70 protein-coding genes and 1 other RNA gene are annotated in these 96,924 nt (G+C 57.5%); 39 read left to right on the forward strand and 32 right to left on the reverse strand.

The window, feature by feature from the left end; genetic code table 11:
• The first annotated feature begins 296 nt into the window (after positions 1–296).
• Positions 297–644, forward strand: coding sequence for an outer membrane protein assembly factor BamE (locus tag QZ511_RS01655; RefSeq protein ID WP_295797996.1), 348 nt, complete (start codon positions 297–299; stop codon positions 642–644).
• A 14-nt stretch (positions 645–658) separates the two neighbouring features.
• Here the strand turns inward: QZ511_RS01655 and QZ511_RS01660 are convergent, their stop codons facing one another.
• Positions 659–1,009 (reverse strand): RnfH family protein, encoded by a 351-nt coding sequence (locus QZ511_RS01660; RefSeq protein WP_295797999.1) that lies wholly within the window; start codon positions 1,007–1,009, stop codon positions 659–661.
• Complete coding sequence (locus QZ511_RS01665; RefSeq protein WP_295798005.1) at positions 1,006–1,446, reverse strand: type II toxin-antitoxin system RatA family toxin; 441 nt, start codon at positions 1,444–1,446, stop codon at positions 1,006–1,008. The genes QZ511_RS01660 and QZ511_RS01665 overlap by 4 nt, the downstream gene beginning before the upstream one ends.
• A gap of 194 nt (positions 1,447–1,640) precedes the next feature.
• Between QZ511_RS01665 and QZ511_RS01670 the strand changes: the two genes are divergently transcribed.
• The 19 genes from QZ511_RS01670 to QZ511_RS01760 all read left to right on the forward strand — a co-directional run bounded on the left by QZ511_RS01670 (position 1,641) and on the right by QZ511_RS01760 (position 27,075).
• Positions 1,641–3,068 carry a sodium-dependent transporter gene (locus QZ511_RS01670; RefSeq protein ID WP_295798007.1) on the forward strand — a complete coding sequence of 476 codons (1,428 nt, stop codon included), beginning with the start codon at positions 1,641–1,643 and terminating at the stop codon, positions 3,066–3,068.
• Positions 3,069–3,077: 9 nt separating this feature from the next.
• Complete coding sequence (gene smpB, locus QZ511_RS01675; protein ID WP_295798010.1) at positions 3,078–3,557, forward strand: SsrA-binding protein SmpB; 480 nt, start codon at positions 3,078–3,080, stop codon at positions 3,555–3,557.
• A 76-nt stretch (positions 3,558–3,633) separates the two neighbouring features.
• Positions 3,634–4,980 (forward strand): sodium-dependent transporter, encoded by a 1,347-nt coding sequence (locus QZ511_RS01680; protein WP_295798011.1) that lies wholly within the window; start codon positions 3,634–3,636, stop codon positions 4,978–4,980.
• A gap of 161 nt (positions 4,981–5,141) precedes the next feature.
• Positions 5,142–6,551: a 23S rRNA (uracil(1939)-C(5))-methyltransferase RlmD gene (gene rlmD, locus QZ511_RS01685; RefSeq protein WP_295798015.1), complete on the forward strand. Its 1,410-nt coding sequence runs from the start codon at positions 5,142–5,144 to the stop codon at positions 6,549–6,551.
• 132 nt (positions 6,552–6,683) lie between these two features.
• Positions 6,684–7,072: a transfer-messenger RNA gene (gene ssrA, locus QZ511_RS01690) on the forward strand.
• Between the two features lie 187 nt (positions 7,073–7,259).
• On the forward strand, positions 7,260–8,492 hold the full coding sequence (locus QZ511_RS01695; protein WP_295798018.1) for an integrase arm-type DNA-binding domain-containing protein: 1,233 nt from the start codon (positions 7,260–7,262) through the stop codon (positions 8,490–8,492).
• Between the two features lie 99 nt (positions 8,493–8,591).
• The gene (locus tag QZ511_RS01700) at positions 8,592–9,500 is read left to right on the forward strand and encodes a hypothetical protein (RefSeq protein WP_295798019.1); all 909 of its coding nucleotides are present in this window, start codon (positions 8,592–8,594) and stop codon (positions 9,498–9,500) included.
• A 353-nt stretch (positions 9,501–9,853) separates the two neighbouring features.
• Positions 9,854–10,219, forward strand: a complete 366-nt coding sequence (locus QZ511_RS01705) for a hypothetical protein (protein ID WP_295798021.1) — start codon at positions 9,854–9,856, stop codon at positions 10,217–10,219.
• Complete coding sequence (locus QZ511_RS01710; RefSeq protein ID WP_295798024.1) at positions 10,216–12,633, forward strand: DUF3631 domain-containing protein; 2,418 nt, start codon at positions 10,216–10,218, stop codon at positions 12,631–12,633. The genes QZ511_RS01705 and QZ511_RS01710 overlap by 4 nt, the downstream gene beginning before the upstream one ends.
• Positions 12,634–12,756: 123 nt before the next feature.
• Positions 12,757–13,257 carry a terminase small subunit gene (locus tag QZ511_RS01715; RefSeq protein WP_295798025.1) on the forward strand — a complete coding sequence of 167 codons (501 nt, stop codon included), beginning with the start codon at positions 12,757–12,759 and terminating at the stop codon, positions 13,255–13,257.
• Positions 13,258–14,036: 779 nt separating this feature from the next.
• Positions 14,037–15,080 (forward strand): DNA adenine methylase, encoded by a 1,044-nt coding sequence (locus QZ511_RS01720; RefSeq protein WP_295798030.1) that lies wholly within the window; start codon positions 14,037–14,039, stop codon positions 15,078–15,080.
• Positions 15,077–17,302, forward strand: coding sequence for an N-6 DNA methylase (locus tag QZ511_RS01725; RefSeq protein ID WP_295798032.1), 2,226 nt, complete (start codon positions 15,077–15,079; stop codon positions 17,300–17,302). Before QZ511_RS01720 ends, QZ511_RS01725 begins: the two co-directional genes overlap by 4 nt.
• Complete coding sequence (locus QZ511_RS01730; protein ID WP_295798034.1) at positions 17,292–17,858, forward strand: hypothetical protein; 567 nt, start codon at positions 17,292–17,294, stop codon at positions 17,856–17,858. The genes QZ511_RS01725 and QZ511_RS01730 overlap by 11 nt, the downstream gene beginning before the upstream one ends.
• Complete coding sequence (locus tag QZ511_RS01735) at positions 17,851–18,963, forward strand: AAA family ATPase (RefSeq protein WP_295798037.1); 1,113 nt, start codon at positions 17,851–17,853, stop codon at positions 18,961–18,963. The genes QZ511_RS01730 and QZ511_RS01735 overlap by 8 nt, the downstream gene beginning before the upstream one ends.
• 8 nt (positions 18,964–18,971) lie before the next feature.
• Positions 18,972–20,261 (forward strand): hypothetical protein, encoded by a 1,290-nt coding sequence (locus tag QZ511_RS01740; RefSeq protein ID WP_295798039.1) that lies wholly within the window; start codon positions 18,972–18,974, stop codon positions 20,259–20,261.
• Between the two features lie 1,306 nt (positions 20,262–21,567).
• Complete coding sequence (locus QZ511_RS01745) at positions 21,568–22,884, forward strand: MFS transporter (RefSeq protein WP_295798041.1); 1,317 nt, start codon at positions 21,568–21,570, stop codon at positions 22,882–22,884.
• A gap of 65 nt (positions 22,885–22,949) precedes the next feature.
• Positions 22,950–23,567, forward strand: coding sequence for a cation transporter (locus QZ511_RS01750; RefSeq protein WP_295798044.1), 618 nt, complete (start codon positions 22,950–22,952; stop codon positions 23,565–23,567).
• A gap of 132 nt (positions 23,568–23,699) precedes the next feature.
• Positions 23,700–24,464, forward strand: coding sequence for an SDR family oxidoreductase (locus QZ511_RS01755; RefSeq protein ID WP_295798047.1), 765 nt, complete (start codon positions 23,700–23,702; stop codon positions 24,462–24,464).
• Positions 24,465–24,591: 127 nt separating this feature from the next.
• On the forward strand, positions 24,592–27,075 hold the full coding sequence (locus tag QZ511_RS01760) for an arylsulfatase (RefSeq protein ID WP_295798049.1): 2,484 nt from the start codon (positions 24,592–24,594) through the stop codon (positions 27,073–27,075).
• Between the two features lie 206 nt (positions 27,076–27,281).
• On the opposite strand, the gene QZ511_RS01765 is transcribed toward QZ511_RS01760, so the two are convergent.
• The 5 genes from QZ511_RS01765 to QZ511_RS01785 all read right to left on the reverse strand — a co-directional run bounded on the left by QZ511_RS01765 (position 27,282) and on the right by QZ511_RS01785 (position 40,707).
• Positions 27,282–28,154 carry a CAP domain-containing protein gene (locus QZ511_RS01765; RefSeq protein ID WP_295798052.1) on the reverse strand — a complete coding sequence of 291 codons (873 nt, stop codon included), beginning with the start codon at positions 28,152–28,154 and terminating at the stop codon, positions 27,282–27,284.
• A 529-nt stretch (positions 28,155–28,683) separates the two neighbouring features.
• Positions 28,684–34,365 (reverse strand): hypothetical protein, encoded by a 5,682-nt coding sequence (locus QZ511_RS01770; RefSeq protein ID WP_295798054.1) that lies wholly within the window; start codon positions 34,363–34,365, stop codon positions 28,684–28,686.
• Positions 34,366–35,005: 640 nt separating this feature from the next.
• Positions 35,006–38,152, reverse strand: coding sequence for a CusA/CzcA family heavy metal efflux RND transporter (locus QZ511_RS01775; protein ID WP_295798057.1), 3,147 nt, complete (start codon positions 38,150–38,152; stop codon positions 35,006–35,008).
• Between the two features lie 9 nt (positions 38,153–38,161).
• Positions 38,162–39,346: an efflux RND transporter periplasmic adaptor subunit gene (locus QZ511_RS01780; RefSeq protein ID WP_295798059.1), complete on the reverse strand. Its 1,185-nt coding sequence runs from the start codon at positions 39,344–39,346 to the stop codon at positions 38,162–38,164.
• Between the two features lie 50 nt (positions 39,347–39,396).
• Positions 39,397–40,707, reverse strand: coding sequence for a TolC family protein (locus QZ511_RS01785; protein WP_295798190.1), 1,311 nt, complete (start codon positions 40,705–40,707; stop codon positions 39,397–39,399).
• A 489-nt stretch (positions 40,708–41,196) separates the two neighbouring features.
• Here QZ511_RS01785 and QZ511_RS01790 point away from each other — a divergent pair, with 489 nt between their 5' ends.
• The 5 genes from QZ511_RS01790 to QZ511_RS01810 all read left to right on the forward strand — a co-directional run bounded on the left by QZ511_RS01790 (position 41,197) and on the right by QZ511_RS01810 (position 46,121).
• Positions 41,197–42,996: a DUF3604 domain-containing protein gene (locus tag QZ511_RS01790; RefSeq protein WP_295798062.1), complete on the forward strand. Its 1,800-nt coding sequence runs from the start codon at positions 41,197–41,199 to the stop codon at positions 42,994–42,996.
• Between the two features lie 74 nt (positions 42,997–43,070).
• A complete protein-coding gene (locus QZ511_RS01795) occupies positions 43,071–43,931 on the forward strand; it encodes a peptidylprolyl isomerase (protein WP_295798066.1) in 861 nt (286 codons plus the stop codon).
• Positions 43,928–44,926, forward strand: coding sequence for a HupE/UreJ family protein (locus QZ511_RS01800; protein WP_295798068.1), 999 nt, complete (start codon positions 43,928–43,930; stop codon positions 44,924–44,926). Before QZ511_RS01795 ends, QZ511_RS01800 begins: the two co-directional genes overlap by 4 nt.
• Positions 44,927–44,975: 49 nt before the next feature.
• Positions 44,976–45,632: a peroxiredoxin gene (locus QZ511_RS01805; RefSeq protein ID WP_295798071.1), complete on the forward strand. Its 657-nt coding sequence runs from the start codon at positions 44,976–44,978 to the stop codon at positions 45,630–45,632.
• A gap of 69 nt (positions 45,633–45,701) precedes the next feature.
• Positions 45,702–46,121, forward strand: a complete 420-nt coding sequence (locus QZ511_RS01810; RefSeq protein WP_295798075.1) for a hypothetical protein — start codon at positions 45,702–45,704, stop codon at positions 46,119–46,121.
• A 174-nt stretch (positions 46,122–46,295) separates the two neighbouring features.
• On the opposite strand, the gene QZ511_RS01815 is transcribed toward QZ511_RS01810, so the two are convergent.
• Positions 46,296–47,402 carry a hypothetical protein gene (locus tag QZ511_RS01815; protein ID WP_295798078.1) on the reverse strand — a complete coding sequence of 369 codons (1,107 nt, stop codon included), beginning with the start codon at positions 47,400–47,402 and terminating at the stop codon, positions 46,296–46,298.
• A 202-nt stretch (positions 47,403–47,604) separates the two neighbouring features.
• Positions 47,605–48,363, reverse strand: a complete 759-nt coding sequence (locus QZ511_RS01820; RefSeq protein WP_295798081.1) for a helix-turn-helix transcriptional regulator — start codon at positions 48,361–48,363, stop codon at positions 47,605–47,607.
• 180 nt (positions 48,364–48,543) lie between these two features.
• Here QZ511_RS01820 and QZ511_RS01825 point away from each other — a divergent pair, with 180 nt between their 5' ends.
• The 7 genes from QZ511_RS01825 to QZ511_RS01855 all read left to right on the forward strand — a co-directional run bounded on the left by QZ511_RS01825 (position 48,544) and on the right by QZ511_RS01855 (position 58,150).
• Complete coding sequence (locus QZ511_RS01825; RefSeq protein WP_295798084.1) at positions 48,544–50,616, forward strand: VIT and VWA domain-containing protein; 2,073 nt, start codon at positions 48,544–48,546, stop codon at positions 50,614–50,616.
• A gap of 252 nt (positions 50,617–50,868) precedes the next feature.
• Entirely contained in the window at positions 50,869–51,612 is a 744-nt protein-coding gene (locus QZ511_RS01830; RefSeq protein ID WP_295798087.1) for an OmpW family outer membrane protein, read from the forward strand.
• Positions 51,613–51,713: 101 nt separating this feature from the next.
• Positions 51,714–54,062 carry an autotransporter outer membrane beta-barrel domain-containing protein gene (locus QZ511_RS01835; protein ID WP_295798094.1) on the forward strand — a complete coding sequence of 783 codons (2,349 nt, stop codon included), beginning with the start codon at positions 51,714–51,716 and terminating at the stop codon, positions 54,060–54,062.
• A gap of 69 nt (positions 54,063–54,131) precedes the next feature.
• Positions 54,132–55,022, forward strand: coding sequence for a DUF1853 family protein (locus QZ511_RS01840; RefSeq protein WP_295798096.1), 891 nt, complete (start codon positions 54,132–54,134; stop codon positions 55,020–55,022).
• 81 nt (positions 55,023–55,103) lie between these two features.
• Positions 55,104–55,676 carry a MarR family transcriptional regulator gene (locus QZ511_RS01845; protein ID WP_295798098.1) on the forward strand — a complete coding sequence of 191 codons (573 nt, stop codon included), beginning with the start codon at positions 55,104–55,106 and terminating at the stop codon, positions 55,674–55,676.
• Positions 55,677–55,727: 51 nt separating this feature from the next.
• Positions 55,728–57,131: a cytochrome ubiquinol oxidase subunit I gene (locus QZ511_RS01850; protein WP_295798101.1), complete on the forward strand. Its 1,404-nt coding sequence runs from the start codon at positions 55,728–55,730 to the stop codon at positions 57,129–57,131.
• Positions 57,128–58,150, forward strand: coding sequence for a cytochrome d ubiquinol oxidase subunit II (locus QZ511_RS01855; protein ID WP_295798106.1), 1,023 nt, complete (start codon positions 57,128–57,130; stop codon positions 58,148–58,150). The genes QZ511_RS01850 and QZ511_RS01855 overlap by 4 nt, the downstream gene beginning before the upstream one ends.
• Positions 58,151–58,269: 119 nt before the next feature.
• Here QZ511_RS01855 and pelA read toward each other — a convergent pair whose 3' ends face one another.
• The 5 genes from pelA to QZ511_RS01880 all read right to left on the reverse strand — a co-directional run bounded on the left by pelA (position 58,270) and on the right by QZ511_RS01880 (position 66,889).
• The gene (gene pelA, locus QZ511_RS01860; RefSeq protein ID WP_295798110.1) at positions 58,270–59,484 is read right to left on the reverse strand and encodes a pectate lyase; all 1,215 of its coding nucleotides are present in this window, start codon (positions 59,482–59,484) and stop codon (positions 58,270–58,272) included.
• 172 nt (positions 59,485–59,656) lie between these two features.
• Positions 59,657–62,098 carry a matrixin family metalloprotease gene (locus QZ511_RS01865; protein ID WP_295798113.1) on the reverse strand — a complete coding sequence of 814 codons (2,442 nt, stop codon included), beginning with the start codon at positions 62,096–62,098 and terminating at the stop codon, positions 59,657–59,659.
• Positions 62,098–62,739: a hypothetical protein gene (locus QZ511_RS01870; RefSeq protein ID WP_295798115.1), complete on the reverse strand. Its 642-nt coding sequence runs from the start codon at positions 62,737–62,739 to the stop codon at positions 62,098–62,100. The genes QZ511_RS01865 and QZ511_RS01870 overlap by 1 nt, the downstream gene beginning before the upstream one ends.
• Before the next feature lie 234 nt (positions 62,740–62,973).
• On the reverse strand, positions 62,974–63,624 hold the full coding sequence (locus QZ511_RS01875; RefSeq protein ID WP_295798117.1) for a response regulator transcription factor: 651 nt from the start codon (positions 63,622–63,624) through the stop codon (positions 62,974–62,976).
• Positions 63,625–63,643: 19 nt separating this feature from the next.
• Complete coding sequence (locus tag QZ511_RS01880; protein ID WP_295798121.1) at positions 63,644–66,889, reverse strand: sensor histidine kinase; 3,246 nt, start codon at positions 66,887–66,889, stop codon at positions 63,644–63,646.
• A 225-nt stretch (positions 66,890–67,114) separates the two neighbouring features.
• Between QZ511_RS01880 and QZ511_RS01885 the strand changes: the two genes are divergently transcribed.
• The gene (locus tag QZ511_RS01885) at positions 67,115–68,833 is read left to right on the forward strand and encodes a M1 family metallopeptidase (RefSeq protein ID WP_295798124.1); all 1,719 of its coding nucleotides are present in this window, start codon (positions 67,115–67,117) and stop codon (positions 68,831–68,833) included.
• Between the two features lie 41 nt (positions 68,834–68,874).
• On the opposite strand, the gene QZ511_RS01890 is transcribed toward QZ511_RS01885, so the two are convergent.
• A complete protein-coding gene (locus tag QZ511_RS01890; RefSeq protein ID WP_295798127.1) occupies positions 68,875–70,014 on the reverse strand; it encodes a PepSY domain-containing protein in 1,140 nt (379 codons plus the stop codon).
• Between the two features lie 100 nt (positions 70,015–70,114).
• Positions 70,115–72,220 (reverse strand): TonB-dependent siderophore receptor, encoded by a 2,106-nt coding sequence (locus tag QZ511_RS01895; RefSeq protein ID WP_295798129.1) that lies wholly within the window; start codon positions 72,218–72,220, stop codon positions 70,115–70,117.
• 250 nt (positions 72,221–72,470) lie between these two features.
• Between QZ511_RS01895 and QZ511_RS01900 the strand changes: the two genes are divergently transcribed.
• Positions 72,471–72,713: a YdcH family protein gene (locus QZ511_RS01900; RefSeq protein WP_295798140.1), complete on the forward strand. Its 243-nt coding sequence runs from the start codon at positions 72,471–72,473 to the stop codon at positions 72,711–72,713.
• An 89-nt stretch (positions 72,714–72,802) separates the two neighbouring features.
• Here QZ511_RS01900 and QZ511_RS01905 read toward each other — a convergent pair whose 3' ends face one another.
• The 9 genes from QZ511_RS01905 to QZ511_RS01945 form a co-directional block, all read right to left on the reverse strand.
• Complete coding sequence (locus tag QZ511_RS01905; protein ID WP_295798143.1) at positions 72,803–75,019, reverse strand: alpha/beta fold hydrolase; 2,217 nt, start codon at positions 75,017–75,019, stop codon at positions 72,803–72,805.
• Positions 75,020–75,179: 160 nt separating this feature from the next.
• Entirely contained in the window at positions 75,180–76,022 is an 843-nt protein-coding gene (fghA, locus tag QZ511_RS01910) for an S-formylglutathione hydrolase (RefSeq protein WP_295798146.1), read from the reverse strand.
• A 10-nt stretch (positions 76,023–76,032) separates the two neighbouring features.
• Positions 76,033–77,160 (reverse strand): S-(hydroxymethyl)glutathione dehydrogenase/class III alcohol dehydrogenase, encoded by a 1,128-nt coding sequence (locus QZ511_RS01915; protein ID WP_295798148.1) that lies wholly within the window; start codon positions 77,158–77,160, stop codon positions 76,033–76,035.
• Positions 77,161–77,339: 179 nt separating this feature from the next.
• Positions 77,340–78,071: a hypothetical protein gene (locus QZ511_RS01920; protein WP_295798149.1), complete on the reverse strand. Its 732-nt coding sequence runs from the start codon at positions 78,069–78,071 to the stop codon at positions 77,340–77,342.
• A 186-nt stretch (positions 78,072–78,257) separates the two neighbouring features.
• Positions 78,258–79,166: a tyrosine-protein phosphatase gene (locus QZ511_RS01925; protein WP_295798151.1), complete on the reverse strand. Its 909-nt coding sequence runs from the start codon at positions 79,164–79,166 to the stop codon at positions 78,258–78,260.
• Positions 79,167–79,248: 82 nt separating this feature from the next.
• A complete protein-coding gene (locus QZ511_RS01930) occupies positions 79,249–81,741 on the reverse strand; it encodes a TonB-dependent receptor (protein WP_295798154.1) in 2,493 nt (830 codons plus the stop codon).
• 277 nt (positions 81,742–82,018) lie between these two features.
• Positions 82,019–83,254: a hypothetical protein gene (locus tag QZ511_RS01935; protein ID WP_295798158.1), complete on the reverse strand. Its 1,236-nt coding sequence runs from the start codon at positions 83,252–83,254 to the stop codon at positions 82,019–82,021.
• Entirely contained in the window at positions 83,241–84,122 is an 882-nt protein-coding gene (locus QZ511_RS01940) for a hypothetical protein (RefSeq protein WP_295798159.1), read from the reverse strand. Before QZ511_RS01940 ends, QZ511_RS01935 begins: the two co-directional genes overlap by 14 nt.
• A 111-nt stretch (positions 84,123–84,233) precedes the next feature.
• Positions 84,234–84,650 carry a CBS domain-containing protein gene (locus tag QZ511_RS01945; protein ID WP_295798163.1) on the reverse strand — a complete coding sequence of 139 codons (417 nt, stop codon included), beginning with the start codon at positions 84,648–84,650 and terminating at the stop codon, positions 84,234–84,236.
• A gap of 132 nt (positions 84,651–84,782) precedes the next feature.
• Between QZ511_RS01945 and QZ511_RS01950 the strand changes: the two genes are divergently transcribed.
• The 5 genes from QZ511_RS01950 (at position 84,783) to QZ511_RS01970 (ending at position 88,682) form a co-directional block, all read left to right on the forward strand.
• A complete protein-coding gene (locus QZ511_RS01950) occupies positions 84,783–85,220 on the forward strand; it encodes a host attachment protein (RefSeq protein ID WP_295798165.1) in 438 nt (145 codons plus the stop codon).
• Between the two features lie 118 nt (positions 85,221–85,338).
• On the forward strand, positions 85,339–86,292 hold the full coding sequence (gene corA, locus QZ511_RS01955) for a magnesium/cobalt transporter CorA (protein WP_295798166.1): 954 nt from the start codon (positions 85,339–85,341) through the stop codon (positions 86,290–86,292).
• 264 nt (positions 86,293–86,556) lie between these two features.
• Entirely contained in the window at positions 86,557–87,258 is a 702-nt protein-coding gene (locus tag QZ511_RS01960) for a hypothetical protein (protein WP_295798168.1), read from the forward strand.
• A 234-nt stretch (positions 87,259–87,492) separates the two neighbouring features.
• On the forward strand, positions 87,493–88,053 hold the full coding sequence (locus tag QZ511_RS01965) for a cytochrome b (RefSeq protein ID WP_295798171.1): 561 nt from the start codon (positions 87,493–87,495) through the stop codon (positions 88,051–88,053).
• A gap of 62 nt (positions 88,054–88,115) precedes the next feature.
• Positions 88,116–88,682 carry a YceI family protein gene (locus QZ511_RS01970; protein ID WP_295798173.1) on the forward strand — a complete coding sequence of 189 codons (567 nt, stop codon included), beginning with the start codon at positions 88,116–88,118 and terminating at the stop codon, positions 88,680–88,682.
• Positions 88,683–88,804: 122 nt separating this feature from the next.
• On the opposite strand, the gene QZ511_RS01975 is transcribed toward QZ511_RS01970, so the two are convergent.
• The 7 genes from QZ511_RS01975 to QZ511_RS02005 form a co-directional block, all read right to left on the reverse strand.
• Positions 88,805–90,565: a DUF3592 domain-containing protein gene (locus tag QZ511_RS01975; protein ID WP_295798175.1), complete on the reverse strand. Its 1,761-nt coding sequence runs from the start codon at positions 90,563–90,565 to the stop codon at positions 88,805–88,807.
• 162 nt (positions 90,566–90,727) lie between these two features.
• Positions 90,728–92,146, reverse strand: a complete 1,419-nt coding sequence (locus QZ511_RS01980) for a sodium/proline symporter (protein WP_295798178.1) — start codon at positions 92,144–92,146, stop codon at positions 90,728–90,730.
• Between the two features lie 63 nt (positions 92,147–92,209).
• Positions 92,210–93,181: a tetratricopeptide repeat protein gene (locus QZ511_RS01985; protein WP_295798181.1), complete on the reverse strand. Its 972-nt coding sequence runs from the start codon at positions 93,179–93,181 to the stop codon at positions 92,210–92,212.
• A complete protein-coding gene (locus QZ511_RS01990; RefSeq protein ID WP_295798193.1) occupies positions 93,169–94,614 on the reverse strand; it encodes an aspartate kinase in 1,446 nt (481 codons plus the stop codon). Before QZ511_RS01990 ends, QZ511_RS01985 begins: the two co-directional genes overlap by 13 nt.
• 103 nt (positions 94,615–94,717) lie before the next feature.
• A complete protein-coding gene (locus tag QZ511_RS01995) occupies positions 94,718–95,122 on the reverse strand; it encodes an ectoine synthase (RefSeq protein ID WP_295798184.1) in 405 nt (134 codons plus the stop codon).
• 100 nt (positions 95,123–95,222) lie between these two features.
• On the reverse strand, positions 95,223–96,548 hold the full coding sequence (gene ectB / locus QZ511_RS02000; protein WP_295798188.1) for a diaminobutyrate--2-oxoglutarate transaminase: 1,326 nt from the start codon (positions 96,546–96,548) through the stop codon (positions 95,223–95,225).
• An 80-nt stretch (positions 96,549–96,628) separates the two neighbouring features.
• Positions 96,629–96,924 (reverse strand): GNAT family N-acetyltransferase (locus tag QZ511_RS02005; protein WP_366935614.1); only part of this gene is annotated, 296 nt, incomplete at its 5' end.

Here is a 96,924-nt window from a genome sequence, read left to right on the forward strand (position 1 = left end):
GGACAGTTCGGGTATTATCCATGCCCAGCCGATACAGCGGAACCCCAGATCATCATCTGGCCACTGCGCCCAATCCCTCGAGAAACGCCATGTTACCGGGAATGCCTTCCCAGGGAACTCACGGGCTGGGACTTTGTCGCACTATACGCAACAAAAGCAACAGGCTGGCGCCGGAGAGCGGGTGTGGTCTATCCTCTCGCCCCTGTTACCGAGATGACCGGTCAGATAGCAGCTATGCTGACCCGGAGCTGACCCGGACAAACTGGATCAAATAAAAATTCAAGATGGAGCATTCAATGCCATCAGTTGTACGAATTCTGGCCATTGCCGCCCTCTGTAGCCTGTTCACTGCCTGCGGCATGATTAAATTCCCCGGCGTGCACCGCATCGAGGTTCAGCAGGGCAACATCATCACCCAGGAGATGGTGGACCAGCTCAAGCCCAACATGACCCGCCGCCAGGTGCGCTTTGTGCTGGGCACCCCGCTGGTGGAAGACACCTTCAACCCCAACCGCTGGGACTATATCAACCGGGTGCGCAGCCCCAAGGGTGAAGTCACCCAGAAGCGCTTCACGGTGTACTTCAACGGCGAAATGCTGATTGCCACCAGTGGCGACTGGCAGCCCGCAGGCTGGCCGCGCTAAGCGCCAGTCTTTCCCTAGCCAGCCTTGCCCTCGCCGGCCTTTTCCATCGCCTGCCGCTTGGCTTTCTCCGCGCGCTGCTTGCGCGCTTCCTTGGGATCGGCGATCAGCGGGCGGTAGACCTCTACCCGGTCCCCCGGCTGCAACACGTATTCCGATGCCACTGCCAGCCCCTTGGTCCCCAGGGCCTGGCCAAAGATTCCCAGTTTGGCGCTGGCCGGATCGACCTCCGGGTACTCCCGCGGAATCCCCGACAGCTCCAGTGCCTGCAGCGCCGTAGTCCCCGGCTCCACCAGCAGGCTCATCAGGCGCTGTTCGTGGGGCAGCGCGTACACCACCTCCACCGCAATGGTCTTCTTGTTGCTCATGATTCGGCTCCGTAAATCTGTTTCGCCCGCTCGCACATGGCGTCCACCATCTGGTTGGCAATACCGCTGAACAGTTTGCCGGCAGCGGCCCCCAGCAGGCGGTTCTGCACGCTGAACTGCAGCGAGAAGGCCACCTTGCAGGCGTTCTCCGCCAGCGGGGTAAAGGTCCAGCTGCCGCTGAACTCGCTGAAGGGGCCGTCCACCAGCACCAGGTCCATGCGCTCCGGCCGGAACAGCCGGTTGCGGGTGACAAAGCTCTGGCTGATGCCGGCGCGGGACAGGTCCAGCCGCGCCTCCAGGGTCTCCGCGTCCCGCTGCAGGATTTCTGCACCCCGGCAGCCGGGCAGGAACTGCGGATAACTGGCAACATCGTTTACCAGGTCAAACATCTGCTCTGCGCTGAACATTACCAGCGCGCTGCGTTCAATATTCGTCATTGATCAAACCTTGCCCGACAACCGTCTCTATCTTGCCTATCTTGTGGGTAACCGGGCGATTTTGGCCACTGACGCTACTCAAGGCGGGTAATTCCTGCAACAATCGGCACCTTTATCGGCGCCGCGGTAACCTCTCGGTCCCGCAGCCACAACAATCGTTCTGGCGACAAGAATAACAGGCAAGCGAGAAGATTATGTCCGCAGCAAGAGAACATTTTGGCTCCCGTCTCGGGTTCATCCTGGCCGCCGCCGGCTCCGCCGTCGGTATCGGCAACCTGGTTTCCTTCCCGGTGGCGGCCACCAAAAGTGGTGGCGGTGCGTTTCTGGTGGTGTATGCCCTGTTTGTGTTTTTCATCTGCCTGCCGGTGATGATGGCCGAGCTGGCGCTGGGACGTAAGTCCGACAAGGACCCGGTGGGTGCCTACCGCCAGCTGTCCGGCGGTTCACACCTGTGGCGGATTCCCGGCTGGATGGCCCTGATCACGCCGTTCATGATCGCGGTGTTTTACATGGTGGTAACCGTGTGGATCCTCGGCTACCTGGTAGAGACCCTGAAGGGCAACCTGGACCTGCTGACCACCGAAGCCTACTTCGGCGAGTTTATCAATTCCAAGTCCGTGTTCTTCTACCTCATTGCGCTGATGCTGATCATCAACGGGGTGCTTTCCATGGGGGTCAGGGACGGTATCGAGCGCGCGGCCAAAACCCTGATGCCGATGCTGTTTGTGATGCTGGTGGCGCTGGTGCTGTTCGTGCTGACCCGCGAAAACGCCATGCTGGGTGTGAAGTACTACCTGGTCCCGGACATGTCGAAACTGAGCTCTGAAGTGATCAGCAAGGCCATGTCTCAGGCCTTCTTCTCCCTGTCGCTGGGTATGGGGATCATGATCACCTACGGTTCCTACATGAAGAGACGCGACTCGGTACCCGGTTCCGCCCGCGCGGTGGCCGTTACCGATACCCTGGTGGCCTTCACCGCCGGCCTGCTGATCCTGCCGAGTATTTTCCACTTCAACCCGCATATCGACACTGCCACCCTGAGCGACTCTTCCGCCGGCATGATCTTCCTGTTCCTGCCGAAAATCTTCCTGTCACTGCAGGACAGCATCGGCTATGCGGGCGCAAGCATCTTCGCCGCCGCGTTCTTTTTCCTGGTGTTTATCGCTGCGCTGACCTCACTGGTTTCCATCATCGAGGTACCGGTAGCCACCCTGCGCGACGAGCGCGGCATGTCGCGCAAGAAGGCCATCTACACCATCGCCGCGGTGCAACTGGTGCTGGCGGTGGGCTGCGCCATGTCCTTCGGCATGGCGGGCTGGTTGACCCACTTCGTCACCCTCGCCGGCAGTGAAAAATCCTTTTTCGACTTGGTAGAAATCCTGTTTTACGACACCATATTGCCCCTCAATGGCCTGCTGGTGTGTATCTTCGTGATCTACAAGTGGAAGCGGGCCAACTTTGACGCTGAGCTCCAGGTGGGCGACGAGAGCTTTGCCGGCTCCCTGTCGCAGAAGTACGTCAACTTCTCACTTGGAACCTTTATCCCCGCGATTCTGTTGCTCGTATTCATCAACACAGTGCTGCTGAAGTTTTTCGATACGAGCCTGTTCAATTTCATTTAAGTTGTATTCATGGCGAAGAAGAAAAAGGCCCCATCCTCGAACACCATTGCCCTCAACAAGAAGGCAAAGCACGATTACTTTATCGAAGAGAAGTTCGAGGCGGGCCTGGAATTACAGGGCTGGGAAGTGAAATCCTGCCGCGAGGGCAAGGCCCAGCTCACCGACAGTTACGTGCTGTTCAAGGACGGCCAGGCCTGGCTGCTGGGTGCGCGCATCCAGCCGCTGGCCAGCGCCTCGACCCACTTTGTCACCGAGCCCGACCGCACCCGCCGCCTGCTGCTGAACAAGCGCGAGATCGCCAAACTGGTGGCGGCGGTCAACCAGAAGGGCTACGCCTGCGTGTGTACCGCGCTCTACTGGAAAAAGCACCTGATCAAGTGCGAGATCGCGCTGGCAAAGGGCAAGGCCTCACACGACAAGCGTGAGACCGAGCGGGAAAAGGACTGGAACCGTCAGAAGCAGCGCCTGATGCGCAGCGACAACCGCTGATAGTGGTTTTCCCCGGCGCCTGCCTGCAGGCGCCCGCGACGCAACCTTTTACAGAAGAATAATTACAGGATTTATCATGAGTGCTCCGCGAGGACAGTTCAGCTCCAACCTCGGCTTCCTGATGGCCGCTGCCGGCTCTGCCGTCGGTCTCGGCAATATCTGGGGTTTCCCCACCAATGTGGCCGCCAACGGCGGTGCCGCCTTTGTGATTTTCTACCTGGTAATGGCATTCTTGCTCGCCTACCCGGTACTGATGGCGGAACTCACCCTCGGCCGCCACGCGCGCCGCAACATGGTGCAGGCCCTGCGCGGCATTGCCACCGGCCCGGTCAGCAAGGGTGTCGGTACCATTGCCGGCTTCTCGGGCATTGTCGTCGCGTCCCTGATCCTCAGCTTCTACGCCATTGTCGCAGGCTGGATGGTCGCCCATTTGGCGGATCCCTTCGCGCAGCTGTTCGGCGCCGGGCACACCGCTGAATGGCTCACCGGCGACAGCGTTTCCCGCAACTTCACTTTCACCGCGATTTTCAGCGGCCTCACCATGCTGATCATCGCCAGTGGTGTGGAAAAGGGAATCGAGCGCTGGTCCACCCTGCTGATGCCGACCCTGATCATCCTGCTGCTACTGCTGATCGTGTATGTGCTGACCCAGCCCGGCGCCATCAAGGGACTCGAGGCCTACCTGATCCCGGACTTCAGCAAGCTGTCACCGCAGCTGCTGCTCTCCGCCATGGGCCAGGCGTTCTTCTCCCTCTCCCTGGGTGTGGGCACCATGCTGATATACGGCTCCTACCTCAGCAAGCAGGAGAGCCTGCCGCGCCTGGGCGCGCTGGTTACCCTGATCGACGTCGGCATCGCGTTTACCGCCGGCCTGCTGATCCTGCCGGCCATGTATGTGGCCCAGGAAGCCGGCACCCAGATTTATTCCGCCAGCGGTGACCTGATTGCCGGTCCCGGCCTGATCCTGCAGGTACTGCCCGCACTGTTCGACACCATGGGCACCAGCGGCCTGTTCGTGGCGATGGCCTTCTTCGCGCTGATGGTGATCGCCTCGCTGACCTCCTCCATCTCCATGCTGGAGGTGCCGGTGGCCTTCTCCATCGAGAACCTGGGCCTGCAGCGTCGCCCCGCCACCCTGCTGATGGGCCTGGTCATCTTCGCCATCAGCAGCGTGATCATCTTCAATTTCGAAAGCCTGTTCGGGCTGGTAGTCTCCATCAGCACCGAATACGGCCAGCCGCTGCTCGGGGTAGTGCTGTGCATCTTCGCCGGCTGGATCTTCCGCAAGGACCAGCTGTTGAGCGAACTGAAAGAGGGCCACCCGCATATCGAACGGACCCTGTTCTGGAAAATCTGGCCCTGGTACGTGCGCATCGTCTGCCCGCTGCTGATCCTGGCCGCGTTCGTTCAGACCATTATCTGATTACTCTCCCCCCGGCCGCGGAATGCCCCGCGGCCGTCTTTCCCGAATATCCCTATCTTCTTTCATCCCGGCCATAAACGCGCAATTCTGCCCGCTGCGGATTATCATTGCCGCCCGCTCGTCTACCATAACCCCAGAGTACGCCGGAAGCCGCCGCAAAGATGCCAGCCAGACGCCCACCATTCCCCAGCAGTAAATCCCGCAAACCCGTGCCGCCAAAGCGCGCAACAAGGGGCACAACCAAGCCCCCGGCAAGCACGCCCACGGTAACCATCGACGCACTCAGCCACGAAGTGCGCGGCATCGCGCGCCTGGACGGCAAGACCCTGTTCGTGGACAACGCTCTACCCGGGGAGACCGTCAAGATCCGCTACCTGGCGCAGCGGGCCAAGTTCGATGACGCCATCGCCACGGAAATTATCGAGAGCGCGCCGGAGCGCCAGGCACCGCCCTGCCCCCACTTCGAGCAGTGCGGTGGCTGCGCCATCCAGCATATGCAGCCCGACGCGCAGATCGCCGCCAAGGAAAAGATCCTGCTGGACCAGCTGCAACGCTTTGCTGCTGCCAGCCCCGCCGAAATACTGCCGCCGCTGAGCGCAGACATTGCCGGCTACCGCCGCAAGGCGCGGCTCGGCGTGCGCTATGTCAAAGAGGCACACAAAAAGGGAAAGGCCAACAAGCCGCAACTGGTTCTCGGCTTCCGCGAAAAGCGCTCCAACAACCTCACCAATATCCACGAATGCCTGGTGATGCCGGAGACCTTTTCCAGCCAGATTCCCGCGCTGCACCAGCTCATCGAACAGTGCCGCGAAGGTAGGCACATCTCCCATATCGAAGTCGCCGTCGGCGAGGACACCACCGCACTGGTGGTGCGCCACCTCAGGCCCCTGCCGGAAACCGACCAGACGCTGTGGCTCGATTTCGTACAACAGCGGGGCTGGCAGCTGTACCTGCAGGCAGAGGACACGCCGCACAAGGTCTGGCCCGAGGACGGCGAGGAACGGCTCGGCTACACCCTGCCGGAATTCGACCTGACCCTGCAGTTCCATCCCCAGGACTTCGTGCAGGTCAATTTCGCCATCAACCGTCAGATGGTGCACCGTGCGCTGGAACTACTGGACGTGCAACCCCGCGAACGGGTACTCGACCTGTTCTGCGGCCTCGGCAACTTCACCCTGCCACTGGCGACCCGGGCGGCAACGGTAGTCGGGGTAGAGGGCGCCCTCGAACTCACCCAACGCGGCCGCGAAAACGCCCGGCGCAACCAGCTCGACAACGTGCAATTCCAGGCCGCAGACCTGACCGAAGACTTCTCCACCAGCCCCTGGGCCCGCGGCGGCTTCGACAAAATCCTGCTGGACCCGCCCCGCACCGGCGCCCTGGAAGTGGTGCGCAACATTGCCCACTTCCAGGCGCAGCGGATCGTCTACGTCTCCTGCAACCCCGCCACCCTGGCCCGGGACACCGCGGAACTTTTACAGCGCGGCTATCGTCTTAGTAAGGCAGGCGTAATGGACATGTTCCCCCACACCACCCACGTGGAGTCCATCGCCCTGTTTGAACGCCAATAGCCGAAAAGGTACCGGATGGTCACAAAATGTTTCCCCCACCCTATGGTGGCCCGAGACCTTCAGGTATAATGGCTTTACGCAAATGCGTTTCGTACTGACCAGTGAACAGAGCCTGTCCACTGAGTAGATTCCGGGGATGACTTGGATTCGACGCCGGTGACGAAACCATGGGTGCATGCCGTGAGGGTAGCGAATCACGTAAATCCAAAGCTGCATTTTATTAGTTGCCAACGACGACAACTACGGTGCCCAACTGGCTGCGTAAGCAGCCCGTAAAGCACTACTAAGGGTTCGCCCCTTAGCGGCCTCCAGCAAGGTGCCAGTACCGCGCTGTTGGCTGTCATACAGAACTGGATCGCCGTGAACCGTGCCTGTCGGGGATCAGTTAAAACTTTTACAGGGTCGCCAATTACGTCCTGCCCATCGGGCTGTATGCGGCTAAATCAATAGATGGATCTAAGCATGTAGAGCCTCTGGCAGAGTGCTGACGGACGCGGGTTCGACTCCCGCCATCTCCACCAAATTATCGTCTAAGACGATCTCAAAAAGCCCCGCAAACGTAGAGTTTCCGGGGCTTTTTCTTGCCTTTCTCGTCCCAGTTGATCTAACTTAACCCGTCCAAATCTAACCCCAAGTGGCCGGGTTTATGGACGGGTTGAGCCTACCGCCACCCTCCAACCCGTCCAAAGCAGCAGGAAGGCCGCAGCCATGCCGCTCTCAGACACCAAGATACGAGCGCTCAAGCCCCGCGAGAAAAAGTACATCGAGGCCGACGAGAAGGGACTAGCCGTCGAGGTCACTCCCACCGGGGCCAAGCGCTGGGTATTCCGATTCCGCCTCCACGGCAAGCGCCCTGAGATGGCGCTAGGGCTCTACCCTGATGTGACCCTTAAGCGGGCACGGGAATTACGTGATGAGGCGCGCCAATATGTAGCCGAAGGCGTAGATCCACGTGACGTGAAACGGGCTCGCAAGGAATCCGCCCTAGAGGCTAACCGCAACAGCTTTGCGGCGGTCAGTGAAGAATGGTTCTTAGCTAGGATGGCGCATCTGTCAAAATCGTCCAAAGACCGAGCCCAGCGCGCCCTAGACAGCGACTTGCTACCCTACCTGGGTAAACGCCCCGTTGCCGAAATCACCGCGCCGGAAGTACTGCGTTGCCTGCGCCGGATCGAGAGCCGCGGCGCCCTGGAAACCGCTCACCGCGTAAAGCGCGTAGCCAGCCAAGTATTCCGCTTCGCAGTGGCCACCGGCATGGCCGACCGCGATCCCACCGCAGACCTTAGCGGTGCCCTCACGCCCACCAAGAAAAAACACCTGGCGGCCATCACGGACCCCACAGAGGTGGGTCGCCTGATGGCTGCCATAGATGGGTATCAGGGTACCCCAGTAGTAAGAACTGCTCTCAAGCTGTCCCCGCTGCTGTTTTGTCGGCCAGGAGAGCTGCGCAAACTGGAGTGGTCGGAAATCAACTGGGAGGCCAGCCAGATAGAGCTGCCGGCTGAGAAAATGAAAATGGGCGAACCACACATTATTCCGCTAGCTGAGCAGGCCCTGGCGCTGCTGCGGGAACTGAAGCCCCTCTCCAGCCGCGGCAAGTACGTTTTCCCATCTGCCCGAGGCCTGAGTCGCCCCCTATCCGATAACGGCGTCAGAACGGCACTCAGGTCACTCGGCTACGACAACAACACCATGACGGCCCATGGTTTCCGCGCGATGGCCCGCACCCTGCTAGATGAGGTATTGGGCTTTCGCGTGGATTACATCGAGCATCAGCTGGCCCATGGAGTGAAGGACACACTGGGACGCGCATACAATCGCACCAAGCACCTACCTCAGCGTGCGGCCATGATGCAGAAATGGGCGGATTACCTTGAGCACCTGCGCGAACAAACTAGTGCTGGCAACGTGATTACCGTTCAATTTGGCACCCAGCAATGATCGAGCTGAAGCAACAAGGTTCGCACCTGAAGTGCTTCATAAGTTATCTGGAAACGCTCCATGAAATAGTGAGAAATGCGTGTAAAGGGGGTTTTACCTATGGCAAACGTTAGTGAGGAAGAACTGCTGGCGCAGATCGAAAATGAGTACGACGCTGAGCAAGCTATTAATGAAAAGGCGTTCGGCTACTGGGAAAGCAAATTATGGGAGATTTTTGACCCCGAAAAGCACTGGTTTGCTTCTGACGCTGTAAGGGCTGAATTTTTTCCGCAAGATTTAATTGAGCGATCCAGGAAATACCCTCATTGGGTTCCCACGGTTGTACTCATCACACTGCTAAACACACAGGAAGATGCTAAGCAATCACCAGAAACATGCAACCTAGCGAAAAGGCTTGCCGTTCTTGAACAGCTCTGCACGCATCCTGAAATGAAAAAGATCTGGCGGAGGCTCTTTAAAAGAAGGAAGTCTGGCGACCCTAGACTTGATCCTGCGGTTAACTCAATGGATCTTGAGATTTATCACGCACTGCACTTCCGAAGCCCATGGGAAGGAATAACACCTGCCGCGCGTAAAGCCGAGTATGAACAGATACTAAATCTTACAAAGCAATTAGCTGGGAAACTAGAAACTTATGGCATTAACAGGCGTACGCTTTCACTGTTTCCAGATAAAGCTCTCAACAGCATATTGGGGCCTAAATTCGAATTACACCCTGCTCGCATCAGCCAGAGCCCAACGATAGCCGCCCTCCTTGATCGACTACATGCCGATCTTGTTTCGAACCCGCCGCACGAAGAGATAGCACTTAAGACTGCAACAAAAAATGATTCTTTAACAATCTTTATCAGGCATTTGTCGATATTTTTTAATGACCAATACGGCAGTAATTTAATCGACAACCTAGCGAGTCTTGCCAAAGTGTTCTTTGGTGAAGATCTTACTGAGAGCCGCGTCCGAGCCATCGTGAAAGCTACTCCAGAGGGCGCAAAATATCGGCTGAAATAGCCTTCGAATTTTACGGGTCAAATATCTCCCTCAAGCCAACCGAAATTTTGCGTCTATTTTTTATACAGATAGTGTAAATAATCCGTATCGACCTTAGCCAACTCACAGAAGAGTCGATACATGCAAGCAAATTCAAACTATACCCAAACGATCACTCCATCAGCCATGTACCGGGCCCGTGACTGCGCCCGTTTTTTCTCGATTGGATTGTCAACCTGGTGGCACTGGTGCAAGACCGGCAAGGCCAAACGTGGCACTAAACTATCGCAGAAAGTCACATGTTGGGATGGCGCTTACCTACTGGAACTGAAGCAACAGTTAATCGCAGAAGCTCAGGGACGGGAGGGATAACCATGGAAAGAATCGAAACCGCCCCGGCACAGAGCGGCCCCGAAACAACAACTATCACCAGCAATAATAACAGAAAAGCCAAAGCCCCAACCAAACTGGAGCGTGTACTTACTTATCTAGCTACAGGCCGCAGCCTTCACCGCTTCGAAGCGGAACGCGAAGTGAATGACCACTGTCTCCACAGCACTATGAGCGACATAAAGCACAGCCTAGGCATTCCCTACCAAGTTAAATATGAAACGGTACCCGGCTGGGAAGGCCACCCTACCCGCGTAGCCCGCTACTGGCTCGATGCCGAAGCACAGGTGGAGGCCTGGAAGTGTGTTCATGCCATGCGCCGGAAACGCGGTGCGGGGGGAAGCAAGTGAGCAACAAAGATATACTTTCTGACTTCCAAAAAGCCATGGAAGAGGCTGGCATAACACCTCCCAACTCTCTGCTTGCGGACGGCGAGCTTCATCGCTTCTATGTGGAAGGAGATAAGCATGGTAGCAGTAACGGATGGTACATACTCCACCAAGGCAAAGTTCCAGCTGGCACCTTCGGGTGCTGGAAGCGAGATATCTCCGAAACTTGGTGCGCAAGGAACACTGGTGACCTGGCACCGGAAGAGCTGCGAACCCACCGGGTACGAATGGAAACCGCGAGACAGCAGCGGGAAGCCGCCCAAAGGGAGCGGCAGCGAGAAGCACGAGAAACCAGCCAGGCGATATGGGAAAGCGCATCTCAGCAAGTAGACGCGGATCACCCCTACCTCGCAGCAAAGGCGGTAACCGCCTTTGGCCTGCGCCAACTCCGCGGGCAGTTGCTAGTCCCAATCCGGGACGGTGATGGCACTTTGTGTAGCCTGCAAACTATCACGAAGGAAGGGAGTAAGCGCTACCGCTCAGGCGGTAAGAAACAGGGCTGCTGTCACATCATAGGCAAACCCCGTGAGCGACTGTACGTCTGCGAGGGATACGCCACCGGCGCTAGCATCCACCAGGCCAGCGGAGAGGCTGTGGCCGTAGCCTTTGACGCGTCCAACCTGAAACCAGTGGCCGAGAGCCTTAGGGCAAAGTACCCGACACTGGAACTCATCATTGCGGCAGATAATGACCACTCAACTGACGGCAACCCTGGCCTCCGCAATGCCACAGAGGCGGCTACCACCGTAGGTGCCCTGCTGGCTTTCCCCGACCTGTCCGGCGATGAAGGAACTGACTTCAACGACTTGGCAACGTTACGAGGGCTGGAAGCAGTACGAAAGACTCTAGAGGGGGCTCAACATCCGGGAGAAAACGAGCATTCTGCGGAGCAGGGGCACAACAGAAGCGAGGACGAGACCGAGATAGTGCGGCTGTCCACCCTATCGGACTTGGAATACGCCCGTCAGCGCAATGCGGCCGCCAAGACCCTGGGTGTGGGAGTGTCTTCCCTCGATAAAATGGTCAGGAAACTCAAAGCAACAGAGAAATACTCCGAGAGCACCGCCGACGCATGGGAAGTTCGGGACGGTATAGCCCCTTGGGACGAGGAAGTGGACGGCCGTCAACTAGCAGCGGCAATACTCGGCACCTTCCGCCGTTACTGCATTCTCCCAACCGGAGGGGATATAGCCCTGACCCTGTGGACGCTGGGGACCTACTGCTACAACGCATTCAGCATATTCCCCAAGCTGCTGTTCTCCTCACCGGAAAAGCGCTGCGGCAAATCCACCACAATGGACGCCCTCGCCAGCCTGGCCCACCGGGCACTGCCCACCTCTAACACCTCAGCCGCGGCGATATTCCGTGCGGTGGAAGAATGGGCGCCGTCTTTGCTGATCGACGAGGCTGATACCTTCCTGAACAGTAAAGATAACTCCGACATGGTTGGAATCATCAACTCCGGCCACCGCAAAAGCATGGCCTATGTACTACGGGTAGTCGGAGACGACCATAGGCCAAAGCGGTTCAGCACCTGGGCGCCCATGGCCATAGCCATGATCAAATCCCCTCGAGACACCATCAAGGACAGATCCATCACTCTTACCCTGCGGCGCAAGCTGGCAAGTGAAAAAGTTCAGAGGCTACCCGCTGATCTGCTGGAGCAAAGTCTCCCAATCCGCCGGCAGTGCCTGCGCTGGGCTACTGACCACTTGAAAGTACTTTCTTCAGCATCGACAAATGTGCCGGAGATAGGCAACGACCGGGCAGAGGACAACTGGCTACCCTTATTGGCCATTGCAGACAGCCTGGGGGGAGATTGGCCACTGCAAGCTCGCCACGCCATGTCTCAACTAGAAAGCCGGCAGGACGAAAGCCAGGACCCGGGCACAATGCTACTTGGCGACATTCACACAGCCTTTGAAGACGCCGGAGTGGATAGGTTGTTTACTCAAGAGCTGATCACCGCACTGGCGGATATGGAGGACCGACCCTGGTGCGAATGGCGTGGCGGCAAACCCATTACCACCCCAAGCCTATCCAAGCTGTTAAAACCCTACGACATAAAGCCGCGACAATTTCGTAGAGGGTATGACAACAAACGCGGCTACCAGCTGGCAGATTTCGCGGATGCTTTTGCTCGCTACCTACCCCCAGCCCTTACTCAAAGTGTTACACCGTTACAGGCCACGGATGACGGGATCTCAGGTGTATCAACCGGCAATGTTATCCCCCACCAAACCACTGAAGATGTTACACCGAAAGCGACGCGTGCTCGGCTTTGTAACGGTGTAACGCCTTTTAAGAGGAGTGCAAGAGAAAGAGCCGGAGATCAAGCGGATAACACCTCGCCCACGGAGGAACTAATTCTGTGAACGCACATGAGTTACTTCACAAACTGAGGGCACACGGTATTGCCCTGAGAAATTAAGGCTAAACGCTCCCACTGACCGACAAACGGCAGACAACTAGTTGATAAACACACTAAGGATACAATCATGAAGAAGCTGACCCACAAACAGGCCCTTTTTGTTCAAGAATTCCTTGTCGACATGAATGGAACACAGGCCGCGATACGAGCCGGATACAGTAGGAATACAGCTCAAGAAATCGCTTCCGAAAACCTATCAAAACCTATCATTGCGAACGCTATTGAAGAAGCCATGGCTGAACGTCTAAGACGCACGCAAGCCGATGCTGACGGCGTACTAAAGCGACTTCTTGAAATCGACCAGCTTGATTTGAGAGATCTCTTCGACGAAACAGGAAAGCTCAAAGCAATTCGAGAATGGCCGGACTCCTGGTGTAGAAGTATCAGCGCATTCGAAATAAAGATGTCTACAGAGGAGGAACCGGATACCGCAGCGCTTAAGATCAAGCTTCCGGATAAGTTGAAGAATTTAGAATTGATCGGTCGTCATGCGCAAATTGGCGCTTTTCGAGAAAATTCAGATGCAAAGTCGAGTATTGAAGACTTGATCGACGAACTGACGAACTAACGAACAAGTTCCACCCAAGACAACCATTCTGATGCATCAAATTGCCTGATTGTCTCTTGCTGGATATCGCGAGACCAGACGCGCACATGTCTACGACAACTAATAACTTAAAGCACTGTAAGGGAGAAATTTATAGCTAAGCAGGAAAAAATCCAGGTAAGAGGATGGGCAGAAGGAGGCGGTAATGCCCTCCTCTCTTACCAATTAACAGGTAACAGTAAGAACGACAGCTCCTCGAGCCCTATAAGTACAATCACTGCGCCCCAGAACTGCTCATTTTTTAGCCGCTTCGTTTCAGCACCAAAGTGCCTTTCGACAATCTGCCCTCAAAAAACCCTTGACCTTTGAGATAAACACCTTCGCGAAGACCAAAAACCACTCAATTAGGACCTTTGCCATCAACAGCGAGCCACGGAACGACAACCGCTTTTAATTCAACCTTGTTGAACGCAGGCGCTACTTTTATCCTACAGCAAGAATAGGTTGTTACGAGCCCAAACCGGGCATGACCCAACAGTCATGCCCAAGCAACCAAGCTGAACCTCACTGTCTGTATATTTTTTGGTCTCTCTATCAGAGAGCGGCTGGGCACTCAATCGGCGAGGTTAAGTAATGTAGCATCTCTATAGCTACGTGGGCGGAGTAAAAAGCCTTCGCAAAAGCGAAATCAAACATACAGGCCCAAAGAGAGTCCGGCTTAAAGACCGAATAACCTCAAAGCGCCTTCCGCACTTGACGATTTGTTTCGTGCAATCCATTTAGGTTGGAGAAATTACTACATGTCGTTCCGTTACATTGGATCAAAGGCTCGGGTTGTCGACGCCATACTAGAGCGTGTCGGCAAACCCAATGGCGGCATGTTTATTGATGCATTTTCTGGCACTGGAGCTGTAGCTGTAGCTGCCTCTAACGCAGGCTGGCCGGTCCTAGTAAATGATAACTTAAGCTCCTCTGCGATAATGTCGTTTGCACGAGTGATATCCGAAGAGCAAGTTGCCTTTACCCATTTTGCTGGGTATGAAAACGCGATTTCTGCTTTGAATGAAGCCAGTCCGATCAGGGGCTTTATCCATCGCGAGTACAGCCCAGCATCTGCTGATCATTGCGATGTTGCCCGCATGTACTTTACAGAAGACAACGCAACAAAAATTGACGGCGTAAGAAAAGTAATTGAGTCTTGGGCAGAAAAATCACTAGTGACCAAGCTAGAAGAAAAGCTCCTCATCGCCGACGTTATGGGCGCTGCAAATCGTGTAGCCAACACAGCGGGTACATACGGCTGCTTCTTGTCCAAATGGCAAAGACAATCACGAGATCAGTTCACGCTTACGCCTCGAGCCCTCCCTAAATTAGCACCGCCAGCCAGCATGTCCATTGGGGATGTATCTAATATATCTTGCACTCCAGATGATACCGTCTACCTCGATCCGCCCTACACAAAGCGTCAATATGCTGCTTATTACCACATCCTAGAAACTATCGCTCTAGGGGATGAACCGCTAGTTAAAGGTGTCTGTGGCATTCGTCCTTGGCAAGAAAAAGCATCGGACTTTTGCTACAAGGTGCGAGCAGCAAAAGCACTGAATAACTTAATCCAATCTCTACCAGCCAAAAGAATATTCCTTTCATATAGCACAGAAGGACATGTGGCTATAAGTGAGCTAGAGAATATTCTTGGAAATCTGGGCAAAGTTGAGACATGCGAGCTCGATCAGATTGGAAGATACAGACCGAACAGAGCCGCAAGTGAAGCAGGCTCATTAGTAGGAGAAATTCTATTCTGTCTTGAGAAGAGACCACAAAAAGGTCGCGCGGCAGCATGAAATCGACAAAAACTACCGAAGCAAAACGACTTCTTAAAGTTGACGCGCTCGTCAACGATCTTGTCGAGCGACATAGTGAGGATAAAACAGAATTACGCTTACAATTTCTTGAAGCTGCCGCGTCCAGAATTGGCGGTTTCAGCCTTAAAAAATTTCAAAAGTGTTTTCAGATCACCCCCATAATTGACAATAGAGATCTTCTTGAAGGCGCTCAAGATATAGTTCAAGCGCTAGATGATACCGGCATTCACACTGCGCTTTGCTTAAGCGCATTAGCTAGAGAGTCACTAGATTCAGCAACGCAACGTCGAAATGGTGCCTATCATACTGATTTCCGTCTAGCCCTTCATCTAGCCCGAAGCGTGGAAGAACATATTGAGCCAGGAATCAAGGTTGTTGATCCCGCATGTGGAGCAGGAATCTTGCTTACCGCAGTATCGATAATTGCATGCGGATCTGACCGAATTCTTGCTAATGAGTGGCTAAAAAACTCCGTATACGCCTCAGATTTATCACCTTTAGCACTAAGAGGCACACTCCTTTCTCTGTCATCACTGACAGACGACATTGAGTCTCTTAAGGCTATGCGTTCTAAGTGGCTAATCCAAGATAGTCTTCTCGCCGATGATTACGTTTGGTCTGAGCTTGCACCTAGCGGCTTCAACATTGTTGTTGCCAATCCACCCTGGGAAAAGGTTAAGCTCACTCGCCACGAATATATTAAATCTAAGGGAGAAACTAGGAACTATGGCACTAGCTATGACAGCCAATCACTAACAGGATATGAGTCCGAAAAGTCTAAAAAGGCTAATCATGCTACGGCCTTAGTAGATCGATATCCGACACTTGCTCATGGGGAGCCTGACCTGTATGTCGCGTTCACCGAGCTACTATTAAAATTGACCGCACCAAATGGTAATGGCGCAATTCTTGTACCTGCGGGCTTAATACGCTCAAAAAACACGATGAACCTTCGTAGCGAGCTCATTAACTCATCAAAGAAGCTCACGTTCACCGTGATGGAAAATAAAGCGCGCCACTTCGCAATTGATACCCGTTTCAAGTTCACTCTCGTCAACTATACGAAAGCCACTTTGGGCTCAAAAGCTATCAAGAGCGTAAACATCTCTCACGCAACCTCCAGCGAAGACGAGGTATGCAGTGAAATACCTGTAACCATCCCGGTTAAAACACTTAAAAGCCTTCGACCTGACCTCACTCTTCCGGAAGTGCGAAGCGATCTCGAATGGCGCCTATTCAAAAAAATGCAAGCCAAGCAGCCTCAGACTTATGACACTGACTCACCGTGGCTACCGAGTTTTTGCCGCGAAGTCGACATGACACATAGCCGGCCTTGGTTTTTGAAGAATCCAAAAAAGAACGCCCTACCGCTGATAGAAGGCAGAATGGTCCAGCCATTTAGACTGGGGTGTAAATCTTACGTTTCCGGAGAGGGCAGAAGCGCAAAATGGGAGAACCTACCGCCTGGCTTTAGCGAAATTTCACCTCAATTTTTTATGCCTAGCGATGCAATCTCGGAAAAGGCTAGAGAACGAACGCTCCGTACGAGAATAGGATTCTGCGATATAACCGGGCAGTCAAATGAACGCTCAATGATGGCAACACTCATTCCTGCCGGTGTCGTTTGTGGCAATAAGGTACCAACGCTCGAGTTTGTTAACGACCCTTCAGAAGATAGGCTTCTGCTGTGGATTGCAATTGTAAATTCCCTGCCTTTTGATTGGCTATTACGCCGAGTAATTACCACAACCGTCAATTATTTTGTGCTCTTGTCCGTTCGGCTCCCAGCAATCGACATTGACAGCTTGCCGGCACAGCGACTTATTAAGATCGCACGCAAACTAATCGAGCTTGACTCAAAGAGGGTCTTATCCGTTAGCCACTACTGGAAAATCTCTGAGCTGCGCGCAGAAGTAGACGTAATTGTGGCAAACGCATACGGCTGCACAGAAAATGACCTGAAAATAATCTTAAGGGATTTCCCTCTTTTGGATAGACAGCAAAAAGCACTACCCGATGAGAGAAAGTCAACTGTTACTTCTGACCTGCTCATTAGCACTTGGCAACGGCGAACTAGAAAAACAAACAAACACCTAACTTCGAGGCTATCCGAGGCCAAGGCTATAGGGGCAATCCCTTATCTCAGCTCGGAATTTTCAGCCTCAACTTTGGCTCTGGGGAAAACCAAGAATGAACAATAACGGTCTCAATGTAATTCGTGTTTTATTTCAAATTATTGAAGGCGGTGACCGTAGGAAATTTCAAGCTCTCTCAAACGACTCTGATACAGGTGGGGGGGCTCGTGACCTGCGCTTTCGACCTGAATCTGAGTTTTGGCCCTTTTTTGAAAAGGTATTCCCAGACAGGCAAACTACGAAACGGACTTCAAAAGGTTCCACAACGACTATTGAAGTGTTGAGTGGAACTATTCATTGGGATCAGCTTGCATCGGCGAAGCATGCGACTCTGGAAGTCTGGCCTGCCACAAATGCCCGGCCTAATGAGTCTCGTTTTTCCAAGATATCAAGACTTGATATGCACGATCTCATCGTGGATGACCCTAATGGTGGAAAGTCAATCTTCATGCTTTTCCAGCAGCAAAATGGCGTCATCCGGGTCCACTTCACAACTGAAACCAGTCTTCGAAACGACAACTGGGACCCAACAATTAAGAAATTTGCAAAGGAATGGCTGGACTCGGGCTCGAAATCTGCATTCCTTGATCTCGTAAGTAAAAGGCGCTATCCAAATGTCTGAAGCAGATGAGGTATTAAAACTACTCGCTGAACATAAAAATGTTTTGCTTTCTGGCCCTCCTGGTACGGGCAAGTCAATGGTCCTCAGTAAAGTGGCAGCACTATTTTCCATGCAAACTGGTGCAGGCAATCCGACCTACAACCCAACAACAGGGGTGCCAATACCCGCGACACCAGCCGCTAATCTGCCCGGGCATATTAATCAAGCAGCAAACCGAAAGGTTTTTCGAACAGTCCTCCACCAATCTAGTAAACATAGGGACTTCTTCACTGGACTGATTCCAGATGCTCGGAGCGGTGCCACTCCTGGAAAGTTCCGAATTACCGAGGGCACCCTCTACAAAGCCAGCGAATTTGCCAAGCAACCAGGGTGCGCTTCTCTGCTTATTATTGACGAAATCAATCGAGGCCCCACCGTTCAAGTTTTTGGTGGTGCAATAGTTGCAATAGAGCCAGAAAAACGACTCGACGATAGCGGTAATGCCACCCCAAGCACACAATTCTTTGACCTCTTGGACCCAAGTAGCGGGGACATAATTGAATATGCATTCCCCGCCAGGCTTTACATTCTCGCGGCAATGAACCAAGCAGACGTTTCTGTAGAACCTCTTGATGTAGCTTTTTTGCGAAGGTGGGCTCCCTTTAGTCTTGAGCCTTCTGAGAAAAAGCTACGAGACCACTTCAACATTACAGCTGCGACGTCTCCTCTACCGACGTCCCCCTCCTCAAGAGATGAAGTTCTTGAAGCCGCGGTACAGGCGTTTTCTGCAATAAACAACAGAGTCTCCCTCGGCCGCGGCCCAGAGTTCCAGATCGGGCACGGCATGCTCATGGCTACCGGCTCCATGCCCACAACTAAAGATGAGGCCTTAACACACGTTGCTGTTGCGTGGCGTGTGATTAAGAACCATATCGATGAGGCTTTTTTCGGAGATGTAAGAGGTACGGCTATTGTTCTAAACGCTGACAAAGGCCTTCAAGGAAACCCTTACGTTCTAGAAGAGAACTCTTTCGGTGATACTCCGAGAGCTCAAATTAAGGGGCCAGGCATGATTTCCGAAAATCAAATATACGATTTACTTTTAGCTCTAGCTAAGATCGCCTAGAGGGCAATATGCGGCAATCCCAGCGCCTTACTGCGATCGAGTATGCAGAACCTGTCGCACTTGTAGAGGATATAGTCCGGACTCACTCGATGCCCTACGGGCAAGCAAGAGAGCTTATACAGTTGGCAGGCGATCGCGTTCGTACGATTCTTGGCTTAAAGAGTATTCCAATATCATGGTCTGCAGACCAAGTCCAATTCAAAGGGTTTGCCGGACTGCTAGTGCTTTCGCCGAGATTAGAGCTAGAGGTCGCGCCAAAGTTCTTAGGCAATGCCCAGGGCTGGAGAGAAGATTTTTTTCTGCTGGCAACATTGTCGCACCATGGTCGGCTACTTGACAGTGAGACGTTACAGGGGTCAGCTTCTTCAAGTTCTGATCTCGCAACCTTAATTGGTCGCTCTTTAGTGCAGATGTATTGGAAGAACCAACGAAGACCTCTTCGCTCTTACCGGCGACTACCCCAGCAAGATTTTGCGATAGAAGGTGACTTCGATGCCGAAGATTTAGTCATCCCGAATGAAGAAGGGTTTTCACAGCAAGTAACTTACTTCACACGAGAAAACCCATATAACGCGGTAATCCGGTCCGCCGCAGCGCAGTTAGCTCCTCACGTAAACGATAGTGAAACTCGAGCCCGCCTAGAACGGACCGCGCACCATCTTCCAATTCAAACTCAGCCAAGCAGGCTAAAAAATCGTAGACTTCCGAGCCGGTCGCGGGGATGGCAGCCAACATTTGATCTCTCATTGGATATTTTGCGTGGCCTTGGCGGGACATACGATTTGGGGACTGCCCTAGCCCCAGGTTACGTCATGAGCACCTGGCAAGTGTGGGAACATCTAATTTCATCGACGCTACGTATTGGGCTAGGTGGCCCAAACGTAACTATTCACCCTGGGTATAAACTTGGCGAAAGGGAAACAGGAGGCGCAAGAAGAAATGTAACGGTAATTCCAGATGTTATCGTGTCACTTAATTCTGGAGGAGGTCACCGCCAAATCATTGTCGATGCGAAATATAAGGGTAACATCCAGGACGGTTCCGCCTCGATTTCAAACGCCGATATATACGAATCGCTAGCATTCTCTAAAGCGACGGGAATCAACGAGGTCGCGCTTATTTACCCACAGATAGACGACTCTTCTGGTCCCCCTAGGAAAGAGGTTGGAAATGCAGAGGAGTTCTCCAAGGTAATAGTTGATGGCGTAAATATTCGGGCCATCGGGGTGGGAGTATGCGGAATATCTCAGCGCGGAGGCCTGAGCCGCTTTGCCAGCACCTTGGTTGACACCTTATGACGTGTCCCAATTTGCCTCGGCGTCGAGCAAGCATAGGGAGATTGAGAGGCTTCATCCCTAGGTAAGCTCCCCCAAGGGTCGACTCGCCCAGATACTATTCTTATGCTGTCACCGTCAACGACCATTGAAAAGACACAAAAAAGAATCATGCCTAGAGGCTACCTGTTACACAAAATTGGCCAGCCGTAATGAATCCGCCACAGTCTCTCTATAGTCTCAGAAAAGGCCTGATACTCGTGAGGACTAGCGAACCCTACTTCATTCCAAAGGACGTATGAAACCCTCCAGCGTGCAAGGTCGTTCAATGAACTATCATTTATTGCCAAGGAGCCCGTCCCATCTCCACCTCTGTACTCACCAAGAATGCGCTCTCTTAGGCCACCATGCCCCTTCGGTCCAATGCCGCCAATTCCGTTGTATACAAGCCTGAAACCTTCAATTGATACCTTGCATATATTACTAAGAGCAGAATGCCGTCTGACCATTGCTGAAAGATCTATAGATCCAGCCTTCGCACTGGGCCGGGACGTTAAAATGTCCTCCTCAGTGTAAGACGTATAAATCCAATAAAGCCCATCACAGCGAGTACCGGGGCCACCTGCATACCTCAGTCGATTATTGACAAATGCGATGGGCTCCAACCTGGTTTGCTGGAGAGAATTTACCTTTTCGACGATACCTTTATACACTTACAGTCTCTCAATAACTTCTAGGGGTAATCGCGCTTTATTGAAACGAAGGCGAGAGCCTCACCCATTAACCCGATGTTTTACTTAGGACAACACTGACGAAGTACTGTCTTATATCAGATATCACGTCTTACGCGAAAATACAGATTTCGTATACTGACTACGTCATCTTGCGAAGCGGCACTCGACTCAAGGACCGAGCACGTCCGCCGTAGGCGCCTGTCCAGACAGTCATGCCCGCAGGGAACAAATTGCCCAGCCTCAGCAGTAGAAGATTATTTTGCGGCGATTCTGCCTAGGACCTCGCCCAGGTGGACGGGTTATTTGACGGGGTTCAGATATGGCAAGGGAATAAACCCTGATATTTCAAATACTTATCTCAACATTTCAACTCCCGCCATCGCCCTCACATCCCCCCTTTAAAGTCAGGGAGCTCAGTCCAGATACGCAGAATAATACATCCTCGGAAATGTGCCTTGAGCGCATCTATCGCCATTTATGCCTGCTCCCTGATCAGTGGGTTGGGAAACCACCACTGAAGACATTGAACTGGCGGCGCACGGGCTAATCGAGGCCTGGCCCCACCTAACACTAGAATAAAAAGAAGCCTGACCAATATGGACCCCAACACCACTTCGTACGACCACTATCGCCACGGCATCCGGGAGAATCTGAATCAATTCAGCCATCAGCTGGGCCAGGTATTCCTGGTCGGTCTGACCATCGGCATGATGCGCACCGTGGTTCCGGCGCTTGCAGAATCGGAATTTGGCGTTGCCAAAGGATCTTTCCTGATGCTGACCTCGTTTGTGGTGGCCTTTGGTCTGGTCAAGGGGGTTCTGAACTTTGTGGCCGGCCGGCTTGCCGAACGAATCGGGCGAAAAAAGGTTCTGCTGTACGGTTGGCTCGCTGCCACTCCCATCCCGGTGATGGTGCTGTTGGCTCCCTCCTGGGGCTGGATTGTCGCGGCTACCGTATTGCTTGGCGTCAATCAGGGCCTCTGCTGGTCCATGACTCAGACCTCAAAAATGGACATAACCCGGGCCGATGAGCGGGGCCTGACCATGGGCCTGAACGAGTTCTCCGGCTATGTGGGCGTTGCCGTCGCCGGTATCGTGACCGGCTATCTCGCCATTGGACTCGGTCCGCGCATGGGTTTGTTTGTGTTTGGTGCCGTTGTCATCGGCGTGGCCATTGCCCTGACGCTCATCGCCATCCGGGAAACGCACGAGTGGGCGAAGGCCGAAAGCGCACGCCATGCCAGTGGAGCGGCCACTGGCCCCAAAGCCCGCTTGCCCGGGAACATATCCAATACACCGACCACCCGTGAGGTGTTCACGCTCATGAGCTGGCGCGATCGTCGCATGGCGGCGTTCAGTCAGGCCGGTCTGGTTGAAAAATTCGTCGATGCGCTGGTCTGGGTGTTTTACCCGGTCTACCTGTACCAGCAAGGCCTGGGGCTTGGCGCCATCGGCTGGATTGTCGGGATTTACGGGTTTGTCTGGGGTGGTTCCCAGTTTGGGACCGGGCGCCTGTCTGATCACATCGGGCGCCTCAAACCAATTGTGTGGGGCATGTGGTTGTGCGGGGGCGGCGTTGCAATGATGCTGCTTGGCCACGACGTTATCTGGTGGTCTCTGTCAGCCGCGGTCACCGGTTTAGGTATGGCACTGCTCTACCCCAACCTGAGTGCGGCGGTGGCAGACATTTCCCACCCCAACTGGCGCAGCTCTGCCATCGGCATCTACCGTTTCTGGCGTGACCTTGGCTACGGCATCGGTGCGCTGGCGTTCGGGATTATCGCCAACGCTACCGGAGCGGTAACCAGCGGTTTCTGGTTTGTAGCGGTTGCGATGTTCCTTTCCGGTGCCCTGGTCATGCTGTGGGGCGAGGAGACACATCCACGCCTGAATCCTCAGGACGAATTCAAATAACAACTGCAATAGCCCCCAGAGACCAAAGGGCTTTCAATAACCGCATATCCCAGATGGAGTGATCCATGGCCGATTGTTGCGAATCAAAGTCCGAAGACCTTGTGCACCTGCAGACCGGCAAGCGCCGGCGCACGCTGTGGATCGTGCTGGCCATCAATGCTGCGATGTTCATGGCCGAGCTTTCCGCCGGGCTACTGGCACATTCACAGGCGCTGATCGCGGATTCCGCGGATAACCTGGGGGACGCGCTCGTGTATGGGATGAGCCTGTTTGTGGTTGGTAAAAGCATGCACTGGCGCGCCGGCGCGGCCTTCGTCAAGGGTTTGATTCAGCTCGGATTTGCGCTCGCGGTAATCGCAAGCATCGTCGCAAGCCTGTTCGGCGAGCCAAGGCCTGTAGGGGGCGTGATGATGGCCGTCGCCACCGGTGCTCTCATCGGCAACCTCGCCTGCTTTGTTCTCCTGATGCAGCACCGCGACGAGGATGTGAACATGCGCTCCGTATGGCTCTGCTCCCGCAACGACGTTATCGGCAATATCGGCGTAATCCTCTCCGGCGCCCTGGTACTGTGGCTGGGTTCGCGCTGGCCCGATCTGTTGATCGCCAGCGCCGTCGCCCTGGTGTTCCTGCACACCTCGTATGTTGTACTGCGAGATGCCTTTCGCGTATGGCGCCCAGGTTAAGTCACACCATCGCTACCAAAGGGTAAAGCGCAGCACCGAACGACGCCCGCCCTTCACAAATGGCACCCAACTATTCGAACATGAATGGAGAGAGCCTAACCTGATAAGCAGATCATCCAACAGGACTCAATTATGCGCTTACAGGGAAAGGTAGCCGTTGCCACAGGCGTCTGCGGCGGAATCGGCAAGTCAATCGTCAGGAAGCTTGTGGATGAGGGGGCCCGCGTTATTGCGGTCGACCTCTCTGGGGAATCGCTGGACAAGCTGAAGAAGGACTACGGTGACGAGGTGACCACCACGGTTGTCGATGTCACAAAATATGCTGATGTAGAGGCGATGATCGCCAAGGCGATCGATCAGTATGGACAGGTCGATGTGGTCATCAACAACGCCGGTATCGCTTTCCCCAAGCCGCTGCTCGAGCACGATCCGGACAAGGACTTTGACGGTATCACCGCGGTCAACCAGAAAGGTGTCTACCACGGTATTCTCGCTGCTGGCAAAGCAATGAAGAAGCAGGGCCGTGGCGGGGTCATCATCAATACATCTTCGGTGTACGGCACCATGGCGTCGGAGCTGACCTTCACCTACAACGTCAGCAAGGCCGCCGTCGATATGATGACCAAGTGCGCCGCGCTGGAATACGGCCCGCACAAGATTCGCGTGTGCGCCGTTGCGCCCGGACGTGTGGATACCCCGATGCTCCATCAGTACAAGGATCTCGGCCTCTGGGATCATATCAAGCGCGAGCAAATGCGCGACGAGTTCACTCAACCGGAGGAGATTGCCGACGTCATTGCCTTTCTCGCCAGTGACGCCGCCAACTGCATTAACGGCACCACCATTTACGCCGCTGACGGCTTCGAGAACTTCAAATACCCGCTGAAGCCCGGGTAGCTGAAATGCTTGCGCGAATATCTGCTATCACTTTACTGGTTTAGCACATTCGTTTCGCAATCCATTCGGCCTACCCCCGCCGGCCTTTTTCCGGCTTGCAATAAAGACAACGGCGATCGAGGTTCCCATGCGCTTGCTCTTTTCAGCTCTGTTCCTTTGCCTTTCCATCAGCGGTTGCGGCGGTGAAGACAAGTCCGCAGAAAACACCGCCCAGGTGTCGGCTCCTGCCCCGGATGCTGCGGAAACTGCGGATACTAAAAGTACAGCGGAGGGCAACCAGAATACGGAAACCGCCGCCAAGTCAGCAGCCAGTAGTGGCAATGGCGAATGGCCAGAACGCAAGCACCTGCCAATCCCCTTGTCCCCGTTCGAGGGCAAGATCGGCAAAACCTACAAGGAATCGGAACCGGACTGGCAGGATGGCCCCATGCCGCCGGAGGGCGCACCCAATGTCATCGTGATCCTGCTCGATGACGTGGGCTTCGGTCAGACCTCCACTTTCGGCGGGCTGATCCCGACACCCAACCTCGACAAGCTGGCCGAGGAAGGACTGCGCTACAACCGCTTCCACACCACCGCCATCTGCGGTCCTTCCCGCGCCGCACTGCTCACCGGCCGCAATCACCACGAAGCCGGTAGCGGCTTCCTGATGGAGTGGGCCACCGGATTCCCCAACTATTCCACCTACATCCCCAAAAGCACCGCCACCATCGGCGACATCCTCAAAGGCAACGGCTACGGCACCTGGTGGTACGGCAAGAACCACAACACCCCGGACTGGGAAACCACTGTGGCCGGTCCCTTCGACCACTGGCCCACCGGCATGGGCTTTGATTATTTCTACGGTTTCAATGCCGGGGAAACTCACCAGTATTACCCGGTACTGTTCGAGAACACCCTGCCGGTAGAGCCGGATAAATCCCCGGAAGAGGGTTACCACTTCATGAGCGACATGACTGACAAGGCCATTGCGCGCATGAAGTTCGCCAAATCAGTGGCACCGAACAAACCGTTTTTCATGTACTTCGCCCCGGGCGCCATGCACGCGCCGCACCACGTCACCGCCAAATGGCGCGAGCAGTTCAAGGGCAAGTTCGATATGGGCTGGGAAAAGTACCGGGAACAGGTGTTCAAGCGACAGAAGGACATGGGGATCATTCCCGCCGACACCAAGCTGACACCGCGTCCGGAGTGGGTGCCCGCGTGGGATTCTCTCAGTGATGAACAGAAAACCCTGTACAACAAGCTGATGGAAAACTTCGCCGGCTACTTTGCGTTTACCGATCACGAGGTAGGCCGACTGCTCGACGCGGTCAAGGAGTTGCCCGACGCCGACAACACCCTGGTCATCTATATTGCCGGCGACAATGGCGCGTCGGCCGAGGGTGGTCCCGATGGCACCCTGAATGAGATCCGCGCGCTCAACGGTATCCCCACCTCCATCGACGAGAACCTTGCCAATATCGACAAACTGGGCGGTCCGGAATCGGAGCCACACTATCCCGTTGGCTGGGCCTGGGCGGGCAATACGCCCTTCCAGTGGGTCAAGCAGGTGGCCTCCCACCTCGGTGGCACCCGCAACCCGATGGTGATCAGCTGGCCTGCAAGGATTAAACCGGATGGCCAGGTGCGCGATGCGTTCCTCCACCTGGTGGACGTGGTGCCGACGATTCTGGAAGCGGCGAATATCCCCATGCCGGAAACCGTCAATGGCATCGAACAGAAGCCCCTTGCCGGCAAGTCATTCCTCGCCAGCTTTACCGACGCGACGTTCGAAGGCCGCCCCGACCAGTATTTTGAGGTATTCAGCAACCGCTCCATGTACTCCGACGGCTGGAAGGCCAACGCCCAGCATACCCTGCCCTGGCGTCAGGATCTGGCGCCGGGTAACTGGGACAAAGACCAGTGGGAGCTGTACAACCTTGATGAAGATTTCTCGGAAGCCAACGACCTGGCACAGCAGAACCCGGACAAGCTCGCCGAGCTACAGAAAAAATTCGAGGACACAGCAAAGGACAAAGAGGTCTATCCACTGGATGACCGGGGTTCGGCGCGGCTGGGCCTGCCTAAACCACCAGTCCCGGGCGCCGATACCAGCTCCGGAACCTACACCTACTACACCGGTGCACGACGCATCGCCGAGGTTGCCGGTCCGCCACTGAAAAACGGTTCGTGGACCATGACTGCCGAACTCAACACTGAGGGCGCCAAAACCGAAGGCGTCATCATGGCGGAAGGTGGGGTCGCGGCCGGTATCGTCCTCTACCTGGATAAGGGTGTTCCCGTATTCGACTACAACTATTTCGAAAAACACACCACGCTGAAAGGGAGCAAACCCTTGCCCGCTGGTGACGCCAACGTGACGGTGGACTTCGATTACAAGGGCACAGAGCCCGGCGGCCCGGCCACCATTACTTTGAAGGTCAACGGCGAAGACGTCGCCAGCGGCAAGATGGAGGCCACCGTCGGCGCCCGCTTCGGTATCGACACCTTTGGTATCGGTGAGGACTCGGGCCAACCGGTGACCGATGCATATAAACCACCTTACCCGTTCACTGGCGAGATCAAGAAAGTTGTTATTTCTACCGGAGAGTCTGGCGGATCACCTTAAGGTGGCCCAGCCCCACCGCAAGTAGGCACTTAGTACTCATGGAGGGGTTTATCGCGGGGCTGAGAAAAAAACAAGCCAAAGGCCAGGCTATCACGGGCTGTACGACTTAGCTTTCGACTCCCGCAAAATTAAAAAGGCCCGATGCCGCGAAGTGCCTGGCCGTTTTAAAATTTGGTGGAAATCGCGGGAATGGGTACTATTACATTTCAGTACGGTTGTCCAACTTGCCTGATTTTGTCGTAATTGCAGACAAGAAAAAAACCAGGTGGCGTGACGCTTCCCTGAAACTCGTTGCAAAGAGATAATCCGCAGCCAATTGAGGATGTATCACGCCAAACCAATTGTGTGTAATACCCACATAATCCGCCTTCATTGCATTCGTCATTTTCGTAATCGTAATCAGATGCGGTATCCGCCCAAAGCTGAAAAAGTGATAGAGCGCTGTTACCACCAGCTGCGATGTTCTGTCCAATCAACAAAGAAGATATTGACGTCGTATCAAATTCGAATATGCATTTCTCTGCATGGGTTTGAGCCAATGCTGCCAACTCTGGGTCCCACGACAAGGACGACAAAGGGGGATTTGGCACCGGAATGGCATTGGCACGCACGCCGTTATGCGCTCCCAGCATATCATCAATGAAACCTTCGTAGACTGCGCTGCTGCCCCCATTATTGGCAATACCATCAACACCATCACAATTGGAATCTACCTCATCACCTGGTTCATCTCCAAAACCAGGATTAATTTCGCTATTAGAGTCATCACAATCTCCGCTGTTAGGTGTGTAGCCATCGGCATCGAAATCCGAATTACTGAGCCTTGCCTCAATTCTTGCTAATGCTTCAACTAGCGGACTAAGATCAGGTGTTTCTCCGGGCGGCCCCTGTATGCCTTGAGGGCCCTCTGGCCCAGGAATTAGCTCAATATCATTAATCTGATTCTGCAGTTCTACGATTTTTGCCTTAAGATTTTCTATTTCAGTTTCTAATCCTTTTCTTCCACTATCCTCCTTCGCAATAGGTGTCATGGAAAAATGCATACAAAAAATTGAAGTCGCTATCAATCCCAAGCGCATGAAACATCCCCTTTATTATTGTTGATTCGCCAACCCTAGCTCAAACATATCATTTTTCAACAAATTCAAGTCCCATCAAGCGACAATTAGTACAAATCTGAACAACACAATAGATCCAGTCATTTAATTTATCTGCCAGTTCCTTTGCCACTAAAGTCTGTACACCTCTCCCCTTTACTGGAAAAAATTCTTGAAGTATTGATAGAAGTAGTAAAAATTGACGACCATGATCGAAATCATGACCCGGCAATTTTCGCGGAACTGATAGAATTACCCCAAAATTCTACGGGAACTTCCCCTCGAGATTTCACTCTTCTTCGTTTTCTGTCACCTCTCTTCCATGCGCCATTTGGTAAGGCACAGCAAGACCTTAGGAATATTTTTCAATTCCCGTCATTGCCAAAATAAAAAAGGCCCGTTACCGCAAAATAACGGGCCTTTTTATTTTTACAGAATAAACAACAATAGACGGCAAAGCCTCAGCAAAAAGATTACCTAAAAACTTTTTCTGCTGGACTACCCCGCCCCACTACTGAAACACCAGGTAGCCCACTTGCTCGGCAGTATGCGAACGCTCGGCCTGTAAAATCTGGTCTTCATCCACAGACAAGGTAATTGAAGTAGCAGAGGTAACATCTCGCAATACGGCCCAGCTGCCATCTATACCATCCATTGCCGCCTGGGTCAGGATGGTCGTGGCAGGGCTAGAAAGCCCGCTCAACGGGTAACTGTATTTGCCGTTGCCATACCCCCTAACAGAATCACTGCCAAGGCCTGCAACATAATCCCTGCCACTGATATTTCCACTTCCGGACTCTATAACCACATAACCGAGAGTTTCCTGTGCACGAACATATACAGTGTCTTCGCCCACATGCTTGCCGATACGGATGTCGGAAGTGCTGGCCACCTCGGTTTCAGATGCCCCACGACTCCAGAACACAGACCAGTTGCTGTCGTTTGCGCTCATCACCTGGCCAAATACAACCGGCGAAGCATAACTGTTTATGAGAGATATCGACTCGGCATTCCATTTTCTCTTGCGGTCAGTCACCGAAGATTGGTAAAGCGCCGCCTCCATCGTGATTCCGTGCACCGCCTGGCTATAGGTACCAGCTTCGACAGCCATATAGTGCACGGGAAGGCTGACGGGGTCGCTGGCGCCGTCCACTCTCTGCAGCATAATGTCGAACTGGTTACCGGAAGCATTGCGAATACGCACCACCACCGGGGGAGTATCGGTGCCATATAACGGCGTGGTCACAACAACCGGCTGCTGGTACACATGATTGAGCGTTACCGTCATCCAGGTGTCAGTTGTTACCGATGGCAATACCTCGGTCTGCAAAAATGGATTGCCCGGGTCCAAGACATTGGTGGGATCGGAACCGCGATGGAATTCGTCCAAATTACTGAGCTCATCGCCATCCAGGTCAGCCAGCGCATCTGCGGGGTTCAGCGGATTCAGGCCGTACTGCAGCTCCCAGGTATCGGGCAGTTGGTCATTATCGTCGTCAAGATCGGCATTGTTACCAATTCCATCATCATCTGAATCGAAGGATTCGCGCTCATCCAGAGGGAATGCATCGCTACCGTCGACCACGCTATCACCGTCGCTGTCGGCATCGAGCGGATTGGTTCCAAGCGCGGCTTCCTCACCAGTATTCAGCCCGTCATTATCCGGATCGGAATTTTGCGTGCCGTCATCCACAGCCGGGTCGAATCCGTGCTCGAGCTCAAACCCATCAGGTAGCCGGTCACCGTCGCTGTCTGGATTGTCCGCATAGGTACCGGCCTGGAACTCTTCCAGGTTGCTCAGGCCATCTTTGTCGTGATCCTCATCGGCATCATTGATCCAGGGATCGAGCCCGTGAGTGTTCTCCCAATAATCCGGCATACCATCCCCATCGGCATCCCCTAGCTCATCCACCAGCGGGTTGCTGCCCGCATCAAATTCGTAGCGGTTGCTGATGCCGTCACCATCGGGGTCATCATTGCCATCCAGCGCGGAGAAATAATCAAAACCGTATTGGGATTCCCAGCCATCCGGCATAGAGTCCCGGTCGCTGTCCAGGAAATAGAGGGAGTTGAGAGGGTAACGATCCATTTGATCATTGGCATAATCGCCATCTGAATCATCATTGTGAGGATCCGTACCCAGTTCGAATTCACGCAATGGCGTCAGGCCATCCGAATCACCGAAATACGGGTCGTTGGCATCCCAGGCATCAAACTGGTTCAGCCCGTTCGCGAGCTCCCATTCGTTTGGCAACCCATCACCGTCGGCATCCAGGCGATAGCGATCATCCGCCGGAGCAAAGTCTTCACCATCGATAATACCGTCACTATCGGAGTCCATAGCGGAGGGATCCGAACCCGCAACAAACTCTTGCAGATTTGTCAGGCCATCACCGTCGAAGTCCTCACTGGCGTCCTGAGCATATGAATCATCCATACCATTGGCCATCTCGTAGAGAGCCGGCAGTCCGTCGCGATCCTTGTCTTTGTAATAGCGCGCGTCAGTGGGCCAAACATCCAGGCCATCCAGTACCGTGTCGCCATCGGTATCCGCTACCGTCGGGCGGCTGCTCGCCAGGTATTCATAAAAGTTCGCAAGCCCGTCACCATCGAGGTCCCAGGTTGCATCTGAAGGGTCGTATGCGTTCAGGCCATGGGATTCCTCCCAGGCATTGGGCATACCATCGGCATCGTCGTCTCGAGCCTTGCTCGGGTCCAGCGGCCAATTGTCTTCTCCATCCCGCGCGCCATCGAAGTCGCTGTCTTCGTTGCGAGGATCGGTGCCGAGGGCAAATTCAAGATAGTTACGCAGGCCGTCGTAATCCGAGTCTTCACCACCATCGTAGGTGTTGTTGTCGTTGAGGCCGTGTTCCATCTCCCACATTTCCGGAATGCCGTCGCGATCGCGGTCGAAGCGGTAGCGCATGTCCAGCGGGTAGCGGTCTTCACCGTCGTACACACCATCCATGTCACTGTCCATTTCCTGCGGGTTGGTGTCGCGCTGGTATTCCTGCAGGCTGCTCAGGCCATCGCCATCGAAGTCGAAGCCGGCATCCCAGGGGTCGCTGTCATACAGACCATTGGCCAGTTCCCACTCATCCGGCAGGCCGTCCCGGTCCAAATCTCGGCTGTAGGCGGCATTGGTGGCTACAGGGTCTTCACCGTCGAGGGCGCCATCGCCGTCGCTGTCTGGATCTTCCGGGTCAGTGCCCGCAACAAACTCCTGTAGATTACTGAGGCCGTCACCATCCATATCGTCTGCGGCATCGCCAGGATAACCATCATCCAGGAACGTATAGTGGTTTTCGTAGGCTTCCGGCAGGCCGTCCTGGTCGAAGTCATGTTTATAGGCGGCATCAAGTGGGGCAGTATCTTCGCCATCAATCACGCCGTCCAGGTCACTATCGGGGAAATCGTGGCGGGTGCCGGCCTGATACTCCTCGAGATTGCTGAGGCCGTCACCGTCCCAATCCATCGCCGCATCGTTTGAGTCAAACTCATTCAGGCCGCGGGTGATTTCCCAGGCATCGGGGATACCGTCAGCATCGTCATCTCGGGCTTTGCTCGGGTCCAGCGGCCAGTTGTCTTCTCCGTCCTGCTCGCCATCGGAGTCGCTGTCGCTATTGTGCGGGTCCGTGCCCAGGGCAAATTCCCGGTAGTTGCGCAGGCCATCGTAGTCCGCGTCCTCACCGCCGTCATGGGTGTTGTTGTCGTTGAGGCCATGTTCCATCTCCCACATTTCCGGAATTCCATCGCGGTCGCGGTCGAAGCGGTAGAGAAAGTTCAGTGGGTAGCGGTCTTCACCGTCATAGACGCCATCCCTGTCGGTGTCCATTTCCTGCGGGTTGGTGCCGCGCTGATATTCCTGCAGGTTGCTCAAGCCGTCGCCATCGAAGTCGAAGGCGGCATCCCACGGGTCGCTGTCATACAAGCCATTGGCCTGCTCCCACTCGTCCGGCAGGCCATCTTGATCCTGATCACGACTGTACTGCGAGTCGCCAGGTTTAAGATCCTCACCATCTAGCACACCGTCGTTATCGCTATCCGGATTTTCCGGGTCCGTGCCTGCGGCGAATTCCTGCAGATGGTTGAGGCCATCACCATCCATATCGTCTGTAGCATCGCCGGGGTAGCCATCATCCAGAAATGGATACCGGTTTTCGTAGGCTTCCGGCAGGCCATCTTTATCAAAGTCGTTTTTGTAGACGGCATCAAGGGGGACAGCATCTTCACCATCGAGAACGCCGTCCTGGTCGCTGTCTGGGAAGTCGTGGCGGGTGCCGGCCTGATACTCCTCGAGATTGCTGAGACCGTCACCGTCCAAATCCATCGCCGCATCGTTTGAGTCGAACTCATTCAGGCCACGGGTGATTTCCCAGGCATCGGGGATACCGTCACCGTCCTGGTCCTGGGCTTTGCCGGGATCTAAAGGCCAGGCATCGTCACCATCCGGAACTCCGTCCCAGTCGCTATCGCTATTGTGCGGGTCCGTGCCCAGCGCAAATTCGAGGTAGTTGCGCAGGCCGTCGGAGTCCGAGTCCTCACCACCATCGTGGGTGTTATTGTCGTTGAAGCCGTGCTCCGCCTCCCACATTTCCGGAATGCCGTCGCGGTCGCGGTCGAAGCGGTAGAGAAAGTTCAGTGGGTAGCGGTCTTCACCGTCATAGACGCCATCCCTGTCGCTGTCCATCTCCTGGGGATTGGTGCCAAGCAGGTATTCCTGCAGGTTGCTCAGGCCGTCGTCATCGAAGTCAAAGGCGGCATCCCACGGGTCGCTGTCATACAGGCCGTTGGCCTGCTCCCACTCGCCCGGCAGGCCGTCTTGATCCTGGTCGTGACTGTAGGTGGCATTGGTGGCAACTGGATCCTCACCATCGAAGGTACCGTCGCCGTCGCTATCCGGGTTTTCCGGGTCGGTGCCCGCAGTGAATTCCTGCAGATGGTTGAGGCCATCACCATCCATATCGTCTGTGGCATCGCCGGGGTAGCCATCATCCAGGAATGGATACCGGTTTTCGTAGGCTTCCGGCAGGCCATCTTTATCAAAGTCGTTTTTGTAGGCGGCATCGAGGGCGGCTGCATCTTCACCATCGAGTACACCGTCCCGGTCGCTGTCGGGGAAGTCGTGGCGGGTGCCGGCCTGATATTCTTCTAGGTTACTGAGGCCGTCACCGTCCCAGTCCATCGCCGCATCATTTGAGTCATACTCACTCAGGCCACGGGTGATTTCCCAGGCATCGGGGATACCGTCACTGTCCTGATCCAGGGCTTTGCCGGGATCCAGCGGCCACCGGTCTTCTCCGTCCCGAATACCATCGTAGTCGCTGTCTTCGTTAACCGGATCGGTACCCAGGGCGAATTCAAGGTAGCTGCGAAGGCCGTCGGAATCTCGGTCACCACCACCATCGTGGGTGTTGCTGTCGTAGAAGCCGTGTTCCGCCTCCCACATTTCCGGCATTCCATCGCGGTCGCGGTCAAAGCGGTAGCGCAGGTTCAGAGGGTAGCGGTCTTCACCGTCATAGACCCCATCCCGGTCGCTATCCATTTCCTGCGGGTTGGTGCCGCGCTGGTATTCCTGCAGATTGCTCAGGCCGTCGCCATCGAAGTCAAAGGCGGCATCCAGCGGGTCGCTGTCATACAGGCCGTAGGCCTGTTCCCACTCGTCCGGCAGGCCATCCTGATCCAGGTCGCGGCTGTAGGCGGCATTGGTGGCGACGGGATCTTCACCGTCAGGGGCGCCGTCGCCATCGCTATCCGGATTTTCCGGATCAGTGCCAGCAGCAAATTCCTGCAGGTGGTTGAGGCCATCGCCGTCGATATCGAATGACGCGTCGTCAGGGAAAGAATCATCCAGGAACGAATACCGATTTTCGTAGGCTTGCGGCAGGCCGTCGTCGTCGAAGTCAAATTTGTAAGCGACATCGAGCGGCGCGGCATCTTCACCATCTAACACACCGTCCAGGTCGCTGTCGGGAACATCGGGGCGAGTATTGGCCTGATATTCTTCAGGGTCACTGAGACCGTCGCCATCCCAGTCCATGGTGGTATCGTTCGGGTAAAGCTCACCCAGGCCGCGGGTGATCTCCCAGGCATCGGGGATACCGTCACTGTCCTGATCCAGTGCTTTGCCCGGGTCTAGCGGCCATACATCTTCATTATCCAGGACACCATCCCAATCGGAATCTTCTCGCACAGGGCTGGTTTGCAGCCCGAACTCGGCTAGGTTATCGAGAAGATCAAGATCCTCGTCTCGACTAGCGTCTATCGGATCATATGCATTGAGCCCATAAATGGCCTCCCAATAATCCGGCATTCCATCAGCATCCGAATCGAGCGCTTCGGCATAACTCAGGCTGCTCAGCACAGAAATTGAAAAAACAGAGGAAATCGATGTAGTAAGAAAGAATGTGAAAAAGCTTTTATTACGCGTACGGCTCATAAACCCCACCCCGAATAGGGAGTTATTATTTTTTTAAAATGAATTGAGATCAGTACTTCCGAGAACAACAGAAGATGAAATCTATAAAAGTAAGAAATGGATCCGGATTATTACAGGCAGCGCAACGAAAAAAAAGAAAACTGTAATACGATGTAATATGCCCACCCCCATATGACACTCAGATGTATGCAAGTACTTACCGACAAAAAATAAAGCTATAAAATGAAATAAGCGCCAGAAATCTTACTAATCCATTCACTCAAATCCGGAAAGAACTGGCCATCACGAATAGTCCGATGACCATAGCGGATTAAATCAATAGATGGATAGCTGAATAGCAAGCCTTATGCAGAGCCCCGCGGCAGTATGGAGCCACGGATCAAAATGATGCAGGTCACGGGTAATTTCGGGATGGACCGGTTTCCACTTCCTCCACTTTCGCCTCCATCCCATGCACCATCCGGTAAAGCGCCGGCAGCACGAGAAGCGTCAACAGGGTCGACGAAATAATTCCGCCGATCACCACCGTGGCCAGCGGGCGCTGCACTTCCGCGCCGATGCCGGTGTTGAGGGCCATGGGCACAAACCCCAGTGACGCCACCAGCGCCGTGGTGATCACCGGACGCAGGCGAATCAGGGCGCCTTCGATGATGGCATCGTCGAGGCCGTAACCCTGGTGGCGCAGGTCGCGGAAGAAGGAAACCATCACCAGGCCGTTGAGGATGGCAATACCGGACAGGGCGATAAAACCCACCGCGGCAGAAATCGAGAACGGAATGCCGCGCAGCATCAGTGACAACACCCCACCGGTCAGCGCCAGTGGCACACCGGTAAAAATAACCAGGGCATCGCGCGCCGACGCGAGCGCGAGTAACAGCAGCCCCATAATCAGCAACAGCGTAGCTGGCACCACCACCCCGAGCCTGCGTGCTGCCGACTGCAATGTCTGGTAGGTGCCACCGTATTCCACCCAGTAACCCGCCGGGATTTCCACGTTGTCGCTAATCGCCCGCTGTACATCGGCGACAAAACTGCCCAGGTCGCGACCGCGCACATTGGCGGTCACCACCACCCGGCGCTTGCCGTTTTCGCGATACACCTGGTTGATGCCGGTTACCAGATCCAGCGCAGCCACTTCTTCCAGCGGGACATAGTCGCCATTGGTGCGGTGCACCGGTAGCTTTTCCAGGGTCTCCAGGTTCTGGCGCAGCGCTTCCGGCAGGCGCACCACGATATCGATCCTGCGGTCACCCTCGTAAAAACGCCCGGCCACCGCGCCGCCCATGGCCGTGGCCAGCTGCCCCTGTACCGTATTCACATCCAGCCCGTACTGTGCGAGCGCGGAGCGGTTGGGTGCGATGGTCAGCATGGGTAGCCCGGTGGTCTGCTCCAGCTGGATATCCGCGATGCCGTCGACATTGCCGATAGCGGCCTCGATGGCACTGCCCAGCTGCTCGAGCTTTGCGAAATCATCACCGAAGACCTTGATCGCCAGCTCGGCACGCACACCGGCGAGCAATTCGTTGAAGCGCATCTGGATCGGCTGCAGGAATTCGTAGCGGTTGCCGGGAATTGGTTCCACCAGTTGCGCCAGTTCCTCAACCAGTGCGTCGCTGGACTTGCCCGGGTCCGGCCACTGTTCCCGCGGTTTGAGGATGATGAAGTTATCCGCCACGCTTGGAGGCACCGCATCGGTCGCCACTTCGGCAGTGCCGATCTTGGCGAATACCCGCTCCACTTCCGGCAATTCCTTGATCCGCGCCTCCAGGGATTCCTGCAGCGCAATGGCCTGGTCCAGGGAGGTACCGGGAATGCGCAGCGCGTGCATGGCAATATCGCCTTCATTCAGGTTGGGCACGAACTCGCTACCGAGCCGGGTCGCCATATAGCCGAATATCCCTACCAGCAGCACCGCGGCCGCCACCACCAGGAATCGCTGCCTGACGGCGAACTGCAATAGCGGGCGATACACATCCCGCAATTTGCTGAGCGCCCAGTTTTCCCGCTCCACCACCGGCTTACGAAACAGTAGCGCAACACATGCGGGCACAAAGGTCACCGACAACAGCATCGCCGACAGCAGCGCAATCACCACTGTGGTCGCCATCGGATGGAACATTTTGCCTTCCACCCCGGAGAGGGCGAAGATCGGCAGGTACACCGCGGTAATGATAAACACCCCGAACATCGCCGGGCGGATCACCTCACGGGTGGACTGGAAAACCACTTCCAGCCGCTCGTCCATTTCCAGTTCGCCATTCTCGCGGGTAGCCTGGCTCAGCCGGCGCAGGCAGTTCTCCACAATGATGATGGCGCCGTCTACCAGCAGGCCGAAATCCAGTGCCCCCAGGCTCATCAGGTTGGCGCTGACCCGCGTCTGCACCATCCCGGTCACCGTCATCAACATGGCAATGGGAATCACCAGTGCGGTGAGAATGGCCGCGCGCACATTCCCCAGTAGCAGGAACAGAATGACGATGACCAGCAATGCGCCCTCGAGCAGGTTGGTGCGCACCGTGCCGAGGGTTTTGTCCACCAACCGGGTGCGGTCGTAAACCGCGGTGGCGGTAATCCCCGGCGGCAAGCTCGCCTTGATCTCCTCGAGCTTCTCGCCCACCGCGTGCGCCACCGTGCGGCTGTTTTCCCCCACCAGCATGAACACGGTACTCATCACCACTTCACGGCCATTCTGGGTGGCCGCACCGGTGCGCATCTCGCGGCCCTCACCTATTCGCGCCACGTCCCCCAGGTGCACCGGAACACCATCCACTTCCGCCACCAGGAAGTCGTTGAGGGATTCCACCGTTTCCGCCTGGCCGGGCACCCGCAGCATCCACTGCGCGCCGCTGTGCTCGATAAAGCCAACGCCCCGGTTCTGGTTGTTTTTTTCCACCGCGAGGATCAGGTCTTGCTGGGTAAGGCCGAACGCCAGCAGGTTTTCCGGCTCGATGGCGACGAGAATTTCCCGTTTGAAGCCGCCGATGGGATTGACCTCGACCACCCCGGGCACCCGCAGTAATTGCGGACGGATAATCCAGTCGTGCACGGTGCGCAGGTCGGTGGGGGTAATTGGTGTACCGTCGGCACTGGTGGCACCGGGCTCCGCATCCACCGTGAACATGAAGATCTCACCGAGACCGGTGGCGATCGGCCCCAGTTCCGGCTCCACGCCAGCCGGCAGTGCACTGCGCGCGCCGGCAAGGCGTTCACTCACCAGCTGGCGGGCGAAATAGATATCCGTGCCATCTTCAAAAATCACGGTGACCTGGGACAGGCCATAACGGGACAGGGAACGTGTATAGGTCAGGTTCGGCAGCCCGGCCATGGCGTTTTCCACCGGATAGCTCACCCGCTGCTCCACTTCCAGCGGGGTATACCCGCGGGCTTCGGTATTGATCATCACCTGTACGTTGGTGATGTCCGGCACCGCGTCGATCGGCAGCCGGGTGAAATTCCAGATGCCGATGCCGCACAGCAGAGCCACGACGGCCAGCACCAGGGCCCGGTTCTGGATCGAGCTCCGGATCAGGTACTCGAGCATGTCGAAGCCCTAGTGATCATGCGAGGCACCGGATTTCTCGATATCGGCCTTGATGATGTAGCTGTTCTCGGTGACATATTCGGCGCCGGCCTCCAGTCCCCCGAGCACTTCCACCCAGTCGCCGGCCTCACGCCCCAGTTCCAGCATACGCACCTCGTACTCGTCGCCGATCTTGATATACACCACCGTGAAATCGCGGTACGCCTGCAAGCCCGAGCGCTTCACTGCCAGTGGCACCTCGAACTCCGCCACCTGAATTTCTCCGGCCACAAAGCCGCCGGGAGCGAGATCCGCGGGCGGATTGTTCAGCGCCACCCGCACCACGCTGGATTGGTTCGGGCGGATCATGGTATCGATCTGCTGCACCACGCCCTGTAGCTGGACATCCAGGCCGCGGATATTCAATGCAACCGGAGCACCCTGCTTGATACGCGCGCGCGTTGCCGGGAAAACATCCAGCTCTGCAAGCAGGGCATTGCTGTCCGCGATCGTCAGCAGTGCGCGACCATCGGTCTGCTCGCCCGGGTTCGCCAAGCGCTGCAGTACCACCCCTTCTATGGGGGAAGTAATGGAATAGGTCTTCAGGTTTTCATTGCTGTTGATCGCAATCAGCGGCTGGCCCTTGCTGACCCGTTCCCCCAGGCCGACCCGGACCGATTCCACCGTGCCGTCGAAGCGCGCGCTGATAACCCGCACGCGCTCGGGGTTCATTACCAGGCGACCGTATGCCTTGCGGGTTTCCCGCAGTACCGCGGGCCCGGCAATTCCGGTACCGATATCCATGGCCTCGGCAATACTTGGTTCAATGCGGGTGCGGCCTTCGAAGCTGTCGTACTGCCAGTGGTGGCTGTTGCCGTTGTATCTGGCGGTAACTGAAACAACAAACGAATGCGGTTCGTGGATCACCGTGTCACCGCGCAGAAAATTTTCCTGCGGGGCAAAGCTGACATGCTCCTCTTTCCCTCCTAGTCGGGTCAGCACGACCTTGAGGTGGACCTTTTTCGGATCCACCGGTTTTCCGCCATCGGTAACCCACACGCGGAATTCTGGGGGCACGCCAGTTTCGAAGATAGCGAGTTCAACGGCGAAGTCGCCCTCACGCAACATTCGCCCCCGGTTCGGGCCCATTTCAGGATCCGGCTCCCCCTGCTCGGCTTCTGCCGCTGACGCCGGAACATCGGTTCTGTAGCCCATTCCCCAGATCAGAATGATGGCGAGGGCCAAACTTAAAAATACAACGGCTTTCATTTCACGTTCTCACTTAGCTGCATCAGGGACAGCCCGGTGAGTTTTTCGATTTCGATCAGATACAAATGCGCCCGGTATTGGGCCTCGAGAAAGGACAGGCGCGCCTCGATCAGGTCCTGCTGCGCGGCTACCAATTCGTAATAACTGTACTTGCCCTGGCGGTATGCCGTGCGGGTATCGGAGTGTGCCAACTCCAGGCTGGGGATAATTTTCAACGACAGCGCCTCGGCAACGTGGCGGCTGTGCTGTAGCTGTTGAGCAAGCATATAAACCCGGGTTTCCAGCTCGATTACTTTTGCATTCATCTCCGCGCGGTAGCGGTTTTGCTCGGCCATCAGCGCTGCGACCCTGTCGCGATTGCGCTCGCGGCTACCGAGCGGGATGGCAATTCCGGCGACCAGGCTGTAATCGTCTGTGGACTCTAACCGTCGGATACCCGCATCGATACGCCACTGGATACCGGCTTCTGCGCGCGCCAGTGCGATTTCCGCCTCGGCTACCCGCTCGCGGCTCAGGAAAATAGCCAGGTTGGGATTGCCTGCCACCTCGGCGCGCAGCTGTGGGATATCGATGGCCGGAACAGGCGTCACAAGTGAGCCTTCGAGCGCGCCGAATCCGGGGGTGCGCTCGCCCCACTGGGCCGCCAGGCGGTATTTGGCAATGTCCAGTTCATGCTCGACGTCCTCGGCCGCCAATGCGCGCCGCTCCAGTTCCGCTTCGGCGCGGGATGCATCGGCCTGCGGCACCTTGCCCGCAGCAACCTGACGCCGAATATCCACAAGCGCATCCCGCGCCTGCTCCACAGCACTGTGCGCCAGTACCATGCGCTCCTGCTGGGCCATTGCCTGCAGGAAATAGCGTGCAGTATCCGCCGCCACCTCAAGTTCCAGAATCTGACGCTGAATCTCAATCACCCCGGTCTTACTGCGCGCAGCCTCTATCCGTTTATCAATTAACTCGCCCTGTAGCAGCCAGGTGATACCCAGCGTTGTCTGTGCGCTTTCAATATTATTGAAGTCACCGGTGCCAGCGACATCTTCAACCACCAGGCCCAGCTCGGGACGTGGTCTGATGCCGGCTTGCGCCGCACGTGCAGTGGCCGCCTCAAGCTGATAGTTGTATCCCGCAAGCTGCGGATGGCTCTGCAGGCTTTTCAGTACAGCCTGTTCGAAAGTGAGCCGCGACGTAGGGATAGGTTCCTGAGCCCAACCGATTGCACTCGCGAGCAGGGACAGCGCAACAGCGCCAGTTCTCAGCAGCCGGTACCGATCGCGGAGTAACGTTTGACCGATAAATGTCCGTATCATCTTGCGCACTTTGCGTCCTACGCAAGAGAACGAGGTTGTGTCGGTTTGAAGAAAAACATTCACAGAGAATAGACGGTGGCATACCTGACGATATACAGGACACCGATTCGGCCCGGCGGCAACAGGCTCGCTCCTGAGGAACCCCGATCGGCAGGCCTGAGTTGTCGTCCGCCGGACCTGGTCGACCTGACCGCACAGAACGTCGACTCCAAGACTTTACTGGCGGCGCGCTCCCCGGCCCCCCGGCAGAAATGGCCCAAACCTGCTATCCCTTTCAATAGATACAAATCGCTGTTATCGAGGAACACCATGCGCCTACTTACTTCCGCAATCGCGCTTTCATTGCTCATGGCTGGTTGCACCGGTGACGATCGCTCGGCGCCGAGCCCCGGAAGTGGTGATAACCAGGTAGAGAAAACAGATAGCGATACCGCAGCCGAGTCACCAGCGCCTGCAACTGACTCGGCAACGGAGACAGTTGCTGAGACAGTGACGGAGACAACAACGGCCGATACTTCTCTTCAGGATGCAGAAGGCGACGCCCCACAAAACCCCCTTCGCGACGCCTATTTCGGTGAAACCCACCTGCACACCGGGGTCTCCATGGATGCCTTTATTGGCGGAAACCGTTTGACCCCGGACGACGCCTACCGCTTTGCCAGTGGTGAGGAGGTCAAGGTCAATGGCAGCATGCACAAGATCAAGCGGCCGCTGGATTTCTGTGCCGTCACCGATCACGCCGAATTTATCGGTGAAACCTATACCCTGATGACTCCCGGGGCACCGGGGCACGACGACCCCCTCGCCGTGAAATTTCGTGACGTCACCGACCTGAAGGAAGCACTTGGCCTGTATAACAAGTACGTGCTTACCCCGTTGGCGACCGGCAAGGATCCGCATCCACCCTTCTTCCAGGGGGCCGAGTCCATCAAGTCTTCCTGGCAAAAGAATTACGAGGCCACCGAAAAGCACTACAAGCCCGGCGAGTTCACCACCATCCACGCCTACGAATGGACCTCGGCGCCCGGTGGCGCCAATGTGCATCGCAACGTGTTTTTCCGCGACACCAACATTCCGGACATGCCTTTTTCCGCCAATGATGGCAGTGATCCGCAGGAGCTGTGGAAATGGATGCAGGCCCAGCGCAACGACGGAAAGAAGGTATTCGCCATACCGCACAACGCCAATGAAAGTAAGGGCAGGGATTTCCCCGAAACAACGATGGATGGCAAGCCGATCACCAAGTCCTATGTCGAGACCCGTGCCAGCATGGAGCCCTTGATCGAAATGATGCAGGTCAAGGGCAACTCGGAGGTGGTTCCGGATTTCTGGCCCAACGATGAATTTGCCGATTTTGAAAACGCCCGCACGCTGCAGGATTACAGTGATCGCAAGTTCATGAAGCAGAACTTCATCCGCTACGGACTGACACGGGGCCTGAAGTATCAGGTCGAACTGGGTAGCAACCCGTTCAAATACGGCTTTGCCGGCGGTACCGATAACCACAACGGCGCACCAAGCAATGTCGAGGAAGACAACTACAAGGTGGGCAGCCACGGCCTGGTGGATCGCACAGCAAAAGATCGGGCCAACAATGTGCTGGAGGGCGAGATGCTGGTGGCCGACACCAATCCCGGCTCCATCACCGGCGTGTGGGCAACCAGCAATACCCGGGGCGCCATCTGGGATGCCATGCTGGCAAAAGAAACCTTCGCCACCAGCGGCCCACGTATGAAAGTTCGCGCCTTCGCCGGCCAGGGTTATGCGCCCTCCTACGATTCCTATGAAGCCATGGTCGAGGATGGTTACGCCAAGGGCGTGCCCATGGGCGGCGACTACAGTGGCGACGGTGATGAAAAAAAGGCACCACAGATCCTGGTGTGGGCCGTGAAGGACCCCATCGGCCCCAATCTCGACCGCATCCAGATCATCAAGGGCTGGCTGGAAGATGGCGAGATGAAAGACACCATCTACAACGTGGTGGCCTCCGGTGATCGCCTGCAGGAGGATGGCTCGGTGACCCCAGTCGATGCACCAATCGATATGAAAACCGGTGCATTCAACAAGGAAAAAGGCAGTCCGGAACTGATGGGCGTGTGGACCGACCCCGACTACGACCCGTCGCAGATGGCCTACTATTACGTGCGCGTCCTGCAGCTGCCCACCGCGCGCTGGTCGCTCTACGATGAACTGCGCGAGGGCGTTGAGTTCCCGGAGGACACCAAGATGCAGATTGTCGAGCGGGCCTGGGGGTCCCCGATCTGGTATACGCCCGGTAGGCACGAGTGAGAGGCACGAGTGAGAGGCGCAGTAGGCGAGATCAGGAAAGAGGCCGCGGATAAGATCACAAGGAAAATGACTGCATGCTCAACCGGTTGATACGCGAGCCCTTCCTGCACTTTATGGCCCTGGGAGGGTTGATTTTCGCCGCCTATTTCTGGCTTGAACAGGAGCAGGACAGCGACCATCGCATCGTGGTTGATCAGCAGGATCTGGATCACCTGGTCAACCTGTGGAAACTGCAATGGAAGCGTGACCCCGGCCCTGGTGATGTGCAGGCGCTTATCGACCGCTATGTCCGTCGCGAGGTGTTCTATCGGGAAGCCCTGCGCATGAACCTCGATCACAATGACGAGATCATCAAGAAGCGCCTGGCCCAGAAGATGGAGGCCGTGGCTATCGACCTCAGCGCGTTGATGCATCCGGTTACCGAGGAACAGCTGCGGGAGTACTTCCACCGCCGGGAAGACCTGTTCAAGCTCCCGCAGGCCTATGCCTTCCGCCAGGTACTGTTGCTGCCGGAAGAAAAGACCGAAGAACAGATGCAGGACTTACTCACAGCGCTGAGGCAAGGCGAAGAGATCCCGTCCGCGCGCCGGCAAAAACTTTCGATACCCAACCAGTGGCCGCTGACTGCCACACAGGAACTGGACAATGCCTTCGGCGGGGATTTCGCACAGGGCCTGAACAAACTCCCCACCGGCAAGTGGGGCGGGCCGATTCGCTCCGGGTACGGGTGGCACCTGGTACTGATCGAGCGCAAGCAGGAACCCGCCATGCCGGACTTCGAGCAAGTGCAGGATTTTGTCGCTCAGCAATACGAATATGCGTCCGGCATCAAGGCACAGGACCGTGTATACCAGGAACTGCTCGCGAAGTATCAGGTGCAGGTCACTGCCGAGGATATTCCCGGCGCAATCAACGTTTCGTTTGCGGAAGAATGAGCAGAATAGTCCCGTGGCTGCTGGCCATCGCCTGGATGCTAGTTACCCCAACCCTGTGGGCACACGAGATCCGGCCGGCGTATCTGCAGATCGAGGAGACCGCGCCGGCATCCTATGATGTTTTGTGGAAGGTGCCCAGCCGCGGCGACAGGGTCATCGATATTACGCCAAGCTTTGATCAGGCGCTGAAACTCAGCGATGCACGGGAAACCCTGCTCGACGGGTTCGTGCTCTACCACTACCGGCTTACAGCCGGTAAAGACAACACGGAATTGCCCGGCACCCGGCTGACCATAGACAAGCTCCCCAGCACCACGATTGATGTTCTGGTGAATATTCGCCTGCTCGAAGGTGGCGAGTATTCCTTCCTGCTACAGCCGTCGGAAAACACGGTCACCATCCCCCGCGAGCCGGACAAGCTCGGCGTGCTCACCACCTATGCCGTGCTGGGAATCGAGCATATTCTGGAGGGCATCGATCACCTGCTGTTCGTGCTCGCGCTGATCATCCTGGTGCGCGGCTTCGGTCAACTGGTAAAGACTGTCACCGCTTTTACCGTTGCCCACAGTATTACCCTCGGTATGTCGACGCTCGGCTATGTGCACGTTCCCGGCCCGCCCGTGGAAGCAACCATCGCTCTGAGCATTCTGTTTCTGGCCCTTGAAATCCTGCGGGGCCTCAAAGGCAAGGCAACACTCACCGGGCGCATGCCGTGGCTGGTGGCTTTTACATTCGGGCTGCTGCACGGCTTCGGTTTTGCCGGCGCACTGACGGAGATTGGACTGCCGCAGGCGGAAATACCCCTGGCGTTGGCAGCCTTCAATGTGGGCGTGGAGTTGGGGCAGCTGATATTTGTGGGAATGGTATTGCTGCTGATTGCCGCCCTGCGCCGGCGCCAGCACTGGCCCAGTGCCGCGCAAAAAGTCCCGCCCTATGCCATTGGCGCTGTGAGTGCCTTCTGGGTGATCGAAAGAGTATGGGCATTTGCGGTCTAGAATCAGTCGACTTAAACGTATTTAAGATTTCAACAAAGGATCACTACCCATGTCCCTGCGCATAAACGATACCGCCCCAGACTTCACAGTGGATTCCACCGCCGGCAAGCTCAAGTTCCACGAGTGGATCGGCGACAGCTATGCCATCCTGTTTTCCCACCCGAAGGATTTCACCCCAGTCTGCACAACCGAGTTCGGTGCCGTTGCCCAGCTTGCCAGTGAATTCACCAAGCGCAACACCAAGGTGATTGGTGTATCGGTAGACAGTGTTGAAGAACACAAGAAGTGGAAGCGCGATATCGAGGCCTTTGCCGGCGCGCCCGCCGATTTCCCGATTATTGACGACACCTCGCTGGAGGTTTCCAAGCTCTACAATATGTTGCCTGCTGACGCCTATCTTCCCGACGGTCGCACAGCGGCGGACAGTGCAAGCGTGCGCACTGTATTCATCATTGGCCCGGACAAAAAGATTCGCCTCACCATGTCATACCCCATGTCGGTGGGGCGGAACTTCGCTGAAATTTTGCGCGCCCTGGATGCCATCCAGGCTACCGACGGCGTGCCGATTGCAACGCCGGCAAATTGGGTGGCAGGCCAGGATGTCATTGTTGCGCTGAGCCTGAATGATGACCAGGCAAAGGAAAAGTTCGGCAAGGTTGAGATCAAGCTGCCCTATCTGCGTTTTTGCGCGTCGCCAAGCAAGTAATAAATTCGGCCAGAGCTGTATTTCAGAAATGTATCTGGCTGATGAATGCAGGTAAAAGGGAATAGAGAATTGAGCAGTACAGAAAAACGCCCCGTATGGGTCTGGATAATCTTTATCTGGTTCCTGGTTTCCGCAGTATCTGGCGTATTCCAGTTGTACGCGATGTACTCCGGCGCGATTGAACTGCCAGAGGGATTTGAAAGGCCAAGCGGCGCTTTATTTTATTTAAAAGCGTTTATTACTCTGGCTTTGGCAACAGCCGCGGCTGTACTGCTATTTCTGCGTAATTCAACTGCCCGCTGGCTATTTTTGATCCTGCTCTTCGTGTCCCTGGTTTCAGGCGTGCACACCCTGTTTACCCAAAAGTTTCCCGCAGAAAGCGCCACGATGATCAAGGTGACATCGGCCCTTACCTGGGCGCTTTACGCCTTGATTGTTTGGTATACCTTCAGGCTTAAGGAAAAAGGCTACTATCGAGATAGCCGATGAAGACGCGCCTTAATCCACGGTTTTATGGCAGAGAACAGGATGTTTGAGTACCTAGGCAGAGCAATTGTTTTCGTTGGCTAAATCCCGTCCAGGGTAAAGCGAAACCCCGCATCATGACGAGGTTCGCCAAGGATAGCGTTACTTGCCAACTACCAAAGAAGGCAGCTTGAAAGCTTATGATTCCCTAATCTGATCGAACAAGGCTTCTGCCGCCCGTCGAGCCGCGGCGTCCTGCTCTGAATCAAGCGGCTTTAGCGTTACCGCATCTCTCCCCGCAACGAACATCGACCCGCCAATGTCATCGTCATATAGAGAGCCATCTTCATTAATCGCATAGTGGTCACTTTGAGACAGATCACTTCCCACCAGCTGTGACAGATACATCCAGATCCAGCACTGCTTCAGATCACCGTGGTCATGCTCCTCGATAAGCTCGAGCATAGCGTCGGTATCGCCCTGCTCCGCGGCGAGGGTTAGCCAGTCTCTGGCATCAGCTTTGCGCCCCAGAGACTTCGCAATATCTGCCACAGCGATGGGATCTGCATCAATATCGAATTGATTCTGCTCAAAAAATGATGGATCCGCAAAACGTTCAGCCAGGTCGAGGCGTGCACGGGCGTCGCCCAGTCGCGCCGCTTCACGAAGGTGGAGGCCGTATTTTTCGTCCCGAGCGATACGTGCTTCATAGGCATCTGCCCATTCTTTTTCGGCACCCGAAAGCAGTCGCCCCATTTGCCGTTGCTCGTACCAGTAGGAACCCCCAACAACCGGGCGGCTCTCGTATTCAGAGGGCGCAAAAATCAGTGCCAGTGCGTAATGCGCCTCACTATTTCCTTTGTTTGCCGCAATCTCCAGGCTATTGATCAGCAACGGGCCCGGCCAGCCCTCACGTTCAAACTGAATGAACTCTTCATCATCCTCATCAAGGTAATCACCATAAATATGGCTGTGCGCCTGAAGCAGGCCAATAAGAGTGGAAATACTGACAGGGCCAATTTGGCGCTGGACAAGAAAGTCCAGCAGCCCGGACACACAGGAATCAGCACTGTCGGCCGGACAACCGAGACCCAGGCAACGTGCCTTGAGCAGCGCGCCATTCTGGGATATTTGTCTGTCATCACGAATACAGTCCGACAGGACGATATCCTTTCCCAGGGAGGCGTAAGATTTGAATCCGTAGCACGCGGCCATCAGTTCGTAGATATGTGCACGCTTGAACTGGAAGGAAATGAGCGATTGGAGGTATTGCTGTACGGCGTACGCAAGCTCTTTGGAAGTCATGAAAAACCTTTCTGGTTAACCACGCCATCACGGGTCGAGTACACACGTTTAAATTCCCGAGGGCGAGGCTCAGAAGAGAGTTTTTCAGTTGTCGGTCGAACAGGCCTTTTTTTACTCGTGTGCAAGTATGGTGGGCACCGACGGTCATACTAGCCGGAGTTCACCTTCAGGTCTACAAGAAGTCCAGGGCTCGCAGGGGTAATTATTCCGGAAACACCTTCTCCCGATCACTCCGCCGCAGCCGGCTGAAATGCTGCAACTCCCACGGCCGCAGGGCCACCATCAGGCTTGAGCCGTAGCGTTCATCCAGCGCAAGGCTGGTGTCCGCATCGTGCAGCTCGTCAAACTGCTCCAGCAGCCGGTCCATTTTCTTCATCAATTCCGCGTTCGCCCCGCGTGACAGCATGCCGGTGCGGAATACCATTTTTTCCCCGGGGCCGGAGAAGCTGGAATCGAGGAAGTCCGGTTGCACCTGGCTCTGGAAAAAGCGCTGGATCGGGCCGTTCGGCAGCCAGCGGAATTCCTTAGCGACGATCACCCGGTAGCGGTTCAGCGGCAGCAGCTCGATCAGCTTTAGCCGGTCCAGCCTCGCCAGCAGCTGGATACACTCCGGTTCACTGAGTTCGTAGGTTTGCAGAATCTGCTCGACGGTCCAGTGGTTGAGCACACACACGGTCACCAGTAGCAGGCGCGGGTCACCGGCGACCTCCCGCTCCTGTTCCTGCGTGAGCATGGTGATGCCGCTGCGGGCCTCGGCGGTCTTGCGCACCAGGTCGGAGAAATCCATGCCGGCAATTTCGCACAGGGTCTCCAGCCTCGCCAGCGACAGGGATTCGCCACCGAGCAGGCGCTTGATACTGCTCTCGGACATTTGCAGCCGCCTGGCCACTTCCGCATAGGTAATGCCCCGCGCCCTGAGCTCCCGCTTGAGGGTCTTCATCAGTGCCTGTGTCTGGCTCATCTCACCACCAGGGTATCGCTATTCAATACTTTCAGTTGCATTTATCGGGACTTTACCGGTTTTGGGTGATTATTGTGAGCCCCTACCGCTAAATACTCCGGCGTCCCGGTGGTCCGGTAACCCGGCAAATCCGGCGCACTTTTTATTTCAGCCCCGAGACGGCATCCGGAGGAACCGACAATGCAACGTTTATGGCGCACCCCCATTCACTGGCTCACCTGTTTACTGCTGGGCTTACTGGCACCGCAGCTGGCAGCCGCAGCGGGCCTGTTGACCCCCGCCGACGGCAGCCTGCCGGCACTGGAAATCAAGGAGCACCATGTCAACGTGGTGATAGAGGATGGCTATGCCATCACCCAAGTGGACCAGACCTTCTTCAACCCCCACGACCAGGCCCTGGAGGCGGTATACAGCTTCCCGGTACCGGTAAAAGCCTCGGTGGGAGAGTTCACCTACTGGATCGACGGCAAGCCGGTGACCCGTGAAGTACTGCCGAAAAAGCAGGCCCGCGCCCTGTACGAACGGGAGAAGGCCCAGGGCAGGCGGACGGCGCTGACGGAGCAGGACGACTACCGCACCTTCGACAGCCGGGTTTACCCGGTGCAGCCAAACGATGCGGTGCGTATCCGCCTGGTATATATCCAGCCGGTACACGCGGACCTGGGCATCGGCCGCTACGTCTATCCGCTGGAGGAAGGCGGCGTGGACGAGGAGCGCATGGCGTTTTTCACCTATCAGGAAAATGTGCAGGAGGCATTCAGCTTCAATCTGAGCATGCGCTCCTCCTACCCCATCGACCAGTTCCTGTTGCCGGCACATCCCCAGGCCGGGATTCAGCAGCAATCCGCGCAGGAGTGGAAGGCATCTTTCGCGAATACCGCGGGCACTACTGTTGCTGCCGCAGGGGAAGAACAGGCGCAAAACGCCGTGCCTTCTAGCGGCAGCGCATTCACCCTGGACAAGGACATCGTCGTGTACTGGCGCCACCAGCAGGGCCTGCCGGGCGCGGTGGATATGGTGACCTACCACCCCGAGGGCAGCGACCGCGGTACCTTTATGCTGACGCTGACGCCGGGGGATGACCTGGGCCCGGCAATCCAGGGCCGCGACTGGACTTTCGTACTGGATATTTCCGGTTCCATGGCGGGCAAATATCACAGCCTGGCGGAGGGCGTGCGCAAGGGCATGGGTAAACTGCAGCCGGCGGACCGCTTCCGCATGGTGCTGTTCAACAATTCCGCCCGGGAGCTGACCAGCGGATTTGTACCGGTAACCGACGCCAATGTGAACCGCTACCTGCAACGGCTGGAGTCGCTGCAGCCCAGCGGCGGCACCAACCTGTTTGCCGGTCTCAAGACCGCCTACCAGGGGCTGGACGCCGACCGCCCCAGCGCGGTGATCCTGGTGACAGACGGGGTCGCCAATGTGGGCGTGACCGAGAAAAAAGCCTTTCTCGAATTATTGGAGCAACACGACATTCGCCTGTTTACCTTCGTGATGGGCAACAGTGCCAACCGCCCGCTGCTGGACGGCATGGCCCGCGTTTCCAACGGCTTTGCCGTGGCCATTTCCAACAGCGACGACATTTCCGGGCGGCTGGTGCAGGCGGCGGACAGGCTGCAACACGAAGCCTACCGGGATATCGACCTGAAGATCTCCGGGGTCCCGAAGATCTCCGGGGTAAAGGTGCGCGATATCAGCCCCCGGCATATCGGCTCACTCTACCGCGGCCAGCAGCTGATCGTATTCGGGCACTACTGGGGCGACGGCGCGGCCAGGCTCACCATCGATGGCAAAGTGTCCGACCGCAAGGTGCAGTACACCTCCCCCCTGCAGTTCCCGGCCAGCGATACCCGCAATCCGGAGCTGGAGCGACTGTGGGCCTATGCCACCATCGAAGATATCCAGAACCGGATGGATTACCTGGGCCACGACGCCGACAGCGAGGATGCCATCGTGGACCTGGCGGTGGAATACGGCCTGGTGACGCCGTACACCTCACTGGTAGTGGTGGAAGAGCCGGTGTTTGAGCAACAGGGCATCCAGCGCAATAACAAGGCGCGGGTTGAGCGGGAGCGCGCCGCGCGCCAGAACCGCAGCTCTGCGCCGGTACAGGATCACCGCCAGGACGGCGCGCAACCGGCATTCCAGGGCAACCGCTCCTACCCGAGTACCAGCGGTGGCTCCGCGAGCCCGCTGCTGATGCTGTTACTGCTGACCCTGATTTTCCTGCGGCACAAGCGTCGCTGGTAATCCGGTCAACTCGCTGCATAAATTCCCTCAGGGCCCCGCGGGGCCCTGATATTTTTCTGTCAAAATCGCGGCCACCTCTCTCAGCGGTATTTCCCTGCAGCATTCCCACGCCATGCTACTTTTACAGGTGCTTGCAAACCTTATCCGGCAGTTTATAAATTCATAATTGCCCGCCATCAAAAAGCTTTTCGCCCCGAATGAGTCGCGTCATAACAACAATACGCACTCGTGTGGAGTTAAACGGAGTTAACAATGAAAAAGCTCAAGCTGGCTGCCGCCGTGGCACTGCTGTTTCCCGCGCTTTGTGTGGCGCAAATTCCCGTTTCCGAACTCGACCTGACACGCTTTTACCTGCGCGTCGGTGCGAGTTTTGTTTATCCCGATGATGACAATACCCCGCTGAAATACCAGGTACTGCAGGACTGGGACCTGTATCGAACCGGCTGGGAGGTGGAAGACGACACCACCTGGAATGCGTCCGTTGTGTGGCGCCCGCTGTCCTACCTGGGCCTGGAAATGCTGTATATCGGCGGTGCCGACCACAGCCTGGACCTGACCAATTTTCACGGCTACCCCGGCCGGGACAATATCGCCTTCGGCAATTTCTCCGCTTCTTCGGCCAATCTATTCATCAACTGGTACTGGATGGACGAGACCTGCCTGGGGCAGCCGTATATCGGCATTGGCGTCAATTACACGCACTTTTACGACGACGAGCTGAATGCGGAATTCCAGAACTACCTGATCGACAGCGGCATTGCCGCCGGTCAGGGCAAGCTCGGCGCGGGCCATTCCTGGGGAGGCAGCGCTCAGCTCGGGCTCGACTGGCGCCTCGGCCACGGGCGCACCTGGCTGATCAATGCCGCGGCCATATACACCGATGCCAGTACCGATGCGGTGGTGACCTTCCCCGTCAATCCCGGTTACGACCGCCTCTATTCCGACATCGAATTCAATCCCTGGACATTCAACCTGGGGGTTACCTATGAATTCTGACGACCGCGAGTTTTGTCAAAGTTGATGGCCTCTCAAACTCTCCGCTAACCCACAAAAAATTCTGCTCGCCACAACAGATAACGCAAAAAGTGAGGGCTAACGTGCGCAAAATCCTGCAGTTCCCACTGGCAGCCAGAACCATTGCAGTAAGCGGTGCACTCTTACTCTGCGCCTTTTTATGCTTGCCGCAGGTCGCCCGCGCTGACTGCAGCCCTTCCAACACCGGCACCGCCGGTGACGACCAGATACTGTGCGACACAGACAACGACGCCGCCGGCGCCGATGTGGAAACCTTTGCAGGCCGCGACACCCTCGACCTGAATGGCGGCACCATCGGCACCGTCGACAGCGGCAGCGGCGACGATGAAATCCACATCAACGGTGCCACCGTCGAAGGGAACCTGCTGACCGGTGAAGGTAACGACCGGGTCACCGTGGACCTGCGCGAATCTGAGGTGGGCAACTTCTCCGGCGGCGGGCTCTTTACCGGTGCCGGCAACGACAGCGTCGAAATCCATGACGGCCTCGTGTTCGAGCTACATACTGGAGAGGGCAACGACCAGGTGACCCTGGACGGGGGATTTATTTTCAACGTTCTCGATACCGGCGCCGGCGATGACGATATTTACTGGGACGAGGGTATCGTCAATGCAATTCTCGGCGGAACTGGTTCGGACACCCTGGTTATCGATGCCTTTGCCTATGAAGGCGACATTGCCATGGACGGCGGCGACGACCTCACCGCCGACGACGGCGATATCGATACGCTCAGGTTCAAACTGGACCACGAACTCGATGGCCGCCTGCTGACCAACTGGGAGCGCATCATCATCAATGGCAGCTCCAGAATCATCTTTTCCGGGCAACTCGATGTCGGTGGCGGAACCAGCGGCACCACGCAGCTCGGCCTGGACATGCGCTTCGGCAGCATTGTGGAGTTTGCACCGCGCAACTACACCATTGGCGGCAATGTCCTGAATGCGGGCACACTCAATCTGCGTGACGACCGCTTCAATACCCTGAATATCGCCACCCACCAGGACGGTCGCTTTGGCAATTACCTGGGTCGGGACGGACGCCTGTGGATGGACGTGCAACTGGCCGGCGACGGCGCCCCCGCCGACCTGCTGACGGTCGCCGGCGATGTCTCGGGCACCACATACCTGCGCATTTACAATGCTGGTGGCACCGGTGCACTGACCAGCGGCGACGGTATCCGCGTGATCGCCATCGACGGCAATTCCCCCGCCGACGCCTTCATCCTCGACGGCGACTACGTCGGCTTTGACGGCCGCATTGCCACCGTTGGTGGCGCTTACGGCTACAGCCTGCACCACAGCGCCCTGATCGATCCGGACAACGGTGACTGGTACCTGCGCTCTACCATCGAGGATCCGTTTGCCAACAGCGGCGAGCTGATTCCCCGCTGGCAGCCGGGCGCGGTGATGTACGAAACCTACGCCCAGGTCATCCGCCACCTGAATCGCCCCGGCACCCTGCGCCAGCGTGTGGGCAACCGCTTCTGGGCCGGCACCAGCTACCGGGACCGCGGTATCTGCTGCTTTACCGATGCGACGGAACAAACCACCGACGGTGGCGGCCTGTGGATACGCGGCGCGGGTGCCTACACCGAGATGGCGCCCGACCGCTCCAGCGGACGCGCCCGGTGGCAGCAGGACTACGGCCTGGTGCAGCTGGGGGCAGATTTTTCCGTAGACCCTTCGGTGTACCGCGGGCGGCTGATCCTGGGGCTATTCGGCCAGTACTCTTACGCGGATACCGAGCTGGACACGTTTTTCAGCCACGGGCAGTTCGATACCGAGAACTACGGCATCGGCGGCACCGCCACCTGGTATGGTAACCAGGGCACCTATGTAGACCTGCAGGCCCAGTTCAACTGGTACGACAGCGACCTGCTGTCCTACGAGCTCTACTATCTTGCCAGCGGCAGTGACGCGGTGGGATTTTCGTTTTCCGCGGAGGCCGGGCACACCATCAAGCTGTGCGATTACTTCGCCCTCACGCCGCAGGTGCAGCTGACCTACAACGCGGAAGAGCTGGACGATATCAGCGATGGGTACGGCGTGATCATGAAGGATGTGGACAACCAGGGCGGCGCGGCGCGCTTTGGCGTCGCCTTCGAGCAGCGGGTCAGCCGGCGCAAATCCCCGGCCAACATGTTCGGCACACTGCTGCTGGAGCGCATCAATCTCTACGCCATTGCCAATGCGCTCTACTACTTCGAGGATGAAACCGAAGTGGAGGTCTCCGGGGTACCGCTTTACCAGGCGCGGGACGAATGGTGGGGGCAGGTCGGCGCGGGCGTAACCTATGACGAGTGCGGTGACCGCTGTTCCTTCTACGCCGAGGTGGATTACGCCACCAGTTTCGACAACCCCGGGGACAGCTACCAGGCCAGTGCCACCCTGGGCTTCCGCTTCAAGTGGTAGTGCATTCAGCGCGCGGCCCGGTATCAGCACGGCATTAACCTGCCGCCGGCAATTCCCTATACTCGAGCCATGACTGACACCAACAGCTCCCTCTTCCCTTCCACTTTTGCAGATCACTGGTGCAATCTGCTTTGGGCCCTCGGCACCGAAAACATCAGCCAGCTCCCCGCCCTGCCATGGCTACCGAGATCACGTCGCGAGGAACTGAGAGATTTCTTTGCCGCACCGGCAATCCGTGCCTCTCTGGAAAATAACTTGCGGGGAATCATGGAATCAGCAAAGTCCCGACGACTGGGTATTTATTTTGAAAACCTCTGGGCATTTGCGTTCAAGTACCACCCCGAGTACCACTTGCTTGCACACAACCTTCCGATACGCGTCGAGGGCAAAACCTTGGGTGAACTGGATTTTGTAGTGCGCTATCTGCCCGACGATGTCACCGAACACTGGGAAGTGGCGGTGAAGTTTTACCTGCAGGTTGACGATTACTGGGTAGGACCAGGCCTCAAGGACCGCCTGGATATCAAGCTTGCGCGCACCCGCGACCATCAGCTTCCGATTATCGAGCAGCCAGATGCCCGCGCGCTTCTCAAAAATCAGGATATCGATATTCAACGGCAGTGGACCCTGATGCCCGGACGTCGCTTCCAGCAATTGCACGCGGCACCAAAGGAAGGCGCTTGCTGGTGGACAGATTGGCAGGGCTTTCTCGAGCACTTTGCCGACAAAACCTGGCACTGGCTGCAATTGCCCAAACAGTGCTGGCTGGCTCCCTGCGCCCCCACCCACAGCACGCCACAGGTAGCCGTGACTTATGCCGCTCCAAAGGTACACGCGCAGCTCGGTGCTCACGGCCCCCTCTGCATGGCTGCGGTAGTCGGTAACCGGGAGGTCAGCCGGGGCTTTATCGTGCCCGATGACTGGCAGGAACGCGCCCACCAGAGCCTGCGCCAGCAATAAATCCGCAATCAGCAGTTGACACAGGTCAATCTTTGTCTAGAATTTTCAGAAATTTCTGAAACTTAAGAAATTACAAAAAACATGAAACTTTCCAGCCAGGCACAGGCGTTCGTGCTGCACTTTGGAGAAATGGGCAGCCGTTGGGGCTTTAACCGCACCGTGGGGCAGATGTTTGCCCTGCTGACCATCCACAATGAACCGCTGAATGCCGACCAGCTGGCAGAAGCGCTGAAGATCAGCCGCGGCAATGTCAGCATGGGCCTGAAGGAATTGCAGGCCTGGCGACTGATCGAGCTGCATCACCAGCCCGGTGACCGCAAGGACTACTTCACCGCTGCCGGCTCCATCTGGGACCTGGCACGCACCGTGTTCGAGGAGCGCCGCAAGCGCGAACTCGACCCCACCCTGACACTGCTGCGTCAGCTGTTGCTGAGCGACCCCCGCGACCAGCAGGAAGCGCAGGCACAGGAAAAAATCCAGGAGGTGTACAGCCTGCTGGAAATGCTCGACCAGTTTGCCAACACCCTGAGCAGGCTGGATGAAAAGGACCTGCTCAAGTTGATGAAACTGGGATCCGGCCTCAGCAAACTGCTGGAACTGAAATCCCGCGCCGGCATCACCGCCAAAAAGGAACCCAAGTCCCGGAAAAAATAGCTTTGGCAGGCCTGCAATACCCTGCAATCAGAAGTGTCATACGAGGTGCCCATGCTGGATACACTGATCCTGTCGCGCATACAGTTCGCGGCCAATATCAGCTTTCATATTCTCTTTCCCACCATCACCATTGCCCTCTGCTGGATCCTGTTCTTTTTCAAACTGCGCTACGACATCACCGGCAACCCGGTGTGGATGCGGGCCTACCGCTACTGGGTAAAGGTGTTTGCCCTGACCTTTGCCCTCGGCGTGGTGAGTGGGCTCACCATGTCGTTCCAGTTCGGCACCAACTGGCCGGGCTTTATGGAAAAGGTGGGCAATATTGCCGGCCCCCTGCTGGGCTATGAAGTGCTCACGGCATTTTTCCTCGAAGCCACCTTTCTCGGCATCATGCTGTTCGGGATCAAGCGGGTTTCCAGCCGGGTGCACACCATTTCCGCCCTGATCGTGGCCATCGGCACTACCCTGTCCGCGTTCTGGATTCTCGCCCTCAACTCCTGGATGCAGACACCGGCGGGCTATGAACTCCGCGACGGCGTGGTGCACGCCAGCAACTGGCTGGAAGTCATTTTCAACCCGTCCTTCCCCTACCGCTTCGCGCATATGCTGCTTGCCTCGGGGCTGACCGCGGCCTTTTTTGTGGCCGGCCTATCCGCCTATCGCATATTAAAAGGTGACCACAAGCAGGCACCGCGGCTGGCATTGAAAACCGGCCTGGTGGTGGCGGCCATTCTGGCACCGGTGCAGGCCTTCGTGGGTGACCTGCACGGGCTGAATACCTTTGAACACCAGCCGCAAAAAATCGCCGCCATGGAAGGGGTGTGGGAGACGGAAGAAGGGGCACCGCTACTGCTGTTCGCGATTCCCGATGAACAACAGCGCACCAACCACCTGAGTATCGGCATCCCCAATATGGCGAGCCTGATCCTCACCCACAAAAGTGATGGCACGATTCGCGGGCTGAACGAATTCGAGGGTAACCACCCGCCGGTAAAACCGCTGTTTTTCGGCTTTCGCATCATGGTCGGCATGGGCCTGCTGATGCTGGCGGTGGCGTGGGTTGGCTGCTACCTGCTGCAGCGCCACGGCGAGCTGCCCCCCTGGATGTTGAAGGTTCTGGTGGGGATGACCTTTTCCGGCTGGCTGGCCACCCTGGCGGGCTGGTATGTCACCGAGGTGGGCCGCCAGCCCTGGCTGGTAACCGGCGTATTGAGAACCGCGGAAGCCGTCACTCCGGTGGCCCCGGCCAACGTGGGGCTCTCGCTCACGCTCTACCTGGCGACCTATGTGGTGTTGATGTGGGCCTACATCCATACCCTCAGGGTTATGGCGCTGCGGTCGGTAAAAGTGGAGGAGTTCGAAACCGAAGAACCGGTGGCCGACGGCAGCCTCACCAACCTGCACCGCCAAACACCTGCGCAATACGACGTTGAAGTTCCGGGAGGTAACCGATGAACAGTTTTACAGCGATGGCCAGCGGCGACTGGCTGCCGGTGGTATTTGTCGGCCTGATGGGCCTGGCAGTTCTGGTCTACGCCATTCTCGACGGCTACGACCTGGGCGTGGGTATCCTGCTGCCCATGGGGGAAGCGGACGAACGCCAGCGCGATACCATGATTGCTTCCATCGGCCCCTTCTGGGATGCCAATGAAACCTGGCTGGTCCTGGCCATCGGCCTTTTGCTGATCGCCTTCCCGCAAGCCCACAGCATCGTGTTGACCAACCTGTACCTTCCCGCGGCCATCATGCTGATCGGGCTGATCATGCGCGGGGTGGCGTTCGACTTCCGCGCCAAGGCGGCGGTGGACCACAAGCTCGCCTGGGACCGCACCTTCAAACTAGGCTCACTACTCACCACCCTTACCCAGGGCTACATGCTCGGCCAGTATGTGATGGGGTTTGAACAGGGCTGGCCGGCGCAGCTGTTCTGCCTGTTGAGTGCGCTGGGAGTTACCGCCGCTTACACCTATATCGGTGCCGCCTGGCTGGTGATGAAGACCGAACATGACCTTCAGCGGCGCGCGGTAGCCTGGACCCGCGCTGCCGGCCGTGCCGCGCTGCTGGGCGTGGTGGCGGTGTGCGTGATCAACCCGCTGGTCAACCCGGGGGTATTCGACCGCTGGTTTACCTTCCCGCTGGTGATGTTCGTACTGCTGATCCCGACCCTGTGCTTTATCGGTTTTATTGCCAACGATATCCTGCTGCGTCGACTGCCGAAGGCGGCAGACCGTCACTGCAGCCTGCCGTTTTATATCGTGGTGGGGATTTTCATTTTGAGTTTTGGCGGCCTGGCGTTCAGCTTTTTCCCGGAGATCATTCCCGGCAAGCTGGATATCTGGGCCGCCGCCAGCGCGCGGGAATCCCTGCAGTTCATCCTGGTTGGCGCACTGATAGTGGTGCCGGTAATCCTGGCCTACACCGCACTTTCCTACCGGGTTTTCCGCGGCAAGGCCACGGACCTGCGCTACTACTGATCGCTTCCAGCATAGGCTGCCATTCACTGCGGCAGCGCCAATAAAAACGGCCCGCGCTCGTAATAGAGGCGGGCCGTTTTTTATGATCGATTCAGGACCGAAGCGGGTGGGTGCAAGGCTTACTGCTTCCACTTGCGGTATTGCTTCAGCGCTTTGTAGGGCTGTTCGGTATACCAGCCGTAGCCCTCGCGGCGCTCCGCCGATACCTGCTCGATATCGAAATACACTTTGCCGTCGCGGTCGCCGAACACCGGGCGATCGCTGTCGATATCGTAAAAGCGCGCCCACAGCGGGTCCGCGTCCTCTTCCGGCACCAGCGCGGGGAGCTCGTCACCGCGGCGGTAGCGCAGGCCGTCAATCTGGTGCCTGGCAAACCACTGGTTCGCGTGGTCGATGGCTTTGCGGAGCTTTTCCGGCGGATTCTCCAGGGTCATCAGGAACAGCACCAGGTCGGCACTTTCGCTGGTGGCCAGGGCCACCGGCTCGAACGCGCGGGCCGAGGTGGGCTCCAGGGTCTCGGCATCGTGCTGCGCGCCCCAGATAGTGGGCTCGCCGTTTACCTCGACCTGGGTGGCCACCAGCATATCCAGCGCGCGTTCGAGGCTGCGCTTCGCCTGCAGTTTCAGGTCGTCGGCAACAAATGCCAGGCGCTCGTCGCCATTGGCCGCGGCGGCCACCACCTTCAGCAGGTTGGAGATGGCATCGTCGTTGAAGGTAATGTCATCGTGGTACTTGCCGCGCAGCGGGAATGTCTGCGGCCAGCCGCCGTTGGGGTACTGGGCCAGCAGGATATAGCGCAGCGCGCGGCTGGCGGAATCGCAGTACCGGCGGTCCTGGTGCGCATTGCAGGCATTCACCATCACCCAGAACTGGGTACTGGTGGCGTAGTTGTCGAAGGTGGGAACGTAGCTTTTCTCGGTCCCGAACTGCTCGCCGGGCTGGCGCGGTGTACGCATATCGGTGCGCTTGGACCAGCCACCGGAAGGGGTCTGGAACGAGAGCAGGCTGTCGGCGAGCGCCTTGCCTTCCGCGCTGGCGATAAACTCGCGGTCGCTGACCGCCTTCTTGATATCGAACCCGAACAGCTTGTGCTTGCTGGGTTTGAAGCTTTTCTTCAGTCCCGCGGCTGCCAGTTCCTGTTTGATCACTTCCTGATCCAGGGCGTAGAAATGCTCGGAGAGTGCGCGGTACTCCTGCATGGTCTGCGCGGGCTTGTGGCGATCAGCGGCTTTGCTACCACCGGCATTGCTATCTCCAGCATTGCTGTCACCGGCGCAGCCAGCCAGCAAGGTCAGGAGCGCCACTAGCGGAAAGATATTCTGGCTAATTTTCATACGATGCACTGTCAGGCAGAAATTATTATTTGGTCATACCAAAGTGATGCTATCAGAGTCTCCCTGCCGGTGAAACCCGCTCCATTCACTGCATAAACGAGGCTGCCTGCCCGCATAAACAAAAAACCCCGGCACAAGGCCGGGGAAAGCAACAATGAAGGACCGTTACCGGTCAATCGAGGAATTCACAGCGCCCCACTTCGGCCCCTGCGGCAACCGCATCCCGCAGACCACCCGGGAACCCGGTTTGCTGTGTCACGCCACCCATGCAGACATGCACCTGCGTCAGGTCGATGTGCCAGGAGAAAGACGAGCCCGCCAGGCCGCCGGCGATCTCCTTGCCCGAGGCACTGATGGAAATCGGGTTGTCCAGCGGCAGCTTGTCCATTTCCACCACGCCCTGTTTTTTCAGGAAGTCGGCAAAGGTCATCCAGCCGACGCCTTCAACCCAGAGTCCGCCAAGCAAGCCGAGACGGAAATTGCCGGCGCGGCCGATCATGACACTGCCATCATCATTCATATCGAACACCGTCAAGGGCACGGGGCCCAGCGCCTGGGTGATGACGTCTTCACCGAGCAGGGCGCAGTAATCGCGGCCCAGGTAGACGTAGGGCAGATCCTTGCACCAGCGCAGGGAACCCACGTTGGTCACCGCATCCGCCCCCAGGCCCTTGTCGGGATTCCACACCTGGATACCGTCACGGGTCGACAGAGCCACTTTGCTGCCATCGTAGCTCGCGGCGTACGCCTCGGTGGCTCCATAGGCGGTGGACAGGTCAAGCAGGGAACCGCCATTCACCCAGGCAACCGCTTTGGTGTGAGAATTGGAGCCCAGTACAACTTCGCCGTTGCCGGAAATGCCGTGGGCGCGTACAAACTGGGTGCGGCTCTGGTCCAGCGCGGAAGTATCCAGCTCTTGTATGCCACCTTTCTCGGTCCACATCCAGGGCACGATTTCGCCCTTGAAAGAACCCTGACAGGAGCCATCCCCGTCCACATCTTTGTAGGCGAGGCCGACCGCCGTCTTGCCGGCGTCATCGATTGCCCAACCGCTCGCGGCTTTTTGGCCGGTAGAACTACTGCCGCCACAGCTATTGCCGTTCAGGTCGCCCAGGGCGATATCGCCCTTTGCGCTCCAGATCAGCGGTTCCTGAATGCCGTTGCCATTCATGTCTTTGTGCACCAGCATTTTCTGGCCGTTGCGACTCATGGCGCCATTGGCCGGGAAATATTCCGGCGGCAGCACCATAAAGCCCCGATCGGGATACCACATAAATGCTGTTGACCCGACTTCGCCGGCGGCAACCTTGCCGCTCTTCGACAGGTCGCGGATAAACGCGGCCACTACCGGGGTCACCTGCACCCCTTTTTCAAAGCCGTTGAAATAGAAATCCGCCTGTTTGGTCACACCGGCTTCCGCGACGATCGGCGTTGCATCACAGGCATCGTCGGTCAACGGGTCGCTGCTCTCGGCCAGGTTCCAGTACTCACCGACAGACGCCAGGCGCTGCGGCGTCGTGGGGTAGCCTCCTGCGGAAATTTCTTCGAGATACAGTACGTATGACTCACCCGGCGTCAGGTTGCGGATGGTAAAGCGGCCGTCGGGACCGAGCTTGCCCTGCGTAGCGGAGCCGGTCATGTCCGAGATTGCATCAAACATGGGGTCATTCACGTTGCGCGCGATCACGTTGATACCGCTGTACTCGGTTACCCCATCTTTCAGGCGCAAGACACCGGTAATGGTGCCGGTAGTGGATGCGTAATCTTCCGTCGGATAAATATTGGAGATGGCCGCCTTATCGTCCGGGTGGTCTACGGTGCTCTGTTCCACCCCGGCCTGGCCGCTGTGATCGATAAACGGAAACATGGTTTCGATCGTGGCCGGGTCGGCATTGTTGGCACCGTAGGCCGCGGGGTAGTCGTAGCGGTGTACCGCCTCGACGCCACAACCTTCGATACCCGGATAATTGGGCGCGTAGGTGTAGCTCATGTATGCCATGGAACCGTTCACCTGGCTGTGGGAAAGGTTGATGGCGTGGCCGAATTCGTGGGTGAACACGCCGGCGACCCGATTGCCTTCGGTGTCGTGATCCCACACGTTCCAACCATTCATCACCGCGGTGGCTTCGATGATGTTGTTGTTTTCATCGGTCCACTCGGGGAAGGCGATCCCCAGTACGGATTCTTTCGGCACCCCGAAATAGTCTTCCAGGATGGAACCATCGGTGTCGTACAGCACCCAGAAACCGTAACCGTTTTCCTTGTTATAAAACTCCGTCGCATTCTCGCCGGTAACATCCTCGATACCGGTCATTTCCGCGATGCTGCCTTTGATGGCAGCGGAGAATGTGGATGTCGGCACATCGCTCCAGTTGCGAAAGGCATGCGCGGTAATTTCATTGGCGCGCTCGATGGTGAGGAAGGGGGTTTCCCCGTCGTAATCCAGGGTAAATGCAGCACCGCCATCGGTGTATACCGGGATAGTCCCCTTGCTGGTGTCCCACTTCAGGGGCTGCGGGTTGTCTGCATCTGTGGTGTAAAGGGGACCGGCTGCGTGCACTGCATTGGCGGCGGCCACGAGACCAATGGCCATTGTCAGTTTTGAAAGTTTCATTATTTCATCTCCCCTTTAGCGATCCAGTTTTCCGCAACGGCGCGGCCAACGAGGTCCATAAATGCAGTGGCGTCCACTGCACCGGGAGCGGTCATCATGTTTTGCTGCTCGGCACTCAGCAATTGCTGATTGATTTCGACACCTTCAAACATGCCGACATTATTGAACTGGTTTACCAGTGTGCCATTAATCATATTCAGTTTGCCCTGGGCCATACCGGCAGTGGTTTGCAGGCCGGTGCGGCTGGCTTTCTTGTACATGAAGGCCACGACATACTCATCCTTGTGCCAGCGGGGAAAGCCCTCTGGTGCAATGGCCAGCATATGGTGGCCGTTGGCGGCGGTACGCGGCTTCAGCAGGCCAAACTGTCGGAAGGTGTAGTCTTGCCCCTCTTTCACCTTGCCTTTGGCCACCGAACCAACGGCAATGGTGACCTCGGTAAAAGGCACACCGGCGGCATCGAGCCCGTCGGTCACCTCGGTCACGGTGCCCGCGACAATGGACTCGGCGCTCTGGATCAACTGGGTGAGATTCTGGGTTTTGAGCTTGGTGGCATGTGCCATGGGCACGGACAGCATAACCAGAAGTGCAGCCGCCAGTTTGGCCGCCGTCATGCGACACTGGAGAAGTCTTCTCAACACTTTGCATTCCTCTCTTTATGTTTGATCGGTTGCCAGCAACTGCAGTCGAAGCGGAACTCCGCTCAGGCTTATCCGGCGCATTACCTCATCAACCTTAAAGAGAGCATTAAATAACGGGATATAGGGGAATCCCCGATATTCAATTTAATGTGAAGTGGTTGTCATATCGAAAAAAGGAAAAGGAAAAAATGGTGCAGATAACTGGCGCGGAAAAGCACAGAGCACCAGAATGGTTCAGGCTTCGGAAGAAATCATCCCCACCCGAATTGCAAAACGCACCAATCCCGGCACATGATGAATTCCCAAACGCTCCATCAGCTGCGCTCGATGGGCTTCCACGGTTTTCACACTGACTTTCAAGTTGGCAGCAATTTCACTCGGCCCGCAGCCCTCCGCAATCAACTGCAATATCTGCCGCTGCCGCGGCGTCAGGATCTCAAGAGCGGAGTGGCCGTTCGGTACACCCTCAATAAAGCGCTGCACGGTTGCGCTATCGATGGCGGAACACAGGTAGTCACGCCCGCTACACACCGCCTGTAACGCGGCCGCCAGTTCATCGAACGCAGAATCTTTCAGCAGGTAACCCGATGCTCCCGAACCCAGAGCGCGGGCAACATACTCCGGACCCGCGTGCATTGACAACATCAGCACCCGTATATCCGGATAGGACTTGCCTACCTGTTGCACCACTTCCAGCCCATTCAATCCCGGCAGGGAGATATCCAGTAAAAGCAGGTCGGGCGCTTCCCGGCGCACCAGGTCCATCGCTTCCAGGCCGTTGCCACATTCGCCGATTACCTCGAAGCCGTCGAGCTCATCCAGCAAGGCGCGAATACCCGCGCGCATCAATGAGTGATCATCTACCAGCAGTATGCGTTTTATCATTGTTATTCCTGCACCATGTTCACGCGGGTGCTTTTTGCAGATGCACAGGTTCCGGTGAATGTATCCGTCGGGGTATCACCGCACTGATGCGACTGCCTTTTCCGGGTTTGGCATCGAAGGCCAATTCGCCGCCGGCATTGCGCGCCCGCTCCAGCATACCCAGCAGGCCCAGGTGCTCACCGCGCAGTACTCGTCGCCACACCAGATCAGGGTCGAAACCGCAGCCGTCGTCTTCAACAATCAGCGTGAGATTTGCACGGTCACCACGGAGGTTGACCATAATGCGCTGGCACCCCGCATGACGTAACGCATTGCTCACTGCCTCCTGGATAAGCCGGAATATGGTGGTGCGCAGGTCTTCCGATACGCGGCCAATTTCGCCTCCCACATGCAACACGATCTCCACTTCCGTGCGTTCGGATATCGAATCCAGATGTACCCTGAGTGCTTCCACCAGCCCCACCTCATCCAGTAGCGGCGGCCGCAAAGTAAGAGAAATGTTGCGCACCTGGGCGATCATTTGATCCAGCATGGAAACGGAGTCGCCCACGCGTCGCTCGCGCTCCTCCCTATTCGCGGCGCGCCCGACCCGTTGCAGGCTGATTTTTGCCGCCGTGAGGTTCTGCCCCAGTTCGTCGTGCAGTTCGCGGGCAATCTGTTGCCACTGCTCTTCCTTGGCCGATTGCAACCGCGCGGTGAGGTTGCGCAGCCCGGCATGGGCCTGGGTCAATTCCCGGCCACTGATCTCCGCTTTTTCCAGCGCGCGTTCACGCTCAAGGCGCAGCTTTTCCAGTGTGCGGTTGCGCCGACGCAGGCCGCGCATGCGCAAGTGATGCAGGGCAAAACCACTGACCAGCATCGCGGCCACCGCCGCAGCGCGAAACCACACCGTCATCCACAACGGCGGTATCACATTCAGCGTGAACGCGGGCGATTCGTTCCAGCTACCAAAAACATCGCGCCCGCGCACGCTGAGCTGGTACTCGCCCGGGGACAGCTCGAGCAGGGTCAGCTCCCGGCGCGGGCCGAGAGACTGCCAGGCTTCCCCCGCCTGTAACCGATATTGGTAGCGATGGGGGGAGCCGGCAAAATCCAGCACCGCGAACGATACCGAGAGCATTTCTCCCCAATCGATATCCATACTTTCCAGCGCCATCGCCGGACGGGTGTGAATGCCGTTGCCGTCGCTGCGATGAACTGCGCGCGACACGTCCACCATGCGGACGGGCGTCGGCTCCCGCGGAGCCATTTCGGTGCCCGCGGGAATGGTGACAAGGCCTCCGATACCGCCGAAGTAGAGCTGATGATCGTCGCGTGCGGCTGCCCGCGCGTTGAAGTGGGTCACCGGCAGGCCGCTTTCGGCAACGTGGTGCACCAACCGCCCGTCACTCGGCTGCAACCGCGACAATCCCTGCCGCGAACTTATCCACAGGGACCGGTCATCGTCTTCGACAACCGCCATAATGCTGGCGCTCAGCAAGCCGTCTTCTTCGCTCCAGTGCCGTTTCAGCTGCAGACGGCCATCGGTTTTGAGCGCAAGCTGGTGCAGCCCGCCACCATCGGTACCCACCCAGATGTCACCGTCGCGGGCGCGATACAGTACCGTGACATTGTGATGGGCGAGGCCGTCTTCGCGACCGAACTGGAGGCACTGCCAGGGTGAAATAGTGCAGAGGTTCAATCCGCTGGAGCGGGTACCGACAAGCAGAAGGTTGTCCTGTAACTGCAGCAGGGAGGTGATGTAATTTCCACTCAGGGAGTACTCCTGCCCGACTTCGTGTGCGTAACGCTGAAAGCGTTCACCGCCGGCCCGCATACGGAACAGGCCACTGCCCCCGACGCCCACCCACAGGTCGCCGCCCGCACTTTCCAGCAGGCTAGTCACGTAACCCGCCCCCAGTCCTTCCGGGGAATCCCCGTTCAGCAAACGATAGCCGCCATCCTGTTCGATTACCCACAGCCCGTGGTTACTGCCCGCCAGTACCTGACCATCGCGGCGCGGGAGAATCGAGAGCACACCGTCGGTGTGGAGGCCGTCATCGGGTTCGCCCGGCCCGGCTCCGGCCCGTCCGCCAGACAGCAGGGGTTGCAGCCCGCCGCCAAAAGACCCCACCCAGGGCAACTGCCCGGGTTTGGCGGCCACTGCCGTCACATTGTGGTGACGCAAACGGCCGGGCTCCTGGCCTGCGCGCACCCAGCCGTAGTGCTCCCGGTGCATGCGCGCCATATACACACCGCTGCCCCAGGTGCCTACCAGCAAACGCTCACCACTGAAATGCAGGGACAGTTGCGGCAGCGCCGGCAGCTGTGTGTCTTCTCCCGGTGGCTTCGGGTTTGCTGGCTGCACCGCACCGGTTGCGGGGTCGTAAACCAGTACCCCCCGCGCCATGGTGGCAATCCACAGGCGCCCCTCGGGGCCCCACTCCAGTGCGGGAACCACCGTTGGCGCGTCGCCACCGAGGTCGATCACCTGCGCTTCGCCTCGCTCGAAATCCAGTTGCACCAGGCCTGCACGGGTACCGGCGAACAATATATTGCGTTCATAGCGGGCGAGCGCGAACACACTGTTCAGCTCGGCCCCGGCCGCGGTTAACTCGGCAAGGTCGAAGCGGTCAAAACCGCTGGCACCGGCGCGCCAGCGATTGATACCGCCACCAATGGTGGCGACCCAGACAGCCTCCTCGACCGGTTCAGCGAGCACGTCGTAGACATAGTCGTGGGATAGCGAGCGCGGTTGTGCCGGGTCGTGCAAAAACCGGGTCACCTCTCCGGTTTCCGGGTTTATGCGATTCAGGCCAATCTGGCTGCCCGCCCACAGTTGTCCGCGGGCATCCTGCGCCATGCCATAGATACTTTCGTGGGACAGCGAATGGGGGTTGGCAGATTCGTGACGAAAATGGGTGAAGCGGTCTTCGGCAGGTTGGTAGCGGCTGAGGCCGCTGGTGTTGGAGGCGATCCAGATATTGCCGGCGCGGTCTTCGAACAGCGCGCGGATATCGTTGTCCTTGAGGCCATCGCGCCCGGCCCTGAGTGCAGTAGCCTGGTAGCCGTCGTAGCGATACACCCCTTCCCGCGAGGCGACCCACAGGAAGCCGTTGCGGTCTACCAGTACCGAGGTCGCGACTTTGACATCCAGCCCGCGGCTCACCCCCACGGGCGCAAATTCCACGGCGGTGAAACTCCCGGGCTCGGCGTGCGCCGAGTGCGCCGAGTGCGCCGAGTGCGCGAGTATCAATAGTAAACAGGCCAGGCTTACCCAGCGCATCGCAGCTCCGTGTTATCTGTTATCAGCTGACGACCAATCGGACCGGTCCCCCATTTCCAGCACCGGCCACCAACTTATTCTAAGCAGAGGGCCCGCTGGCACCGTGGGACTGCCATCACAGATTACAGCAATGATCACTGGTTAGTTTCGGCCCTATTGAAAGTAGACCACATAAAGCTTTGCCATTACCCTCAGGCACTTTGTATCAAAAATGCGGAGAGCCCGATGCGTTTTGCGAAGTTTGCCAAAACTATCAAAACCCCAATATTGGGGTTGTTACCCCTGCTGAGTCTTGCCGCCTGCCAACATGCCCCACCGCTGGACCCTAAGATTGGTGACACAGGACAGACATTGTCGGACGTAGCGCAGCGGGCTGATGTCAAAACCTATGACCTGAACCTGGAAATTTTCCCCAGTAAAAAATCCATAAAAGGTACAGCACGCACGGAGTTCCTGTTAACCAAAGACAGCGCACAGGTTGAGTTAAAGCTGGACAGTCGCTTCGATATTGAACAGATTCTTGTAGACGGACAAGTCTCCCGATTCCAGAGAGCGGGCGGCATTCTGACCATTGACCTGGGGCAAACATTCCGCGCAGGCGAACGAGCTACCGTGGATGTTTACTATTCCGGTCAGCCTCATGTTGCCGTCAATGCCCCCTGGGCCGGCGGCACTGTCTGGAAACGGACAGAGGATGGGCAGCCATGGATTGCCACTGCGGTGCAGGGTGAAGGCTGTGATCTGTTCTGGCCCTGTAAAGACCATTTTGCGGACAAGGCAGACAGTATGCGCATTCGGCTTACTGTCCCCAACGGTTTGAGTGCCGTCACCAATGGCGTGTTGCAGGGAATCCATCCGCTAGGTAACGACAAAACCCAGTTCGACTGGCTGCTGTCTGTACCTGCGAGCGATTACAACATCGCCCTGAATATCGGCCCTTTCACCAGAATCCAGCAATCCTATACCAGCATCAATGGCACGGAGGTGCCCATTGAATTCTGGGCACTGAACGAAAACAGGGAAAAGGCCCAATCGCTTATTGATAACGATTTACGCCATCAGATTGAATTCTACGAACGCCAACTGGGCCCTTACCCTTGGGGTGACCAGAAGCTGGGCTTTGTGGAAACGCCCCACCTGGGCATGGAGCACCAGACAATCAATGCCTATGGCAAAAAATATAAACGTGATGAATATGGTTTTGACTGGTTGCTGCAACACGAGCTGGCCCACGAATGGTTTGGCAACCTGATTACCCATGAAAAGCTCAATGATGCCTGGTTACATGAGGGCTTCGGTCTTTACATGCAGCCGGCTTACAGCCTTGATCATTTTGGGAGCGCGGCGTACGACTACTCAATGTATAAATCCTATTTGGGACTGATGAATTGCGAGCCCATAGTTCTGGAAGGTGACATCACCTCTGAGCAGGCATTTAACTCCGATATTTATGGCAAAGGCGGATGGACCCTGCACACCCTGCGCTGGCTGATAGGCGATGAACTGTTCTGGCAGGCAACCCGGGAATTGCTGTACGGCACAGACGATACCGCCTCCCTGACTTATCCGATTGCCCCCCGTTACCGCAATACGCAGGATTTTATCAATATCGTCAACAGACTGACCGGGCAGGATTACAACTGGCTGTTTGATGTATACCTGAAACAGGCTGAACTGCCGGAACTGGTAGAACAGTTGCAGGAGCAGTCAATTACCCTGACCTGGAAAACCCCTGAAAACCTGCCCTTCCCTATGCCGGTGCCGGTGTCTGTCAACGACCAGCTTCAGGTATATCAACCGGTGAACGGAAAAATCACCATTGCCGCGTCGGCAAATGACCATGTAGTGATTGATCCGGACATGAAAGTATTGCGCTACCTGCCGATCATTGGTCTATGTGAAGAAAACACCGAAAAACGCAAGAAGCGCAAAGCTCGGGACTAACCGATCATTGATCTGCATTGGGGCGACCGACAGACAAGCTGTCAGGCGGTCGCCCCCGCCTGCGCTGCCACCTTGGCCTGGCGCTTCTCTCGCCTCTTCTCACGCGCATTGCGGCGCTTGTCGCGGCGCTGATACCAGATATAGATACCGGTAATCGACAGCAGCAGCGGCGACAGGCCAATCACGCACCAGAGGATCTTGCTCACCAGGCCGGCGAAGTTGCCGTAGTGCAGGCGGCGGTAGCTGTCGACGATTTTGGCCCCCAGGGTGGCCTCGCGGATATCGTAATTACCCAGGTGTTCACCGCTCTGGGCGTTGTACGCAACCGTACTCGAGTACTCGCTGATCAGCGGGTTGCCACTGTGCACGTCCCCCCAGAAAGTGAAATTGGTACCCGGCTCCCAGGGGAAGGAGATATAGGTGGTCTCGAAGTTGTCCAGCTGCTGCCCGGCGTCGAGCATCAATGCCTGCAACGAGAGTTCGTCGTTGTACAGGCGCTCGGCCATTTTGTAGTGCTCGTGACCATTCGCATGTTCTTCCATCTCGTAGGCGAAATGGGTGATGTTCCACCAGGCGCCGGTAAAGCCCAGGATCAGCAGCACCGGCGCGCCAATGATGCCGGTCATCTTGTGCAGGTCTGAGAAATACACGATCAGTCGCGCGTTCCAGCGCAGGGTGAAAAAGTTCTTCCAGAATTTGCGATAGAGAATCAAGCCGCTGATCCCGAGCCCGCACAGCAGGATCGAAAAGATACTGGTGACCAGCATGCCCCAGTCCCCCGCCAGCAGGGTGTAATGCAGGTCCAGCAGCCAGTCGGTCAGGTGGTGGGTCAGGCCCATGGGCGGGCGCAGGGGCTCGCCGGTGTACTGGTCCAGCAGGGCGTAGGTCCACTCGTCGGTGCCGCGTTCCATGGTGTACACCAGGTCCGCGCGCGCTTTGTCCTGGAACAGGGCCCAGCCGACGATTTCGTAATCGGGGAAGTTGCCGTTCACCGATTGCGCCAGCGTATCCAGGCTCAGGCGCTCGCGGCCGGCGGCGTCCACCCGCACCCTGTCTTTGAGCAGTACGGAGTCGATCTCGTGCTTGAACACCAGAATGCTACCGGTGACGCAGATCACCAGCAGTGGAACGAACGCGATCAGGGCCATCCAGCTGTGCAGTTTGAACAGGGTCTTATTCATAATTTTCGATTTTAAAAAAAGGCACTTTACGGACAAAGCCGGGCGCCCCTGGGCGGCCCGGCTTTTCTACTGTCAAATAATTTCGCGCTGCTGGTCCGGGTCAGAAGTTGTACTCAAACGAAACCTGACCGTGACGCGGTGCACCGTAGATGGCGCCGTACGCCAGACCTTCCACATACTTTTCATCGAACAGGTTGTTGATATTGAGCCGCACACTGGCGGCATCGCTCAGCGCGTAAGAGGCAAACACGTCGGCGCGGAAAAACGCGTCCTGTCTGGCATAGCCGCCGACGATATCGGACTGCCAGCGACCATTAACACCCAAGCGCAGCTGCGGCAGAGACTCCAGCTGGGTATCGAAGCGGACCAGTGCGGTGGTGCGCGGCACCCATTCGTAGATGTCGTTGCCGTCAGGGCCGGTGAGGTTGAGGCGCGTAAAGCCAACGGTCAGATTCGAGTTGTCGCTGACCTGGCCCACCGCTTCGATTTCGAAGCCTTCGGAGTTCACATCCTTGGGGGTATACCAATAGCTGCCGTCGGCAGTCATACCGCCATAAGTGGCCAGCCCCTGCTGTTCTGCACTGAATACCGCCACGGTGGTCAGCAGGCGATTGTCAAACCACTCGGCCTTGACCCCGGCTTCCATGTTCACGCCCTTCATCGGGTCCAGGTAGACCTTGTTGATGTCGGTCTGGTCCTGGTTCTGGAAGATATCGGAATAGGAGACGTAACCGAGGATGTTGTCGGTGAAGTCGTAAGTCAGTCCCATGTACGGGCTGGTCTCTTCCGTATCCGGGTATTCGGTCTGGGACACCACGGTGCCGTAAATGGATCCGCCTTCCCGCGCCAGTTTGATGGAGTTCATACCCACAATGGCCTTCAGCGCATCGGTGATGCTCAAGCGCGTCGCCGCGTAAACGCGAGTCAGCGCCTGCTCGCCGGTGGTGCTGGGTTCGATGTCGCCCCACCGGGGTTCCGGGTAAACGTCGCCGCCATAGGGCAGAGACAGCGGGAGAAACATGTCTTCACCGGGAACGCTGGCGGCGCCAGACGCGGTTTCCTTCATCGAGTGGCTGATACCCGCAATCACGCTGTGTTCACGGCCGAAGGCGCTGAAAGCCCCGCTGATGTTGGCATCCAGCAGGTCGTTGGTGCTTTCGGTGGTCCCCAGGTAAGGCCAGCCGACAAGCCCGCTGCCGTCTTCGTAGATGAAGTTGCCAGCGGTGTTGTAGGCGTAAAGCAGCTTGGAACGGGTGTCGTTCTCGTGACGGTTGTAGGTGAACTTGGCTTCCCAGCCCTGGGGCAGCAGGTGGGTGTACTCGACAAACGCGGTTCTGGCCTCGGTGTCATAGTAGGTCCAGTCCGCCGCGGTAGAGGAGGAAGAACTGAAGTCCGCCATGCTGCCGTCGGGGTAGTAGAGGGTCAGCGACCCCCACATGGGGGAATCCTGCTTGTCGTTGCGCAGGGTGACACCGGCGGTCAGCACGCCGTTGTCGCCGATCTGCCCGTCAATCACACCGTAGACCGAGGCTTTCTCGTCGTGCAGGTCGCGGATATGGGAATCCTTGTCTTCATAGGCCACCACCACACGGCCGGCCCAGCTGCCATCTTCGGTCAGCACCTGGTTGTAGTCGGCGGCGGCGCGCTTGTAGCCGTATGAGCCGCCGCGCAGCTCCACCTTGCCACCGTTTTCATTGGTGGGGCGCTTGCGCACATAGTTGATGGTGCCTGAGGCGTTGCCGACGCCGGTCAGCAGGCCGTTGGCGCCGCGGATCAGCTCGATTTTTTCAAACAGGAAGGTATCCAGCTGCCCCACCACGGTACCGTAGTCATTGGTCATCCCCAGGCCGTCCACCTGTGTGAGCTGGATCTCGAAACCACGGGAGTTGAAGGTGGCGCGGTTGGTTTCGTACTGGTCGACGTTGATGCCGGTGCTCAGTTCCAACGCATCGTTGGCGCCGGTTACACCGAAGTCTTCCATGGTGCGCTGGTCGACAATGCTGATGGACTGCGGAGTGTCCTTGATCGCCAGGGCGAGGCCGGTGGCACCCCGGCTGACACGCTTTTCGCGCACCCCCACAACCGCCACTTCTTCGATCGCCGCATCGGAAGGCTCGTTATCAGTGTCGGCTGCGATGGTGCTGTTGGCCAGGCACAGGGCGGAAGCCAGCAGCGCGCGGGTGAAAATCTGCTTGTCGGATTGCATCAGTGTGTCCCCAAAGTTGACTCCATGTAACTCGGGACGGGAGTCTAGTTTAGGAAAAATGCAAATGCAACAGATTCTCATTTAGATCTTGTGAAAAATCTGCACTCCTGGGCTATGCTCTGTCCGCGGCACCCCCTCAGGGGACACACCTGCTCTCGGTAATAGCCCCTGTGACACCAAATCCAACAACTAAACTTGAATCAGGGGCCCCTGCGCCCGGTAGTCTGACCACTAACCCGGAGATGCATTCATGCCAATTCCCGCCCATACCCTGGAGTCCGATTTCCCCGAATACGCCGATACCATCCGCAGCCTGCGTAACGAAGATCTGGAGTTCAGGTCCGAGAGCGAAAGTTACAACCGACTGGACAAAGAAATTCGCGGACTCGAAGAGCGGGGCGTGGCCACTGACGACAACCACTTCAATGAACTGAAAATCCGCCGGGCGCACATGAAAGACCACCTTTACCGCCGCATCCTGAACGGGGGATAACAACGCCGGAACCCGACACACCGGCACAAAAAAAAGGCTTTGCATCGCAAAGCCCTTTTAATCACGTACTTTTTATTTGTCGACCTGAATCAGCCTTCACCCTTCAGGTTGCGATCGAAAAAGTCCTTCATCATGTGGTGCCAGTGCTTGCGGGTTTCCTTGCCGCGCAAACTGTGCTTTTTACCCGGGTAAGTCATCAGCTCGAACTGCTGGCCGTTGTCCTGCAGTTGCTTGATCAGCTTGGTGGTATTGGTGAACAGTACGTTGTCGTCCGCCATTCCGTGGTAAATCAGCAGCGGGCCCTTCAGGCCTTCCGCATAGGGGAATACCGCGGAAGCCTCATAGGCCTCCGGCACCTGGTTCGGGTTGCCCATGTAGCGCTCGGTGTAATGGGTGTCGTACAGGTCCCAGCCGGTTACCGGCGCGCCGGAAATGCCGGCCTTGAAATAATCGCCGGCTTTGAACATGGTCATCAGCGCCATGTAACCGCCGTAGCTGTGGCCGTAAACACCGATGCGCTCCGGATCCACATACGGCAGTGAGCGCAGGAATTTAACCCCGGTCACCTGGTCGTCCACCTCCACGGTGCCCATTTTCTTGAAGATGGGATCCTCGAACTTTTTGCCGCGATGGGCAGAGCCGCGGTTGTCCACGGTGAACACCACGTACCCCTGCTGCGCCATATACTGGTTGAACGGGCGATCCCAGCTGTTGGTCACCAGCTGTGCGTGCGGGCCGCCGTACAGGAATACCATTACCGGGTAGCGCTTCTTCGGGTCGAAGTTCGCCGGCTGGTACATGCGGTAGTACAGGGTGTGCCCTTCCGGCGCCTTGATGGTGCCGAACTCCGGCGCAATCCAATCGCTCATGTACGGATACAGCGGGTGACCTTTTTCCACCTTGTTTTCCTGCAGCCAGGTCACGCGCTTGCCGTCGCTGCCGTGCAGGCTGACCTGGGCCGGTGTGGTCGGGTTGGAATAGGTATCGATATAACCGGAAGCGTCGTCGGCAAACGCGATACCGTGCATACCGCTGCGGCTGGAGATTTTTTCGATGCCGCCCTTGCCGTCCAGACCGGTCACGTACAGATGACGTTCCAGCGGGGTATCCTTGCGGCCGGTGAAATACACCTTGCCGGCCTTTTCATCCACCGCTTCCAGCTCGTCGATGGCCCAGTCGCCCTCGGTCAGCTGCGCCAGCTGCTTGCCGGAAAAATCGTACAGGTAGAGGTGCTTGAAACCGTCCTTTTCCGACGCCCAGATAAAGCGGTCGCTGTTTTTCAGGAAACGCAGGCCGTGAAACAGGTTGACCCAGGTATCACTGGTTTCGGTCAGTGCGGTGCGGGTTTTACCCCCGGGGATATCCACAAAGCGCAGCTCGAGTTTCTGCTGGCTGCGGTTCTGCCATTGATAGGACAGCAGGTTGTCCCGCGCCCACTTGACCCGCGGGATATAAATGTCTTCGTCTTTGCCCAGGTCCAGCCACTGGGTCTTGCCGCTCGCGAGATCCAGTACGCCGAGCTTAATCTTGACGTTGGGGCGGCCGGCAGCGGGGTAGCGCTGCTTGATCATGTCGATGCGATCCGCATAGATCTCGCTGCGGGTCACTTCGTCCACCGGGCTCTCGTCCACCTGCAGGTAGGCAATGCGCTTTTCATCCGGAGACCACCAGTATCCGGTCATGCGGTCCATTTCTTCCTGGGCCACGAATTCGGCCATGCCGTTCTTGATCGCGCCGTCTTTACTGCCGCCATCAGTGGTGAGCTGGCGCTCCTTGCCGGTTTTCAGGTCGACCACAAAGATGTTCTGGTCGCGGATAAAGGAAACCAAGTGCCCCTTTGGGGAAACCCGCACATCGGTCTCGAAGGCTTCGGTTTCGGTGAGGCGCTTGGACTGGCCCTTGTTGAGGTCGTAATAGAAAACGTCACCGGCCAGCGGGAACAGCAGGGACTTGCCATCCTTCGACCAGTTGTACTCCATGATGCCACTGCCAAAGATGCGCTGGCGCTCGCGGCGGGCCTTTTCCTCGTCGGAGAGGTTTTCCTCGCCGCTGTGCAGCTTGTCGGAGTTGACCAGCATGCGGGTCTCGCCGTCCTTCAGGCGGTACTCCCACAGGTCGTAGCGGTTGTAGTCGTCGCTGCGGCCCTTGAGGAAGGTGACCCGACTGCCGTCCGGAGAGTACTGCAGCGCGCGTGGGCTGGTACCGCTCAGGGCGGGATCGGAGAATATTCTGTCGATAGTCAGCTGCTCGGCAGCAGAATAGCTGGCAAAAGCGCAGCCCAACAGGAAAAACAATTTCCGTTTCATGCGATCTCTCAAAAACTCGTTATTTTCAGCAGGAAACTGGGATACAGCCCCTGAAACGCAAGCTGACGATGATAGAGCCGAGAGAGATCAAGCGCCACATTCTGCGACGGTATGATGTTTGTAAACGTCCAGACGCAAAAAGCCCGCGGCGCGGCCGGGCTTAATGGGCGAGCAGGTAGTCCCCGTGAAACCTCAGGTGCTGCTCGATAAACGTGGCGATGAAGTAGTAGCTGTGATCGTAGCCCGCGTGATGCTCGATCTTCAGTGGGTAGCCCGCCGCTTCCGCCGCGGCTTCCAGGGCGTTGGGCTTCAGCTGCTCTTCCAGGAACTGATCTTCCTCCCCCTGGGAAACCAGCATCGGCAATCGCTCGCTGGCACGCCCCACAAGAACCGTAGCGTCGTGTTCTTCCCACAGGGTTTTGTCGGCCCCCAGATATGCGGCGAACGCCTTTTCCCCCCAGGGACAGGCCATGGGATTGCAGATTGGGCTGAAAGCGGACACCGAGGTGTAACGGCCCGGGTTCTTGAGCGCAATGGTGAGGGCGCCGTGGCCACCCATGGAGTGGCCTGAAATCGCGCGGCGTTCACTGACCGGGAAATTGCCTTCCACCAGCTTGGGCAGCTCTTCCACGATGTAATCGTACATGCGGTAGTGGGGCTTCCACGGCGCCTGGGTGGCATTGACATAGAAGCCCGCACCCTGGCCGAGATCATAGCTTTCGTCGTCGGCCACATCGTCGCCCCGGGGGCTGGTATCCGGAATCACCAGGGCGATTCCCAGTTCCGCCGCCATGCGCTGGGCACCGGCCTTCTGGGAAAAATTTTCGTCGGTGCAGGTCAGCCCCGAGAGCCAGTAGAGCACCGGAAAGCGCTGGTCCTTTTCCGCCTGTGACGGCAGGAAAATGGAAAAGCGCATCTCGCAGCCAAGCACGCTGGACTGGTGGCGATACTGGCACTGGCTGCCATCGAAACTCTGGGTTTTACTGACAAGTTCAACAGACATCGAAGGCACCTTACTGGTAGTGGATTACGCTGCGAATACTTTTGCCTTCATGCATCAGGTCAAAGGCGTCGTTGATTTTTTCCAGCGGCATGGTGTGGGTAATAAAGTCATCCAGCTGGAATTCACCCGCCATATAGCGCTCCACATACTCCGGCAGCTGCGAACGTCCCTTTACCCCACCGAACGCGGTACCGCGCCACACGCGACCGGTCACCAGCTGGAACGGGCGGGTGCAGATTTCCTGGCCGGCACCGGCCACCCCGATGATCACCGATTCGCCCCAGCCCTTGTGGCAGCACTCCAGTGCCGAGCGCATCACATTGACATTGCCGATACACTCGAAGGAATAATCCACCCCGCCATCGGTCAGTTCGACAATCACTTCCTGGATCGGCTTGTCGTAGTTCTTCGGGTTGATGCAATCGGTGGCGCCGAGCTTTTTCGCCAGCTCGAACTTGCCCTCGTTGATGTCGATGGCAATGATGCGGCCCGCCTTCGCCAGGCGTGCACCGATAATGGTGGCGAGACCGATACCGCCGAGGCCGAATACCGCCACGGTTGCCCCCTCTTCCACCTTGGCGGTGTTCGCCACTGCCCCCATACCGGTGGTTACACCGCAACCCAGCAGGCAGATTTCTTCCAGCGGCGCGTCCTTGTTGACCTTGGCCACAGAGATCTCCGGCAGCACCGTGTACTCGGAAAAAGTGGAGGTACCCATGTAGTGGTAGATCGGCTTGCCGTTGATGGAAAAGCGCGAGGTACCATCAGGCATCAGGCCCTGGCCCTGGGTAGTGCGGATTTTCTGACACAGGTTGGTCTTGCCGGACTTGCAGAATTTGCACTCGCCGCACTCGGGGGTATACAGCGGAATCACGTGGTCACCCACGGCGACGCTGGTAACCCCCTCGCCGACGGATTCCACGATACCGCCGCCCTCGTGGCCGAGAATGGCGGGAAACACACCTTCCGGGTCATCGCCGGACAGGGTAAAGGCATCGGTGTGGCAGACGCCGGTGGCGATCAGCTTGATACGCACTTCCCTCGCCTTCGGCGGCGCCACTTCCACTTCCTCGATGGACAGAGGCTCGCCGGCTTTCCAGGCCACCGCCGCTTTACACTTGATGGGTTCCGCTGACATAAAAATCTCCCGTCTGGTCACGTGTGCCAAATACCACAATTGGCACAAAGCTTAACAGATCGGAAGACAAGTGCCCGTCACATTTGCGCGTAACCCGAACAACTGTCGCACCGTTTTGCAGCACGCCCTGGCGCCTGCGCACTCCTTTGAAGCTGGAAATTTTCCGACTATCTTCGCGACTATCTTCGCGCCAGTTCCAGCAGCGCATCCGCTTCCAGCGCATCCTCGACCTGATCGAGTACTTCCTCGGCAATCTCCGCCAAAAGTTCCTCGGTCGCTTCGCGGGTTGTGTCTTCCACCACACCGGCATCCTTGGGCGCGCGGGTGCGATATCGGCTGCGCAGGTCCAGGTCAGCAATGTTCACCGTTCCCTCACGCAGTGCCGGGGCGCCCGCGTTCGTGCCCACAAGACGATAATGGAACCTTCCGTAGGCCCTCATGGTGCCCTTTTCCAGGTCGTAGTCCTTGTTGCTGAAGATATCGAGAATTTTCTGGCGAATCACAATATTGAAGTCGGTATGCAGGGTCAGCGGCGCGCCGCCGTCCACCAGGTGCACGCGCTCGTCTTTAAAGAATTCACCAAAGCGCATCTGCACCTGCTGGTCCAGATACTGTCGGAATTCGCCGCGGGCTTTTTCCCGCAGCGCCCCCAATCCGCCGTCAGTGCCGGACAGGGCGAGCAACAGTGCCGGGTTGTTGCCGGTCAATGGCGTCGGCGCCTCGATATGGATTTCCACCGGGGTTACCGCCAGGCTGATCAGCGGGTCGTCACTGCGCGCCCCAAACCAGCCGCCGGAATCTTCGGCCACCGCAGTCAGCGGCGCAACAGCCGCAACCAGCAGAAATAAAAGCAGGGAAACCGCAACGCACGGTGAAACCCGAGAGATGATGAATGGAGTTTGATGGGACATGGCCTTGCTCCCGAGTGATCCGGATTGATATCACTGGCCGCGCAGCGGCGCGTGCCAGACAATCCTTTCACCCTGCAACCACCGGGCCACATCTTGGGACAGCCGAATTTGCAAAAACGATTCACCCGGTAGCGGATGCCACCGGGTGAGTACGGGGGTCAGCGAAGCTGAAAACCCGGTCGCCCGTTAATTGAGCAGGTTCTCACGCAACCTGGCCAGCTCCTGCTGATCCACATCCAGTGCGTGCTCGATATAGCCCTCAACGGAACCATGCTGGCGCTCCATCTCGGCAAATGCGGTTTCCAGCCAGGAAACTTCCACACCGGTCATCGCAGCGCGCACGTCCTCGGGCAACCGGGCGAAGAATGCGTACATGCGCTTTTCCGCTTCGCTCGCGTCTTCCGGCAACGCCTTCATCAGGTTGCTGTCTTTCAGGGTAGCGTTGGACAGCATGTAATCCTGTTTCACGGTCTCGCGGTCAACACCCAGTGCGGTGAGAATCAGCGCAGCGCCGATGCCTGTGCGGTCCTTGCCCGCGGTGCAGTGGAACAGCAGTGGCTCGTCATTGTCGATCAGCTGCTGGAACATGGCGCGGTAGGCCGGGGTCTGCTGCTTGACCAGTTCGACGTAGCCCTTGTCCATCAGCTCCACCAGATCATTCGCCGCAAAATCGGGCTTGGCGAACACCTTGGCAAAATTCTGCTCCCAGTCCATCTCGTAGTCCCACTCGAGGGTGATGGCACTGCCTCCGCGCCAGTTGTCGGGCTCCTGGGTCCGCTCCTTGGTGGAACGGAAATCCACGATGGTGGCGATCTCGAGATCGCGGAGGTAGTCGTAGTCGTCAGCGGTCAGGTTGGTCAGCACACCGGAGCGGTACAGTTTGCCCCACTTTATGGTCTTACCGTCGGTGGTCTGATAGCCGCCCAGGTCGCGGAAGTTGCGGCCGCCTTCCAGCGGCAGCACACGCGGGTGCCCGACTTCCGCCTGGACCGCGGCACTCTGCTGCCTGTCGGCGACCGGGGCATTCGCGCTGCAGGCGCCCAGGGAGACCGCAAGCGCAGCGGCGAGAATTCCGTGGATAAATTTGTTTTGCATAGTACACCTTGAAAAAATTTTATTGTTTCAACTTTGTCCGCACAGTGAGCCGGGGCCCACTGTGCGGAAATTCAAAAGGGGATTAAAAGTTCACACGGAAACCGGCGAGGTAGCGACGGCCATAGCCTTCAACCTGGTTCGGCGTGCGCTCGTCGCCCACATAGCGCACATCGCGCTCGTCGGTCAGGTTGTTGGCATTGGCGTAGACGGTAACGTCGGCGCCGAATACCGGAGTCGGCAGGGTGTAGCTGACCTGGAGATCCATACGCTTCTGCGCATCCCAGTACTCCGCCATGCTGTCATTCTCGGTGGTAGACAGCCAGTCATCGCGGTACTGCTGGTTCAGGCGGATGGAGAAGCCGTCCATTTCGTAGAAAACCGAGGCATTGAAGATGGTGTCGGAAGTGCCCGGCAGGCTGAAGGTATTTCCGGTCAGGGTTTCAAACTCGCTGTCCAGTGCGGTCAGGTTGGCGCTGACACCAAAGCCGGAAAGGGCCGGCAGCAGGTCGTCCGCCTGGGCAATGAGGTTCAGCTCCACACCGCTCATCTCGCCGTTGTCGCCATTGACGTAACCGGTGTAGGTCCACTCTTCACCCGCCGCCGAAGCCAGGTAGACACCGCCATCAATTTTGGAACTGTCGGCATAAATCACGTTGTCGATGGTGCGGGTAAACGCCCCCGCGGATATCAGGCTGGCATCGCCCAGGTACCACTCCAGCGCGATATCACCACCCCAGGCTTCTTCCGCCTCCAGGGTCGGGTTGCCGCCTACTACGATTTTGTCGGTCAGGTTCACCGCGGCGGACGCGCGCCATTCATTGTAGGTCGGGCGACTGACGCCGGTGGAGGTGGAAACCCGCAGTTTCACATCGTCGCTTAGGTTCACATTCAGGTGTGCACTGGGCAGAACGTTGGTGAAGGAATCCGAGTAGTCCCCTTCCGGGCCGGCACTGCTGTAATCGGTATTTTCAAAGCGTGAGCCCAGTACCAGGTTGCCCCAACCAAACTCGGTGGTAACCATGGCGTAACCCGCCAGTACCTGCTCGTCCAGGCTAATCAGCTGATCCGCCGCTGGCTCCACGCCAAGGCCGCCCACGGCCTGATCCCAGGCTGCACGCAGGCCCTTGTTGTCGTAGTAGGTACCGCCGATCACGTTGGTGAAGTCGGTGTCCCAGGCGTTGTCGGTGGCGAAGCTGGCGATATCGATATCGCTGGGGAAGCCGCCGATACCCGCCGCCATGCCGTAACCATCGGCCTGGCGATCATCCATCTCCACCCCCACTTTCAGGGTGGCGGGCAGGTCCATCACCACGATGTCGCGCTCGCCGTCGAGCTTGAATTTGCTCGCGTCGATCGCGAGCTCGGAGCCAACCAGGTAGCCGAGGGTCATGTAGTAGTCGATCTGGCTCAGGTCCGCTGCCTCGCCGGTATCCAGCGTACTGACCGACACCATGGGATCTTCCAGGTCGCTGAGATCGTAGCTCGCGGCCACCTGGCCTGCGCGACTCATGGCGATCGGCAGGAAGGTGTTGTTTTCGGTCTCGGTCAGGTTCAGGCGCGCTTCCACGAACCAGTCACCCAGAGCCAGGTCTGCGCCCAGGGTGTTGGTGAAAGTGGAGTTCTCGTACAGGCCGTCTTCCAGCATGCGGTTGGCGAGGGCAAACTGCGGCGCGCCCACGGTGCCCACTTCCGCGGTGGGGAATTCGAGGATGTACTGGTTGCGCTCTTCGAAATCCTGGAACTCGTTGTACAGGCTGCTGATAAACACACGCTCGACGGCACTGTCTTGCGGGCGCAGTTCGAAGCGGCCGCCGTAGGCGCGGTCTTCGCGGGTCACCTTGTAGCTGCGGAAGTCCAGTTCGTTCACCAGCACCTCACCATCCACCAGTTCCAGATCGTACTCGCGGTTGTCGGTGGTCTGCTCGCGGCTGTTCTCGGACGCAAACAGGGAGAAGCCTACGGTTTCGTTGGACCAGGAAGTGCGCAGGGACAGCTTTTCGATATCGCCGTCACCCAGCTCCTGGTTGCCCATGCCCACGTCGGTGGAGAGCGCCCAACCCGCCTGGGCGAAGGGATCGAAGGTGGAGATATTAATGTAACCCGCAACCGCTTCACCGGGCATATTCGGCATGATCGCCTTGTTGGCGTCAATGCGACGGGTGATTACCGCGGGGAAGCTGTCAAAGCGCGGCACACGGCCATTCTCGGCACCGGGGATGTTGATACCGTCGATGGCCAGGGAGGTATAGCGGAAAGGTGCACCGCGGAAGTTGATGTAACGGGCCTGGCCCTGGTCGCGCTCGATGGCGAGGCCCGGTACACGGCCGAGGGAGTCCGCCAGGTTCTGATCGGGGAAGCGGCCGATGGTGTCGGCGGAGATGACGTCGACGTTGTTGTCCGCATCGCGCTTGGCGTCGATGGCGGCCTTCTGGCTGTCGCGGATTGGCGACGCCATTACCACAACTTCTTCTACCTGGTTGGCGTCGATGGATTCCTGTGCCAGTGCACCCTGCGCAGTGCCGGCGGCGGCGAGGGAAACCAGCAGCGACAGTTTGCTGCGTGAAAATTTAGTCATTGGATCGCTCCCAATAGTCTCAAGTCATTTGCCGCTGTGTTGCGGAAACCCCGACCGTATTCACGGCCACGGCTGTTCGAATTTGTTGTTTGAATTCCGGAGAATCATCACCGGGCGGGAAGCTTCTCTCCCGCGGCCAGGGCATCTTCGGCCGCGGGTATTACAGTTGGGTTAAAGCGATGTCTGCAGCGGGAAAAGAGATATCTCTAAAACGGAAAAGTCTTTCAAATCAGGGAGTTGCAAGCGGGGGAAAGCCAGGGAACGGGCCGTGTAAGAATCAGTGGATGAGGATGGCTGCGCCGTCCAGCGCCAGTCGATAGCGGTAGCGGCTGCTTTTGGGGTCGCGCTCGGCCTGGAAGAGATAGCGTTCGGCAAGGTCTTCGCCGAGTGCCGCGATCAGCTCGTCTTTGATCTTGTTGCGGTTCTGGTCGAGGGTTTTCGCACGCAGGCCATTTTCCCGCAGGTCGTTGATGGCCTTGGCGTGGCCGCCGCCGGCTTCCATCAACGCTACCAGCTCGTCGGCCACGTCGCGGTCCGGGCGATTGACCGCCGGATTCAGCTGCCAGCCATCGCCACCCCGGCGCAGGCGCGCGTACCACAGGTAATAGAAGAACGGGGTTTTCGCCAGCGGCACTTCCAGGCCGTGCACCCGCACCCGGTTGCCCTCGGGAAAAAATTCGAGCTGCGCCGGGGACGCGGCCACGGCCGCAGCCGTTGTCAGGTCACCGCCACTACAGGCGTAGGCTTTATGCAGCCACTGCACCTGTGTTGCATCGAGGCCGGCAAGCGACGGCTGTTGTAGCCAGTCGAGCAATGCGGGGAGTCGCCCGTGAAAGTCCTGCTGCAGGCGGATATACAGGTCCCGCTGCACGGTTCCGAGTTTTTGCAGTTGCCGCGCCACCGGCAGTGCCTCGGCGGCGGGCATACCCGTTTCCCGCAGCGCCTGCAGTTCCCGCAGGCAGGTGGCGGAAACCGGCACCGGCAACAGCGCCAGCAGAAAAGTAACCACCGCAGCCAGCAGCGACTGTGTGCCGAACAACAACGGCCAGCGGGTGTCGCAGTCGAGCGCAAAATCAGTGTACTGCTGCCGCTCTCCCAGCAACCAGGGCACCCGGAAGGTCACCGCACTACCCCCAGTCCCGGCGCGGAATCCAGGGGGAGCCTCGCCCATAAGCCGCACTACCTGCGCGCGGCACTGTTTTATAAACGGCATGGCGCCGGCGGGGCGCAACGTCGAAAGATCCGCATTGATATTCTGCACAACCCGCTCGGGCAAATCGGCCTCGCTAAAACCGTACCGCAGGGCCTGGTCCAGCTTGCCCGGAAGCGTTGCCTGCAGTGCGGCCGCGAAGTCGCGTGCGGCACTGGCCCTGGCCTGCCAGTAGGCAAGGCCGCTGAATACCAGCATCAGCCCCAGCCAGCAGGCCAGCCAACCCTTCAGTCCGCCGCTCAACCCCTGCCTCAGCCCGCCGCGTATTGCCGACGGCAGCCACCACCGCTCACTGTACTGCACAGTGATGGCCCTCCAGATCCATTTCGCTGCCGTCGGCGAAGAAGTTCTCCAGTGCCTGCATCGCGCGGATAATCTCGCAGTCCACTTCCTGCGCGCGCTGCTTGCGAATAAACAGTCCGGCCGCAATTGCGTTGTCGGAAATCAGCGTGCGCTGCAGGGGCATGTCCAGATCCTGCTCCAGCCACAGGCCGCCGCTGATCAGGTCGATCTCCCCACTTTGGAAGGCCGCGAACAGACTCATGGCATCGTCGAAATACACCAGCTGCTGGTCGGCAATGGAGACGCCCGCACGCTTGAGGGACTCGAGTGGCAACAGGTAGTGGGTGTGGCTGAGGCGGTCGTTAAGCAGGCCGAGGCGGCGCCCCTTCAGGTACTCCGCAGTCAGCGCCGGTTTTTCCCCGCGACTGAACCAGTACACCTGGTAGTGGCGGATACGCAACAGGGTGTCGTAGTAGCTGGTAAATTCGGGCACCAGCCCGCGCAGGGTGTTTTCCCGACTCCAGATCAGGTCGTACTGCTCATTCAGCAGCGCTTCCGCGGTGAGCTGGGTGCGCGGTTTCCAGGAGATCTGCACACTGCGGTAGTACCGCGCGATCGCCGGTGAAGCGCAGAGGCTTTCGGCAATGTCGCGGGCAAACAGGGAGGTGACACTGAGCATCCGGAACACCGGCCGGCTCTCCGCGGGGCTTTCTGTATGTGCAGTGCGGCCTGTATGCAAAGTGCGACACTCATACAGGTGGTAGTCACTCAGTGCCGGGGCCGCTATCCGCTGCTGCGCAAGCCACAGGCACACCGCCAGCGCCGCTCCCAGCAGCAGGCACAGGGCAACAGCGTAATGGCTTCGGGCAATGGCGACAGGTAATGGCATGAATGTGCGGGCGGTCTCGGTTCAACTGCCCGCAGCATATGTATTTTTTGTGGCAATCCGATTACAGAACCGAGGTATCGCTCACACTCCGCCCGGATTCGTATTCAGCAATCAGTGATGGGCGGATACCGCAGCCGCATATTCATGGCAGTCGCTGTCGTTCACCGCGTGGGAGATATCCCCCATACTCAGTATGCCGACCATACGCTTGGCGCCGTTGATGACCGGCAGGCGTCGAATTGCCTTGCTCTCCATATGCGACAGCGCCTCCTGCATATTGTCGTCCGCATAGCAGTATTCGATCCCTTCACTCATCACATCCTGGGCGGTCATTTCCCGCAGATCGCCGCCCTGTGCCAGACCGCGGCAAACGATATCCCGGTCGGTGACCATACCTACAAGATGGTCATTTTCCCCCACCGGAATCGCACCCACATCGTGGTCCCGCAGCAACTGCGCCACCTTCCACAGCGGCGTATCCGGCGCACACCAGGTCACGCCCCGGTGCATGGCTTGTTCGACTTTCATCACACACCTCCGGATCTGTCGATTTCACTGCCAGTATAGTGACCCGCCCGCCCCACCTAACAGCTACGGACTGCAACCACTGCGCCCTAATATTTGGCTGTAGAGCCAGAGAAAAACGAGAGGAGAACGGTCATGGCAAAATCCTGGGTTCTGGTAGCCAACCATACTCAAGCCCGCCTGTTCGAAGCGGAAAATCGCGCAGGCGCCCTGCGTGAAATCGAAACCATGGTGTACCCGGAAGGGCGGATGAAAAGGCAGGAGCTGGTCTCCGACTCCCCCGGCCGCGCCTTCGACAGCCAGGGACAGGGGCGCCACGCCATGAGCTGGCACACGGATTCCCGCAAACAGGGAGAAAAGAAATTCGCCCGCGATATCGCCCACGCCCTCGAGCGCGGCCGCCAGCAGGGTCGCTTTGACAAACTCTATATCGTGGCCGAACCGGCCATGGCCGGCAGCCTGCGGCTGTCCATGAGCTCGCCGACCCTCGCCACCATCGCCGGGGAATCCCGCAAAAACCTCGCCACCTGCGACTCGGAGGAAATCCGCGCGCAACTGCCGACCTGGCTGTAACCGCAGAGCCACGGCCTCCCACTCAGCCGCCGCCAGTGCCGATGGTGCTGGCGGCGATTGATTTGTGACGGGCAGATTGCGAACATGGCCGCAGCACTATCATTTCAAGGAAGCGGCAATGCTGAGACTGTTCGAAATCCAGCGTGGCAAAATCAAAGAAACCTATTCCGGCAGCGATTACCGTAGCCAGAACTTGGCCGATTCCGCCTGGATCGACCTGCAGGACCCCGAGGAAGACGAGCGCGACCTGCTGGAGCAGCTGCTGCGCACCGAACTGCCCGAATCCGAAGACGTGGAAGAGATCGAATCTTCCGCGCGCTATTTCGTGGATACCGCCGGCATCCACGTGCACTCCCTGTACCTCACCCAGAGCGAGGGCCGCCACAACACCGCCACCGCCGCCTTCATCCTCCAGCCCCAGCGGCTGATCACCGTACGCGACGCCGAACTGGCAGACTTCCGCCTGCTGCGCATGCGCGCCCGCCGCGGCCAGGTGGAAGCCGGCAGCGCACAGGAACTGCTGATCCTGCTGTTCGAGCAGAAAGTGGAAAACCTCGCCGACGCCCTGGAAGACAACTACCTGAAACTGGGAGAGGTCAGCCACCTGGTACTGGAAGATGAAGACGCCGAACTGGAAGAAGCCATCGACCACCTGGCCAAGCTCGAAGACTCCAACGGCAAAATCCGCCTGTGCCTGATGGACACCCAGCGCTCCGTCGCCTTCCTCCAGCGCCACCTGAAAGACGACCCGGAGCTGCGCGAAAGTTGCTGGGGCATCCTGCGCGACATCGACACCCTGATGTCCCACACCACCTTCCTGTTCGAAAAGATCAACTTCCTGATGGACTCCACCCAGGGCTTTATCAACATCGAACAGAACCAGATCATCAAAATCTTCTCCATCGCCGCGGTCGTTTTCCTGCCCCCCACCATGGTCGCCAGTATCTACGGCATGAACTTCGAGCATATGCCCGAGTTGCAGTGGCTGCTGGGCTACCCCTGGGCGCTGGGACTGATGCTGATGGCGGGTATGGCGCCCTATCTGTATTTCAAGAAGAAAGGGTGGTTGTAAGTTTTCGAGCTATCCGAGAAGGCAGTGATACCGGGGACAGCCTTGTGAGACCTTCACCGCCATGGATGGCGGTGCAGAGCCCCCATGGATGGGTTCACGGCGTGTCTCACAAGGCTGTCCCCGGTAGCGCTGCCGCCACTACACGCCCCCCGTTCCCCGCATCGCCACCTCCCTACCCAACTATCGCCTTTTTCCCCACCACAAAATTCACCGCCAACTGCTAACCTTTATGGGTGAAATTCCTCTCAAGGATGCGGAGTGAACATGGCGGCAGCGGGCAACGACAGCGCAACCAAATCCACCGGCAAACCCTTCCATATGCGGCGCTGGCTCAGCGTGCAGCAGGCCGTGGACCACCTCAGCGCCCTCGCCGAAGAACCCCTCACCAGCGACGACCTCGCCCGCCTCGCCGAAGACCGCAAACTCGACCTCTACTGGTACCGCCCCGGGCAAAAACTGCGCTACCTGGAAAGACCCGACTGGCCCAGCGCAGAACTGAAGCAACCCCTGCGGGTGTGCCCGGACAACAGCAGCGACTGGCACGCGATCGTCGGCATACTGCGCCAGAGCCCCGCACTGCCCGCCGAGGAAAACGACACCCCGGTACTGCAGGACGCCGACGGCAACCTGCTGAAAATCACCTTCGACCTCAACCGGCGCCCCGAACCCTACAGCGGCCGCTGGTACCCCAACTATTCAGAACTGGTGCTGAAACGCTCCGAACTGGAACGCCTGGAAAGCGACCTGTTCCTGATGGACGAAGGCCGTGAACTGGAGCCGCAACTGTTACTGGACGTCATCTGGCAACTGGAACAGCTGGCCCTGGAAAACGGCCGCGCCCCCGGCGAAGCGAGCCACGACACCGCCTGGCTCACCCGGCAACTAAGCCAGCGCGCGCATCTCGATCCAGCCATACTCGGGCGGGTCCTGCACGCCGCAGAGCGCCAGCACCAGTCCCACCACTGAATCGCGTTTTCCGCAAAGCAGCTTCGCCGACGGTAACGAAGGAAATTCCCTGCGCCCTCGTTTTAGCAATCCTCGTCTTATCAATTAACGCAACCTATCGCGGTCGATAGTCAGCCGCTATTGGCAGTTCTGCGATTTTTTCGAAAAATAACACCCGTTTTTTTCAATTTTCTGCAGCGGCAAAATTTTTATAATGCAGGCCTCGGAATTCAAATCCAGTAGAGAGATCCATTCGTGCAGACCCGCAACAACGACAGTCACTACGGCTGGGTAGCCGTCGCGTTTCACTGGCTGATGGCACCGGCAATCATCGGCATGTTTGCCCTCGGCTGGTGGATGCGCGGCCTGTCCTATTACGACCCCTGGTACCGCCAGGGCCCGGATATCCACAAGGCCGTGGGCATACTGCTGCTGGTACTGCTGGTCGCCCGCCTGCTGTGGCGCTGGTTCAACCAGACACCCGCACCGGAGCCCGCACCGCGCTGGCAGCAACAGGCCGCGAGCGCAGCACACTGGTTGCTGTACGGACTGTTACTGGCCATCTGTATCACCGGCTATCTGATTTCCACCGCCGATGGCCGCGCCATCGAAGTGTTCAACTGGTTCAGTGTACCGGCGACGCTTCAGGGGCTGGAAAACCAGGAAGATATTGCCGGCGCCGTACACAAATGGCTGGCGTGGACCCTGATGGGGCTGGTAGCCCTGCACGGGCTGGCAGCACTCAAGCACCACTTTATCAACCGCGACGGCACCCTGCGCAAAATGCTCGGGCTTGCACCCCGGAAAAATTATTAACCTTCACCGTTTATTCACTGACCATCCATCGACCAACTCAAGGACCACCGAAGGAAAACACCATGAGAAAACTCGCAGTTCTGCTGTTTGCCACCCTGATTGGCGCCAGCGCCCAGGCCGCCGAATACAAGTTCGATACCAAGGGTGCCCACGCCTTTGTCCAGTTCCGCATCAAGCACCTGGGCTACAGCTGGCTCTACGGCCGCTTCGACAAGTTTGACGGTAACTTTGTCTATGACGAAAGCAAGCCGGAAGCCTCTTCCGTACAGGTAACCGTGGACACCACCAGCCTGAACAGCAACCACGCCGAGCGCGACAAGCACCTGCGCGGCAAGGACTTCCTCAATGTGGACAAATTCCCCACCGCCACCTTCAATAGCACCAGCTTTGAACCCAATGGCGATGGCAAGGCAGTTCTCAAGGGCGACCTGACCCTGCACGGCGTCACCAAGCCGATCAGCATCGACGTGACCGAAATCGGCGGCGGCAAGGATCCCTGGGGCGGCTACCGTCAGGGCTTCACCGGCACCACCGAATTCAAACTGAAGGATTTCGGTATCGACTACGACCTGGGCCCCGCCTCCCAGACCGTTGAGATGATCCTGGACGTGGAAGGCATTCGTCAGTAATTTCTGACACTTTCACCGAAAACAAAAAAACCCGGCAACTTGCCGGGTTTTTTATGCGCTCAGAGTCCAGTATTGCACATCAGGCCCTAGCGTCCGCGCCGAAATTGGCGACATCAGGGCCGTCAGAACTGCATCTGCTCTTTTTTCAACTGTACTCTGCTCTTGTATTCATCCAGAGTATCGAGCCCGGTCAGCAGACCGACACTCTCCAGCAGCTGCTGTGCCGGCAGACGACCGGCGATACTGCAACTGACATTCAACGTTTCGCCGCTGTTATTCTGTAGCAGCAGATCGAAATACTCCGTTGTCTTGCCCCCGCTGGCGCCGGAACCACTCTTGCGCAAACACAATCCGCGCAAGTCCTTACGCGGCCAGATAGTTTGACTCTTTTGCCTGTCGCGCCGAAAGACTCGGTGCACGACACGGTCTCGGCCAATCAGCGTTTCGTACCCGGTAATCAACAGGTTGATACCGATCAGGGCAAACAGTAATCCAAATGCGGTGAAAACAATCGGAAAGAGTAACGGCGCTTCCGTAAAGCCGATACCGATACCGATGCCGCCAAACAGCACCCCAAAAAGTGCGAGCGGCCAGGCGAGCGCCTGCTTCCCCGGCGCCTGTCTTATCGAGACACCATTGGCGCTTTGCTCAATATCGAGCATCGCTTCCAGCTGCTCGGTAAAATCGGTTTCGGCTTTTGTGATTTCAACACCAGTCCGGGCAGTAGCCGGTGCCGGCACGCCGGTCTTGAATACCGGGATCTCGTAGCTCCTGCTAAAGTCCACTCCCGGCGCTTTACCTTTTACTTCCAGGTTCCACCAATAGCCGTTACCCACACGGGTTCTGGACGGCGGCATGGCGTCGGGAACCTCGAAAGCAAAATGTATCCGGGATCCGCGCGCACTGCGCTTCAGTCTTCCGGTGCTGCCCAGTTCCCACAGACTGGTGTTTGAAACGCTGACCTTATTGCCAGAGCGCCTGGTTTCCGTTTGCATCTGCTGCAAAGTCACGCGGAAATCCGACCTCGCATCGAGCGAACTGGGAAACTGCAAATAACCACTCACCTGGCCGCCAATTTCGCCCGGAAAAGGGCTGAGGACTACGGGCACCCTGCCGTAGCGGCGGTGCTCGAAGGTCTTTTTGATCGCCCGGTACAAGACATAGACACCGACACCACCAAACACGAGCATCAACAGACCGGCATACTTGCCCCTGGTCAGATAATCCACCCCGATATAAAGACACGGTAAACTGATCGTGTTCACCGCCAAGGCGATAAACCACGCACCGCCCACCATCAAGCGGTTGTTGGAATAGATACCTTCGGGGGACCATTCGGGCCGGGCCAGCCAGGGCGTATTTTTCTCGACCTCGGGATTCGGTTTCACCTCCTTCCGCCAGGTCAAATAGATAATACCGGCACCGATAATCATGAAAACTGAACACAGCATGGAGGGAAACGCCACCATCATCCAGCGCAGCTCCCGATCGAGCACCGACTCGCGCGGATGGTCCGGATCCACCCAACCGGTGACGGCAAGCCCCTGCTGTTTTGCCCTGTAGAGGCGGTGGTACATATTCTGCTGGTAACTACCGATATTGTCCGAGCCCTTATGAACACTCACTCGGTTTCCGCGGTAAACGCGGCCGTTGTAGTGGTATTGATAATTGGCTCTGGCTTTATACGTAGTAGCACCGTCGCTATCGCGGTGCGTCTCCAACTCGGTCGAGAGAATCTTCACCTCTATCGGCAACCAATCGCGCATGTCAATGCGGTCGATCAGCGTCAATCCGACAAAGCCGGTAAAGAAACCAAACCCCATCAGGAAAAAGAAGCTACCGAAAAGGGTGCCCCCCACCCGGGATGCCTGCTCATCAGCCATCCCACACCTCCTTGTTATCTTGGTAAGCCCATTAGGCAAATGGTGTAAAAATTGAGCTTACCATAGATATCCGCTTGCACGACTGGCTGAGCCATTGCGTGCTATATCAACACCAACAGGGTCTCAGCGGCAGCGCTTGGCTCACAGGATGCTCTCTGCACTTCAGGCGTTTACCGCGCGCCCGGCGGGCTCTCGCACCAGCCAGCGGCCTGCGGCAAACACCACCAGCCCCATCAGGATCCCCGGCATGCCCTCGTAGACATGGGCATGCCAGCCGACCCAGCGCCAGATCAGTGCGGTCAACAGCCCCAGCGCGCTCATGGTGATCGCCAGCCTCTGCGACGGGCGGCCACCGGCAGCCAGTACCATCAGCAGCGGTGCAAACGCCGAAGCCAGCGCCGACCAGGACATCACCACCAGGCTGAATACACTCTGCTTGTTCAGCAGCGCCCAAGCTACCGCCGCGGTGGTAATCACCAGCGTGGCAATTTTCAGCTCGCGGGTGTTCTCGATGCGCTTCGGTAGCAGGTCGTGGGTCAGCGCCGCCGAGCAACTCAATACCAGGGAATCCGCTGTGGACATGGTCGCGGCAAAAATACCGGCCAGAATCAGCCCCACAAACACCGGCGACAGCAATTCCATTGCCATCATCGGCAGCGCCAGTTCCGCGTCAAAACTGCCCGGGTCCGACAGCAGGATTCGGGACAGCATGCCCACGCCGGTGGCCATAAAATAGAAAATGGTGAACCACAGGTAGTACCAGCAGCGCGCCTGCACCATGCGGCCCACATCGTCCAGCGCCATAAAGCGCACCATCACATGGGGCTGGCCCACCACGGAAATCCCCGCAAACAACCAGCTCAGGGCGAACACCACACCGCCGGCCACCCCAGGCAGCAACAAGTCCTGGGGGTACCAGCTCAGGAAGCCTTCCACTTCCCCCATCTGTTGCCAGGCCGCAGCGAAGCCACCGACGGACTGCACTGCCACGTACAGCAACAGCCCCATGGCCACCACCATCACCAGCGACTGCGCGGCGTCGGTCCAGATGGACGCGCGGATACCACCGGCGAGGCAATAGGCCGCGACGATCACGCCGCCAATGACCGCCCCGCTCCAGATCGGCAGGTCCAGCACCACGTACAAAGCCTTGCTGCCCGCAACCAGCTGCGCACTGGCGTAAGCAAGCAGAAACAGGAGAGAGAGGATGCCGGCAATTTTTTGCCAGGCGCCGAAGCGGGTGCCGCTCCAACTGGCGAGGACTCCGGCGTAACTGGCCTCACCGGTGCGCTTGGCCGCATCCCGCAGTGATTTGTGAATCCACAGGGAACCGAGAAAATCCCCCAGGATCCACCCCAGCATCAGCCAGATGGAGGCGAGCCCGGTGGCATAGGTGTAGCCGATCACACCGATAAACATGTAACCGCTGTTATTGGTGGCAACCGCAGACAGCCCCACCAGCATCGGCGACACGTCCTGGCTTGCCAGGTAATAATCCTTTTTGGTGCCGCGGCTTTTGCGGTAAGAGCTGATGCCCACCGCCGCAAACATAGCCAGAAAAAACAGGAAACTAATCAGCACGGCGTTCTCCCCTTTTGGTATTGATTTATTGGTTATTCTTGCAATTCTTGTCCGGCGAAAGGTTCAGCTGGCCTCCTTTCCACCGCCGGCTTGCTCGGACTGGATCCCCATCAGGGCGATAAACTCCGGCATTTCATACAGCCCGTCGAAGGCAGAATCCTCCAGGGCCTCGTCGCGATAGGCCGTGGAAATATCCAGCGCTTTACGCAGGTAATCGAGAGACTCCTCCCACTGCTCCAGGTAGGCGTAAGCACAGGCCAGCTGGTAAAAGGCATTGCCGTTCTGGCTGTCAATCTGCAGCGCCTGCAGGCAGAGGTTGATCGCCCACTGGGGCTCGTCCAGCTCCAGTACCGCGTCCGCCTTGTAGGTAAGCGCTTCGCCATCGTCCTTGCGCAATTCCAGGATCTGGTCGTATACGGCAATTTTGCCAACGGGGGTCTGCTCGCGACCGGCGCGCAACCACAGGGAGTGAATTTCCTGGGTGAGTTCAATTTCGTCGCGGTTGTGTTCGATGTGCTGGGTCTTCTCCGACAGCTGCTCTTCGATACTGCGCAGGCGCGCCTCGTACTGCTCCACCAGCTTGGAGATTTCCTCGTTCGCGAGGCTGTGGACCTTTTCCTTCACGTCCCGCAGTGAGGTCCAGCCGAGAATCAACAACAGTGAGCTGAACCCGGCAATAAGATAGAAAAAGTAGGTGACGGTATCGGTGGCGTAGGTAATCGCCTTGTCCGCGGCACTGAGCTGGCGGTCGACGATCTTTTCCGTCAGCTGCACATTCTGCGCCGCCATATCCGTGCGCAGCTGCTTCAACTCGTCGAGCACATAGCGCTCGATAAACGGCGAATACAGCGGCTCCTTCAACTGGTTTACCGCAGCTTCCGCTTTGCCCTGGGCCACTTCTGACTCGACCGCGGACGGCTCCTGCTCCTCCTGGGCCGTGGCCGCGGAAGAAATTACCAGCGGCAACAACAAAAACAGCGCCGCCAGCAAAGCTGACGGCGCTGTTTTGAAAGGTGACCCGATCAGGCCGCGCATATAGCGTCCCCGTGATCGTGCACCTCTACCAGTGCCTCGTGCAGGCTTTTCACTGCACTTTCGTAGTCGCTTTCATCGACCACAAACTGCATGTCCACCTGGCGCATGGACTGGTGCACCGCGAGGATGCTGATATCCGATTCCGCCAGGGAGCCAACCGCACGGGACAGCATGCCCGAGGTTTTCATATCACTGCCGATGGCCGAGACCACCGCCACCTTGCGCACCTGGATATCGCAATCCGGGAAGCGCTCGTTGATCGCGCTCTTGATCCGCTTGACGGTTTTCAGGTTGTTGCCCAGGTAGTGGGTGATGGTGTTGGCATTGGTGTCCTTGGTCACCACGATTCCCTTGAAGCGCGCGATGATTTCATTAATCGCGCGATCGTAACCGGTCATGCTACCCATCATGTCCTGGTCAAAACATTCAACGGCGTAAATACTCTTGCGACCGGCGATGATTTCCACCCGCGGGGTTTCGCTGACGTAGTCGCCGGTTACCAGGGTGCCCCGGTGTTCCGGCTCGAAGGTGTTCATCACCCGCAGCGGAATTTCCTGCTGGCGCAGGCCCTTGGCGGCGCGGGGGTGGATGGCTTCCATACCCAGGTTCGCCAGCTGGTCGGCGACGTCGTAGTTGGTGCGGCCGATGGGCACCGCCTGCTCCTCGCCGACAAGGCGCGGGTCCGCACTGCTGAGGTGATACTCCTTGTGGATGATGGCTTCGCTGGCACCGGTCAGTACCGCGATACGACTGAAGGTCATCTCGCTGTAGCCGCGGGCGAAGGTTTTCATCAGGCCGTCGGCAGTGTGCGCATAGCCGGTGGCAATGGGCAGCTCACTGCTCATGTCCACACCGCTGAACGCGCTCTCGATACGCTGGTCCAGGGTCTTGTGCTCACCGTCGCGCCAGCCGGTCAGATCGACAAAGCGCGCGTTGATCCCTTCCTGCTTCAGCAGCTGCACGGTGTTCCAGGCGCTGTGGGCTTCCCCCAGGCTGGCGAGCATTTCACTGACCACATCGAGATGCCCTTCCAGGGCGAAGTGACCGTGCTGGCAGACCCGTTCCAGGTCTCCCAGGCAGTTGGCGGCGTCGTCCAGGCGCTCGCCGATAAAACGGTTGGCCTTGGCCAGCATCACCTGGTCGGTGAACAGCTCGGCGTTGATCTCTTCCATGCGCGTGCGCAGGCCCTCTACCGCATCGGACCACTCGCGATCGTCATCGGCGCCGGCAAACAGGGCAAACACGCCGGGACGGCCGGATTTCTTGTGTTCCAGCAGCATGTCGGTGATACCGCCGTATGCAGACACCACGAAAACACGCTGGTACAACCCTTCCGTTTTCGCCCTGCCGTTTTTCAGAATGATGTTGTCGCGTACCGCGCGGTAGTCGCTCATGGACGTACCGCCGATTTTCTCTACCGTATGTGCTTTCATGGGATCCTTGCGTTGACCGTATTCGAGTTTCAGGTGCGAGGTACCGGCAAAATACGCGCGACTGGTACCCCAGAACTCTGCTGCCTTGTTGTACATGGCCGGCTTATTTTTCGTCCTGCACCTCTTCTGCGTCCAGCTCGTAAGCGCCTTCCGCGTTGTGTACTTCCTTGCCGTGCAGCGGCGGGTTGAAAACACAGGCCATTTTCATTTCGGTCTTGCCCTTGAGCACGTGCTTGTCGTGCTTGTCCAGCAGGTAGATGGTTCCCGGAGTGATTTCGTGCACCACACCATCGGACTCCGCCATCACGGAACCTTCACCGGAAATACAGTAAACGGATTCCAGGTGGTTCTGGTAGTGCAGGTGCAGCTCAGCCCCCTCGTAAATGGTGGTGATATGGAAAGAAAAGCCCATATTGTCGTTTTTCAGTGCCAGACGGGTGCTCTCCCAGCCCTCGGAAACAATACGACGGTCGGATTTTTCGGCTTCTTGCAGTTTTCTTACGATCATTGGTAACTCTTTCTACTTTCGCTATTTCAACTCAGGTCTTGGTAAGGCTTCGACTGGCAACGGCCCGCATTCGGGCCGCTGCGCAATCGAGGCAATGCGATCAGGCTGCGCCGGCGAGGGAGCTTTCCTGCTCGGCATCGTCGGCAAAGAAATCGTGCTCTTCCGGCACTTCTTCCCCTTTCAGCACCTTGGCGACCGCGGCTTCCACAATATCCAGCGCTTTGGTGAGGTTTTCGTCGCTAATGGTCAGCGGGCACAGGGTTTTGACGACATGGTCGTCCGCACCGCTGGTTTCGATGACCAGGCCATTGCGGAAGGCTTCGCTGGTGATCTTGTCGGCCAATTCCCCACTCACACAGTTTAGACCGCGGAACATGCCGCGACCGCGGGTGGTCATGTTGCCGTCGCCGTATTTGTCGACGATCTTCTGCAGGCGCTGCTCGATGTAGTCACCCTTGCGCTGCACTTCCTTGGCGAACTTGTCGTCGCTCCAGAAGTGGTCGATGGCCGCCTTGGCGGTAACAAACGCCAGGTTGTTGCCGCGGAAAGTGCCGTTGTGCTCACCGGGCTTCCACTGGTCCAGCTCCGGCTTCATCAGCACTACCGCAAACGGCAGGCCGTAACCGCTGAGGGACTTGGACAGGGTCACGATGTCCGGCTCGATACCCGCTTCTTCAAAGCTGAAGTAGCTGCCGGTACGGCCACAGCCCGCCTGGATGTCATCGACGATCAGCAGCACATCGTGCTTCCGGCACACGTCCTGCAGGTTGCGCAGCCACTCGAAACTGGCGGCGTTGATACCGCCTTCGCCCTGTACGGTTTCCACCAGCACCGCTGCCGGGTGGTCGATACCGCTGGAAGAATCGGACAGCACCTTGTCCAGGTAGGCAGTGGTATCGATATCGTCACCCAGGTAACCGTCGTACGGCATGCGCGCAACACTGCTCATGCTCACGCCCGCGGCACCGCGGTGGTGGGAATTACCGGTGGCAGACAGGGCGCCCAGGCTACAGCCGTGGAAACCGTTGGTGAAAGAGATCACGTTCTCGCGACCTTTGTACTTGCGCGCGATCTTCAGCGCCGCTTCCACCGCGTTGGTACCGGTAGGACCGGTGAACTGCATGACGTAGCTCATGTCGCGGGGCTTCAGGATGTGCTCGTAGAAGGACTCCAGAAACTCGCGTTTGGCCTTGGTGTGCAGGTCCAGGCCGTGAGTGATGCCGTCCTGCTCGATGTACTCCAGCAGCGCCTTCTTGAAGATCGGGTTGTTGTGGCCGTAGTTCAGGGTGCCGGCACCGGCGAGGAAGTCCAGGTACTGGTTGCCTTCCTCGTCGTACAGGTACTCGCCCTGGGCCTTGTTAAAAACCCGCGGGAAAGCGCGGGCGTAGCTCATTACTTCAGATTCGATTTCGTCAAAAACTTTCATTGTGACAACCCTTTTTGAGTGGTTGGTTAAAACATGGAAAACGGAAAAACAGAAAACAATTCACAGAGCGGATTACCCGCTCAGCCAGCGGCACCCGCAGCAAACGGCCCGATGCGCAGCAGCATCTCGCTGTCGTGCCGGCCCTTGAAGTGGCGCTCGCGGTCGAACATCACCGTGTCGACACAGTTCGCGTCCAGCTTGCGCGCCAGGCTGCGGAACAGTGCCCAGGACGCGGCGTTGTCCGGGGTGATGGTGGTTTCGAGATAGCGCACCTCGGCACAGGCGGGGCGAGCGAGAATCTCGCGCAGCATGCGGCCGGCGAGGCCCAGTCCGCGGCCCTGCTCTGCCACCGCCACCTGCCAGATGAACAGGGTGT

This window comes from uncultured Microbulbifer sp. (assembly GCF_913055755.1).
Taxonomy (GTDB): Bacteria; Pseudomonadota; Gammaproteobacteria; order Pseudomonadales; family Cellvibrionaceae; genus Microbulbifer.

Coding starts and splice junctions, on each gene's coding strand:
- QZ511_RS01740 (WP_295798039.1), top strand. CDS start 18,972: ATGCGGCAATCCCAGCGCCTTACTGCGATCGAGTATGCAGAACCTGTC.
- rlmD (WP_295798015.1), top strand. CDS start 5,142: ATGCCAGCCAGACGCCCACCATTCCCCAGCAGTAAATCCCGCAAACCC.
- QZ511_RS01735 (WP_295798037.1), top strand. CDS start 17,851: ATGTCTGAAGCAGATGAGGTATTAAAACTACTCGCTGAACATAAAAAT.
- QZ511_RS01730 (WP_295798034.1), top strand. CDS start 17,292: ATGAACAATAACGGTCTCAATGTAATTCGTGTTTTATTTCAAATTATT.
- QZ511_RS01845 (WP_295798098.1), top strand. CDS start 55,104: ATGAAACTTTCCAGCCAGGCACAGGCGTTCGTGCTGCACTTTGGAGAA.
- QZ511_RS01880 (WP_295798121.1), bottom strand. CDS start 66,889: ATGCGCTGGGTAAGCCTGGCCTGTTTACTATTGATACTCGCGCACTCG.
- QZ511_RS01890 (WP_295798127.1), bottom strand. CDS start 70,014: ATGAATAAGACCCTGTTCAAACTGCACAGCTGGATGGCCCTGATCGCG.
- QZ511_RS01900 (WP_295798140.1), top strand. CDS start 72,471: ATGCCAATTCCCGCCCATACCCTGGAGTCCGATTTCCCCGAATACGCC.
- pelA (WP_295798110.1), bottom strand. CDS start 59,484: ATGAAAATTAGCCAGAATATCTTTCCGCTAGTGGCGCTCCTGACCTTG.
- QZ511_RS01825 (WP_295798084.1), top strand. CDS start 48,544: ATGCAACGTTTATGGCGCACCCCCATTCACTGGCTCACCTGTTTACTG.
- QZ511_RS01765 (WP_295798052.1), bottom strand. CDS start 28,154: ATGCGCTTGGGATTGATAGCGACTTCAATTTTTTGTATGCATTTTTCC.
- QZ511_RS01930 (WP_295798154.1), bottom strand. CDS start 81,741: ATGACTAAATTTTCACGCAGCAAACTGTCGCTGCTGGTTTCCCTCGCC.
- QZ511_RS01895 (WP_295798129.1), bottom strand. CDS start 72,220: ATGCAATCCGACAAGCAGATTTTCACCCGCGCGCTGCTGGCTTCCGCC.
- QZ511_RS01715 (WP_295798025.1), top strand. CDS start 12,757: ATGAAGAAGCTGACCCACAAACAGGCCCTTTTTGTTCAAGAATTCCTT.
- QZ511_RS01655 (WP_295797996.1), top strand. CDS start 297: ATGCCATCAGTTGTACGAATTCTGGCCATTGCCGCCCTCTGTAGCCTG.
- QZ511_RS01795 (WP_295798066.1), top strand. CDS start 43,071: ATGCTCAACCGGTTGATACGCGAGCCCTTCCTGCACTTTATGGCCCTG.
- QZ511_RS01990 (WP_295798193.1), bottom strand. CDS start 94,614: ATGAAAGCACATACGGTAGAGAAAATCGGCGGTACGTCCATGAGCGAC.
- corA (WP_295798166.1), top strand. CDS start 85,339: ATGCTGAGACTGTTCGAAATCCAGCGTGGCAAAATCAAAGAAACCTAT.
- QZ511_RS01865 (WP_295798113.1), bottom strand. CDS start 62,098: ATGAAACTTTCAAAACTGACAATGGCCATTGGTCTCGTGGCCGCCGCC.
- QZ511_RS01705 (WP_295798021.1), top strand. CDS start 9,854: ATGGAAAGAATCGAAACCGCCCCGGCACAGAGCGGCCCCGAAACAACA.
- QZ511_RS01660 (WP_295797999.1), bottom strand. CDS start 1,009: ATGAGCAACAAGAAGACCATTGCGGTGGAGGTGGTGTACGCGCTGCCC.
- QZ511_RS01985 (WP_295798181.1), bottom strand. CDS start 93,181: ATGCGCGGCCTGATCGGGTCACCTTTCAAAACAGCGCCGTCAGCTTTG.
- QZ511_RS01850 (WP_295798101.1), top strand. CDS start 55,728: ATGCTGGATACACTGATCCTGTCGCGCATACAGTTCGCGGCCAATATC.
- QZ511_RS01780 (WP_295798059.1), bottom strand. CDS start 39,346: ATGGGCTACAGAACCGATGTTCCGGCGTCAGCGGCAGAAGCCGAGCAG.
- QZ511_RS01995 (WP_295798184.1), bottom strand. CDS start 95,122: ATGATCGTAAGAAAACTGCAAGAAGCCGAAAAATCCGACCGTCGTATT.
- QZ511_RS01695 (WP_295798018.1), top strand. CDS start 7,260: ATGCCGCTCTCAGACACCAAGATACGAGCGCTCAAGCCCCGCGAGAAA.
- QZ511_RS01750 (WP_295798044.1), top strand. CDS start 22,950: ATGGCCGATTGTTGCGAATCAAAGTCCGAAGACCTTGTGCACCTGCAG.
- QZ511_RS01875 (WP_295798117.1), bottom strand. CDS start 63,624: ATGATAAAACGCATACTGCTGGTAGATGATCACTCATTGATGCGCGCG.
- QZ511_RS01820 (WP_295798081.1), bottom strand. CDS start 48,363: ATGAGCCAGACACAGGCACTGATGAAGACCCTCAAGCGGGAGCTCAGG.
- QZ511_RS01960 (WP_295798168.1), top strand. CDS start 86,557: ATGGCGGCAGCGGGCAACGACAGCGCAACCAAATCCACCGGCAAACCC.
- QZ511_RS01745 (WP_295798041.1), top strand. CDS start 21,568: ATGGACCCCAACACCACTTCGTACGACCACTATCGCCACGGCATCCGG.
- QZ511_RS01840 (WP_295798096.1), top strand. CDS start 54,132: ATGACTGACACCAACAGCTCCCTCTTCCCTTCCACTTTTGCAGATCAC.
- QZ511_RS01785 (WP_295798190.1), bottom strand. CDS start 40,707: ATGATACGGACATTTATCGGTCAAACGTTACTCCGCGATCGGTACCGG.
- QZ511_RS01670 (WP_295798007.1), top strand. CDS start 1,641: ATGTCCGCAGCAAGAGAACATTTTGGCTCCCGTCTCGGGTTCATCCTG.
- QZ511_RS01830 (WP_295798087.1), top strand. CDS start 50,869: ATGAAAAAGCTCAAGCTGGCTGCCGCCGTGGCACTGCTGTTTCCCGCG.
- QZ511_RS01905 (WP_295798143.1), bottom strand. CDS start 75,019: ATGAAACGGAAATTGTTTTTCCTGTTGGGCTGCGCTTTTGCCAGCTAT.
- fghA (WP_295798146.1), bottom strand. CDS start 76,022: ATGTCTGTTGAACTTGTCAGTAAAACCCAGAGTTTCGATGGCAGCCAG.
- QZ511_RS01950 (WP_295798165.1), top strand. CDS start 84,783: ATGGCAAAATCCTGGGTTCTGGTAGCCAACCATACTCAAGCCCGCCTG.
- QZ511_RS01925 (WP_295798151.1), bottom strand. CDS start 79,166: ATGCAAAACAAATTTATCCACGGAATTCTCGCCGCTGCGCTTGCGGTC.
- QZ511_RS01775 (WP_295798057.1), bottom strand. CDS start 38,152: ATGCTCGAGTACCTGATCCGGAGCTCGATCCAGAACCGGGCCCTGGTG.
- QZ511_RS01915 (WP_295798148.1), bottom strand. CDS start 77,160: ATGTCAGCGGAACCCATCAAGTGTAAAGCGGCGGTGGCCTGGAAAGCC.
- QZ511_RS01855 (WP_295798106.1), top strand. CDS start 57,128: ATGAACAGTTTTACAGCGATGGCCAGCGGCGACTGGCTGCCGGTGGTA.
- QZ511_RS01920 (WP_295798149.1), bottom strand. CDS start 78,071: ATGTCCCATCAAACTCCATTCATCATCTCTCGGGTTTCACCGTGCGTT.
- QZ511_RS01700 (WP_295798019.1), top strand. CDS start 8,592: ATGGCAAACGTTAGTGAGGAAGAACTGCTGGCGCAGATCGAAAATGAG.
- QZ511_RS01755 (WP_295798047.1), top strand. CDS start 23,700: ATGCGCTTACAGGGAAAGGTAGCCGTTGCCACAGGCGTCTGCGGCGGA.
- smpB (WP_295798010.1), top strand. CDS start 3,078: ATGGCGAAGAAGAAAAAGGCCCCATCCTCGAACACCATTGCCCTCAAC.
- QZ511_RS01975 (WP_295798175.1), bottom strand. CDS start 90,565: ATGGCTGATGAGCAGGCATCCCGGGTGGGGGGCACCCTTTTCGGTAGC.
- QZ511_RS01720 (WP_295798030.1), top strand. CDS start 14,037: ATGTCGTTCCGTTACATTGGATCAAAGGCTCGGGTTGTCGACGCCATA.
- QZ511_RS01680 (WP_295798011.1), top strand. CDS start 3,634: ATGAGTGCTCCGCGAGGACAGTTCAGCTCCAACCTCGGCTTCCTGATG.
- QZ511_RS01940 (WP_295798159.1), bottom strand. CDS start 84,122: ATGCCATTACCTGTCGCCATTGCCCGAAGCCATTACGCTGTTGCCCTG.
- QZ511_RS01970 (WP_295798173.1), top strand. CDS start 88,116: ATGAGAAAACTCGCAGTTCTGCTGTTTGCCACCCTGATTGGCGCCAGC.
- QZ511_RS01885 (WP_295798124.1), top strand. CDS start 67,115: ATGCGTTTTGCGAAGTTTGCCAAAACTATCAAAACCCCAATATTGGGG.
- QZ511_RS01815 (WP_295798078.1), bottom strand. CDS start 47,402: ATGACTTCCAAAGAGCTTGCGTACGCCGTACAGCAATACCTCCAATCG.
- QZ511_RS01945 (WP_295798163.1), bottom strand. CDS start 84,650: ATGAAAGTCGAACAAGCCATGCACCGGGGCGTGACCTGGTGTGCGCCG.
- QZ511_RS01800 (WP_295798068.1), top strand. CDS start 43,928: ATGAGCAGAATAGTCCCGTGGCTGCTGGCCATCGCCTGGATGCTAGTT.
- QZ511_RS01665 (WP_295798005.1), bottom strand. CDS start 1,446: ATGACGAATATTGAACGCAGCGCGCTGGTAATGTTCAGCGCAGAGCAG.
- QZ511_RS01805 (WP_295798071.1), top strand. CDS start 44,976: ATGTCCCTGCGCATAAACGATACCGCCCCAGACTTCACAGTGGATTCC.
- QZ511_RS01760 (WP_295798049.1), top strand. CDS start 24,592: ATGCGCTTGCTCTTTTCAGCTCTGTTCCTTTGCCTTTCCATCAGCGGT.
- QZ511_RS01725 (WP_295798032.1), top strand. CDS start 15,077: ATGAAATCGACAAAAACTACCGAAGCAAAACGACTTCTTAAAGTTGAC.
- ectB (WP_295798188.1), bottom strand. CDS start 96,548: ATGAAAGTTTTTGACGAAATCGAATCTGAAGTAATGAGCTACGCCCGC.